The organism is Mesorhizobium sp. USDA 4132 (genome assembly GCF_056279545.1).
Genome location: NZ_JBWCCP010000001.1, coordinates 498,572 through 607,958 on the forward strand (window position 1 = coordinate 498,572; position 109,387 = coordinate 607,958).

Consider the following 109,387-nt stretch of genomic DNA (forward strand, 5'->3'; position numbering starts at 1 on the left):
CGCGCGGCTGGCCGGCCTGCCCGACTCGGTGGTCGCCCGTGCCCGCGACGTGCTGACCAAGCTCGAGGATTCCGACCGCAAGAACCCCGCGAGCCAGCTGATCGACGACCTGCCGCTCTTCCAGGTCGCAGTCCGCCGCGAAGAAGCCAAGCGCGCCGGGTCCTCCAAGGTCGAGGACGCGCTGAAGGCCATCAACCCGGACGACATGACGCCGCGCGAGGCTCTGGAGGCGCTTTATGCGCTGAAGAAGCAGCTCAAGACCTGACGTTCCGGCAACGGTCTGAAGGTGCGCGATTTAGCAGGTGAGGGACCGTGCCGAGGATCGCCTCCTTCGGACCCTCGATCCGCATGCCATCTCGGCCTGAACATGCTAATGCCTTCCAGATCGTGATCGAGGCCGTTTCATCGGGTATCCTGCGTGCTGTCCGTTCCCTTGCCTTTTCTTGCCGGCCTCGTCTTCGCGCTGACGCTTTATCGCAGCCTGAAGGGCGTCGAACTGCCCGGAACGCGTCGCTATTTCTATGCGTTCCTTGTGCTCTATGCCTTCCAGGGCGTCGGCGTAGGGCTGCGTTTCGGCTACGGGGTCGACGGATTGGTGCCCTTTTTGCCGATCACCGCGTCCATTATGCCGCCGCTTGCCTTCCTGGCGTTCCGCGGCCTGACTGCAAAACCTCTAGAGCGGCCTTGGTTGCACGCCGTGGTGCCCTGCGTCGTGGCAGTGGCGGTTGGCTTCTTCCGCGATCTTGTCGATCCACTGCTGCTGGTGATCTTCTTCGGCTACGGCGTTGCGCTCTACAGGCAGACGGTCTCGGGCGGAGACGACGTGATGGCCGAAGCCTCCCTGCAGCGGGTTCGTCCGGCGTTGCACGCCGCCCGGTTGACCGCCGGGCTGATGCTGTTCTTCGCTATCAGCGATGCCGCGCTCGCCGTCTACACCAATATCTACGGCGCCCGTGACGTCCCGATGGCGGTTACGATCATGAACCTCGCGGCGATGGCCGTGGTGATCGTCTACTATTTTTCACCGGATTTTTCGCCGGCCGAACCGACTGCTGCTTCGCCTTCCGTCGAGCCAACGGAAGAAGATAAGATCGCGCTATCTCGCATCGAGGCGGCCCTGGAGGAGGGCGAGCTTTACAGGAGCGAGGATCTGAGCCTTGCGAAGCTTTCCCGCAAGGCAAGGCTTCCGGCCCGCGAGGCCTCTGCCGTCATCAATCGCGCGAGGGGGTTGAATGTCTCGCAGTTCGTCAACGATCGCCGTATCGCTGAAGCCTGCCGCCTCTTGCGGGAGACCGAACGGACGGTGATCCAGGTGATGCTGGACGTCGGCTTCTCGACGAAATCGAACTTCAACCGTGAATTCCGCCGCGTGACGGGCATGAGCCCCAAGCAATGGAGAGCCGAGGCAAGGGCCGCACAGGACGGCGGTGCGATAAAAACACGGCCTTGAACTTCAAAGCGGGAAGCAACAACTTTGAAACGTCCGATGATGATAATCGTTGGTCAAGGTGCCTCAAAAAGATTATAGCCTCCCTCCGCAGGCCGGGCACCGGCAGGATAATATGGCCAGACACGACATCGATTTTTCTGAACTTCTCGACGTGGCCCGTCTTCGGGCCGATTGCAGGGCGATCGTCAAGGACAAGGATCGCCCCCAGCTGGAATTGCGGGCGGCGCTTCTGCCGCTGCTGCGCCGGGCAAGCGTCGAGGGCCGCGAGAAGGCCCGCCAGCTTCTCTCCAAGGACGGCAGCGGGCTGAATTGCGCCCGCCGCATCTCCTGGCTCCAGGACCAGCTGATCCGCGTTCTTTACGAGACGATTGCCGAAGGCCTCTATACCGAGGGCACGGATATCGCCGTGGCAGCCGTCGGCGGTTATGGCCGCGACACGCTGGCGCCGGGTTCGGACATCGACCTGCTGTTCCTGCTGCCTCCGCGAAATACCGAGACCATGCGCAAGGCCGTCGAGTTCCTGCTCTACGTGCTGTGGGACATGGGCTTCAAGGTTGGCCACGCGACCCGCACCGTTGAAGAATGCATCCGTCTCTCCAAGACGGATATGACGATCCGCACCGCCATTCTCGAAAGCCGCTACATCTGCGGCCGCGAGGCGCTGGTGAACGACCTCGAGAGCCGTTTCGACAACGAAATCGTCGCCGATACCGGTCCGGAATTCATTGCCGCCAAACTTGCCGAGCGCGACAATCGCCACGAGAAGGCCGGCGATACGCGTTATCTGGTCGAGCCGAACGTCAAGGAAGGCAAGGGCGGCCTGCGGGACCTCCACACGCTCTTCTGGATCGCCAAATATTACTACCGCGTCCGCGAGACGACCGAACTGGTGAAGCTGGGCGTTCTCTCGCGCGAAGAAGCCCGCTCGTTCGAAAAGGCGGACGACTTCCTCTGGGCGGTGCGGTGCCAGATGCATTTCCTGACCGGCAAGGCCGAGGAACGTCTTTCCTTCGACATCCAGCGCGAGATTGCCGAGAGCCTCGGTTATCATTCACGCCCCGGCCTTTCCGCCGTCGAACGCTTCATGAAGCACTATTTCCTCGTGTCGAAGAATGTCGGCGATCTGACCCGCATTCTCTGCGCAGCACTCGAAGAGCAGCAGGCGAAGGCGGCACCCGGCCTTACCAATCGCGTCATCTCGCGTTTCACCAAGCGTCTCCACAAGATCCCCGGCACCGTTGAATTCGTGGTGGACCGCGGTCGCATCACGCTTGCCGATCCGAATGTCTTCAAGCGCGATCCGGTCAATATCATCCGCTTTTTCCATGTAGCCGATATCAACGGGCTTGAGCTCCATCCCGATGCCCTGAAGCGCATGACCCGCTCGCTTTCGCTGATCGACAACGAGGTGCGCGAGGACGAGGAGGCCAACCGGCTTTTCCTCTCCATGCTGACCTCGCGGCGTGATCCGGCACTGATGCTGCGTCGGATGAATGAGGCGGGCGTGCTCGGCCGCTTCATTCCGGAATTCGGCAAGGTCGTCGCGATGATGCAGTTCAACATGTATCATCATTATACGGTCGACGAGCACCTGATCCGCTCCGTCGAAGCGCTGTCGGAAGTCGACAGGGGCAAGGCCGCCGATATCCACCCGCTCGCCAACAAGGTGATGCCGAGTGTGGAAGAGCGCGAGGCGCTTTATGTCGCCGTGCTGCTGCACGATGTCGCCAAGGGCCGCCAGGAGGATCATTCGATCGCCGGCGCCCGCATCGCCCGCAAGCTTTGCCCGCGTCTCGGCCTCAATGCCAAGCAGACCGAACTCGTCGTCTGGCTGATCGAAGTGCATCTCCTGATGTCGATGACGGCCCAGACCCGCGACCTGCACGACCGAAAGACGATCACCGACTTCGCCGAAAAGGTACAGTCGATGGACCGGCTGAAGCTGCTCCTGATCCTGACCATCTGCGATATCCGCGCCGTCGGCCCGGGTGTCTGGAACGGCTGGAAGGGCCAGCTGCTGCGCACGCTCTATTACGAGACCGAGCTGCTGCTCTCGGGCGGTTTCTCCGAGGTATCGCGCAAGGAGCGCGCCAAGGTTGCCGAAGAGGAGCTCTTCAAGGCACTGGCCGACTGGAGCGCCAAGGATCGCCGCACCTATTCGAAACTGCACTACCAGCCCTACCTCCTGTCGGTCTCGCTGGACGACCAGGTCCGTCACACGAAGTTCCTCCGCGACACCGACAAGGCGGGCCAGGCGCTCGCCACCATGGTGCGGACGGACAGTTTCCACGCCATCACCGAGATCACTGTCCTGGCGCCGGACCATCCGCGCCTGCTGTCGATCATCGCCGGCGCTTGCGCCGCCGCGGGCGCCAACATCGCCGATGCGCAGATTTTCACGACCTCCGACGGCCGGGCGCTCGACACCATTCTGATCAACCGCGAATTCCCGGTGGACGAAGATGAGTTGCGCCGCGCCGGCACCATCAGCCGGATGATCGAGGACGTGCTGTCGGGCAAGAAGCGCCTGCCGGAAGTCATCGCGACGCGCGCCAAGTCCCGCAAGCGCAACAAGACCTTCACCATTCCGCCGTCGGTCATTCTCTCGAACGGCCTGTCGAACAAGTTCACGGTCATCGAGGTGGAATGCCTCGACCGTACCGGCCTGCTGGCGGATATCACCGCCGTGCTTGCCGATCTCTCGCTCGACATCCATTCGGCACGCATCACCACCTTCGGCGAAAAGGTCATCGATACCTTCTATGTCACCGATCTCGTCGGCCAGAAGGTCGTGAACGAGAACCGCCAGGGCAATATCGCGGCGCGGCTGAAGGCTGTGATGTCCGAGCAGGAGGATGAACTGAGGAGCGGCATGCCGATGGGCATGATCGCGCCGGCCCCCAATCCGGATCAGGCGTCGCAGCCGCGCAAGTCCAAGGCAAGCGTGTGAGTTTCGTCCGATGAGTCCCGCCCGATGAGCTTAGTCCGGAAATTCGCAACCGTCGGCGGAGCGACCCTCGGCAGCCGGATTTTCGGTTTTGCGCGCGAGACCTTCATGGCGGCGGCGCTCGGCACCGGCCCGATGGCCGACGTTTTCTACGCCGCCTTCCGTTTCCCGAACCTCTTCCGCCGGCTGTTTGCCGAGGGCGCCTTCAACGCTGCCTTCGTGCCGCTGTTTTCGAAAGAGATCGAGGCGAACGGCGTCGAGGGTGCCAAGCGTTTTTCGGAAGAAGTCTTCGGCGTTCTGTTCTCGGCTCTGATGATCATCACAATCGTCATGGAACTGATGATGCCGTGGCTGGTTGAATGGTTCATCGCACCGGGTTTCGCCGACGATCCCCAAAAGACCTCCATCACCATCCGCTTAGCGGCGGTGATGTTCCCCTATCTGATGTGCATGTCGCTGACGGCGATGCTGAGTGGCATGCTGAATTCGCTGCATCATTTCTTTGCTGCCGCCATCGCCCCGGTTTTCCTGAACGTGGTGATGATCGGTGCCTTGTTCTACGGCCTCTGGATCCATGCGGATCCGCTGACCATCGCCTGGTATCTCTCCTGGAGCGTGCTGGCGGCCGGCCTCCTGCAACTTGCCGTGGTCTATGCTGGCGTGCGCCATGCCGGCATCAACATCGGCTTCCGCCGCCCGAAGATGACGCCGAACGTCAAGCGTCTTCTCGTGCTTGCGGTGCCGGCGGCCGTGACCGGCGGCATCACCCAGATCAACCAGATCATCGGCCAGGCGATCGCCTCCGGCAAGGAAGGCGCGATCGCCGCCCTCCAATACGCAGATCGCATCTACCAGCTTCCGCTGGGCGTGGTGGGCGTCGCCGTCGGCGTCGTGCTGTTGCCGGAACTTGCGCGTGCCCTGAAGGGCGGGCATCTCAAGGAGGCTGCCAATACCCAGAACCGCTCGATCGAATTCGTGCTGTTCCTGACCCTTCCGGCTGCGGCCGGGCTCTGGATCCTGTCGGAAGCGATCATTCGCGTGCTTTATGAGCGCGGTGCCTTCTCCGCCGAAAACACCTCGGTCGTCGCCTCCGTCCTCGCGATCTACGGCATAGGCCTGCCGGGGTTCGTGCTGATCAAGGCGCTACAGCCCGGTTTTTATGCCCGCGAGGACACAAGGACGCCGATGCGGTTCACGATGCTCTCGGTGGTCATCAATTCCGGCCTGGCGATTTCGCTTTTCCCACTGATCGCCGAGCGCGGCATTGCGACGGCCGAGGCCGCGGCCGGCTGGACGAACACCGTGCTGCTGTTTTCGACGCTCGTCTGGCGCGGCCATCTCGCCTGGGAATGGGCGCTCGCCAAGCGCACGGCCCTGTTGCTCGTCTCGACAGGTATCATGTCCGCAGCGCTGATCTTTGCGCTCCGCTATGCCGGGTCGTGGCTGACCCCGGATGCGCTGCTGATCCATCAGGTCGCGGCACTTGCCTGCCTGCTTGTGCTGGCGATCACCGTCTATTTCGCCTGCGCCTTCCTGATCGGTGGCGCCGATATCGGCATGATACGCCGGAACGTGCAACGGAAACCGAAGACCTAGCCTCGTTTCCGCCCGCCGCAATACGCCCATTGGCGTTTCGGTCCGACGTCCACATGCACGATGCCGTTGCAATAGCGGCCGATGCCGCCGATACCCGGTGCGCTGGCTGCGGCTGCGAGGATTGCTCGCTCCGACACGCCCGGCACCCGGATATCGGCCGCATAACAATGACTGTGCTGAGACCCGCCGGAATGCGGCCGATGGCCCGACGTGACCATAGGCTTATGGCCGGTCTCGCGCGCGATATGCGCAAGGATGGCCCCCAGTTTTTCCGGAAAACAACTTGTGCGAACGCTGATCCGCTGCACGGTGAAGAAAGCTGAATAATCGTGCTTGAAGGAAGTGCTTCTGCGTTTCTGATTTTCGCCGGCTTCGGCGGCGACATTGAGCCCTAGCGTCAAAAGGCAGAAAAGCGCGACGCGAAATATGATGCGCATGGGTATCCCCCGTGGACAGACCGTGTCGTTCATGACCGGTTAACTGTGATACGCTTGGGTATTTCCTTTCCAAAATTGGCGCGAATAAGGAGGCTTTTGCTCAGAAATGGGATTCTGCCTGCCTAAAAGACTAACATCCGTTAATCTATTCGGAGATGGGTGGAGAAAAATTTTCCCATTAGGCGTATTGACTTAGGAGTTGTACGCCTAATGAGGTAGGTGTTTCTCGGCCCTACCTCGAATGATATGTGGACTGCTCTTTTGTCGCTGTAGTGTTTCGCGAGGCCTCCTGAATGGAGCTCCTCGCACCGCCAAAGCCACCACGGCCGGCAACCCGCGGGTGGCTTAATCACTCGAATTCGGAGCTTCCGCATGCCTGTCCAATCGCTGTTTCTCGTGGCCCTGATTGTCGACGATTACGATCGCGCGAAGGATTTCTATTGCGATGTGCTCGGCTTCGACTGCCTGGAAGACAGCGTGCAGCCGGAGGGCAAGCGTTGGGTCGTGGTGAAGCCGAAGGGCGGCGAGGGTGCGGCACTGTTGCTGGCTGAGGCCGCCACCGACACGCAGAAGGCGGCAATCGGCAACCAGACCGGCGGCCGGGTCGGCTTCTTCCTGAATACCGACGATTTCGCCCGCGATCATGCCGCCATGACGGCCAAGGGCGTCCGCTTCCTTGAGGAGCCGCGCCACGAGGTTTACGGTTCGGTGGCGGTGTTTGCCGATCCCTACGGCAACACCTGGGATCTGATTGAACCCGCGGTTTCCGCGGCCTCTTGATCCTCCGCGCTTCGCCGTGCATAAGCCCGCGCGTTAGCAACATGACCCTACGGGTCTGGGGCCCTCCACCAGCCTAATTGAGGACGATATGAATACCTTCAAGCCGCTTGTCTTTTCCGGCGTCCAGCCGACCGGCAATCTCCATCTCGGCAACTATCTCGGAGCGATCCGCAAGTTCGTGGCGCTGCAGGAAAACAACGACTGCATCTATTGCGTCGTCGACCTGCACGCGATCACCGCGCAGCTCGTCCATGACGACCTGCGGGGACAGATCCGCTCGATCGCCGCCGCCTTTATCGCTTCGGGCATCGATCCGAAGAAACATATTGTCTTTAACCAGTCGGCCGTGCCGCAGCATGCGGAACTCGCCTGGGTCTTCAATTGCGTCGCCCGCATTGGCTGGATGAACCGCATGACCCAGTTCAAGGACAAGGCCGGCAAGGACCGCGAGAACGCCTCGCTCGGCCTGCTCGCCTATCCGAGCCTGATGGCGGCCGACATCCTCGTCTACCGTGCCACCCACGTGCCGGTCGGCGACGACCAGAAGCAGCACCTGGAGCTTGCCCGCGATATCGCCCAGAAGTTCAATATCGACTTCCAGGAAAAGATCCGCGCCGCCGGCACCGGTGTCGACATGGTCGTTGGCGAGGAGCCGATCCATGGCTTCTTCCCGCTGGTCGAGCCACTGATCGACGGGCCGGCGCCGCGCGTCATGTCGCTGCGTGACGGCACCAAGAAGATGTCGAAATCCGATCCTTCGGACCTGTCGCGCATCAACCTGATGGACGATCCGGAAGAGATCGCCAAGAAGATCCGCAAAGCCAAGACCGATCCGGAAGGCCTGCCGAGCGAGCTCGAAGGCCTCAAGGGCCGCCCGGAAGCCGACAATCTCGTCGGCATCTATGCAGCCCTTGCCGACAGGACCAAGGCCGACGTTCTCGCGGAATACGGCGGCCAGCAGTTCTCGGTCTTCAAGCCGGCGCTTGCCGATCTCGCCGTGCAGGTGCTTTCGCCGATCACCTCGGAAATGCGCCGCCTGATGGACGACACGACCCATATCGATGCCATCCTCAAGGATGGTGGCGAGCGCGCCCGCGCCCGCGCCGAGAAAGTCATGGGAGATGTCTTCGACATCGTCGGCTTCCTGCGCTGAGATTATCGGCGCCTTTCAAGTCACGCAAAGATTGCATACCCGCCACGGCATTCGTGGCGGGTTTTCATTTTTTTCGGTTGGTATAAGTTCCGCATCACGACTGCTTCGGTCGACTACATGCGAAGGAGGGGAAGCATGGTTTCGAAACGGCTTTCGCGGCTTGAAGGGCACCGGCGCAAGTTCATGGCCGTCATCGACGGCACGCCGGAATGCGAAAAGGCGGTTCATTACGCCGGACGCCGCGCCAAGAACTCCAACGGGGGGCTTGTTCTGCTTTTCGTTATTCCCGAGGGCGATTTCCAGCAATGGCTGGGCGTCGAGCAGATCATGCGTGCCGAGGCTCGCGAAGAAGCGGACGCGGTGATGGCAAAGGCCGCCCAGAAGGTGCGCGATACGATCGGCATCGATCCGGAAATCGTCATCCGCGAAGGCAACGCCAGCGAACAGATCATCCAGCTGGTCGAGGAAGACCGCGATATTGCGGTCCTTGTGCTGGCGGCCGGTTCCACCAAGGAAGGGCCTGGACCCCTGGTGTCCGCCGTTGCTGCCTTCCCGATTCCCGTCACCGTGCTGCCCGACACGCTGACGGCCGAGGAAATCGACGCGCTGGCCTGATTGCGGACTTGATCTTGCGCAGGCAAAGGAGCACTTGAACGAAAAGCTGATACGGCTTATCTTCTTTTGAAGAGTTCTAAATTTGCGAGGGGCGTCGTGCCCCAGGAGAGACGAGATGTTCATTCAGACGGAAGCCACCCCCAACCCGGCGACCCTGAAGTTCCTGCCCGGCAAAGTCGTCATGGATAAAGGCACCGCCGATTTCCGCAATGCCGGCGAGGCGGAAGCATCTCCGCTGGCTGAGCGGCTGTTCGGCATCTCCGGCGTGACCGGCGTCTATTTCGGCTACGACTTCATCACCGTCACCAAGGAAAGCGCCGAATGGCAGCACCTGAAGCCGGCGATCCTCGGTTCGATCATGGAGCATTTCATGTCCGGCGCGCCGGTCATGGGTGGTGCGTCCACGCTTGCGGAAGCATCCGACGTGGAAGGTGAGTTTTTCGACGAGGACGACGAAACGATCGTCGCGACGATCAAGGAACTGCTCGAAACCCGCGTCCGCCCGGCCGTCGCCCAGGATGGCGGCGACATTACCTTCAAGGGTTTCCGCGACGGCACGGTCTATCTCAACATGAAGGGTGCATGCTCGGGTTGCCCGTCTTCCACGGCGACGCTGAAGCACGGCGTGCAGAACCTGCTGAAGCATTTCGTTCCGGAAGTGCAGGCCGTCGAAGCTCTCTGAGCCCGCCGGCACCGTTGAATGATTATTCTCGCCATCGATACTGCAGGGGTGGATTGCTCCGCAGCGCTCTATGACAGCGCCGCGGGCAAAATGCTGTCTGAGATCACCGAGACGATCGGCAAGGGCCATGCCGAAAGGCTGATGTCGGTCATCGACGAAGCGCTCGCCGCCGCCAATCTTTCCCTCAAAGCCGTCGAGCGCGTCGCGGTCGTCATCGGCCCCGGCTCGTTCACCGGCATTCGCGTCGGCGTTGCTGCCGCCCGTGGTTTCGCTCTCGCGCTCGGCGTCGAATCGGTCGGCGTGACCACGTTGGAGGCCTTGGCGCTCAAGTTTCTGGGCGAACATCCCGACCAGCCGGTCGTGGTTGCCATGGATGCCAAACGCAACGAGATCTACACCCAGGCGTTTTCCGCCAAGGGTGAGGCGTTGAGCCAACCCGCAGCGCTTTCGCCGGAGGATACTTCGGAACTTGCCCGGTCTCTTTCGGCGGCAATGACCGGCTCCTGGGTCGAGCATTCCCTTGGTAAGGGAATGGCCGAATATGACGGGCGGGATCGCTTCGACATTGCCGTCGTCGCGCGCATCGCTGCCGAAAAACCTGCGGATGCGCAACGCCCTAAACCGTTGTATCTTCGTGGACCCGATGCGAAACCGCAGACCGGTTTTGCCCTTGCCCGTTCGTGAATGTACAGACTGCGCCGATGCTCGACGATTACCTGACCTGGAAGCCGTATTTCGAAGTCGTGCCGATGGAGGCCGGCGATTGCCTGGAGATCTCCGAGCTGCATGGCCAGCGGTTTCCGCGCCAATGGAGCGATGGCGAATTCCAGAACCTCCTCCTGCAGCACAATGTCTTCGGTTTTGTTGCCCGCCAGACCAATGCGTTCTTCTCGAAGCCGCTCGGCGGTTTCGTTCTTTCGCGTGAGGCTGCCGGCGAGGCAGAGATTTTGACGGTCGCCGTCAACGAGAAATTCGGTCGGGTGGGGCTTGGCTGGCGCCTGATGCAGGCGGCCTTGCGCGAGGCTGCGTCGCGCGGCGGCGAGAGCATGTTCCTGGAAGTGGAGGCAGCCAACCGCCCCGCCGTCGAGCTTTACCGCAAGCTCGGTTTCCGGAAAGTGGGCGAACGCCCCGCCTATTACGCCGGGCCGGATGGGACGCGCTCCACGGCGCTTGTCATGAGCCGCGTTCTTCGTTAGTCCGTTAGTTTCTACGGGAACGTTTCGAAAGCCAAAACGACATGACAGACCTTTCCAAAACCCTGGAGGAGCTGTGTGCCGAAAAGGGCATGCGAATGACGGATCAACGCCGCGTGATCGCGCGTATCCTGCAGGAATCCGTTGACCATCCCGATGTCGAGGAACTCTATCGCCGGTCCTCGAAAGTCGACCCGCGTATCTCGATCTCGACGGTTTACCGCACGGTAAAATTGTTCGAGGACGAAGGGATCATCGAACGTCACGATTTCCGCGACGGCCGCTCGCGTTACGAGACCGTGCCTGAAGAACATCATGACCATATGATCGATCTCAAGACCGGTACCGTCATCGAGTTCCGCTCGGCGGAAATCGAGGCGCTGCAGGAACGCATCGCCCGGGAGCACGGCTTCCGTCTCGTCGGCCACCGGCTGGAGCTTTACGGCATCCCGCTGGACAAGGACGATAAGTGATTACCTGGGCGCGGATCGGCTTCGTTTTTGTCGTTCTTTTCGCAGTTACGCTGATTTTGTGGCCGTTCCAACTCCTGGGCCTCGCCCTCGACCTCAAGATCCGCCGCTATATCCCGCGCTACTGGCATCGGACCGCCTGTTTCCTGCTGGGCATCCGTATTCATGTTCACGGAACATTGGAGCGTCGCCGGCCGCTGATGCTTGCCTGCAATCATGCGTCATGGAAGGATATTCTCGTGCTCGGGGCGATCGCCGACGTCGTCTTCATCGCCAAGATGGAGGTGTCGGAATGGCCGGTCTTCGGCACGCTCGCCAAGCTGCAGAAGAGCATCTTCGTCGCTCGCGAGCAGAAGCGTCGGACCGGCGACCAGGTGAACGAGATTGCCGAGCGGATGGCTGCCGGCGAGATCGTCGTGCTCTTTCCCGAAGGCACCACCTCCGACGGCAACCGGCTTCTGGAGGTGAAGTCGTCACTGTTCGGGGCCGCCGCCGCCGCGGTCCAGCACACGCCGGAAGGTGTCGTGCATGTCCAGCCGGTGGCGATCGCCTATACCCGCATCCACGGCATGGCCATGGGCCGTTACCATCGGCCGATCGCCGCATGGCCGGGCGATATCGAACTGGTGCCGCATCTGCTCGGCGTCCTGAAGGAAGGGGCGCTCGACGTGGACGTGGCTTTCGGCGAGACGATCGAATTCCGCGCCGGTGACAACCGCAAGCATCTGAGTATGGCCGTGACGAGCCGGCTTCGGCGCATGCTGAACCGCCATCTGCGGGGCCGTGACTACGAAGCGCTATAGGAAATGCTTCATTTCCGGGTCTTCTTGCGGTATGGAGCGAGCCATGAACGAACACGTCTCCCTTTCCGTGCCCGCCGACGAGCCGGCCCAGCGCCCGAATTCCCGCAAGGTCTTCATCAAGACCTACGGCTGCCAGATGAATGTCTATGATTCAGGCCGGATGAGCGATGCGCTCGCGGGCGAAGGTTACGTGCCGACAGAAGAGATGGGCGAAGCCGACCTCATCCTCCTCAACACCTGCCACATCCGCGAGAAGGCGGCCGACAAGGTCTATTCGGCGCTCGGGCGTCTTCGCGACATGAAGAAGGCACGCGCTGCCGAAGGCCGGGAGCTGATGATCGGCGTCGCCGGCTGCGTCGCCCAGGCCGAAGGCGAGGAAATCATCCGCCGTGCGCCGGCCGTCGACGTGGTGATCGGCCCGCAGACCTATCATCGCCTGCCGGAAGCGCTGAGACGCGCCCGCGGCGGAAAGCCGGTCGTGGATACTGAATATGCGGTCGAGGACAAGTTCGAGCACCTGCCGGTTACCGAGAAGGCGAAGATTCGCGCCCGCGGCGTCACCGCTTTCCTCACCGTGCAGGAAGGCTGCGACAAGTTCTGCACCTTCTGCGTGGTGCCTTACACCCGCGGTTCGGAAGTTTCCCGCCCCGTCCAGCAGATCGTCGACGAAGCTTGGCGGCTTGTCGACGGCGGTGTGCGCGAGATCACGCTGCTCGGCCAGAACGTCAATGCCTGGCGTGCGCAAGGTCCGAAAGGCGGCGAATGGAGCCTCGGCGACCTGCTTTATCGCCTGGCGGAAATCCCTGGCCTTGCGCGTTTGCGCTACACGACCAGTCATCCGCGCGACATGGACGATCGGCTGATCGAGGCGCATCGCAACCTGCGCACCCTGATGCCCTATCTGCATCTGCCGGTTCAGGCAGGTTCGGATCGCATCCTGAAAGCCATGAACCGCCGTCACACGGGTGCCGAATACCTCCGTCTGATCGAGCGCATCCGCGATGCCCGGCCGGACATCGCCATCGCCGGCGATTTTATCGTCGGTTTCCCCGGCGAGACGGATCGGGACTTCGAAGATACGCTGCGCCTCGTCGAGGACGTGAACTACGCCCAGGCCTATTCCTTCAAATATTCGACCCGTCCCGGCACGCCCGGTGCCGACCTCGGCGATCAGGTGCCGGAAGAGGTGAAGGCGGAGCGGTTGGAAAGATTGCAGGCCCTGCTCTTGAAACAGCAGGCCGAATTCGCCAAATCTTGCGTCGGAAAAGTCATCGACCTGTTGCTGGAAAAGCCCGGTCGCATGCCAGGACAGATAATCGGACGCTCTCCCTGGCTTCAATCTGTGAATGTTGATGCAAAAACATCGCAAATCGGTGACATTATCCAGGTACGAATCAGTGGAACCGGCCCGAACAGCTTGTTTGCCGACCCGGCAGAGAGTTTAATAGGAGCCTGAGCTAACATCGAGGAGCTTGCCCTACTTGAACGGACGTGAATTGGTTTCTTCATCCGCGCGCCAGCCCCGCACCGCCGCTACCGACGCCAATCACTTTGTCCTGACGTTCGAGAACAATAGGTTCGCCAGCGAGCTTTTCGGGCAATTCGATCAGAATCTCAAACTTCTCGAAGAACGGCTTCATATCGATGCCCGGGCGCGCGGCAATTCGGTGGCGATCTCCGGCGATCTGACGGCGACCAACCAGGCGCGCCGGGCGCTGGATTTCCTCTATGAACGCATCCAGAAGGGCGGGTCGGTCGAGACCTCCGACGTCGACGGCGCGATCCGCATGGCGCAGGCGGCCGACGACCAGCTGCAGCTGCCGACGCTGGAGAAAAAAGCCAAGCTCTCGATGAGCCAGATTTCCACCAAGAAGAAGACGGTCGTCGCCCGCACCCCGACCCAGGACGCCTATATGCGGGCGCTGGAACGCTCGGAACTCGTGTTCGGCGTCGGCCCGGCCGGCACCGGCAAGACCTATCTCGCCGTCGCTCATGCCGCCCAGCTTCTGGAACGCGGGGCTGTCGATCGCATCATCCTGTCGCGTCCGGCCGTCGAAGCCGGCGAGCGCCTGGGCTTTTTGCCCGGCGACATGAAGGACAAGGTCGATCCCTATCTGCGGCCGCTCTATGACGCCCTTTACGACATGATGCCGGGCGACAAGGTGGAGCGGGCGATCACCGCCGGCGTCATCGAAATCGCCCCGCTCGCCTTCATGCGCGGCCGCACGCTCGCCAATGCTGCGGTCATCCTCGACGAGGCGCAGAACACCACGTCGATGCAGATGAAGATGTTCCTGACCCGTCTTGGCGAAAATGCCCGGATGATCATCACCGGTGACCCGAGCCAGGTCGATTTGCCGCGTGGCGTGAAATCAGGCTTGGTAGAAGCGCTGCAGATCCTGAAGGGCGTCGAGGGCATTTCGGTGATCCGCTTCAAGGATACCGACGTGGTCCGCCATCCGCTGGTCGGCCGCATCGTCCGGGCCTATGACGCGCAATATGCGGTCCACGAGGAAAGCGAGGAAGTCGACCGGTGACGGTCGGCTCCAAACCTTATGCCCCAACTCGACATCCAGATCAGCATTGAAGACGAGGGCTGGCCGGAAGAGCCGGCCCTTTTGGCCCTGAGTGAAAAAGCGCTTGGGGCGGCGGCCGAATTCCTGGCGAAGGAAGAGAAGCAGCCATTCCCGAAAATCGCCCCCGAACTGTCGCTGGTCTTTACCGACGACGCGGCGATCAAGGAGATCAACGCCGAATGGCGCGGCAAGGACAAGCCGACCAACGTATTGTCTTTCCCGGCTTTTCCGCTCGAACCAGGCAAGATGCCGGGCCCGATGCTGGGAGATATCGTCATCGCGCGCGAGACGGTCGAGCGGGAAGCTGTTGATCTCGACAAGAGTTTCGATGATCATCTGACCCATCTGCTCGTCCACGGTTTCCTGCATTTGTTCGGCTACGACCATATGCAAACGGACGATGCGGAGAGAATGGAAGCGTTGGAGACTCGCATTTTGGCCGCCCTTGGCCTATCTGACCCCTATGCGGGGCAGGACCCGATAATATAGTCTGGACCAATGAACGACTTTTCGACAAACCCGACCCGTGAGGGCAAGGACGCCGACTCGAGTTCCTCGGAAGAGGGCAGTAGTCCGTCTCGAGCGGAAGCTCAAAAACACCAAAGCTCTTTCTGGTCGCGCGCCGTCAGGCTGCTCAGGCCGTCGCAGGGCGAGAAGCTCCGCGAGGACCTCGCCGACGCGCTGATGACCGATACCAATATCAGCAATGCCTTCTCGCCCGAGGAACGGGCGATGCTGCACAATATTCTCCGGTTCCGCGAGATCCGCGTCGAAGACATCATGGTGCCGCGTGCCGATATCGAGGCGGTCGATATGACCATGACGATCGGCGAGCTGATGATCCATTTCGAGGAAACCGGTCGCTCGCGCATGCCGGTCTACAACGACACGCTCGACGACCCGCGCGGCATGGTCCATATCCGCGACCTCCTCTCCTATCTCGCCAAGCAGGCTCGCAACAAACGCCGCACCAGCGCGCGCGCCGCGCCTACGCAGCCGATGCCGCTTGCCACCGACAAGCCGGAAAAGGCCGAAAAGACGGTGCGCACCCCGCGGCCTGCCTTCGACCTCGGCCGTGTCGACCTCGAACAGACGGTTGCCGAGGCCGGGTTGATCCGCAAGATCCTGTTCGTGCCCCCCTCGATGCTCGCTTCCGACCTGATGCAGAGCATGCAGGCGGCGCGCACCCAACTGGCGCTCGTCATCGACGAATATGGCGGGACCGACGGCCTCGTCACCCATGAGGACATCGTCGAAATGGTGATCGGCGATGTCGAGGACGAACATGACAATGAAGAGGTCATGTTCTCCCGCACCAGCGAGGACGTCTTCGTCGCCGATGCGCGTATCGAACTGGAAGAGATCGCCAAGGCGATCGGTTCCGATTTCGACATTCGCGACCGCCTTGAAGACGTCGATACGCTGGGCGGCCTGATCTTCTCCGCACTCGGGCGCATTCCCGTGCGCGGCGAGGTGGTACAGGCGGTGCCCGGCTTCGAATTCCAGATTCTGGAGGCCGATCCTCGCCGCATCAAACGCGTGCGGATCCTGCGCAGGCGCACGCTCGCGCGCCGCCGGCAGAAAGGCGAGGGCGAGATGCTGCTCACCGATCAGACGCCGACTGCGCTGCTGCCGGCGCCATCCGCTCAGGACGCCGACGGACGCAATCATCAGGCCTGAGTGGTCCCTGAAGTGTCCGCGCCTCTTTGACCTCACGACAAGTCCGCCATTTTTTGAAAGACTGCAGCCGCTGATTCGGGGGCGGAAGGGAACATAGATGGAGCGGCTGGCGGGCAGGATCATGCTTCTCTGGGGCTTCCCGCGCGTCGTCGTTGCTTTTCTCGCAGGAGCGATCGGTGCGCTCGCCCTGCCGCCCTTCGGTTTCTTCGCGGCGTTCTTCATCTCCTTCACGCTGCTCGTCTGGCTGATGGACGGTTCCACCGGCAATCCAGATGGTGGATGGTTCGCGCGGTTTCGTTCGGCCTTTTGGATCGGCTGGGTTTTTGGCTTCGGCTATTTCGTCGCCGGCCTCTGGTGGCTTGGCAATGCGCTGCTGGTGGAAGCTGACGAGTTTGCCTGGGCGCTGCCGCTCGCGGTTCTTGGCCTGCCTGCCTATCTTGCCCTATTTTACGGTCTTGCGACGGCGATCGCCCGCATCTTCTGGTCGGATGGTTTCGGGCGGATGGCCTCGCTCGCCTTCGGTTTCGGCCTTGCCGAATGGCTGCGTGGCTTCGTCGCTACCGGTTTCCCTTGGAATGCGGTCGGTTATGGCGCGATGCCGATGCCGCTGATGATGCAATCGGCGGCGGTGCTCGGCATTTTCGGCGTGACGGTTCTTGCCGTCTTCGTGTTTTCAGCCCCCGCCCTGATCGGCACTAAAAAGGGCATGCGGACCGGGCTAACGCTCGCGGCCTTGCTGTTTGCCGCCCATCTCGGTTATGGCGCCTATCGTTTGCACATCGCCGACGCCGCGCCGGCCCCGGCCGCCGATAGCCAGCCGGTCGTCCGCATCGTCCAGCCGGTAATAGACCAGGCGCGAAAACTGGACGATGCCGAACGGGCGGCGATCTTCGAGGAACATCTTGCGTTGTCGGCTTTGCCGCCCGAGAACGGTGGCAAGCGGCCGGACATCATCGTCTGGCCCGAAACCTCGGTGCCCTTCATTCTGACCCAGAACCCGGATGCGCTGACCCGCATTGCCGAGGTGCTGCAGGATGGTCAGGTCCTCATCACCGGCGCGGTCCGCTCGGAAGATGCCGGCGCGGGCTTCGCGCCGCGTTTTTACAATTCGATCTATGTGATCGACAGCCAAGGCCAGATCGTTTCGGCCTCCGATAAGCTGCATCTCGTCCCGTTCGGGGAATATGTCCCATACGAGGATCTCCTGCGCAATCTCGGCATCCCCGATGCCATCGCCATGCCGGGCGGCTTCAGTGCCGCGCCCGTGCGGGCCATGCTGACCCTGCCGGGTGGCAGGGTCTTCTATCCGCTGATCTGTTACGAAGCGATTTTCCCGGACGAGATCGGGCCGGACGTGGAGCGGGCGAGCGCGCTTTTGAATATTACCAATGACGGCTGGTTCGGAGCGACGCCGGGACCGTATCAGCACTTCCAGCAGGCTCGAATCCGCGCCGTCGAAAACGGTCTGCCGCTGATTCGCGGGGCGAATACCGGCGTTTCGGCGGTTGTCGACCCCTTTGGAAGGCTGATTCGGGGTATGGATTATAATCAAAAAGGCGTGATTGACGCAACCTTGGGCAGCATTTCAATCCCGCATTGGGATATGAAAGCTCGGGAACAGCACTTCTGGTTGGTTCTTGTGACGATGTTGTTGATTGCAGGCGTCTCGCGCGTTGGTTTTAATTTTCGGACGAATTGACCAAAAACCCCTAAAATTGCATAGTGGTCTCAGCCTTTCGTCTCGCCATATGCTTCAAACGTTGAGCCTGTTGTGACCAGCCGCGCGAAGTGTATCACCACACGCAGACCGGGTTGTGAGGATTAAACAACAAACGTCGTCAGGACATCGTTATGATTGAAAACAAAAAGAAGCCGAACCCGATCGATATTCACGTCGGGAGCCGGATTCGCCTTCGCCGGACCATGCTCGGAATGAGCCAGGAAAAGCTGGGCGAAAGCCTTGGCATTACCTTTCAGCAGATTCAGAAATACGAAAAAGGCACCAACCGCGTTGGCGCCAGCCGTCTGCAGAATATTTCCAGCATTCTCAACGTGCCGGTATCCTTCTTCTTCGAGGATGCACCGGGCGATCAGGGCGGTCAGGGCGGCATGGCGGAAGCCTCGAGCTCCAACTACGTGGTCGATTTCCTCTCCTCCTCCGAGGGCCTGCAACTGAACCGGGCTTTCGTGAAGATTTCCGACCCGAAAGTTCGTCGGCGTGTGGTTGATCTCGTAAAAGCTCTGGCAGCGGATGCCGAGGTCGAATAACGACCTTTGATATCAGCACGAAAGCGGCCGCAAGGCCGCTTTTTTGTTGCCTGCTCCAAGGTGAGGAGTGTTGCCGGAATACCTAACTTGTACACATAAAGATATATTTATGTCGTTGTACGCTTGTGTTTGTCGGTGAAAATCACTACACAGGTGCGTCGTTTCTTTGAGGGGAATCCCGTAATGCGCGCAAGTTATCTGTTCACCAGCGAGTCCGTTGCCGAGGGCCACCCGGACAAGGTTTGTGATCGTATCTCCGATGAAATTGTAGATCTTGTGTACCGCGAAGCGGCCAAGACCGGCGTCGATCCCTGGACCGTGCGCATTGCCTGCGAAACGCTGGCGACCACGAACCGTGTGGTGATCGCTGGCGAAGTACGCCTGCCGCCGAGCCTGATGAAGAAGGACAAGGACGGCAAGGACGTCATCAATCCCTCGAAGTTCAAGTCCGCCGCCCGCAAGGCTATCCGTGACATCGGTTACGAGCAGGACGGCTTCCACTGGAAGACGGCCAAGATCGACGTGCTACTGCATTCCCAGTCCGCTGATATCGCGCAGGGTGTTGACAGCGCTGCCGACAGGCAGGGCGATGAAGGTGCCGGCGACCAGGGCATCATGTTCGGTTATGCCTGCAAGGAAACGCCGGACCTCATGCCGGCACCGATCTATTATTCCCACAAGATCCTGCAGCTTCTCGCAATCGCTCGCAAGAAGGGCGAGGGTGATGCCGGCAAGCTCGGCCCCGACGCCAAGAGCCAGGTGACCGTGCGTTATGAAAACGGCAAGCCGGCTGCGGTCGACTCGATCGTTCTTTCCACCCAGCACCTCGACGAGAGCTGGGATTCCAAGAAGGTCCGCGAGGTCGTCGAACCTTATATCCGCGAAGCGCTCGGCGACCTGCCGATCGCCAGGGATTGCAAGTGGTACATCAATCCGACCGGCAAGTTCGTCATCGGCGGCCCGGATGGTGACGCGGGCCTTACCGGCCGCAAGATCATCGTCGACACCTACGGTGGCGCGGCTCCCCACGGCGGCGGCGCATTTTCCGGCAAGGACACGACCAAGGTCGACCGTTCGGCCGCTTATGCTGCTCGCTATCTGGCAAAGAACGTCGTCGCTGCCGGTATTGCCGATCGTTGCACGATTCAAATCGCATACGCCATCGGCATCGCCCAGCCGCTGTCGATCTATGTCGACCTGCACGGCACGGGCAAGGGCGTGACGGAAGACCAGGTGGAAGCCGCCATCCGCAAGGTCATGGACCTGTCGCCGACAGGCATCCGCCGCCATCTCGACCTCAACAAGCCGATCTACGCCAAGACGTCCGCTTACGGCCACTTCGGCCGCAAGGCCGGCCGCGACGGTTCCTTCTCCTGGGAGAAGACCGATCTGGCGAAGCCGCTCAAGGATGCGCTGAAGGAAGAGCCCCTCAAGGCAGCCTGATCGGCCTTTACGGATAGCTCCATAAAACTGTAAAGCGGGTGCCTCCTGGCGGAGACGCCCGCTTTTATCGTGAGAGACCAGCCCATGACCGAACCGCAGCACCCGAGCCGCAGCACCGAAGCCTTCTTCGGACGCCGCAAGGGCAAGCAGCTCCGCGAGCGCCAGGCGGAAGGGATTGCAACTCTGCTGCCTGCGCTGAAGCTCGATCTTGCGGCACCCGCGCCCGCCGCGCTTTCAGAGATATTTCCCATTCCGGTCGAGGAACTGCGGCTGGAGATCGGCTTCGGCGGGGGCGAGCACCTTGTCCACCGCGCGCAGGAAAATCTGAAAACCGGCTTCATCGGCGTCGAGCCGTTCGTCAATTCCATGGCGAAGCTTTTGTCGCGCGTCGACGAACTGGGGCTCAAGAATATTCGGGTTTATGACGACGACGCCACGCAGGTGCTCGACTGGCTGCCGGATGCATCGCTCGATCGCATCGACCTGCTCTATCCGGACCCGTGGCCGAAGCGGAAACATTGGAAAAGGCGGTTTGTATCTGCGGTCAACCTCGACCGATTCCACCGCGTGCTGAAGCCGGGCGGTCTGTTCCTGTTCGCATCCGACATCGACACCTATGTCAACTGGACGCTGATCCATTGCCGCGACCATGGCGGATTTCAATGGCAGGCGGAGCAATCCTCCGACTGGCTGACGCCCTTCGCCGGCTGGCCAGGTACGCGATACGAAAACAAGGCCCGCCGAGAAGGCCGTTCCTCGGCCTATCTGACGTTCAGGAAAGCCTGAAAGGTTAGTGCAGGCTGACGGTCTTCAGGTCGTCTTCAGCAGCCTTGAAGAAGGTGCTGGAGCGATTGTCGGTCAGAAGAATCGGCGTGCCATCTGCGCCGAACAGGGCCCAAAGATCGAGACTGGGATCGATATCCGGGGCTTCAGGGAAGCAGCGTGACACTTCGTCCGACCGCATCTTGCGAATATATCCGACCTCTCCAGCACCCAGATGAGCAAGTTCGGACAGCGTCAAACGCGTATTCGCTTCTTTCAGGAGCATTCCAGCCTCCAGCATTGAGGGGCAACGGCATTGGCGCCGTTGACCTACTCTGAGACGGAAATGTTAATTTTTCGCACCATGCGCGCGGGCTCGGGGCGGATAAGGTCAACCGATAGCAAACCGTTCTTGAGAGAGGCGCCGGAAACCTGCATTCCGTCGGCGAGCACGAACATACGCTGGAACTGCCGCGCAGCAATGCCGCGATAAAGATAGTCGCGCTCACCCTGCTCCGTCTGGCGTCCGCGGATGACGAGCTGGTTTTCTTCCGTTGTCACATCGAGTTCGGCTTCGGAAAAGCCGGCGACAGCCAGCGTGATTCGCAGCCGTTCGGGTGCGCCGGAAGCATCTGCCCGGAGACGTTCGATATTATAAGGAGGATAACCGTCGTTCGCCTTCGCAAGGCGTTCGAGTGTCTTTTCCATGGCGTCGAAGCCCAGAAGCAGGGGGCTCGCAAACGGCGTCATTCGGCTCATCGGACAGTCCTTGCAACAAGCGACCATGTTGGCGCCCGCAGGGCGGCCCACCAACTCGTTCGTTATATGGGAGGTTACGGCGGCGACCGCAAGGATGAGTGCTGGTTCATAGTCAGGGCTACCCCATGCCGGTCATGCGGCACTTGACAGAATGTCAGCTTGTGGACCACTACCCGGAAAAAAGGAGCATCCATGCAGCGCAGGAAGATCATCATCGATACCGACCCGGGTCAGGACGATGCCGCGGCGATCATGCTTGCCTTTGCGAGTTCGGACGAGATCGAGGTGCTTGGTCTCTGCGCGGTCGCCGGAAACGTGCCGCTTTCCTACACCAGTCGCAACCTCCGGATCGTCTGCGAACTCTGCGGCAGGCCGGATGCGCCGGTGTATGAAGGCGCGCTGAAGCCAACCAAACGCCCACAGGTGACCGCCGAGCACGTGCACGGCAGGACCGGCCTTGACGGTATCGAACTGCCCGAACCGACAATGCCGGTGAAAGCTGCGCATGCGGTCGACTTCATCATCGAGACCCTGCGCGCCGAGCCGGCCGGAACGGTAACGCTCTGCACGCTCGGGCCGCTCACCAATATCGCGCTTGCTCTTGAGAAAGCGCCGGACATCGCGGGGCGCGCGAAGGAGCTGGTGATGATGGGTGGCGGCTTTTTCGAGGGCGGCAACATCACGCCGGCTGCCGAATTCAACATCTATGTCGACCCCGAAGCGGCTAAGACCGTATTCGCCTCGGGCATGCCGATCGTCATGCTGCCGCTCGACGTCACCCACCAATTGCTGACGACCAAAACTCGTGTCGAGAAGATCGCCGCGCTCGGCACCCGTCCGGCGGAGGTCCTGGTCGCGTGGCTTGCCTTTTTCGAGCGATTCGACATTGAAAAATACGGCTCCGATGGCGGCCCGCTGCATGATCCGACGGTCATCGCCTACCTCATCAAGCCCGAACTCTTTTCGGGCCGCGACTGCAATGTCGAGATCGAAACGCAATCGGAACTGACGGTCGGCATGACCGTAGTGGACTGGTGGCACGTCTCCGGCCGCAAGCCGAACGCCAAGGTCATGCGCCATGTCGATGCCGATGGCTTTTTCGAATTGCTGACGGAACGGGTTGCTCGGCTCTAAGGCGGAATAAGCGGGCAAAGAAAAAGCCGCCGTTTGAAGGGCGGCTTTTATACGTTCAGCTTTAGGTGCGATCAGAATTCCTGCCAATCGTCGGATGCGACGGCCGCCGATCCGTGTGAGATCGCAGCCCTTGGCGCCGGCTTGGCACGTGGTGCCGGTGCGGGCTGGCTCGGCCGCGTTGCCCGCATGGTTTGGGCGACCTGACGCAGCGCCTGTGGTGCGCTTTGGACGTGGCCTGTCGCGTGTGCCGAAACACGGAACCGCGCGACCAGCGACTTCAGGGTTTCCGCTTCCGTACTCAGCACCGTGCTCGCGGCGGTCGTCTCCTCCACCATCGCAGCATTCTGCTGGGTCACCTGGTCCATCTGGTTGACCGCCGAGTTGACCTCCTTGAGGCCGACGGCCTGTTCGCTCGCGGAAGCCGAGATCTGGCGGATCAATCCGTTGATCTGCATCACCTGCACTGCAATTTTCTGCAGCGTATCGCCAGCCTTGCCGACCAGTTCCACGCCGTCGCTGACCTGGCTGGTCGAGGCGTTGATGAGCGCCTTGATTTCTTTGGCGGCGTTTGCGGAACGCTGGGCGAGTTCGCGGACTTCCTGTGCGACGACAGCAAAACCCTTGCCGGCCTCGCCGGCGCGGGCAGCTTCCACGCCGGCATTGAGGGCGAGCAGGTTGGTTTGGAAGGCGATCTCGTCGATCACGCCGATGATGCGGGAGATTTCCTGCGAGGATCGGGCGATGCCCTGCATCGAGGCGACGGCCTTCTGCACCACTTCGCCCGACTTTTCCGCATCGTCACAGGCGAGGTTGACCGTACCGGCGGCCGAGCTGGCGTTCTCGGCGCTCGAGTTTACCTGCGCGGTGAGCTCATTGAGTGCGGCTGCGGTTTCCTCGAGGCTGGCAGCCTGCTGCTCGGTCCGGCGCGACAGGTCCTGAGCGCTGGTTGTGATCTCGCGGCTGCCATTGCCGATATTGTAGACGGTCGAACTCACCGTCGCGATCGTCTCCTCGAGACTTTCCAGCGCCTTGTTGAAGTCGACCTTCAGCTTGGCATAGTCGCCCGGGAAGTCGTCCTGGATGCGATAGCCGAGATTGCCGTTGGAGAGCTCCGCCAGACCATTGGCAAGCGAGGTGACGACGCGCTGCTGCTGCTGGGCGTTCGCTTCGCGCTCGCCTTCGGAACGGCGGCGCTCGCTTTCCGCCGCATGGCGCTGCGCTTCCGCCTCCGTTTCGAGCCGCCGGCCGTCCGCCAGCGTGTGGCGGAAGCCTTCGAGCGCTCCGGCAAGCGAGCCGATTTCGTCGGTGCGGTCCTGGCCCTCCACCGGCTGTTCGAAACGGCCCTTGCTTAAGGTATCGACGCTGCCGAGCAGCGCCCCCAGAGGCCGGCGCACGAAGACGGTGCTGCCGAAATAGAGGGTCGCGATGCAGGCCCCCATGATGACGATCCCGCCGAGCACCATCATCAGTGTCTGGTCCTGAACCGGCGCGGCAATCACGCTCTGCGGCACGTCCAGGACAATCGCCCAGGTGGCGTTGAGGTCCGGGACCGTGAACGGATAGACGACGCGTTCAAAGGGTTCCGCCGCATCGGCGGTCAGGTTGTCGAGCTGGACCGGCTGGTTCGACTTCAACGCGGCCAGCAGCTCGCTCGTTTTTTTCGCCTTCGACCGGCTTCATCAGCTTGTCGGGATTGACAGGCACGATCCATTTGCCGCCTTGCGACACCAGCAGAACCCGGCCGGAGCCGAACGGCCGCATCGCCTGGAGCTTTTTTGTCAGGGTTGCCATCGAGACGTCGAGGCCGGCAACACCGAGGAGCTTGGAGCCGGACATGACGGGGTAGGCGACAGAGCTCATGGCGACAGCATCGCCCGTCGTGCTTTCGATATAGGGCTGGGTGAGCGAGCCCTTCTTCGAGGTAGCCGCGAGCGAATACCATTCCGCCTGGGTGTCGATGTCGAAGACGCTATAGGCGATATCGCCGGTGCGGCTCTTGGTCCAGTAAGGGGCAAGCTCCCCCTTCTTGTTGGCGCCCATCTCCTTGTTGCCGACGAGCTCCGCGTTCTTCCCGTCGAATACGCCCGGAACTTCGGCGAACCAGCTGCCATAGGCAAAAGCATTCTGCTCCAGATTGGCCTTGAGAGCGTCGGTGACGCCCTTGCGGTCGAGATAACCCGCAGCATGGCCGCGGCCGATCACGCCCGCCATCGAACGTGCCGCGCCGGCAAGCTGGCCCATGTCGACGGCGACTTCGTTGGCGATGGAACGCGCCTCGGCCTGCGCCTGCGCCATGGTCAGCGTCGACACGCGGTTGCGGGTTTGGGAGATCAGGAAGAAGTTGGAGAGAACCAGAACGCCGGCGATCACCAGGCTCGTTACCAGTATGAGCTTCGTGGAGAGCGACTTGACCTTGAGCGAAAACATCGATTGCCTCGGAGTGCGGACAGGGTGAGGCTCCTTCATGGAGCGGCCGCGAGGCGGATCGAATCTCGTCCCCGCAGAGATATGACCGCGACCCTAAAAGCGATATGTTAACGTTGACTAAAATTGCAAATGCTTGCTCTGCCGCAACGGCGAAAGTAGGGGGAAATACTCGATCGGAGCAGCTCAGACCCTGGCGTCGACCGCTTCGGCGGGCGGGATCGATGGCTGGGCGCCGCGGCTGAGGCAGGCGAGCGAACCGGCCACCGCGGCGCGGCGGAGCGCTTTCGCAAAATCGAGCCCCTGCTCGAGGCTGGCGGCCAGGTAACCGCAAAACGTGTCGCCGGCGCCGACCGTATCGACCGGTTCGATCTTCAATCCCTCGGCGGCGATGATCTCCCCGTCGCGGATCGCGACCACGCCGTCGCCGCCGAGCGTGACGACGTATGTCTGGCCGGTTTCGGAATGGAGTTTTTTCAACATCTCCTGGCGCGCCGCAGCGTTGGGGATCGGGCTTCCGGCCAGCAGTTCGAATTCCGTTTCATTGGCGACGACGATATCTGCAAGCCGGGCCAGCCGGGCCGCATCGCCGGTCAGCGGCGCAGTGTTGATCACCGTCTGAATGCCTTTGGCACGCGCTGCGTTGAGCGCCGTCTCTACCGTCCCGGTCGGAATTTCGAGCTGCAGCATCAGGATGTCCCCTGTCTTCATGGCTTCGACCGCCGCCTCGGCCTGCGCCGCGCTCACGGTACCGTTGGCGCCGGCCACCACCGCGATCATGTTTTCGCCCGTGCCCCCCACTAGGATCAGTGCCGTGCCGGTTGGATCGGTTACGCGCGCGACCGCTGAGAGGTCTACCTTGGCGTCATCGAGAAGTGCCAGCGCCGGCGCAGCAAAACCATCTTCCCCAACGGCTCCCACCATATGCACGGAGCTTCCGGCACGGCGCGCTGCGAGCGCCTGGTTGGCGCCCTTACCACCGGCGGCCGTCGCAAAATTCGATCCCGCAACCGTCTCGCCCGGCTGGGGCAGACGTTCGGTCGTGGCGATGAGGTCCATGTTGATGGAGCCGAGGACGGTGATCATGGGCAGGCCTGCTTGCGTAAATTAAAGTCGCGCGACACTGCCCGAGAGGATCACTCCTCGTCAACCACCCGCAGCTTGAGCAGGCCGGTACGGCTTTCGACCGCCTTGGCTTGGGGCCGATCGCGGGCCACCTCGGCTTCGTGAGGCGCCTCCAGCTCGAGAGCCTCTATCTTGGCGCCGCGGCGGTTGAGCTTGTCGGTGGAGGTGAGGATCTGTTCGACATCCTTCTGCGCGGAAAAGAAATGCGCTTGAAGTTTGCGGGTGCGGTCGTCGAGACGGGTAAGATCCTCGATCAGTAGCGCCACTTCGCCCTGGATGAGATGTGCCTGCTCGCGCATCCGCTGATCCTTCAGCACGGCCTGGATGACCTGGATGGACAGCATCAGCAGCGAAGGCGAGACAATGACGATCCGGGAACGCTGCGCCTTCTGCACGGCGCTTTCGAAATGTTCGTGGATCTCCGCGAAGATGGATTCCGACGGCACGAAGAGGAAAGCCATTTCCTGCGTCTCGCCCGGGATCAGGTACTTTTCCGAGACATCGCGGATGTGAACCTCAAGGTCCCGCTTGAAGGCCTGGGCGGCGGCCCTTCTGGCTTCGGGTGCCGCGGCCTCGCGAAATGCATTCCAGGCTTCGAGTGGAAATTTGGCATCGATCACCAAAGGCGGAGCGCCGTTCGGCATCCTGATCGTGCAGTCCGGCCTGGTGCCGTTCGAAAGCGTGGTCTGGAAACCATAGGCGCCCATCGGCAATCCGTCGGCAACGATCGCTTCCATTCGGCCCTGGCCGAAGGCGCCGCGTGTCTGCTTGTTCGACAGGATCGCCTGCAGGCCGACGACGTCCTTTGCCAGCGTCTGGATATTGTTCTGGGCGGCGTCGATCACCGCCAGCCGTTCCTGCAGCCGCTGCAGGTTCTCGTGCGTCGACTTGGTCTGCTCGGTGATGCTAGCGCCGATCCGGTGCGTCATGCCATCGAGCCGCTGGCTGACCGACTGGTTCAGTTCCGATTGCCGCGTCGAAAGCGTCTCCGCCATTGCCGACAACCGCCCCTGCATCTCGCTTTGCGCTCTCAGAAGTTCCGAAAGCCGGGCCTCGCCTTCCATCACCCGCAACGCCGCATCTTCCTGCCGCCGAAGCGATGCGCGCCGGACCAGGAACAGCCATAACAGCAGCAATGCCGCTCCACACATCACCGCCACGACGGCAGCGCGTGGATCGTCGAAGAAACGAGAAAGGCCAGCAATAAGATTATTCATGGCGGGAAACTAACAGAATTTTGCCGCTTGAAAAGATCAAAACGTGAACATTTCGCTTCCTCCTGCCGTAATTTCTATTCCTTCGGAAAAAAAGATGGGTTATGGGAAGCCATGACGATCAAGCCTCTGATTATTCTGCCTGACCCGATCCTGCGTCAGGTTTCCAAGCCGATAGAGCGTGTTGACGCCGAGCTTCTGAGGCTCGCCGACGACATGCTGGAGACCATGTATGACGCGCCGGGCATTGGCCTTGCGGCGATCCAGATCGGCGTGCCGCGCCGCCTGCTGGTCGTCGACATTGCGCGTGAGGGCGAGGAAAAGCAGCCGCAGGTCTTCATCAATCCGGAGATCGTCACATCCTCAGACGAGAGCTCCGTGTATGAAGAGGGCTGCCTTTCCATTCCGGAATATTATGCCGAGGTGGAACGGCCGGCGACCGTCAGCGTCAAGCATCTTGGCCGCGACGGCAGGGAATATGTGGTAGAGGCCGATGGCCTGCTCGCCACCTGCCTGCAGCATGAGATCGATCACCTGAATGGCGTGCTTTTCATCGACCATATTTCCCGCCTGAAGCGCGAGATGGTGATCAAGAAATTCACCAAGGCTGCCAAGTCCAAGGCGGTCTGAACCGTCGCTCGGGCGATCCGAGTTAAGAAGGCGCGGTCTCTTGAGACGCGGAACGACCATGTCTCTTCGCATCATCTTCATGGGAACGCCGGAATTTTCCGTGCCGACGCTGCAGAGCCTGAAACATGCGGGCCATGAGATCGTCGCCGTTTATACCCAGCCGCCGCGCCCGGGCGGCCGCCGCGGGCTCGATCTGGTGAAGTCGCCGGTCCATCAGGCCGCCGAACTGCTGGGCATTCCCGTTTTCACGCCGGCCAATTTCAAGGATCCCGATGAGCGCGAGAAATTCCGCGCACTCAAGGCGGATGTTGCCGTCGTCGTCGCCTACGGCCTTCTTCTGCCGGAAGCGATCCTGACGGGCACACAGCTCGGTTGTTACAACGGCCACGCTTCGCTCCTGCCGCGCTGGCGCGGTGCCGCGCCGATCCAGCGGGCGATCATGGCGGGTGACAAGAAAACCGGCATGATGGTCATGCAGATGGAAAAGGGCCTCGATACCGGCCCCGTCGCGCTGACGAGGGAAGTCGAAATCGGCGAGAACATGACGGCGGGCGAGCTGCACGACAAGCTGATGCTGGTCGGAGCCCGTGCGATGGTCGAGGCGATGGGGAAACTCGAAGCCGACGACCTGCCGCTGACGCCGCAATCGTCGGAAGGCGCGCTTTATGCCGCCAAGATCGACAAGGGCGAGACGCACATCGATTTTTTGAAGACCGCACGTGATGTGCATAACCACATCCGCGGTCTGTCGCCGTTTCCGGGCGCATGGTTCGAGGCGGAGATCAACGGCAAGCCGGAGCGCGTAAAGGTTCTCCTCTCGGAAGTCGGCGAGGGGCAGGGTGAGCCCGGAACGGTTCTGGACGAAGCGCTGACCGTAGCCTGCTGTGAAGGTGCGGTGAAGCTCCGCAAATTGCAGAAGGCCGGCGGCAAGCCGCTGGCCGCGGCGGATTTCCTGCGCGGGACGCCGCTTGGGCCGGGCACGAGGCTCTCCTGATGCCCCGATTCCGCATGGCCGTCGAATATGACGGCACGCCCTATGTCGGCTGGCAGAAGCAGAAGAACGGCCACTCGGTACAGTCGGCGCTTGAAAATGCCATCCTGTCTCTGACCAAGGAGACCGTGGTGGTCAAGGGCGCCGGCCGCACCGATTCCGGCGTGCATGCGCGCGGACAGGTGGTGCATGTCGATCTCACGCGGTCGTGGCAGCCACACCGGCTGCGCGACGCGCTGAATGCCTATCTCGGCATGGCCAGGGAGAAAGTCGCCATCGTTAGCGTGCAGGTTGTCGATGATACGTTCGACGCTCGCTTTTCGGCCGTCCGGCGATATTACCTCTACCGTATCATTTCACGGGCCGGACCGCTGGCGCTGGATGCCAAGCGTGCCTGGTGGGTCACCAAGGATCTGGATCATGAAGTCATGCATGCCGCCGCCCAGACGCTGGTCGGAAAGCACGATTTCACGACCTTTCGTTCGGTTCATTGTCAGGCGAAAAATCCCGTCCGCACGCTGGACATACTGGATGTCACGCGCAGCGGCGACCTGATCGAAATCCGCGCGACGGCACAGAGTTTCCTGCACAATCAGATACGGTCGCTCGCCGGCACGCTGAAACTGGCCGGCGAAGGCCGCATGACGCCGGCGGATGTCCGCGCAGCATTGGACGCGCGGGACCGCAAGGCCTGCGGGCCGGTGGCACCGCCGGAGGGGCTTTATTTCATGCGGGTCGATTATCCAGGCGATCCCGTAGAGCCCTGAAGCGCTGGCTTCGTCAGAGTGGGTAAATGCCGAGGAAACGCTGCAGCGCTTCGGTCAGCAGCATGCTCGGCACGATCAGCACCAGCACCAGCGTTGTGATCATCAGCGGCTGCGGCCCGCAGATCATCCGCATCACCCGCGATATCGAAATGATCATCACGAGCAGCAGCGCGAAATGGACCAGCGCCAGGGCGGTATCGAGTCTCGACGGCAACAGGAAACGCAGGCTCAGCAGGCCGTAGAGATAGGCGAAGGGAACCGAGAGCCAGTTGACGGTGACGACGACCGCCGGAAACTTTCGGGCGATGCCGAGCAGTGAGCAGAGTATGCCGGCAAGGATCAGCGGCACCAGCCAGTTGAAGATTTCCAGCATTGCCATGCGAACGAAGAAAATCCCGCCGATCCGGGCGCCGGACGGCATGCCCTCAAGCAAATAGTCTCGCCACCACAGCCACGAGACGAACGCGCCCGGCAGGCACCAGACGAACGCCCAGAACGAGCGCATCATCCCGCGATCGGAAATGTCGAGCAGGCGGAAACCCTGCGCATCGCCGCGGATCAGCAGCCAGAGACCGCTCAGATAAAGTCTGACTTCAGCATAGGAGGGCAAGGCGGCCTCCTCGCAAAACGGCGAAATCACGCATCAGGTTAACGAAACCCCCATGATATTCTCCAGTTCGCGCGCAACAAACATGTCGGTCAGGAGCACAAGTCCCAGGGTGGCAATGCGGATCATCACCGGGCCACCCATGACTGTTCTTAGAACGCACCAGGCGAGGAAAAGCGCGGCGATCAGAATGGTCGCCGCCAGAATTATCGAAGCGTAACCGGCAAGCCCCATGGCGCCACCTTGCTGGGCAGATAGGAAAGCGATGGGCGAATAAACCGCATGGATCGCATAGGCGAGTGGGACGGCAAACCAGTTGCGCACCACGATCAGGATCGGCACGAGCGGTATGAAGCGCAGAATGAAGCCGAGGGCGATGAGCGCCGCGGCCGGCACGACCCATTGGGCCGCTTCGAGGACCAGCATCTTCAGGAAAAAGATGAAGGAATAGTCCTCGCGTTGAGGGAAATGACGAAGGTATTCCATCCGCTGAACGATCCAGCCGACAATCAATGCCGGCGCGCACCAGCCCGCCGCCCAGAACGAACGCAATACGCCCTGGTCCGAAATGTCGAACGGTCGCAGACCGCGCGCATCGCCCCTGATCAGCAGCCAGAGACCGCCGAGGTAGAGCCTGACTTCATGATAGGAGGGCATTATCGAACCAGCGGGAGATGAAGGTCCCATAGATTTGGGTGAGCGTCTCCAGATCGGCAAGGGCTACGCGCTCATCGATCATATGCATGGTCTGCCCGACAAGGCCGAATTCGACGACCGGGCAATAATCCTTGATGAACCGGGCATCCGAGGTGCCGCCTGTCGTCGAAAGTTTCGGCACCTTGCCGGTCACGTTTTCGACGGCACCCGATAGCGAAGCGATCAGGGCATTGTTGCGGGTCAGGAACACGTGGCTCGGGCGTTCTGCCCAGGTGATGTCGTAGCGCGCCGGATCGCGCTCCGGGCGCAGCGGGCTACCAATCGCTGCTGCGTCGAGCCGCCTGACGATCTCGGCTTTGACCGTATCGGCGGTCCAGGTGTCGTTGAAGCGGATGTTGAAGGCGAACGCCGCCTTGGCCGGAATGACGTTGGTCGCCGGATTGCCCACATCGACGGAGGTCACTTCCAGATTGGAGGCCGGGAATTCCGCCGTGCCGCCGTCGAAGGGCGGATTCATCAGCACTGAGGCGAGCGGCAGCAGGCCGCGTACCGGATTGTCGGCAAGGTGCGGGTAGGCCGCATGGCCCTGGACGCCGAAGACGGTGACCTTGCCGGAGACCGAACCGCGTCGGCCGATCTTGATCATGTCGCCGAGCGCATCCGGATTGGTCGGCTCGCCGACCAGGCAGGCATCCCAGGTCTCGCCCCTCTCGGCCGCCCATTTCAGCAGCTTCTCGGTGCCGTTGACGGCCGGGCCTTCCTCGTCGCCGGTGATCAGGAAGGAGATCGAGCCTCTTGGCGCGCCATGCAGATCGATATGGCGGGCGACCGCTGCGACGAAACAGGCGATGCCACCCTTCATGTCCACCGCGCCGCGGCCGAACAGCTCGCCGCCGACGATCTCGGCGGCAAAAGGCGGCTTACTCCAAGACGTCTCGTCTCCCGGCGGCACTACGTCCGTGTGGCCGGCAAACATCAGATGCGGGGCGTCGGTGCCGAGCCGGGCATAGAGGTTCTCGATGTCCGGCATGCCGGGTTCCGTCGCCACCATCCGCTCGACCTTGAATCCGAGCGGAAGCAGCATCGCCTCGAGCGCCGCAAGCGCGCCGCCCTCGGCAGGCGTCACCGAGGGGCAGCGGATCAGAGTCTGGAGATTGGCGATGGGATCGGCAGCAGACATTTGATCGGATCAGTCCCGCAGCAGTTCGTTGATGGCGGTCTTGGAACGGGTCTGCTCGTCGACGCGCTTGACGATCACGGCACAATAAAGGCCCGGTCCCATGTCTCCGTTCGGGAACGGCTTGCCCGGCATCGTGCCGGCGACGACGACAGAGTAGGGCGGCACTTCGCCATAGCTGATCTCGCCGGTGGCACGATCGACGATCTTGGTCGACTTGCCGATGAACACGCCCATTCCGAGCACTGAGCCCTGGCGGACGATGCAGCCTTCGACCACTTCCGAACGGGCGCCGATGAAACAATTGTCCTCGATGATGGTCGGGCCGGCCTGCATCGGCTCCAGCACACCGCCGATGCCGACGCCGCCGGAAAGATGCACGTGCTTGCCGATCTGGGCGCAGGAGCCGACAGTCGCCCAGGTGTCGACCATCGTGCCTTCATCGACATAGGCGCCGAGGTTGACGAAGGATGGCATCAGGACGACGTTCTTGGCGATATGGGCCGAGCGCCGCACGACAGCGTTCGGCACGGCGCGGAAACCGGCAGCGCGGAACTGGTTTTCACCCCAGTTCTCGAATTTGGAAGGCACCTTGTCCCACCAGGTGGAGGCACCGGGGCCGTTCTTGACCACTTCCATGTCGTTGAGGCGGAAGGACAGCAGAACGGCCTTCTTCAGCCATTGGTGCACGGTCCAGGTTCCGCCTTCGCCGCGGCTTGCGACCCGCGCCTGACCGCTGTCGAGCAGGTTGAGCGCTTCCTCGACCGCATCGCGGATTTCCCCTTTGGTCGAAACCGTCACGCCGTCGCGGTTGTCGAAGGCGGTCTCGATGGTCTTTTCGAGGGAAGAGAAGTCGGGGCTGCTCATGGGAAATCCTTAAACGTCACTCTGTATCGTGATGGTGGGAGAGGTGGCCATTTGGTGTCTTTTGATCTAAGCGACCGCCACTCAAGCGTCAATGTGAATTGGCGTCAATGCATTTGACGCCGGAAGGATCATGCGAATGGCAAAGGCGAAGAAGGATGGCCCGCGACGCAAGGACGGGGCCTGGGATCCGCTGAAGGACAACAAGGCGGACAAAAACGACGCCGCAGTCCAGCCGAGGACGCCGCAGACGGAATCGCACTCTTATCGCCTCGCCTATGCGGATGACGAGTTTCTCAGCCGCGAGGAGCTTCGCCCCGTCCGTCTCCAGCTCGAGCTGATGAAGACGGAAATGGCGCTCGCCGAGCGCGGCATCAAATCGACCGTGGTGCTGTTCGGCGGCGCGCGCATCCCGGCGCCCGGCCAGAGCGCCTGGGCCGCCCGCAACGATACGCAGCGCCAGAACCTCGAAGCGGCCTCGGTCTACTACGAGGAGGCGCGCAAGTTCGCCGCCCTCTGCGGCAGGCATTCCGCAAGCTACAATCATCAGGAATATGTGGTGGTGACCGGTGGCGGGCCGGGCGTCATGGAGGCCGGCAACCGTGGTGCGGCTGATGCCGGCGCGCCGAGCATCGGCCTCAACATCATGCTGCCCCACGAGCAGGCCCCGAACCGCTACGTGACGCCGGAACTCAGCTTCAACTTCCACTATTTCGCCATCCGCAAGATGCATTTCATGATGCGGGCGAAGGCAGTCGTCGTTTTCCCCGGCGGGTTCGGCACGCTGGACGAAATGTTCGAGGCGCTGACCCTCATCCAGACCAAGCGCATGGAACGCATGCCGCTCATCCTGTTCAGCGAAGCCTTCTGGCGCGGCATCATCAATTTTGGCGCGCTGGCGGAATTCGGGACGATCGCTCCGGACGACCTCAACCTCATCAGTTTCGTGGAGACCGCGGAAGAGGCGTGGAAGATCATCTCGGATTTCTACGAGCATTGAAGGCTTGATTGAAAGTCGCGAAGTTCGCGACTAGATTGTCGCTAGAGGATGGTACCGATGAGCGATGAAGTCGTAGATCTGAATTTTCTGGCCAAGCTTGGGCAGCGGACAAATGACGAGGTTCGCGCCCTTCGCAAGGAGGTTTCTGAAATCAGGACCCTGGCGATCCAGACTTATGAATTTTCAAAGCGCCTGGAACGACGTCAGGCGGAAGTTCGGGATGATCTCGAGCTCTCTATCAAAATCGAACTTGGCGGAGCTTTGTCCCACATGCAGTCGACGATCGAGCAGTCGCTTGTCCGCATCGAGGACAAGGTGGAGGAGGTCGCGGACCGAGTGACCGCAGTCGAGCACAGACCTTCCTGATTGCGGGCTTTATCTGATCGGAGAAATAAAAGAACCCGCCCCTTGGGGAAGGGGCGGGTCCAGACTGCTGACAAACCCCTGGCGTGGTCCGGGGGTTTGTGATTCAGTGGGACATGTTGAAGAAACCTGCCCCCACCCAGACGGCTCTTGAGATGGTGACGCTCGACAGCCTGGTGCCGAAGGATCACCTGCTTCGCAAGATTGATGCGGTGATCGACTTCTCGTTCATCCATGATCGCGTTGCCGGGCTTTATTGCGCCGACAACGGCCGGCCGCCGCTCGATCCGACCTTGATGTTCAAGGCGCTGTTCATCGGTTACCTGTTCGGCATCCGCTCGGAGCGCCAATTGGTGCGCGAGATCGAGGTCAACGTCGCCTATCGCTGGTTTCTGCGGATGAAGCTGACGGATGGGGTGTTTGACGCCTCGACGCTGTCGCAGAACCGCCGCCGGCGCTTCAACGACACCTCGGTTTCCCAGGACATCTTTGATCATATCGTTGAGCAGGCGATCGGTCATGGCCTGGTCGACGGTACGGTGCTCTATACGGATTCGACGCATCTGAAGGCGAACGCCAACAAGGGCAGATACGACCTTGCGATGATCGAGAAGTCGCGCGCCGATTATTGGGCCGACCTCGACCGGGCAATCGAGGTCGAGCGGGCGCTGCATGGCCAGAAGCCGTTGAAGGAGAAAGAGCGTCAGCCGGAGGTGAAGGAAACCAAGGTGTCGCGCACCGACCCCGAGAGCGGCTATATGGTGCGCGACGGCAAACCGAAAGGCTTCTTCTACCTCGACCACCGCACGGTGGACGGCCGCCATGCGATCATCACCGACACCCATGTGACACCTGCCAATGTGCATGACAGCATCGTCTATCTCGAGCGGCTGGACCGTCAGCGTGAGCGGTTCGGCTTCGAGGTCGGCGCGGTTGGCCTGGATGCCGGCTATGCGACCTCCGGCATCGCCAAGGGGCTTGAAGACCGCACCATCCTCGGTGTCACCGGCTACCGCAATCCGACACCGCCCAAAGCCGGCATGATGCGCAAATCGAAGTTCGTCCACGAGCCTCAGACAGACGGCTATCGCTGCCCCGAAGGACAGTTGCTCGCCTATGCCACCACCGACCGCAACGGCTATAAACATTACGCATCCGATCCGGCCATCTGCCGCACCTGCCCGTTGCTGGCCTCCTGCACCCATAACGCCACCGCGACACGCACCATCACCCGCCATGTCTGGGCCGATGCCCGCGAGCGCACCGATGCCAACCGCCTGACCGCTTGGGGCAAGGCGATCTACAAACGCCGCAAGGAAACGGTCGAGCGCTCCTTTGCCGATGCCAAGCAGCTGCATGGCCACCGCTATGCCCGCTTCCGAAGTCTCACCCGTGTCGCCTGCCAATGCCTGCTGGCTGCAGCCGCCCAGAACATCAAGAAGATCGCAATGGCGCTCATCAAAACACCAAAACCAGCCGCGGCATGAGCCAGCCCATCCTTCTGCGCCTCCCGCCAAGACCTCCCGGCGGAAAACAAATCCACAAAAACAAAACCCGCCGAAAATATCGACGGGTTTGTCAGCGGTCTGAACCCGCCCCTTGGGGAAGGGGCGGGTCCTTTGGACGACTGTCGGAACTAGTTCCAAGGGGGCGGAGAACTAGAGGGGGCGGTCCGGCAGGTCGTCGATGGAAATGGTTCCATCCTTGTTGGTGTCCATGCGGGCGAACAGCTTGTCGGATGCGGCAGAAGCTTCCGCCTTGGTGATCTTGCCATCCTTGTCTTCATCGACCATGCGGAACATGCCTTGGCCCATCATCTGGCGGCCATGCGGGCGTTCCCAGCGGGCGTCCTCGCGGCTCCAGCCATGGCGGCCCTGGCCGTCGCGGTTCCAGGCGGAATGATCGCGGTCGCGGCGATGGTCGCCACGCCGATCGGCCATGTCACCGTTGGACTGGTCGTCCTTCTTGTCCGCGGTGTTGGCGACTTCCGGCTGGTTGTTCTTGCGGAACTCTTCCATCTTCGCCTGGCGATAGTCGATCATCTCGCCGCGCGTCAAAGAGCCGTCCTTGTTGGCGTCGATTGCCGCAAAGAGCTTGTCCTGGAAGGCAGTCATCTCGTCCTTGGAGATTTTGCCATCCTTGTCGGCATCGGCGTTCTTCAGCAGGCGGACGAACATCACATCCTGCATCATGGCGCGGCCAGGGCCGTCATGGCGGCCAGGACCATCACGCCCTGGGGCTGCAAAGGCCGGGATGGCTGCGCCGGCGATCAGCGCTGCTCCGAGGGTCGCCAGAACGATCTTTCTTGCGGTCATTGTGGTGGTCCTTCAGGTTGTTTCGATAGCCTGAAGATAGAGACCGCCGCGGTCAAAACCACTTAAACATCCGTAATGTGGATGAACTTTCTGTAATGGCGATAAAACGTTAGCGGATGTTGAGACCGGTGAGGAAACCCGTCAGGTCGTCGGTCACATAGTCGATGTGATCGTCCTCATCGGTAAGCTTCTCCCAACGTTCCATCAGCACCGCATCCAGATTGCGCGGCACCAGAAGGATGGTGCGCATGCCGAGCGCCTTCGGCACCTGCAGATTGCGCGGCAGGTCCTCGAACATCGCAGCACTTTTTGTATCGACCCGGTGCATGCTCGCGAATTTGTCGTAAGTCGCGCCTGCCGGTTTCGGTACGTAGTCGGCCGCGACGATGTCGAATATGTCGTCGAAATTATCGAGAATGCCGAGCGCCCGCGCCGCCGCTTCCGCATGCGGCACGCTACCATTGGTGAAGATGAACTTGCGGCCGGGAAGGGCCTTGATCGCCTCGCCAAGTTCCGGATGCGGCAACAGCGCCGAATAGTCGATCGCGTGCGCCTGTTCGAGAAACCCGTCCGGATCTATGCCGTGGTTCAGCATCAGGCCCTGCAGCGTTGTGCCGTGTTCATGGTAATAGCGCTTCTGCAGCGCTTTCGCTTCCGCCGGCTCCAACTGCAGCAATTCCTGCACATAGGCGGTCATGTTCTTGTCGATCTGCGCGAACAGATTGATGTGATGCGGATAAAGCGTGTTGTCGAGATCGAACACCCAGTCGCGGACATGGGTGAAATCGGCGGGATCGGGCAAGGTCTGCGGCTTTTTTTCCATGGCCGCTTTATGCACCGGCACGGCGGCAAAGAAAACGAAAAAGACGTACGCTTTCGGCCAGAGCCGGCCTTGGCGATCTGCCGGAACGCGTGATACCGCCCGCATATGGAACTCTGGATCCCCATCACCATCGCCGCCGCCTTCCTGCAGAACCTGCGCTCTGCCCTGCAGAAGCATCTCCAAGGCTCGCTTGGCACGCGCGGAGCGAGCTTTGTGCGCTTCGGCTACGGTTTTCCGATCGCGATCCTCTATGTCCTGTGCCTTCACCATGTCGCCGGTTACCCGTTCCCGACACTGAACTGGACCTTCGCCTTATGGGCGGTGATCGGCGGGCTGGCACAGATCTTTGCGACCATGATGCTGGTGCATCTCTTCTCGCTGCGGAATTTTGCGGTCGGAACGGCCTATTCCAAGACCGAGCCGGTGCAGGCTGCCATATTCGGCTTCATTCTGCTCGGCGAAAAGCTGACGCCGGGCTCGGTCGCCGCAATCATCGTCGGCGTCATCGGCGTAATGACGATCTCGATGGCGCGCATGCCGCTGTCCTGGCGCAACATGATAGTCGCCATGACCAGCCGCACCGCCTTGATCGGCATCGCGTCCGGCGCGGTCTTCGGTATTTCGGCCGTCTCCTACCGCAGCGCGTCGCTGTCGCTCGGCGGTCCCGGTCCGGTCATGGAGGCCGCGGTGACGCTCGCCTGTGTCACGACTTTCCAGACCGCTTTCATGCTGGTCTGGATGTTCTGGAAGGACAAGCGTGAGATCGTCCAAGTCGTTCTCTCGTGGCGTTCATCCTCTCTCGTCGGCCTGGCAGGCGTGGTCGGCTCGGCCGGCTGGTTCACCGCCATGACCCTGCAGCAGGTGGCCTATGTCCGCGCGCTCGGGCAGATCGAGCTCGTCTTCACCTTCATGGCGTCTTATTTCCTTTTCCATGAACGGGTGAACCGCATGGAGGTGTTTGGCTGCCTCTTGATCGTCGGCGGCATCCTCGGGTTGCTCTTTTCCTGATCGACGCCCGATTTGCGGCGGCATCCGTCACCGAAACCGGTTAGGGTATTCCGATCAATGGGAGGATCATTCATGCTGGAGAAAGACAAGGCAGCCGCGTTCGCGGCACTTCACCAGAAGGGCAACCCGGTCATCATCTACAACATCTGGGATGCAGGCACTGCCAAGGCGGTTGCGGATGCTGGGGCGAAGGCGCTCGGCACCGGAAGCTGGTCGGTCGCCGCAGCGCAAGGCTATGCTGATGGCGAAAACCTGCCGCTCGATGCATTGCTCGCCACGGCGAAATCGATCACCGCGGCCGTCGACCTGCCGTTGTCGGTGGATTTTGAGGGCGGTTATGCGGTGGATCCGGCCGAACTGGCGGCAAATGTCGCCAGGGTCATCGATGCCGGTGCGATCGGCATCAATTTCGAGGATCAGGTGGTCGGCGGCAGCGGTATCTATCCGGTGGCGCAGCAGGCCGAGCGCATCCGTGCGATCCGGGCCCTGGCAGACACGCGCGATATGCCGTTCTTCATCAACGCCCGGACCGATCTTTTCCTTCAGGAAGGCGACCGGGCGAAGCATGCAGCACTTCTCGATCAGGCGATCGAACGCGCCAGAGCCTATGCCGAGGCTGGGGCCAACGGTTTCTTCGCCCCGGGACTGGCCGATGAGGGATTGATCGAGACGCTCTGCAAGGCCTTGCCACTTCCAGTCAACATCATGATGTTCAGTGGCGTTCCGTCGCCGAAACGTCTTGGTGAACTTGGTGTCGGCCGGGTCAGTTACGGCCCGGGTCCGTACCGGGCGATGATGGCGAAGCTGAAGGAAGACGCCGCGGCGGTTTTCACCGCCGCCGGCTGAGCATTGGAGGCATCAGCGATCAGGGAACGATCAGTGTGCCGGCGCCGTGTTCGGTGAAGATTTCGAGCAGGACCGAATGGGCGGTCTTGCCGTTCAGGATGACGACGCCCTGCACGCCGGCCTTGATCGCCTCGATGCAGGTCTCGACCTTCGGGATCATGCCGCCGGAGATCGTGCCATCCTTGATGAGGGCCTGGGCCTGGGCGACCGTCAGTTCCTTGATCAGCTGCTTGTCCTTGTCGAGGACACCCGGAACGTCGGTGAGGAACAGCAGGCGGGTGGCGCTGAGCGCGCCGGCGATGGCGCCTGCGAACGTGTCGGCGTTGATGTTGTAGGTCGCGCCGTCGCGGCCCGGAGCAACCGGGGCGATGACCGGGATCATTTCCGACTTGGCGAGCAGGTCGAGCAGCGTGCGGTCGACTTCCACCACTTCGCCTACGAAACCGAGGTCGAGAACCCGCTCGATATTGCTGTCCGGATCGATGACGGTCTTCTTGGCCTTTTCGGCGAAGACCATGTTGCCGTCCTTGCCGCAAAGGCCGATCGCCCATTCGCCGGTCTGGTTGATCAGCGCGACGATTTCCTTGTTGATCGAGCCGGCGAGAACCATTTCGACGATCTCGACCGTCTTCTGGTCGGTGACGCGCAGGCCGGCTTCGAACTTGGATTCGATGCCCATCTTCGTCAGCATCGCACCGATCTGCGGACCCCCGCCATGCACGACGATCGGATTGACGCCGGACTGCTTGAGAAGCGCGATATCCGCCGCGAAAGCCTTGCCGAGCTCCGTGTCACCCATGGCATGGCCGCCGTATTTCACGACGATCGTCTTGTTTTCGTAACGCTGCATATAGGGCAGCGCCTGTGCCAGAAGCTTTGCCTGAAGTTCGCTTTCGGAAGCCGTCATGGGATACCCCTGAATATTGAGTGGGGCCTTTTAGCGCATGTTTTTGACAGAGGAAATAATAAGTCCGGAGATTATCGCGCAATCGACGGAGCGGTGCGGGCCAAATGGAGCGCCGCATGCCGGCACGAACGCCGATCAGGGGCATGGTGGTCAAGCGGATTGCGGGCGCTACGACAAATATAGACAAATAGAAACAAGGGCTTGATGTTTATTTTCCGGCTTTCTCATTGCCGCTGAAACTCTTCCTCTCCGGCTTCCGTCTCTTGTGATGTCTCCGCCGATGTCGGGACGCCAGGCCTTGGGAGGCGCGCATCCGCGCCGGGGCAACAAGATTCGTTGAGAGGAAGCCATTATGTTGAAGACCGCACTCCGCACGCTCGCCATCGCGACCGTTCTGTCCGCCGCCACAGTCACCGCCTTCGCCGCCAATCCCAAAGTCGGCGGCGCGGCGATGTATGAAGGCAAGAACATCGTCGAAAACGCCGTGAACTCCAAGGACCACACGACGCTCGTCGCTGCCGTCAAGGCTGCCGGTCTGGTCGAGACGCTCCAGGGCAAGGGCCCGTTCACGGTCTTTGCGCCCACCAACGAAGCCTTCGCCGCTCTGCCCAAAGGCACGGTCGAAACGCTGCTGAAGCCGGAAAACAAGGCTCAGCTTACCAAGGTGCTGACCTGCCACGTGGTTGCGGCGGACGCGATGTCCACGGCCATCGAAAAGATGATCAAGGACGACAAGGGCACCCATGACGTCAAGACCGTTGGCGGCTGCATTCTGAAGGCCAAGGAAAACATGGGCAAGATCACGCTCATCGACGAGATGGGTGGCGTGGCACATGTGACGATCGCCGACGTCAAGCAGTCGAACGGCGTCATTCACGTGGTCGATAAGGTCCTGCTCCCGAAAATGTAAAAGCCGGTCACGCGTTTTGGGCTTTTACATCAGAATCCGGTCGCCTCTCCTTGGAGGCGGCCGGATCCGCCGTTTCAAGAACAGCGTCAGACCGGCCGGCCGACGGTTTCGGCAATTGCCTGGCGCAGCTCGTCTATCCCCTTGCCCTTTTCGGAGGAGGTGGAGAGCACGAACGGGAAGGCGGCGGGATGCTTGCGGATCTTTTCCTGCGTCTCGGCCAGCAGCTTCACCACGGCTGGTTCCTTGATCTTGTCCGTCTTGGTCAGCACGATCTGATAGGAGACGGCGGCCTTGTCGAGGAGGTCCAGGACTTCGTCGTCGTTCTTCTTGATGCCGTGGCGGCTGTCGATCAGCACATAGACGCGCTTTAGCGTCGCGCGGCCGCGCAGATAGTCGAAGACGAGCCTGGTCCAGGCATCGACGGTTTCCTTCGGAGCCTTGGCATAACCATAGCCCGGCATATCGACCAGTGCCATCGGCGGCAGGTCGGTACCTGCGCCCGAATAGCCATCCGGCACGAAATAGTTGAGCTCCTGGGTCCGGCCGGGCGTATTGGAAGTGCGCGCCAAAGCCTTCTGGCCGACGAGCGCATTGATCAGCGACGACTTGCCGACGTTCGAGCGGCCGGCAAAGGCGACTTCCAGCGGGCCTTCCGGGGGCAGGAATTTCATCGAGGGTACGCCGCGGATGAAGATCCAGGGGCGGCCGAATAGCGGTTTGTCGTCCGTGCTCATGTCTGCGGGCATCGGTTCTGGTCGTCCTGTTTTGTCGAAGGGCACGGCTTCAAGGTTTTGGCCGGCAATGTCAAGCTTTCGGGCTTTTCAGCCCTTTCCCTAAAAGAAAAACCCCGGACGAGCCGGGGTTCTCATTCGTTTATCGGCAGGCGCTATTTTGTCGGCGCCGGTTTTCGTCGGAAGAGGCCCTTCAGATTGTCGAACAGCTCCACCTTCGCACCATGGCGCTTCATGATGATTGCCTGTTGCGTCACCGACAGCGTGTTATTCCAGGCCCAGTAGATGACGAGGCCGGCCGGGAAGGACGACAGCATGAAGGTGAACACCAGCGGCATCCAGGTGAAGATCATCGCCTGGGTCGGATCCGGCGGCGTCGGGTTCATGCGCATCTGCAGGAACATGGTAACGCCCATGACGAGCGGCCACACGCCGATCATCAAGGCATGCGGCACGTCGTAGGGCAGCAGGCCGAAGAGATTGAAAAGCGAGGTCGGGTCGGGGGCGGACAGGTCCTGGATCCACCCGAAGAACGGCGCGTGCCGCATTTCGATGGTGACATAGATGACCTTGTAGAGCGAAAAGAAGATCGGAATCTGCAGGACGACCGGCCAGCAGCCGGCGATCGGATTGATCTTTTCTTCCTTGTAAAGCGCCATCGTCGCCTGTTGCAGGGCCATTCGGTCGTCACCGAACTTGGCTTTCAGCTCTTCCATCTTCGGCTGCATGCGCTTCATGTTGGCCATCGAAGCGTATTGCTTGCTGGCCAGCGGGAAGAACAGCGTCTTGACGACGATGGTGGTGAGCAGGATCGCCACGCCGAAATTGCCCACGTGACGGAAGAAGAAGTCCATCAGCTGGAACATCGGCTTGGTGATGAAGTAGAACCATCCCCAGTCTATCAGGCGGTTGAACTGCGGAACGCCGAATTCCGTCTCGTAGCGCGAGACCAGCGGCACTTCCTTGGCGCCGGCGAAGACGAGGTTCTTGATCTCGGTCGACTGGCCCGGCTGAACCGTCAGGTCATCGCCCTTGTAGTCAGCCTGGTAGCTCGCCTGACCGCCGGTGAAATGCGAGAAGCGCGCCACATAGGGCAGCGTCTGCGGCGGCACGATGGTGGCAGCCCAGTACTTGTCGGTGATCCCGAGCCAGCCGGTCTTGGCCTTCTCGTTGGTGTACTGCTCTTTTTCGATATTGGCGTAGGTATGCTCGTTGAGGCTGCCGCTCTCGCCCATTACGCCGATGAAGCCTTCGTGGATAACCCAGACGGCAGGCGTGGCCGGCTTGTTGTTGCGGATGACGCGGCCATAAGGCGTCAGCGTCACCGGGGCAGCGGTCTTGTTGTCGATCTTGTCGGCAACAGTCAGCATGTAATGGTCGTCGACCGAGACGGTGCGCGTGAAGGTGACGCCCTTCTCGTTGGTGAAGGTCAGCGTCACCGGCGTCTGCTGGGTCAGCTTGCCGCCGCTTGCGAGCGTCCACTGCGTGCCGGTACCGGGAGCGGTGCCGATCGTTTCATTCGGGATGTAGCCGACTTCAGTGAAATAGCCATCCGTCGTGTCGGATGGCGAGAACAGCGTAATGATCGGGCTCTTTTCGTCGACGGTTTCGCGATATTCACGCAGCTTGAGGTCGTCGAAGCGGGCGCCGGTCAGGTTGATGGAGCCGATCAGAGCAGGCGTCTCGATCTGGACGCGTTGCGACCGGGCCAGCGCCTGATCGCGGGAGAGTGCGGCAGTTGCCGGGTTCGCACCAGGCAGGTTCCCCAGTACGCCGGAACCACTCTGAGCGCCGGGGCTTTCCGGCGAAACAGGCTGGGCGCTCTCGCCCTGAAGCGCACGGCTGGCTTCTTCGGCGCGCCGCTGGGCTTCCATCCTCGGGTTCATATAGAGGAACTGCCAGGCAAGAACGATCAGCACCGAGAGCGCGATCGCGATGAAGTAATTGCGGTTCTTTTCCATCATGCTTTCCTGGAACGGGTCTCCTCGGACCGCTTTGGTCTCGGCTTGCTTTCGATACGCTCGATAAGCTGAGCCGTCATATCCGCAAAGGGGGCCTTAAGCACCTCCCGCCGCGCGACAATCACATAGTCGTGTCCGTTCTTCATTGCAAATCCGGCAGATTGCCTCACCACCTCGCGGAGGCGGCGGCGCATGCGGTTGCGTTCGACCGCGTTGCCATGTTTCTTGGTAACGGTGAAACCGACGCGCGGCGCTTCGTCCGGCTGGTTCCGATCAAGGACTTCCAGAAGGAAGTTCCGGCCCCGGCGGGCTTCGCCTTCCCGGACGGCAAGGAACTGCGGCCGGCTTTTAAGCCGCCCGACAGTTTTCTCGTTCTTTGTCTCAGTCGTCATCGCCCGGTCGTCTCGGGCATCTCAGGCCTTAGGCCGAGAGACGCTTGCGGCCACGGGCGCGACGTGCGGAGAGAACCAGACGACCACCTTTGGTGGCCATACGGGTGCGGAATCCATGGCGGCGCTTGCGAACAAGCTTGGACGGTTGATAGGTACGCTTCATTTATTTTAATACCGCGGTGTGCGGCCCTTCTTGGAGTTTGCCGTCATCACGACGGCAAGAGCGCTTCGGAAAAACGATCTGCGCAGGCGGCCGCGTGCGTGCAAGCCCGCCGGAGCTGAACGTGGGCGGCTTATAAGAGGACTCCGCCGGAAAAGTCAATCGCTGCCGGGATTTTTGGCCGGCGATCCCCGAACGGAGTGATCTTCGATCGAAGTCGCCTGGCTGCGGCAGTTGTCACTGCCGTTAATCTCCTCTTGAAACAGGGGCGGGAATTGACGGGGCGGGGTCCTCACCACGCAAACGTCAAATGTCGCAACTTGTGGGCGCACCAGAAAAATCCAAACCGTTTCGTCAGGACGCACCCCCATCCTCTAAGCATTTCTTTAATTTCTAAAGGCTAATTTTAGCATCGAATGGAAGAGAATCCGGCTGCGGGCCCGCCCTTCCTCACATGATAGGTCCCGTCTGGAAGGGAAAGAAATGAAAATTCGAGGGAAAATCAACCTCCTCGTCGGTCTGATGAGCCTCGTGGCCTGCTTTATTGGCGGCATGGCGCTGTTTGCCATGGCGGAATATCGACAGATGATGGTTCAATATGAACTGGCCGCAGACCGTGCACACAAGGGCGAGCACCTTAACCGGCTCGTCACGGCCGTCGTGATGGACTCCCGAGGCGTCTACATGTCGAAGGATATCAAGGAGGGCGGAAAATTCGGCGACGGCATCCTCGGTTACCTGGATGAAATGGGCAAGCTTCTCAAGGATTGGGACAAGATCGTCCCTACCGATGAACGTGCCGCATTCGACAAACTGCTCGCCCGTTCCAAGGAGTTCACCGGCTTTCGGACCGAGACGGCCCGCCTTGGCCGGGAGGTGAGCCCGGCTGCGGCCAACGAGCAAGGCAATAACGATGCCAACCGAAATAACCGCAAAGCCTATCAGGTCGAGATCGATGCGATCGTCGCCACCGACAAGGCCGTTCTCGCCGCCGTTAATGAAGAACTCAACGACTTCACGCAGACCCTTTTCATACTCGTCTCCGCGGTTACCCTGGCAGGCGTAGCCGCCGGTGCCGGTTTCGGCCTTTACCTGGGCCGCCGCCAACTCAGCCATCCGATCACCGATCTGACCCGGTCCATGAAACACATCGCTGCCGGCGAATTCGACACGGTCGTCGGCGGGGCGGATCGCGCCGACGAGATTGGCGATATGGCCGCCGCGATCGAGATCTTCCGCAAGAACGGCATCGAGGTCGCGCGCATGAATGCGTCCGAAGCGACCATGCGCGGCAAGAGCGACGATCTGCAGACCCGCATGGCGGCCGTCGTCGCGGCCGCCGCGGAGGGCGATTTCACCCGCCGTATCGACAAGCAATGGGGCGAGGAGAGCCTCGACCGCTTCGCCCGTGACGTCGACATGCTCGTCGAGAGCGTCGATGCCGGGGTGTCCGAAACCCGGCGCGTCGTTAAAAGCCTTGCCGACGGCGACCTCACCGACAGCATGCGGGGCACTTTCAAGGGTGCGTTTGCCGAGTTGCAGCATAATGTCAACGGCACGATGGATACGCTGCGTGGCACGATGCGCAATGTCCGCACCGCCACCGGCTCCATCAATGGGAGCGCCGCCGAGCTCAGCCGGGCGACCAACGATCTGTCTCGCCGTACCGAACAGCAGGCCGCCGCGCTGGAGGAAACTTCAGCCGCGCTCGCGGAGATCACCGCCGTCGTCAAGAGTTCGACCGAGCGGGCGCACGAGGCAACCGTCATGGTCGGCGAGGCCAAGCAGAGCGCGGTCCAGTCGGGCGAGGTGGTGCGCAGCGCCGTCGATGCTATGGGTCGGATCGAGCAGGCCTCCCGCGAGATCGCGCAGATCACCAACGTCATCGACGAGATCGCCTTCCAGACCAATCTTCTGGCTCTGAACGCCGGCGTCGAGGCGGCCCGTGCAGGCGAAGCCGGCAAGGGTTTTGCCGTCGTCGCGCAGGAAGTCCGCGAACTCGCCCAGCGCTCGGCAAGTGCCGCAAAGGACATCAAGGCGCTGATCAGCAAATCCGGCGAGGAAGTTGCCGGAGGCGTGATGCTGGTCCAAAAGACCGGTGAGGCGCTGTCGGAAATCGAAACCCGTGTTTTGAGCATCAATGACCATATCCACTCGATCGCCGTCGCCTCCCGCGAGCAGGCGACCGGGCTTGGAGAGGTCAGCACGGCCGTCAACCAGATGGACCAGGTGACCCAGCAGAATGCCGCCATGGTCGAAGAGACGTCGGCCGCGACTCAGACCCTCTCCACCGAGGCCGATAGCCTGTTTGCACTGGTCTCCAATTTCGACATCGGCCAGGAGAGCGAGCGCGTCGCCGAACCGGTCAGGGCCCCGCGGCCCGTCGCCGCGGCTGCCGTTCATCGGCCGCGCGTCTCTCCGGTGAAGGCGATGACTGGCGCACTCTCGCGGGCTTTCGGCGGAACGGCCACCGCAACGGCAGCCGTTGCCGGGGATTGGGAAGAATTCTGATCCAGTTTCGCATATCGATCGAATAAGGAAGCGGAGATGGGCAACCTTCTCCGCTTTCTCTTTTGCACTGCGGCAAAGGGACTGGTAAAAAACCGCCGAAGCTCTAGAATGGCTGATCATCCCTGTGCCCGCTTCGATCCGGCGGGTCCAGTATTTCGGAAATGGAGATCCGCATGGACGACGAGGTTCATACCTCGGGGCGCTCGGGGTCCTCGCCGGAAGGCGCAGGCCCGGAAACCATGCCGCGTCTTTTCCGCGGCCTTTCCGGCAGGCTCTTATGGCTCACCGTCATTTTCGTGATGATGGCCGAAGTGCTGATCTTCATCCCCTCCGTCGCGACCATGCGGATGAACTGGCTGCGTGATCGTCTGGATACCGCCGCCGCCGCCGGCATCGTCATCGACGGATTGCAGCCCGCTGAACTCCCCCGCGCCGTGCAGGACGACACGCTGCTTGCCACCGGCACCAAGGTGATCGCGCTGCGCAAGGACGGCACCTCGCGGCTGCTGGCTGCCACGGACACGCAGCCCCAGATCGATCAGGTGTTCGATCTCGCCAACACCCCGTTGGTCTCGGCAATGTGCGATGCTGTCGACACGCTCGTCTTCGGCGGTCGCCGGGTCATGCGCGTCTATGGCCCGATCGGCGACAGCGACATGATCATCGAACTGGTCATGACCGATGACGCCCTGCGCAAGGACATGCTGAAATATTCGAAGACAATGTTTCTGCTGTCGCTATTGATCTCCCTGATCACCGCGGTGCTGATCTTCCTTGCCATCAACCGCATGATGATCATGCCGATCCGGCGGCTCACCCATAGCATGCAGCTTTTCTCGGAACAGCCGGACGATCCCGCCCGCGTCTTTAGCGCCGATCGCTCCCGGGGCGAACTTGCCGTCGCAGGCCGCCACCTCACTGCCATGCAGGCGCAATTGCAGCGCATCCTGAAACAGCAGAAGAACCTGGCCGATCTTGGCCTCGCCGTGTCGAAGATCAACCATGATATGCGCAACATCCTGGCATCGGCGCAGCTGATGTCGGACCGCCTGACGGACGTCGACGATCCGATGGTCAGGAGTTTCGCACCGAAACTGCTGCGCACCATAGACCGGGCTGTAGGTTATACGAGCGAAGTCCTGGCCTATGGGCAAGCCTCCGAAGCAGCACCCCGCCGCCGCCGCATCCGCTTTGCCGCGCTGGCGCAAGACGTGCGCGACATGCTGGCGATCGATCCGGAAATAGGTATCGAGTTCCTGGACCAGATCGCCGCTGATCTGGAAGTGGATTGCGATAGCGAGCAGATTTTCCGCGTCATCCATAATCTTTGCCGGAACGCTGTCCAGGCGCTGGTGAATTTCGATCCGCAGGATGCGTCCATGGTTCGCCGGGTAACGGTCTCCGCGCATCGCGTCGGCAGCGTTGTCAGCATTACCATTGACGACACGGGCCCCGGCATGCCCCGAAAGGCCCGCGAAAACCTGTTTTCCGCGTTCCGCGGCTCGGCGCGGTCGGGCGGCACCGGGCTTGGTCTGGTGATCGCCCGCGAGCTTGTTCTCGCCCACGGCGGCACCATCGCGCTTGTGGAGAAACCCGGCCCCGGCACGCAGTTCAGGATAGAAATTCCCGATCGTCCGGTGTCGCTGGAGGACTACCGGGCTCGGGCCTGATGCAAATAAATGTTGCTTCTCAACGGTTTGAGCGAGAAGTGACAGCAAAATGACGTTGCCCGCGGTAAAATCGCTTGCAATCGGAATGCGGACGTTTTAGAGGATCGCCACGCAAGCGGTCACGCACTGCTTGCAGACGCACCCGTAGCTCAGCTGGATAGAGCACCAGACTACGAATCTGGGGGTCGGGCGTTCGAATCGCTCCGGGTGCGCCATATTTTTCCGCTAGACGACGCTACAGGCGTCCTTTCATGGTCTAGCGGTCCGAACAATTTTCCTCAAAGTATTGAACCGGCGACCATGTTTCGCGGCTTTCGATCGCAGTCATGCAATGCCTCAAGTGGCCGAGCTGGTCCTGCCGAGTGCCTGGCGCAGCCTTGGTGTCGCGAAATCCAGGAAGCTGCGCATCTTGAGCGGCATCTGGCCGCGCGCGGCGTGGATGAGATGGATGGGGGCCGGCTCCGGCTCGAAAGATTCCAGGATGATCCGGAGCGCTCCGGCTTTGATCGCGTCTTCCACCTGGTAATGGAGCAGCCGCGTCACCCCGACATTGCGCATCGCGGCTTCTGCGGCGGCCTCGGCAGTCGAGACCGAAAGGCGGGGTGCAGTGATCATCTCAGCGGTCGTGCTTGATCCCGTCGATAACATGTGTCGAATCGGCGATGGGATTGGCCCTTCGAACGTCACCCACGGCATCCGTCGAAGGTCCTCGGGTGTCTGCGGAATGCCATCGACCGCCAGCAGGGCCGGGCTGGCGCAGGTGACCATCCGCATCGATCCGATCCGCGTCGCGACCATCGCGCTGTCCGGCAGCAGCCCGATCCGGACGGCCATATCGACATGGTCGTCGACAAGATGAATGTTGCGATCGGCGAGCAGCAGGCGGATGTTGATCTCAGGGAACAGTGCCAGGAAGTCGATGACGATGGGCAGCACATGCAGCCGGCCGAACATAACCGGCGCCGTGACGACCAGTTCACCCTTCGGTGCAGTGAACTCGCCGGCTGCCTCGCGTTCGGCATCCTCAACCTGTTCGAGAATACGCCTCGCCGCGGTCACATAGGTGGCGCCTGCGTCGGTCAGGGTTAGTTTGCGGGTCGTGCGGATCAGCAGGCGCGCACCAAGCGATGCCTCAAGCTCGGAGATCTTCCGGCTGAGCGTCGGCACGGGAACCCGGAGCGCCCGGCCCGCGGCAGACAGGCTACCCTTGTCCACTACCTCCAGCAGCATTGACATGGCTTCGAAGCGATCCATCCACTTTTCCATTTTTTGGTAAGATGAGTTCCAATCTTACTCTATTCTGCAGATTTGTGAAAAGAGGCATTGTCTCAGGCAGCTCGCCGATCGCGGCTCCCGACCTGAAGGAGGTCCATCATGTCCTATGGCTTTCTGGATATCGCTATAACGCCCAGCGTCCGGGCCGCACAGAAAACGATGGGTGTCGACCACATCTGGCAGAACTTCAACGGCGATCGCGACTTCGATCGACTGACGGAAAACGAAGCGGCCTTTATCGCTGCCCGCGACAGCTTCTATATGGCGTCGGTTTCGGAAACCGGCTGGCCCTATGTCCAGCATCGGGGCGGTCCGAGCGGTTTCCTGAAGGTGGTCGATGACCGCACATTGGCTTTTGCCGATTACCGCGGCAATCGCCAGTACATCAGCACCGGCAATGTGGCAGCGAACGACCGGGTCAGCCTCTTCCTGATGGACTACGCGCATCGCGCCCGGCTGAAGATCTACGCACATGTCGAAGAGGTGGCGCTCGACGCGGATCCTGAACTGACTATGCTGGTCACCGACCCGAATTACCGCGCCAAGATCGAGCGCATCTTCCGGCTGCGGCTCGAGAGCTTCGACTGGAACTGTCCGCAACACATCACGCCTCGCTTCACCGAGGGAGAAGTCAACGAAGCGGTTCGTCCCTTGAGGGAACGTCTTGCTCAGCTCGAATCCGAAAATGCCGAGCTGCGGGCTCGCCTTGCCACCCCTGGAGATACCCAATGAGCGATCAACGTCCTCCACTGCCGCCGTTCACACTGGAAACGGCTGTCGAAAAAGTCCGGCTTGCGGAAGACGGCTGGAACAGCCGCGACCCGGCCCGCGTGGCGCTCGCCTATACCGTCGATAGCTTTTGGCGCAACCGCGCCGAATTCGTCCAGGGGCGTGAAGCGATCGTCGGTTTCCTCACGCGCAAATGGCAACGAGAGCTGGACTACCGGCTCATCAAGGAGCTGTGGAGCTTCGGCGAGAACCGCATAGCCGTGCGCTTCGCCTACGAGTGGCACGACGATAGCGGAAACTGGTTTCGCTCCTACGGCAACGAGAACTGGGAGTTTGACGAAAACGGTCTGATGCGCCGGCGCTTCGCCTCCATCAACGACACACCCATCCGCGAGAGCGACCGCCGCTACCATTGGCCCCTCGGCCGGCGGCCGGACGAGCACCCCAGCCTCAGCGATCTGGGCTTTTGACCCTCGAATGATCGCTTCCCTCGGCTGTGGCAGTTCTACGTGTGTCGCGCCTGCCGGCTCACACGATGGAGAGCACTGGCCGACGCGTATGCGGTCAATTTCCCCCAAGTTATAGAACGCTGAGCACGAGGCTCTATTGATCCGCGCCCCAGGTCGTGTCACGTGCTGCCATATGATGTTTTCCTGAAGAAGAGAAAATGAATCGTGAGAGCGTGGACGCGGTGCGTTCCGATGAGTTGAAAAAACCCGGCCGGTTGGCAGGGTTTCTGGCCGGTGGCCTTGGGCCTGCGGCGCTTTTTCTTGGCGCCTATTTCTTGCTGAGCGTCGCTGTTCGCCTGGCGCTTCCCAACGCGCTGACGCTGGACGAGGCCGAGCAGGCGTTGTTTTCACAATATTGGCTGGCCGGTTACGGGCCGCAGCCGCCTTTCTACAACTGGGTTCAGAATGCTTTTGTCAGCGTGACCGGCATTTCGCTTTTCTCGCTGACCCTGCCGAAATTCCTGCTGCTGCTTTTGTGCTACGTGTTTTTCGGCATGACGGCACGCGAACTCCATAGGCGGCCCGGCTTTGCTGCGCTGGCGATGCTGAGCCTGCTCACCCTGCCGCAACTCTCCTACATGCCACAGCAGGATCTGACCCATACCGTCGCAGTGCTGATGGCGACGTCGCTGTTCCTCTACGGGCTCTTCCGAACCCTTGTCCGGGCGGATTGGCAGGGCTACCTGATCATTGGGATCGCGATCGGCATCGGCACGATCTCGAAATACAATTTCGCGCTGCTGCCCGCCGCCACCATCATCGCTGTATTCTGCGACAGGGAATGGCGCCCCCGTCTTTTTGATCCGCGCATCCTGCTGACTGCGATCGTCAGCCTGGTCATCGTCCTCCCGCACGCCCTCTGGCTTCTCAGCCACCTCGATCTCGCGACATCTGGCACGATCGGCAAGATGGTCGAGGCGAACGCACCCCATGGCGCCGTCCGTATTGCACGTGCCCTCGGCTCGCTGATGCTTGCCTGCATCGCGTTCGGCGCGCTGACGGTCGTCATCTTCGCGGTCGCCTTTAAAAGGGAGTTCAGGCAATCGCTGAAGGCAGGAGACCGCTGGACGCGCCTTCTGGGCCTGATGATGGCGGTGGGCCTGCTCGGTGTCGTGCTCGTCATCCTTTTCACAGGGACGACCAAGATTACGGAGCGCTGGCTCGATCCCTATCTTCTGCCTTTGCCGCTTTATCTGCTTCTGAAGCTGGAGCGGGCGGGTATCGATACCACGTCCCATCTCAGGCGCTTCGTCCCCGTCTTCGCCGTCATCATGCTCGTGACGCTGGTGCCGCTGGCGGGCAAGACGCTGACGGGCGGGCTCACCGGCGGCTACACCCGGATCAACTATCCGTTCGCCTCCGTCGCCGAGGCTCTGAAAGCTGAAGGTCGACCGGCGGTGATCATTGCGGCCGGCATGAACCTGGCTGGCAATATGCGGCTACAGTTTCCCGATGTGCCGGTCATCAATTCGGAGCAGCCGATCGCCGGGTTCCCGGCTGCGAACGCCATGAAAGCGCCAGTTCTGGCGATCTGGGCCGATGAAGGGGGGACGCCTGGCTCGCCGTCGATCGATCTTTCCTCGATCGAGAGGCTCGGACTGACCCCATCGCCTGCAAAATCCCTCTCCCGGCCTTATTATTACGGCGACGGTAAAATTCAACTCAACCTCGGTTATCTCTGGCTTCGCTGAAGACGGTAGGCAAACCGGCGAGGCTGATATATCTGTTCGGGAAACCTGTTCGCAGGCGGACAAGGCTTAGAGGAGATTCCGATGGCTGAGATGGAAAAGGTCGCGCTGATCACCGGCGGCGGGCGCGGCATGGGTGAGGCGATCGCCCGCGAACTGCACGCTCAGGGTTACAAGCTTGCACTGATGTCGCCCTCCGAAAGCTGCGAGAAGCTGGCAGCCGAGCTGGGCGGCGTCGCCTCGCGGGGCGTCGCGGAAAAGGCCGAGGACATCCAGGCGATTTTCGACCTCACCATGAAGACCTATGGCCGCGTCGATGCCGTGGTCAATCATACTGGCCACCCGCCGAAGGGCGACCTGCTCGATATCAGCGACGAGGACTGGACGCTCGGTTCGGACATGATGATCCTGTCTCTGGTGCGCATGGCGCGCCTGGTGACGCCGGTCATGCTGAGCCAAGGCAAGGGCGCCTTCGTCAACATCACAACTTTCGCGGCTTACGAGCCGTCATTGATCTTCCCGGTCTCGTGCACCTATCGCGCCGCCGCCGGCGCCTTCACCAAACTCTATTCGGACCGTTATGCCGCCGACAACATCCGCATGAACTGCATCCTGCCTGGTTTCATCGACAGTCTCGACCACAAGCCGGGGACGGCGGAAAAGGTACCGATGAAGCGCGTCGGACAGGTGGAGGAAGTTGCGAAGACAGCCGCCTTCCTCCTTTCGGATGGTGCGGGATACATCACCGGCCAGAACATCCGCGTTGATGGCGGCATCACTCGCCACGTCTGATCGGGAGCATATGGGATGAGATGGAAGCGCACGATCCAGCTGCTGGACGTTCATTGCGAGGGTGAGATCGGCAAGGTCGCGATCGGCGGCGTGCCGAAGATCCCGGGCGAAACGGTTGCCGATCAGCTTCGCTGGCTGAACACCGATCCGAAGGGCAATGAACTTCGCCGCTTCCTCTGCCTCGAGCCGCGCGGAGCGCCGATCGGCTCGGTCAACCTGCTGCTACCGCCGAAACATCCTGATGCGGACGCCGCCTTCATCATCCTGCAGCCGGACCAGGCACATGCGAGTTCCGGGTCGAACTCGATCTGCGTGACAACGGCGCTTCTGGAATCCGGCATCGTCGAAATGCAGGAGCCTGAGACCGTCGTGACGCTGGAAACCGCCGCCGGCCTCGTGCGGGCAACGGCAACCTGCCGCGACGGCCGCTGCGAGAAGGTGAAGCTCACCATGGTGCCGTCCTTCGTGCATCAACTCGACGTCAAGGTTCAGACCCCGTCATGGGGCGAGATCACCCTCGACCTTTGTTATGGCGGGATCTTTTACGGACTGGTGGATGTCGGCCAGATCGGCCTGACCATCGAGAAGGGCAATGCGGCAGCACTCGTCCAGGCAGGCATGGTGCTGAAGGACCTGATCAACAGGCAGGTCGAGGTCGTGCATCCGGAAATTCCGGCGATCTCAGGCGTCGCTTATGTGATGTTCCGCGATACGGAGGCCGACGGTACGGTGCGCACCTGCACGACAATGTGGCCGGGGAGGGCGGACCGTTCGCCCTGCGGCACCGGCAATTCCGCCAATCTGGCAGCGCTCCATGCGCGCGGCAAGGTAAAGGTGGGGGACGTCTTCAAGTCACGGTCGATCATCGGTTCCCAGTTCGAGGTGGGACTGGCGTCCGAAACGGAGGTCGCCGGAAAGCCGGCGATCATTCCGACGATCACCGGCCGCGGGTTCACCTTCGGTCTGCATCAGATCGCACTCGATCCATTTGACCCGCTGTCGGACGGCTTTGCGATGACTGACGTATGGGGGCCGTCCGCCGGAGAAATCTGAGCTTTCAGATTTCCTTGCCGTTGCCGGTCGTCTGTTCCATGTCGCCCGGCTTCAGCACCAGCGAATTGACCCCTTCGGTCGTTGCAGGGGCGCTCGGACCCGGGACAACACCCAGCTCCTGCATCTGCATGAATTTGTAGGCGCCGAAGACGTCGCCCTTCTCGGCAGCTTTGCCGTACATTTCGGCAGCCTTCAGAGCATTTGCTTCGATGCCTTCGCCGGCTTCGTACATCAGCCCGAGATTGATCATTGCATCGGCATTGCCGCGCTGGGCCGCAAGGTCGTACCAGGCGATCGCGGTCTGGTCGTCCTGCTCTACGAGGTGGCCTTCGTCATAGATCGCGCCAATGTTGAAGGCAGCGGTATCGTCGCCTTCCGCTGCCGCCTTTTCAAACCAACTGAGCGCCCGCTTGACATCCGGCTGGGTGCCGAGGCCATCGCGATAGGCGACACCGAGATTGTAGGCGGCAAGAACGTTGCCGCTGTTGGCGGCTTCCGTATAGAACTGGAATTCGGATCGCTCGTCGCCGAGCCGGCCCATCAGCATGCCGAAATTGACCTTGGCGGCGGGATACCCCGCCTTGACCGCAATGTCATATGCGCTCATCGCCTGGCCGGCCTGCTGGGTCTTGTTGAGAGCCCGGCCGAGCTGATAGGCGAAGCGCGGGTTGCCGGTCGTGTCATAGGCCATGCGGCAGGCGTCCACCGCGGTGCCGTCTATATCGGAAATGCCGACCGGGGCGAATTCGCCGTTGCGCTGCTGATCGTAGGGGCTGCCGGCGAGCCGATCGCACTCCGTCTGCATGGCAGACGCGAGTTGCAGGTTGGCCCGCTCCTCTGCGCCTAGCGAAACGGTCAGCGCGCAGAGCGCTGCAGCAGTACCTGTGGCAATCGCAAAACCCCTGTTGACTTTGGAGAAGCGGGATTTCATTGTTCGCTCCGATTTACTGATTCTTCAGATTGCTTAACGAACGCTGCTAGCGGGCGCCGGTTCCGTGTGCCTTTCATCTTTCGTGCGCGATGAGCCTTTGGATCCCGCACGTTTGCGTGAGAAGTAATCTGCATCGGGCCTGCTGGATTGTAGGTTCCTCGCATGATCGGATTGTTTTGGCCGAGCCATTGATGTTATGGCGGACAAATCGATCACGTCCGGAAGCTTCCCATGAAAACGCTCACGCTCCGCCGCCCCGATGACTGGCACCTGCACCTGCGCGACGGCGACGTCTTGCAGGCGGTGATCGGCGATACCAGCCGGCATTTCGCGCGTGCCATCGTCATGCCCAACCTGGTGCCGCCGGTGGTGACGACCTCGGATGCCAGGGCCTATCGCGAGCGCATTCTCGCGGCGCTTCCGGCTGGTGACCGCTTCGAACCGCTGATGACGCTCTACCTGACGGAACATACCGATCCGGACGATGTGGAGGAGGGAAGCAAGAGCGGACTGATCTCGGCCGTGAAGCTTTATCCCGCTGGTGCCACCACCAATTCCCATGGCGGCGTGCGCGATTTCAACAAGGCGATGCCGGTTCTGGAACGCATGGCGAAGATCGGCCTGCCGCTCTGCGTGCATGGCGAGGTGACCACCCCGGAAGTGGACATCTTCGACCGCGAAGCCGTCTTCATCGAAACGGTGCTCGATCCGCTGCGCAAACGCCTGCCGGAACTGAAAGTCACCATGGAGCACGTGACGACCGCCGATGGCATCGATTACATCAAGTCGTCGAAGGGAAATCTCGCCGGTTCGATCACCACCCACCACCTGATCATCAATCGCAATGCCATCCTGGTCGGCGGCATTCGCCCACATTATTACTGCCTGCCGGTCGCCAAGCGCGAGAACCATCGCCTCGCACTGCGGGCGGCAGCGACATCCGGTGATGCGCGCTTCTTCCTCGGCACCGATTCCGCCCCTCATGTCGATCCGCTGAAGGAATGCGCCTGCGGCTGCGCCGGCATCTACACGTCGGTCAACACCATGAGCTGCCTCGCGCATGTGTTCGAGGATGACAATGCGCTCGACAAGCTGGAGGCGTTCACCTCGCTCAACGGCCCGGCCTGGTACGGACTGAAGCCGAACGAAGAGACCATCACGCTTGAAAAGCGCGACGAGCCGGTGAAGTTTCCAGACAAGCGCGACAGCGACGCCGGGCCGATCACGGTCTTCGATCCGATGTTCCCGCTGCACTGGGACGTCGCGTGACGTCCCTCCGGAGCCGTCAGATCAACTCCCTATTTCACGGGGCGGCATACACCGACATCGTCCGGGCTTGGCCGACCGGCATTCAGGTCTTCGAGCTGCGGTAGGGGGCCTGCGCTGCCGGCATGGCTTTCGAAGACCTTTCGGTCGATCTTGACCTGGCGTCCCGCTGACGTGAAAGCAACCATGCCGTTTTTTCCGACATAGGCGGACGTCGCTGTCATCAGGCAGAATTCTCGGGTCTTGTCTTTCGATAGGATCCAGCCTTGCGCGCCGCTCGGGCCGCGTGTCAGCTTGCCCGTCTTGTACCCTTGGCTGACCAGTTCCTTATAGGATGCGGCCTGGACTGGAGTGGCAATGGAAACCGCAACCATGGCGACGACGGCAAGAAATGCCCTAAGAAAATTTACGGACATATGGAAACGCTCCCCCTGTGTGCGATGGAGAATGCATAGCGACGCGGGACCTGGATGTACATCCATTCCGTGTAGTTCGCGGCGATCTATAAACGAGATTGCTGATGAAACGGCTTCGGATGGGACAGATAACACGTGATCGATCCGGTAACCTTTTGGATAGAATCCGGGCTTAGCTTGGCGCCCAAGATTTTCGCGCGGGGATGTACCCGAAGAGAAAGCTAGGCATGATGCTCGACTACCATTCTCTTCTGCTCGCGCTGGGCGTCTCGGCGGCGTGCCTGATGGTGACGCTGTTCGGCACATGGTATTCGCGTCGCACCGATTCCTTCCTTCTTACCCTTGTCATCGCGCTCTGCCTCACTGTCTCGGGCATTTTCGCCTATAGTTCCTATACGGTCGAGGCCGACGTCATGGGTGCCTCGATCGCCTACACGTTCCTGATGGCGGGGTTCGGCACGATCTATGCCGCATCGGTGCAGTTCCGCAGCGGGACCCGGCCCTGGGTCATGGCCGGTGCCATTACCGCTGCTTCCGTCACTTTCGGCCTGCCATTGATGATTGCCGGCCTCGATGGCCTCGGGTTCATCGTCATGAATCTTGCCACGGCGGGGCTACTCCTCGAAACCGCCAGGCAATATTGGCGGGCACGCCGGGAGGCGCCGGGACCGCTCATCGGAATGGCGGTGCTCTACGCCGCCACCGCGGTGTCTTTCGCGCTATGTGCCGTCGTCCTGATCGACGGGCAACAATGGGTGCTGGGCCACGCGCCCGACAACTGGGCCGAAAACCTCAATATCGCTGTCTGCATCGCCGGCATGACCGGCATCGGCGCGCTGTCGCTGGCGCTCCACCAGTGGCGCATGGCGGCCCACCATCGCCACGAGGCGATGACCGATGCGCTGACAGGGCTTCTCAACCGCCGCGCTCTCTTCGAGCAGCATGCCCATCGCACGCTCGGTTCGTCGACCGCGGTCATCGTTTTCGATATCGACCGGTTCAAGTCCATCAACGATCAGCATGGCCATGCCGCCGGCGACCAGGTGCTGAGGTTGTTTGCCGAAGACCTCGCGAGCGGCATGAAAACCCGCCATACCGTCGCGCGGCTTGGCGGCGAGGAATTCGTGATGATCCTCGACGGAGTCCTTCCCGGACGGGCTGAGCGGATCGCCAACGACATCTCCCGCCGCTTCGCCGCCCGCGACATCGTCATCGGCGAGGCTATGCTGAAATGCACCGTCAGCGCCGGTGTGGCGGTCGGTGCCCCGAAAGGCCAGCCTTTCGAAACAGTGCTGAGCCTTGCCGACACCGCGCTCTACGAAGCAAAACGGGCCGGCCGCGACCGCGTGCATGTCGCGGGCTATCTGCGGCCGGTGGACCTGACCGAAACCCGCACCACCGCCTGATCCCCTCCTTATTTTCCACATCGTCTGGCATACTCTGCCGCATGCTGCTATTGCGGCGCGTGGTTTTGACAAAAGGAGCGGGCGCATGATTCAAACCACATTTCCAGACCGCGGCGTGATGGCCGAACTGATGGCAAAGATGCTCTGGGAGATCGGAGCGGTTCATTTCAGCGCCGACAAGCCCTACAAGTTCGCCTCCGGCCTGATGAGCCCGGTCTATATCGACTGCCGAAAGCTGATTTCCTATCCGCGCATCCGCTCGGCGATCATGGATTTTGCGGCCGCGACGGTCATGCGCGACGCCGGTTTCGAGAAGTTCGACTGCGTTGCCGGCGGTGAGACGGCGGGCATCCCCTTCGCGGCTTTCCTTGCCGAACGCTTGGGCTTGCCGATGATCTATGTCCGCAAGGCGCCGAAGGGTCACGGCCGTAATGCGCAGATCGAGGGCCATCTGCCGGAAGGCGCGCGCGTGCTGGTCATCGAGGACCTGACGACCGCCGGCGGCAGCATGTTTCAGTTCATCGACGCGATCCGCGCAGCCGGCGCCACTGTCGATCACGGCATCGCGCTGTTCTTCTATGATATTTTCCCAGAAGCCTACGAGCGTTTCTCGAACGGCCAGGTGAAGCTTCACCACATCGCCACCTGGCGCAACGTGCTCGCGGCAGCCCGCGAAGGCAAGCTTTTCGACGACAACACGCTGTCGGAGGTCGAGGCCTTTCTCGATGCGCCGCTGGCCTGGTCGGGACGCAATGGCGGCGTGAGCGAGATAGCGCTCTGATTTTTTGCTCTAGCCTTTTGGCAAAAGCTCGCTTAATCGATTGAAAAACTGCTGAGAAAGCGCGCGGGAGGATTTTTATGATTTTGTGCTGCGGCGAAGCCCTGATCGATATGCTTCCGCGTGACACCACGCTCGGTGAAAAAGGCTTTGCGCCTTACGCCGGCGGCGCGATCTTCAACACCGCGATCGCGCTTGGGCGGCTCGGGCAGCCGACCGCGTTTTTCACCGGCATTTCCGATGACTTGATGGGCGATGTCCTGCGGGACACGTTGGCAAAGAGCGGCGTGGACTACAGCCTTGCGGCTGTCTCTTCTCGCCCGACCACGATTGCCTTCGTGAAACTCGTCAACGGCCAGGCGACCTATGCATTCTACGACGAAGGCACTGCCGGCCGGATGATCACCGAGGCCGACCTGCCGGTGCTCGGCGATGACTGCGAGGCCATGCATTTCGGCGCGATCAGCCTGATCCCCGAACCCTGTGGCGCGACCTACGAGGCGCTGATGGCGCGCGAATACCGCAAGCGGGTGATCTCCTTCGATCCGAACATCCGCCCAGGCTTCATCAAGGACAAGCCGAAGCACATGGACCGCGTCCGCCGGATGGCCGCCATGTCCGACATCATCAAGTTTTCCGATGAGGATCTGGACTGGTTCGGCATGCAGGGCGACCATGACGCGCTAGCTGCGCATTGGCTGGAACAGGGCGCCAAGCTGGTGGTCCTCACTCGTGGCGCGGATGGGGCGACCGGCTATACCAAGAGCTTCAAGGTCTCGGTCCCGAGCGAGCGCGTCACGGTGGTCGATACGGTCGGTGCCGGCGATACGTTCGACGCCGGCATTCTGGCCTCGCTGAAGATGCAGGACCTGCTGACCAAGGAAAAGGTCGCGGGCTTAACCGAGGATGCCGTGAGCAAAGCTCTCGCACTCGGCGCAAAGGCCGCCGCCGTCACGGTATCGCGGGCGGGCGCCAACCCGCCCTTCGCCCGCGAGATAGGTCTCTGAGATTCTATCTTCGGTCTGCAAAGGGAAATAGTTCGGCCCCCTGATGAGGGCCGAAACTTCATTTCCGGGCCGCTAGCAGCGCCTTCACCAGCCCTTGCGTCGAGGCGTCGTGGCTGCTGGCGCTTTCCTTGCCTTCCACGACGGGCAGCAGGCCGGTCGCCAGTTCCTTGCCGAGCTCGACGCCCCACTGGTCGAACGAGTTGATGCGGAAGAGCACGCCTTCGACGAACACCCGATGTTCGTAGAGCGCGATCAGCCGGCCGAGCGCAAACGGTGTCAGCTTGTCGTGGACGAAGGTGATCGAAGGGCGGTTGCCGGTGAAGACGCGATGTGGCGCGATGAAATCGGCCTGCTTGTCATCCATGCCCTTGTCGGTCAGCTGCTTCTTGGCCTCCTCGAAGGTGCGGCCCTTCATCAGCGCTTCCGACTGCGCCAGGACGTTGGCGATCAGCAGCTCGTGCTGGTGGCGCAGGTGCGGTTCGAAACTGTTGGCGGCGATCATGAACTCGGCCGGGATAACGGTCGTGCCCTGGTGGATGAGCTGATAGAAGGCGTGCTGGCCGTTGGTGCCGGGTTCGCCCCAGACGACAGGACCGGAATTGCCCTCGACCGGCGTGCCGTCGATCGTCACGCCCTTGCCGTTCGATTCCATGTCGAGCTGCTGCAGATAGGCCGGGAAGCGCAGCAGCCGCTGGTCATAGGGCAGGATAGCGCGCGACGGATATCCGAGAACGTTGCGGTGGTAGAAGCCGATCAGGCCAAGCAACATCGGCAGGTTCTGGCGCACCGGCGCGGTGCGGAAATGGGTGTCCATCGCATGCGCGCCATCCAGGAACTTACCGAAGTTCTCTGGGCCGACGGCGATCATCAAAGGTAGGCCGATTGCCGACCAGATCGAATACCGTCCGCCGACCCAATCCCAGAACCCGAAGATGCGATCGCTCTCGATGCCGAAGGCGGCGACCTTGTCGAGCGCGGTGGAGACGGCGCAGAAGTGATGACGGACGGCTGCTTCCCCGAGCTTGTCGGCGATAAAGGCACGCGCCGAGGCTGCATTGGTCATGGTCTCGATGGTGGTGAAGGTCTTCGAGGCGACGATGAACAGCGTCGTTTCAGCGTCGAGCAGCTTCAGCGTGTCGGCGATATGAGCGCCATCGACGTTGGAGACGAAATGCGCCCGTGGGCCGTCATGGAAAGGCGCCAGCGCCAGCGTGACCATGACCGGGCCGAGGTCCGAGCCGCCGATGCCGATATTGACGACATCGGTGATCTTCTTGCCGGTCGCGCCCGTGAGCGCGCCCGAGCGGATGCCGTCGGCAAACTTGCCCATGGCGGCGAGCACGCCGTTGACGTCCGGCATCACGTCCTTGCCGTCGACCAGAACGGGCGTATTGGAGCGATTGCGCAGTGCCGTGTGCAGCACGGCGCGGCCTTCGGTGAAGTTGATCGCGACGCCCGAAAACATTTCTTCGCGCTTGGCGGCAACGCCGCCGGCATCTGCCAGCTTGTCGAGCAGCGCCATGATCTCGTCGTTCACGCCCGTCTTGGAATAGTCCATCAGGAGGTCGTCGAAAACGGCGCTGAACTTTGCGAAACGGCCGGAATCGGCTGCGAAGGCGGCACGGATATCCGTGGCATTGGTTTTCGCGACGGTGGACTTCAGGTCTTGGACGATGGCCTGCATGGGTGATTCCTCGGCACTCGAAATGGGATGATCGGGAACCTATTCCGTTTTGATGTCAAATCAAGCACGGCCGTGGCAGCGATGCGTTTATTGTCCAACCGCCGTTTCGACGGCATTGCCGACCGAATTGCCGAAGCGGTCGACCTGGTCCTTGTAGTTCCGGCGGGTGGTCGGATCGAAGATGGCGATCGGCGTGCTGACGGCTACGCTGGCGGCGCTACCCACGGTCTGAGCCGTGCCGAGGGCCACGGCGCCGAGCGTCTCGCCGAGCCCGACGTCCGAGTCGGTCACCGTCTGCCCGGCGATCAGCCGGTTGCCGATCAGCTTCACCACCTCCGGGCTTTCGGCAAATTTTCCGTGGTTCAGCCGGTCGCCGGTCTTCAGCGCGGTGAGGTCGAGCACGACAATGCCGGCTTTCTCGAATTCGCTGCGATAGGGTTCGACGGTCGGATCCACCTGGCCGAGCCGGTCGATATTGCCGGAAATCCGTCGCGACAGGCTGAGCGCCCGATCGTCGCGGGAAACGAACAGCGTGAAATGCGGCCGCTTCTCGCCGATCTCGGCAAGCTGCTGGCCGAACACGTCGACATCGAGGTCGGGGGAGGCAAGGATGACGTTCTGGATCTTCGGCGCCACCCGGCCGTCGCGGATCGCCATCTGCCGGAGTGCCTCGACGGTCAGCCACGATCCCATCGAATGGGCCATGACGGTGATCTCGTCGACATTCGGTTCTTTCGCCAGCCGTCGCAGCATCTCCTCCAGCGCATCGCGGGAATAGTTGGTGCTTTCCTTGTCGTAGTTATAGGCAAAGATGCTGCCGCGCGACGGCCAGGTGAACAGGACCGGAGCCACATCCGCATTGGAGTCGTGGACGATCTGGGCGAAACGATAAACTGCGTCCTCGTAGCGGTTGTTGAACCCGTGCACGAAGACGAACACCCGCCTGCTCTTGCCCAGGTGGCCCTTGAGCCAGGATTGAGCCGCCGAGGTGGCAAGCGGCGTCACGGAAACCGTCGCGAACTCCTTGGCCGGATTGGCGGGCAGCTTTGATGGCCACTGCACCTGCCCGACTTCGCGAGCCTTGTCGGGCGGGATGGAAACGGCAATCTCGGTGACGACAGGTTCCTTGCCGCGCTCGCCGGAAAACAGCACGCCGGGCGTCTCTGTCGGGCGTCGCGTAGTTGCCACCAGCACGTCAACCTTCGAGGTCCCGGCTGCTTGCGTCTGGGTCGGAATGAGCACGCCTTCGGGGCGCCCCGCACAACCTGCAAGAACGCTCAGCACCGTGAGAACGGCAATCACATGAAACGAAAATCCGGCGCGGCTTTCCAAGCGAACTCCAACATGCTTTGCCCAGCCCCCGCGGAAAGGGCTAATCAAGGACTGCCGCATCGTCCACCGCTAACGGAAGGATTCCGGCTTTACGGCACACGCTTGGTCGTCATCTGTCGCAGCGTTGCAACGGTAGGTTAGCCGCGCAGCTCCCGCCGCAGGATTTTGCCGACATTGGATTTCGGCAGCTCGGTGCGGAATTCGATGAAACGCGGGCGCTTGTAGCCGGTCAGGTTGGTCACGCAATGGGCCTTGACGTCCGCCTCCGTCAGGTTCGGGTCCTTCTTGACCACGAAGAGCTTCACCGCCTCGCCGGAATGTTCGTCCGGCACGCCGATCGCTGCACATTCCAGCACGCCGGGATGGGTCGCCACGACTTCCTCGACCTCGTTCGGATAGACGTTGAAGCCGGAGACGAGGATCATGTCCTTCTTGCGGTCGACGATTTTGGTATAGCCCTGGCGGTCCATGTAGCCCATGTCGCCGGTCCGGAAATAACCGTCCGCCGTCATGACCTTGGCGGTTTCGTCCGGGCGGTTCCAGTAACCGGCCATCACCTGCGGGCCGCGGATGCAGATCTCGCCGACATCGCCGAGTTCCACCTCAGAATCGTCGTCGTTACGAATCGAGATTTCCGTGGACGATATGGGAAGCCCGATCATGCCGCTGAATTCGGTGGCGTCGAGCCGGTTTGCGGTGGCGACCGGCGAGGTTTCCGACAGGCCGTAACCTTCGGTGATCTGGCTATGGGTCATCTTCAGCCAACGTTCGGCGACCGGTCGCTGCACCGACATGCCGCCGCCAAAAACAAGGATCATCGAGGAGAAATCCAGCTTCTGGAAGTCCGGATTGTTCATCAACGCATTGAACAGCGTGTTGAGCCCGGGGAAGACGTGGATCTTGTACTTCTGCAGTTCCTTGACGAAGGCCGGAATGTCACGCGGGTTGGCGATCAGGATATTATGGCTGCCGGTGGCAACCCCCATCAGCGAATTCACCGTCAGCGCAAAGATGTGATAGAGCGGCAGTGCGCAGAGGAACTGGATCTGCTCCGGGCGCGGCTTGTTGAGGAAGGCGGTTTCCAGCCACAGGGCCATCTGTTCCTTGTTGGCAAGCAGGTTGGCATGGGTGAGGATCGCGCCCTTGGAGATGCCGGTCGTGCCGCCCGTATACTGCAGGAAGGCGATATCGCGAGGCGAGACCTCGACCGCATTCATCGTTTGCCGGGCGCCTTCGGCAATCACCTGCTTGAAGCTTCGGGCCGATGGCAGCGACCATTCCGGCACCAGTTTCTTCACCTTGCGCACGACCAGATTGACGATATGGCCCTTCAAGCCGAGCATGTCGCCCATCGTGGCGACGACGACGTGCTTGATCTCCGTCTGCGGCAAGGCCTGCTGTACGGTGTGGGCAAAGTTTTCAAGTACGAAGATCGCCTTGGCACCGGCATCCTTGAGCTGGTAGGCCAGTTCGCGCGGCGTATAGAGCGGGTTGATGTTGACGACGACCATGCCGACGCGAAGGATGCCGTAGACGATCACCGGGTTCTGGAGAATGTTCGGCAGCATCACCGCCACGCGGTCGCCCTTGACCAGGCCCTGGGCCTGCAGCCAGGCGCCGACCTTGCGGCTTTCCGCTTCGAGCGCTCGGTAGGTGAGCGCCTTGCCCATGCTCGAAAAGGCGGGGCGGTCGGCATAGCGCGCGCAGCTTTCCTCGAACAGTGCTCCGAGGGATTGATGCTGCAGCGGCGGGATTTCGGCCGGCACGGTCGGCGGGTAGGAGGCAAGCCAGATCTTGGGCGGATTGGCACCGGTACGTGCGGTGACTTCGTTCATGCTGGACCTCCTCTATCGTTTTTCTTGTTATCCCGCGCTTTCCCGGCGCGTGCGGGCCAGGTCCTCCACCTCCCCGCGAACAACAGCTTATGCCATGCCACGATAGCATCAAGCCATAGGCGCAGATTTAAACAGCTATCTAACCTTGACGTAAACGTCAAAGAGGGCGTGGGCGAGCGTATTTGGACGAACAGCGGAACATCCGAAAGGCTATGGCGTTTTCCCAACCTAACAAAATGCATGAGGAATCACAAAGGAGGCGCGCAAATGTTGCATCAAGAACCACGAGCCGGACAGGACCCCTATGTCAAGGACAGCCCATCGCTGATCGCCAGCGACAAGGTCGAAGGGACAAAGGTTTATGGCGCCGACGGCGAGCATATCGGCTCCATCGTTCGCGTGCTTCTCGAAAAGCGCGGCGGCCGCGTCGGATATGCGGTCTTGAGCTTCGGCGGCTTTCTCGGCATCGGTGACGACTATTACCCGCTGCCTTGGGAAAAGCTTCGTTATGACGAGCAGCTCGACGGCTACCGCATCGACTTGACCAAGGACCAGATCACCGGTGCCCCGCGCTACCGTGATCTGGACGACGATACCTGGTTCAACGACAAGGGTCGGACCATCTACGACTATTATGGGGTTCCGCCCTACTGGATGTAAGCGTCCAGCCAATAGAAATCCGGAGGCTCCGCGTTGCGAGGCCTCTTTTCGTTTATTTAATTCTCCTGATGCAAGGTCCTCGTGACAAGGGGACGGCGATGACGGGAAAGACGGAGGCGGGCACGGTCCGCGATTTCGAGCGCGGTGATATCGAAGCGGTAGCGCAGCTTTTCCAGGAGACGTTTCGCAAGTCGAAAGCGCCGTCGCCCTCATTGATCGCCTATCTGGAAGAAGCCTTTTTCGATCATCCCTGGGCTGAGCCCGACATCCGGTCCAAGGTGTTTGCGGAGGCTGATGGAAGGGTCTCCGGTTTCATCGGCGTCTTTCCGTCGCGGCTGGAGCTCGATGGCCGGCCGCTTCGCGCAGCCTTTGCCGGCTCGATGATGGTTCGGAACCCGAAGGAAAATCCACTCGCCGGTGCGCGGCTGCTGCGCTCCTTCCTCACCGGCCCGCAGGATATCTCGCTGACAGAGACCGCCAATGCCACGGCGCTCGGCATGTGGCAGAAGGCCGGCCATCCGCTCGATCCCGGCTATAGCATGAACTGGCTGCGCATCCTCCGTCCGGCTTCCGCAGCGGTCGAGATCCTCGCCAGGCGGTTGCGGCCCGCAACCCTTTTACGTCCCCTCGGTCGGATTGCCGATCGCGGCGCAGCTTTGACCCGCATGACACCTCTTCGTCCGGCCGATCGCAGCGCCTCCAGGATCACCTTCCGGGATGTCACCCGCGAAGAATTCGGTACGTCACTTCTGACGCTTGCCCTGAATTATCCCCTTCGCCCGCGCTGGGATGGTCATTCTTTGGGATGGTTTCTGAGGCAGGCTGAGGACAAGCGGAGTTTCGGTTACCCCGAGTGGCGCGTCGGCTTTGCTCCCGACGGGCGACCGGTCGCAGCTTACGTCTATTTTGCTGGTCCTGGCGAAATCGGCTGGCTGTTGCAGGCGCTGTCAGCCCCGAATGCGACCCCGGACCTCCTGGACGACCTGTTCGCGCACGCCTACGAGATAGGATGCTCCGGCATACGCGGCAGCGGACATCCGTGGCTGACCCCGGCGCTGATGAGCCGCAAGACGATATTTTACGGCCGCTCGTTCTATGTCGCGCAGGCGCGCGACAAGAGCCTACTGGAACCGATCAGGTCCGGGCAGGCGCTGATCAGCGGGCTTGCCGGCGAAAGCTGGACGCGGCTGATCGGTGACCGGTTCGACTGAGACGTCTCAGTCGAACCCACTAACCGAGCATGGTCACCGGCTCGGCATGCAGATATTCCGCCACCTTGCGCTTCGAGGCGATATTACGCCAGACGGCATCGACCTCGTCCGGCGTCAGGCCGGCGGCGTCGCCGACCTCTTCCCGCGCTATGCCATTGTCGAGCCCGTAGAGGCAAAGATCCATGCGATCATAGGGAAGCGAGAAATAATATTCGTCCTGGCCCTGCGGCAGCGACCATGTGTCCGTCGTCGGCGGGCGCCGGCGAATATCGGCGGGTACGCCGAGGGCTTCGGCAAGCTGATAGACCTGGCTCTTGTAGAGATGCGCGATCGGCTTGAAGTCTGCCGCGCCATCGCCGTTCTTCACGAAGAAGCCCTGGTCGTATTCGAGGCGGTTCGGCGTGCCGGCGACGGCAAAGTTCAGCCGGTCGGCATGGTAATATTCGATCTGCTTGCGGGTGCGCTGTTTCATGTTGGCGGCCGCGATCATGCCGAGATAGACCTCGAGCGGCATGCGATGGCGGCTCTGCTCACCGGCCGGATTGGCGACTACCAGCCAGGAAATGTTGTAACCGCGGCCGGTCAGCGCATTTTCGAGCACCACCTTGCAGCCCCAGCCTTCGGAAAATTCCGGAACGATCTGGCGGATGAAGCCATCGCGGCGGGTATAACAGCCGGCCGCGGCAAGCGCCGGACCGATATCTTCGAGCACGGTCTCGACGCCGACCGCTTCTGCAAGCGCTTTGCCGAGTTTCAGGCTGTCCGGATCGGAATCGTGTTCCGGCATGAAGATGCCCGTCACCTTGCCCGGACCGAGCGCGCGGGCGCAAAGAGCCGCGGTGACGCTGGAATCGATGCCACCCGAAAGTCCGAGCACTGCGCCGCGTTTACGCAAATCCTTCAGCACTGTCTCGCGCAGCCAGCCGCAGATGCGCTCGATCTCGGCCTCCTCGTCGAGCTTCAGCGTCTCGGCTGAGAATTTCCCCGCCTTCTGGGCCTGCTTCAGGCTCTGGATCATGCGACATTCCCCCGTGTGACTGTGTCTGTTTCATCGGCGCCGAGCCGGATCTTGCCGGTCGTCGTGCGCGGCAGCGCGTCGCGGAACTCGACGCTTTTCGGCACCATGTAATCTTCGAGCAACTGGGCGCAGTGGCGGATGATTTCCCGCTCGGTCAGCGTCACGCCGTCCTCCACCACCACATAGGCGCGGACGACCTGGCCGAAGATCGGGTCGTCGATGCCGCCAACTGCCGCTTCCTTGATGCCGGGCAGCGCATAGAGCGCGCGCTCGACTTCCTGCGGGCTGACCTTTTCTCCGCGTGTCTTGATAATGTCGTCGCGCCGGCTGATGAAATAGAGAAAACCGTCCGCATCGGCGCGAAAGAGGTCGCCCGTATGCAGCCGTCTGCCATCCGCAACCGGCGAAAGCGCACGCAAGGAGGTCAGGCCGTTGCCCCAGTAACCGGACATCACATGCGGCCCCTCGACGACAAGTTCACCGATCGTACCCGAAGGGGCGGGACGTCCGTCCTCGTCGATCACGAAAGCGCTGGTGCCGGGAATGGCGCGGCCGACCGAAAGCGGCCTGCGGGAAACCTCTTCAGGCGGCAGGTAGGTGGCACGCAGACATTCCGTCTGGCCGTACATCAGGAAAAGCCGGGTGTCGGGAAAAAGCTGATGCAGCCGTTCGGCAATGGCCGGCGGCATGGCCGCGGCGGCGCTGGTGATGGTGCGCAGATGCGGCAGAAAGCCGGGCTCCAGATCCTTCATGCCGGTAATCAGAGCGGCCATCGGCGGCACGAGCGGGAAACCCGTCGCCTTCACCTCTGCCAGCCGTTCCAGGATCTTCCGCGGAAAGGCGAAGCTCTTTTCGAGAACCAGCGTACCCCCGGCCATCACCATCGTTACCACCTGGGTGATGCCGTAGCCGAAGGACAGCGGCAGGACGCTAAGCACGACGTCGTCAGGCGTGTTGCCGAGATAGGCGACAATCGCCTCGCAGGCCGCCTCGACATTGGCGTGGGTCAGCATCACGCCCTTCGGCTGGCCGGTGGAGCCCGAGGTGTGGAGCAACAGCGCCAGCGCTTCGGTGTTTTCGAGCTCCCCGAGCGGAACAGACACCTCACTGCTGAGCAGATCTTCGAACCGCAATCCATAACCGAGATCGTCGCCGGCATCCGCCTGCGCGACGATCGTCAGCGGCTGCATCTTCGCCATGGCAATGGCCGCATCCACGGTTGCCCGCTGACGGCCCTGGGTAATGATCGCGTAAGCCTCGGTGCTGTTCAGGATGACCGAAAGCTTTTCGGCCTTGATGGAGGAATAAAGCGGGCAGGGCACGGCGCCCGCCTTCCAGAGGCCAAAGAAACTGATGACTGCTTCATGGCCGTTGTCCAGCACCATCAGCACCCGGTCGCCGGGCTTGACGCCGCTGCGGGCAAGGCTGGCGGCGAGCCGGTCGGATGAGGCATCGAGTTCCGCATAGGTCAGCCGGGTGTCGCCCGCAACGAGCGCGCATTTGTCGCCGAAACGTCTGGCGCTGTCGCGGAGCCGGGCCTCTATGCGCATCGGCGCAGCCTCAGGCCGCTGCCAGCTTGGTCGTGAGGTAGCTGGTCATGTTGTCGATGCTGTCGAGGTTTTCCGGAACGATTTCCTCGTCGGCGACGGTGATGCCGTAGGTCTGCTCCAGAAAGGCGATCAGTTCGAGCACGCCGGTGGAATCGATCACGCCACTTTCGAGCAGCGACTGGTTGTTCGAAACCTCTGCGTCGGCGCGGAACAGAAAATTCTCCGCGATGAACTCGCGCACGCTATTTTCGATTGCTTCCGCCATCGACGGCCCTCTCCACAAATAGTTTTTGCCGCGCGGATGCGGCGCGGTCGATTGAAAAGGCATCTTCCAGACTATCCCTGAACGTTTTGCTAATTTGTAAAACGCTTTTGTTCACAAGCTTAACCGCATCCAAATGCCGGCCTCGACGTTGATGCATCCATGAAGATCGCGACCTTCAATGTGAACGGCGTCAACGGTCGCCTCGGCTTGCTCCTCGAATGGCTCGAGGAGGCGGCGCCGGACGTGGTCTGTCTGCAGGAGCTGAAGGCGCCGCAGGAGAAGTTTCCGGCAAAGGCGATCGAGAAGGCGGGTTACGGCGCCGCCTGGCACGGCCAGAAAAGCTGGAACGGCGTTGCAATCCTTGCCCGCGGTGCGGATCCGATCGAGACCCGCCGCGGCCTGCCGGGCGATCCGGAGGACCTTCACAGCCGCTATATCGAAGCCGCCGTGCAGGGCGTGCTGATCGCCTGCCTCTATGCTCCGAACGGCAATCCCGCCCCGGGGCCGAAGTTCGCCTACAAGCTTGCCTGGTACGAGCGGTTTCTGGCGCATGCTCAGGCGCTGCTGGAGACGGGTGCACCCATCGTCCTTGCCGGCGACTATAACGTCATGCCGACCGATCTCGATGTCTACAAACCGGAACGCTGGCGGGATGACGCGCTGTTCCGGCCGGAGGTACGAGAGGCTTTTTCCCGGCTGCAGGAACAAGGCTGGACCGACGCGATCCGCAAGCTGCACCCGGGCGAGCGCATCTATACGTTCTGGGATTATTTCAGGAACGCCTGGGGCCGAGACGCCGGCCTGCGGCTCGACCACCTGTTGCTCAGCCCCTCGATCGCGGACCGGTTGCAGGCAGCCGGCGTCGACCGCCACATTCGCGGCCGCGAACATGCGAGCGACCACGCGCCGGCCTGGATCGAACTCGGCGACTAGATGAGATCGATCGCCATCTCGGACTGGGTGAGGCTACTTTTCCGCCAGCCGATCCGCCGCATGAAGCGGTCGAGCAGGCCTTCCGGCACGTTTTCGATGATGAAGAGCCGGCGGCCCGGATAACGGGCGGCGAGAGCATCGGTCAGCGACCGGCCAAACCCCTCCCCGCGATGGGCGGGATCGACCGCGAGGCCGAGGAGCCGGATATCCTTGCCCGAGTCATCCAGGAGCACGGCCGCCTTGTCATCGAGCGCGAACCCTTTCAGCGGCGCGCCGGCTCTCTCGAAACTCCGGGGATCCGTCTGCCAGGAGAGACCAGCATCGGCGAACTTTGCGAGCATCGCTGCGACCGTCTTCAGATCGCATTCCTTGGCCGGCGCCACATCCGGAGCGGCAAGCTTGCGGCTGCGGCCGAAGCCCACAAGTTTGCGGGTAATCACGAAGCCGAGCGACAGATAGAGATCGCGCGCCCGCTCATTGGTGTTGATCACCTCGAGGATGAGTTTGCGGTCGCCGCGCGCCTTCGCCGCCTCGATGGCATCGAGCATCACGCTGCGTCCGAAACCGCGGCCGCGGATCGTCGGCCCCATGCCGACCGCGCCGACCCGCGAAAGATCACCCCGCCGGCCGATCAGCAGAATGCCAGCCGGCTTTTCGCCGTCGAAATAGACGAAGCTCTCATCGAGATCGACATGATCGCGTTCGATGCGCAACCGCAGCGACGGGACCGTCGCATTCATCGGCACCACATAGCCCGAAAAGCCGGCGGCAAAACCTTCAGCCGCCTCTTCCAGGCTGCAATCCGACAAGCGGCGATGGGAAATGGCGGATGTCATGACCTCTCTCCCGAATGTCTCACCTCAGAGCACGTTGGACGGCGAGCCCTTTTCGAAGTTCTCGACATGGGTGATGACCTGCGCCCAGAGTGTCTGCATCGCCTCGTCGCTCGCCCAGGCCACATGCGGAGTGAGGATGAAGTTCGGTCGTTCCAGGATCGTCAGCAGCGGATTGTCCGGTGCCGGCGGTTCCTTGGTCAGCACGTCGAAACCGGCGCCACCGATCAGGCCCTCGTCGAGCGCGGTCACCAGATCGGCCTCGTTCACCAGCCCGCCGCGGGCGGTATTGATGATCAGCGGGTGCCGCTTCATCTTTCGGAACTCGGGCAGGCCGATGAGGTTTCGGGTCGTCGGCGTCAGCGGCATGTGGAAGGTGATGATGTCCGACGTTTCCAGCACCTCGTCGAAGGCGGTGTAGCCGGGCTCGACCTTTTCGGCGTTTTTCCGGGCCGCGAAGATGACCTTCATGCCGAACGCCTCGGCGATCTTCGCCACCGACTTGCCGAGCGTGCCTCGGCCAAAAATGCCGAGCGTCGAACCGGCCAGATCCTTGATCGGGTGGTTGAAAAAGCAGAACTGGTTGGCGCGCTGCCATTCGCCGGCGATCACGTCCTGGCGGAAACCGACGATCGAGCGGCGGAGTGCGAAGATCAGGCCGAACGTATGCTCCGGCACGGTGTTGACCGCATAACCGCGCACGTTGGAGACGGTGATCCCGCGCTCCTTGGCGAAGGCCAGATCGATCACGTCATAACCCGTGGCAGCGACCGCGATCATCTTCAGCCTCGGGGCATTGGCGATCGATTGTTCGCGCACCGGCGCCTTGTTGGTGATGACGATATCGGCATCCGCGATACGGGAAGCCACGTCCTCCAGCGCCGTCTTGCCGTACTCCACCCATTCATGCGCAAAGGCCGGCCGGGTGATCGTCACCGAAGGGCCGATCGTGTCGCGGTCCAGAAACACGACCTTCATCGCGAAAATTCCTGCATGATTTGAAACTCCTCCCAATCGAACTTACGGCGGCCGAAGCGCTGGCCGCAATGGATTTCTCGTATATCATCCCGCCCGCCGACCGGAAGGCAAAAGTGCGGAGAATGGCATGGGTGAAGTGTTGACGCTCGATTGCGTCGTCATTGGCGGCGGCGTGGTGGGGCTGGCGGTCGCCCGCGAACTGGCAATCGCCGGCCGCGAGGTCGTGCTCCTGGAAGCCGAGCCGATGACCGGCAGCATCACCTCTTCCCGCAACAGCGAGGTCATCCACGCCGGGCTATATTACCCGACCGGTAGCCTCAAGGCTGAACTCTGCGTCGTCGGCAAACAGAAGCTCTACGAATACTGCCGCGACCGGCACATTCCTCACAAAAGATGCGGCAAGCTGGTCGTCGCCTCGAACGAGGCCGAAGTCGCCTATCTCGAAAAATTGCTGAAACAGGCGGAAGCCAACGGTGTCGACGATTGCCGGCTGATCGACAGCGCCGAACTTGCCCGCCTCGAACCACGGATCGTAGGCTTTGCCGCGCTCGTCTCCCCTTCGACTGGCATCATCGACAGCCACCGACTCATGGAAGCCTATATTGCCGACATCGAAGCCCATGGTGGCAGCGTCGTGCTGAATTCGCCGGTCCTCGGCGGCGAGCTTCTCGCCGATGCCGTGCGGCTTTCGATCGGCGGCCGCGATCCCGTGGAGATCGAAGCGAAACTGGTGGTGAATTCCGCCGGCTTAAGTGCCTGGGCGATCTCTGAAGGTATGAACGGCCTCGACAGGAGAACTATCCCCGAGCGCCATTATGCAAAAGGCTGCTACTTCTCATTGGCCGCCCGAGCGCCAGCGGAACGGCTGATCTACCCGGTGCCGGAGCCTGGCGGGCTCGGCGTCCACCTGACACTCGATCTCGCCGGCCAGGCGCGGTTCGGCCCCGATGTCGAATGGGTCGAGACGATCGATTACGACGTTGATCCCCGCCGCGCCGACAAGTTCCATGGAGCGATCCGCCGCTACTGGCCAAATCTACCGGACGGGGCCCTGCAGCCGGCCTATGCGGGCATGCGGCCGAAAGTGGTCGGTCCGAACGGGGGAGGGGCCGGCGACTTTATCATTCAGGGGCCTGAAACCACCGGCCACCCGGCCTATGCCGCGCTTTACGGCATTGAATCTCCCGGCCTCACCGCCTCCTTGGTGGTCGCCGAAAGGGTGGCGCGCCTGACCTCGCGATGAAGGCAGGCGCTTGCCGCCTTAAAACGCCGCGCGCCTGTCATGTTTGGCGAGACGGGTAAGCAGATAGTCAACTTCGGCTTTGGCGGTCGCGGAGAGCATCTGCGCCGGTTTGCGCTGCGCATCCGAGGTGATGACGCCGCGCCGTTTCAGCACGTGCTTGCGGATCGCCAGACCGATGCCGGCCTGCTGCTCGTAGCGGATCAATGGCAGATGCGCATCGAACAGGTCATGCGCCTCCTCGCGCTTGCCGGCTGCAAACAGGCCAACCAGTTCCGTCAGCATGTCGGGGAAACCGTAGCCGGTCATCGCGCCGTCGGCGCCGCGTTCCGGTTCGAAATCGAGGAACATGCCGCCATTGCCGCAAAGGATCGAGAACGGGCGCAACTCGCCCGCCTTCTGCATGGCGCGCAGCTTCGACACCTTTTCGAGGCCCGGCCAGTCCTCGTGCTTCAGCATCAGGCAGGATGGGTGGTTGGTGATGATCCTGGCGATCACGCCCGGCGACATGACGACGGTGAGCGTCAGCGGATAATCCTGCAGCACCCACGGTACGTCGTCGCCGACCGCTTCGACAGCCCCGGCGAAATAGTTGACGATCTGGTCGTCGGTGCGCAGCGCCGGCGTCGGGGCGATCATCACGCCGGCAGCACCCATGTCCATCGCATCGCGCGCCAGCGACCGCATCCCTGCAAAGCCCGGCGCCGAGACGCCGACGATGATCGGCACTTTGGCGCGAGAGACGACACGTTTGATGATGGCGCGGCTTTCGTCCGGCTCCATCTTCGGCGCTTCGCCCATGATCCCGAGAATGGTGATGCCGGTGCAGCCGCTCTCTTCATAAAAATCCGTCAGCCGGTCGATCGAGGCAAAATCGATCGATCCGTCTTCGAAGAACGGCGTGGTGGCGATGGCGTAGACGCCTTTGGTCTCGATCCCGAAGGTCATTATTGGGCGTCCTTCCAGGCCTGATAGCGGGTTTTCGTTTCTGCATTCATCGGATAGAGGCCGGGCAGCGGCACGCCGCGGTCCACCTCGGTCATGATCCAGCCCTCCATGCGCTCCTGTTCCGGCGCCTCGGCGACAACCGCGTCGAGCAGCTTGGCGGGGATCAGCACCGCGCCGTCATCATCCACGACGACGATATCATCCGGAAAAACGGCAACGCCGCCGCAGGAGATCGGCTCCTGCCAGCCAACGAAGGTGAGGCCGGCGACGGAAGGTGGAGCAGCGATGCCGTCGCACCAGACCTTCATGCCGCTGCCGAGCACGCCTTCGGCATCACGCATCACGCCGTCGGTCACAAGCCCTGCCACGCCGCGCTTCGCCATCCGGGAGCAGAGAATGTCGCCGAAAATGCCGGCATCGGTGACGCCGAGCGCGTCAGCCACCGCGACGCAGCCTTCGGGCATCGCCTCGATCGCCGCGCGGGTGGAGATCGGCGAAGCCCAGCTTTCCGGCGTCGCCAGATCCTCGCGGGCGGGCACGAAACGCAGCGTGAAAGCCGGCCCCACGACGCGGCCCTGGCCCGGCTTCAGCGGCTTGGTGCCGCGCATCCAGACATTGCGCAGGCCCTTCTTCAAAAGCACCGTGGTCAGCGTGGCGGTGGAGACACCCTTCAGCGTCTCGATGATCTTGGGGTCCAGCGGCATGAATTCTCCTTGGGAATCTAAAGTGCCGCCTTCGCAGGCGGCGGGCGATATTCGGTCGCGACTTCTCGTTCGTCAAGGAACTAACGCCCCTGTCGTCATTGACACGACCGCCGTCTGTCGAGGTATAACGTCTTTCAACACTGACACATGGGAGGATGAGACAGTGCTTTTTCCAACGACACTCGTCGGCAGTTATCCGCAGCCGGAATGGCTGATCGACCGGGCCAAGCTCGCGGGCCGTTTCCCGCCGCGCGTCCGCGCCAGAGAGCTCTGGCGCATCCCCCAGGAATACCTCGCCGAAGCACAGAACGACGCGACGATCATGGCGATCAAGGCGCAGGAGGAAGCCGGCCTCGACATCATCACCGATGGCGAAATCCGCCGCGAGAGTTATTCGAACCGCTTTGCGACCGCGCTCGAAGGCGTCGATCTCGACAATCCGGGCTCGGCGCTCGATCGCTCCGGCCACCCGAACCCGGTGCCGCGCATCACCGGCAAGATCCGGCGCAAACATGCGGTCGAGGCCGAGGACGTGAAATTCCTGCGCAGCCACACGGCCCGCAAGATCAAGATCACCGTTCCCGGCCCCTTCACCATGTCGCAGCAGGCCCAGAACGATTTCTACAAATCCGAAGAAGAAGCCGCCTACGACTACGCCGACGCGGTAAACGCCGAGATCCGCGATCTCTTCGCCGCCGGCGCGGATGTGGTGCAGATCGATGAGCCTTATATGCAGGCCCGGCCGCAGAAGGCGGAACAGTATGGTCTCGCGGCGCTCAACCGCGCGCTGGACGGCGTCCAGGGCACGACGGCCGTGCATATCTGCTTCGGTTATGCGGCCATCATCCACGAGCGGCCGTCAGGCTATTCCTTCCTGACCCAGCTTTCGGGCTGCTCCTGCCACCAGGTGTCGCTCGAAACGGCGCAGTCGAACCTCGATTGCTCGACGCTGACCGGCCTTTCCGGCAAGACGCTGATGCTCGGCGTCATCGACCTGTCGGACATGAACATCGAGACTCCGGAAATTGTCGCGGCCCGCATCCGGCGGGCGCTGCCTTACGTCGAGGCGAAGAACATCATCGTCGCGCCCGATTGCGGCATGAAATACCTGCCCCGCGAAGTGGCCTTCGGCAAGATGAAGGCGATGGTCGAGGGTGCCAAGATCATGCGCCGGGAACTCGGCGAGACTGCCTGATCTTCCAGTTGAGTGCGTGGATAACAGGGGCGATTGCCACGGCAATCGCCCTTTTGTTTTGTGGCCTCGGCGCTGGGTACACGCGATACGACGATATGTATCCCAAACGTCTAAAAATACCGCCATAAGCGACTTACAAACCACATATTGTATCCCAAATAAAATCGATGTATACATTGCGTCAGAGGATTTTCGGTTTGTGGCTGGGGCAATCTGCCCCACACAACAAGGCTGGTCCGATAGGAAGATCATGACGACCCTTGTTCTCATACCCGGGCTTGTATCGGACGCGATCGTCTGGGCGCCCTTGGCCGAAGCGGCGTCTGGCGTCATGCCGGTTCATTACGCCGACCTCTCCGACGGCACATCGATCACCGGAATGGCTCGAACGCTTCTCGACGAGACGGATGGCGATATCGTTGCTGTCGGCCACTCGATGGGCGGGCGCGTCGCCCTGGAAATGGCTCGCATGGCGCCGGATCGGGTTCGCGGTCTTGTGCTGGCCAATACGGGGCATCATCCAAAGCGCGAAGGCGAGGAAATCAAGCGGCAGCAGATGATCGATCTCGGCAACCGCAGCATCGAGGACCTGGCGCAGCAATGGCTGCCGCCGATGCTCGATCCGGCCCGTGTCGGCGACAGAGAACTGATCGATACCCTGCGTGCCATGGTCCTTAGAGCCGGTTCCGAAGTACACGAGCGCCAGATTCGCGCGCTTATCGGCCGGCCGGACGCCAGCGCCTATATCGCCGATCTTCGTTGTCCCATCCTGCTCGTCGCCGCTCGCCAGGATGGCTGGAGCCCGATCGCCCAGCACCAGGAAATCGCCGACGCAGCGCCGGATACAGAGCTCGTCATCATCGAAAATGCCGGGCATTTCGCTCCCGTCGAACGTCCCGTGGAAACGACCGCCGCCATCACCGAATGGCTGGCGCGCAGATTTGGAGAATCCCAATGAGTGAAGCAGCAGCTACGATACCGGATACCCCGCTCTTCGACCGGGCAGGCTCGATCCGCGGCTACCGGATCAACAAGATGGCGATGGCACTTGGCCAGCCCGCCAACCGCGCAGCCTTCAAGGCAGACGAAGAGGCCTATCTCGACAGTTTCGGCCTGAGCGCCCACGAAAAGTCGGCGGTCATGGCCCGTGACTGGCACGAGATGGTGCGCCTCGGCGGCAATCTCTTCTTCATCCTGAAGATTTCCGCGGTCGATCCGACCCCGATCACCAGGATCGGTGCGGCCCAGGCCAGCATGGAACACGAAGACTTCCTGCATATGAGACTGGGAAAAAAGCGCAATGGCTGAGATCATCGGTGGGCTCGGGACAAGCCACGTTCCCTCGATTGGTGCGGCACTCGACAAGGGGCTGCGTGACACGCCGGATTGGAAGCCGTTCTTCGATGGCTATGAAGTCGGCAAGCAGTGGATGCGGGACGCCAAGCCGGATATCGCCGTCGTCGTCTTCAACGATCACGGCAATACCTTCTTCCTCGACCGCGTGCCGACCTTCGCTGTCGGCGTCGCCGAAACCTACAATCCCGTCGATGAAGGCTGGGGTCCGCGCGCCATTCCGGCATTCGAAGGAGCGGTCGATTTCTCCTGGCATTTCGTCGACAAGCTGGTCGAACGCCATTTCGACCCGATGGTCTGCCGCGAGATCGAGGTGGATCACGGCCTGCAGGTTCCGATGGAGCTGTTTTTCGGCCGGCCGGAAGTCTGGCCGGTGAAGGTCCTGCCGATCTGGGTCAACACCATCCAGTATCCGATCCCCACCCCGCAGCGCTGCTGGGACATGGGCAAGGTCCTGCGCGAAGCGATCGAAAGCTGGCCGGGCGACGAACGCGTCGTCATTCTCGGCACCGGTGGCCTGTCGCATCAGCTTCAGGGCGCCCGCGCCGGCTTCATCAACCAGACGGCCGACCGCGCCTGGCTGGACGGCATCGCCAGCAATCCGGAACCTTATCGCGCCATGAGCCGCGAGGACTACGTCGAACAATTCGGTTCCGAAGGCGCCGAGCTGATCATGTGGCTCGTCATGCGCGCCGCGATGAACAGCGACGTCAACCTCATCCACAAGCACTACCACGCCCCGGCCTCGATGACCGGCGCCGGCATGGTCGTGCTGGAAAATGCGGCCTGATCGATGTTCTTCCTGATGCGCTGCCTGCACCATGAAGGCCAGGATGCCGCCCGCGATGCCCACCGACCGTCGCACCGGGCCTGGGTCCAGTCGGGTGGAGAGGGCCTTGCCGCTGTCCTGATCGGCTCGGCGCTTGTCGACGAAGGCGGTTCATCGCTCGGCAATTTCGGCGTCCTGGAGGCCGCGAGCCTCGAAGACGCGCAGGCTTTTGCGCAAGGCGATCCCTTCAATCGCGCCGGGATCGTTTCGGCGATCGAGCTGACGCAACTGCCGGACACGTTCCAGGCGGCTCGGATCAGCGACCCGATGACCCCGCGAAAGAACGGCTGATCGCATTTCGGCCAATAAAAAAGCCCGCCATCCGGCCAGGATGGCGGGCTTTTCGTCATGTCGTTCAGTCCCCGATCGTCTCGTGGGCATCCGCCTTGCCCTCGGCCCAATATCCGGCGGCCTTGATCCAGGCGAGCGGATATCCGCGCTTCTCGACCAGATAGGCGCGAGCGGCACGGGCAACCGAGGCTTCGGCGGCGACCCAGATGAAGGTCTCGGGCTGAAGCGCGATCGTCTCGAGCGCGGAGATCAGCCCGGAGGCATCCGTGGCGCGGGAAAGAGGGCGGTGTACCCAGAGCGTCTCGAGCGACGCCTGCGTCTCGAAGACCTGTTCTTCTTCAGGCCCGGTGACCAGCCCGATACTCGTGATCACGGCGTCTTCGCCGGCCTCCTCGATACGCCGGCCCATCGCTGGAAGTCCGGTCTCGTCGCCGACAAGCAGCCAGCGGTTCACGCCGGAGATGACGGCCGAACCTCGCGGGCCGCCGATCGACAACGTGCTGCCCGGCACGGCATCCAGAGCCCATCGCGTGGCGGGACCGGCATCGTGGATGGCAAAATCGAGCACCAGCGACCTGGCGTTCTGATCGTACCGCCGGGGCGTGTAGTCGCGGCGCTCGGGTTCGCCGGTTTCGGTCGGCAGGAATATCTTGACGTGGTCGTCCGGCGCAGCACTGACGAAATCCGAAAGATCCTCGCCGCTGAGCGTGATGCGCAGCATCTGCGGCGTGATACGTTCGACGGTTTCAACCGTCAGCACACGACGCTTGAGTTCGTGACGAATGCGCTCGATCTTGGGAGCGGAGGAGGTCTGGTCCTGGGTCGTAAGGTCGTTCATCTAAATCCTTTCACGGGATGTCGATATCGACCTGCCGGACACCGCCGCGCAGACCGAAACCGGCAATGCCCGGTCGATCAGCGCGTTGAGTGACGTTAACGCTTACGTGCGAAGCCTTGCGGCAATCGCAGTGTGAGCTTTAGGTAGGCGGGCAAAGCCCCGACGGCAAGGGTTGGCGAGCGTCAATTCCGGCAATTTTGCCAGTTGGGAAACTGCAAACAGCTGTCGTCAAGGTGATCGTCTTCGCAGCGATGGCCTCGACATCCACCTTCCCTGCACCAGATAACTCCAGTCGTTCAGCCTTTGTGAAGGACTGGCGGCCAATGTGCTGCGATCCCTGGGCGATTCGCCCGACAGTATGGAGATGGCATGACGCTGCTGCAATTCCCCGCCGATCGGCGCACCGCTGACGTAAAACGCTGCGCTGAGGCGCTTCTGCGGCTTCACGGCGAACAAGCGAACCGTTTCTGGCGATCGGAAATGGCCGGTTTTGCGGCAGCTCTCAAAGCTCAAGGCGTGGCAGACGAGGAAATCTCCCGCCAGGCCGGCCTGTTCATGCACGCCGTCCAGATCCAGCTCCAGAGCGATTGCCTCGGCGACGAAACCAGCCTTGTGGCAGGTTAAACCCGCGCCGGCCTTTGCGCGGAGATGTCGGCGACGCAGGCGCTATGGAACAATTGGAGATAAGTGGTGCCGCTTGCAGGACTCGAACCTGCGACCCCATCATTACGAATGATGTGCTCTACCACCTGAGCTAAAGCGGCACGGGCAGCGACCGGGTTTGCCGGGGCTGCGAGTGATGCGGCTGATACAGGCAATGACCTGCGATTTCAAGCCGGGTTTTAGGCTTCTCGACGATTTTCCTGAAATGACGGTTATTATCCAGCCGTTAGTTCAGACTGTAAGACGCTCGCGCGCCGCCCGGTATTCGTTTTCCAGCCGATCGACGAGTTCCGCGACCGGGACCACCGCCTTGACCGCGCCGACACCCTGGCCTGCCCCCCAGATCTCCTTCCAGGCCTTCGGCCCGCTGACCGCCTGGTCGAAATCCATCTTGGACGGATCGGCGACCGGAAGGGCATCCGGGTCCATGCCGGTGGCGGTGATCGAACCCTTGAGGTAGTTGCCGTGGATGCCGGTGAAATAGTTGGAATAGACGACGTCGGCGGCATTCGAGTCGACGATCATCCGCTTGTAGCCCTCGACGGCGCGCGCCTCCTTGGTGGCGATGAAGGGCGAGCCGATATAGGCCATGTCGGCGCCCATGGCCTGGGCGGCAAGGATGCCGCCGCCGGTAGCGATCGCGCCGGCGAGCAGCAACGGTCCGTCGAACCATTCCCGGATTTCCTGCACCAGTGCGAAAGGCGACAGCGTGCCGGCATGCCCGCCGGCGCCAGCAGCAACGGCAATCAGCCCGTCGGCGCCCTTGCGGATCGCCGAATTGGCGTGGCGGTTGTTGATGATGTCGTGCAGCACGATGCCGCCATAGGAATGCACGGCGGCATTGACCTCCGGCACGGCGCCGAGCGAGGAGATCACGATCGGCACCTTGTATTTCACGCACATCATCAGGTCGTGCTCCAGGCGCTTGTTGGAGGTATGGACGATCTGGTTGACGGCAAAGGGAGCGGCAGGCCTGTCGGGATTGGCGGCGTTATGGGTGGCGAGGTCCTCGGTGATCATGGCCAGCCACTCGTCGAGCTGGCTTTCCGGCCGCGCATTGAGCGCCGGGAAGGCGCCGACGACGCCGGCCTTGCATTGCGCCAGCGTCAGTTCCGGGTGGGAAATGATGAACAGCGGCGACGCGATCACGGGCAGGCGAAGCCTGTCCTTGAGGACTGCTGGAAGCATGGATCAAAAACCTCCCGATTGACCTTTACGCAAACGTAAATCCGTCTACCAGATCGCGGAGGCCCCGAAAAGCCGGTGGAAAGATTTTCGAAGCAGATCGCCGGGAGGCCCGGCAAAGGCACCCGACATATCCTGTCCTTATTTTTGGCCATGGTGCAGTCGAATGCGGTGCTTGCAGTTCGGCGGCGGAGAGGTTACCGAAACGTAAACTCCCGCGCAGTGGGTAAGAGTATGAAGAAGGACCGGCAGTGAGCGGTTTGGAAACGGCCATCAGGAACGCACTGGATCGCTCGAACCGGGCGGACCGGGAGATCAGGGCGCGTATTTATCAGTCGGCGCGTCAGGCGCTGGACGCCGGCCTTCGCAAGCAGGGCGTTACCGACCGGCTGATCATCATGCAGCAGCATGAACTTCTGGAGCGGAAGATCCACGAGATCGAAATGGGTGAAGTCGAGCGCCTGGCCGAACCGGTGCCGGGCCCCGCCGTCGAGCTCGAACCGGAATTGCCATATGCCGCAGAACCGATGGCAGTGGAGTCTCCGGTCATGGAGGCTCGCCCGCGGCCGGAAACACAGCAACGGTCGGCGCCGCCGTCCGTCGCGCCGCCTGTCGATACCGTTTCTGGTGAGACGCGCGCGCCAGCTGCCGCGGCCATGTCTCCCGGCGATCTCGGCGGCGTCAGCCCCGCGCGCGGCGAGCGGATCGAAGCCGAGCCATTCGAACCGGCACCTCAGGCGAAAGCGGCAAAGCCGGGCAGGACGAACAGGAACGCCCGCCCGCCATCCGATAGCGGACTGGACGTCCCCCCGGAGCGGGCCGCCAAACCGCGAAAGCGTCGCGGTTTCCTGTCGCATCTCCTGACCTGGGTCATCACCCTCGGCGTGGTTGGCGGCGCCTGCCGGTGGTTCTATCAATCCGGCCTTGTGCAATCGATCATCGAGGAAGCCACGAAGTCGGCGGACCGCTCGGTCGCCGGCCAGGGATCGGGAGGCCCAGTCGCCTTCGATCCGCGCCGCGGCTTCTCGGATGAATGGGTGGAAATCTTCGTGCCCTCCAAGGCGGCGGAAATGAAAGCCGGCGGCCAGGCGAAAATCGAGACGGTCGCCGCCTCGGAAGGGCAGGCCGTCCGCATCGCATCGGCAACGTCAGGCGAGGGCGGCGATGTCTCTGTCGAAGTCCCACCGGAAGTGCTGCGCGAAATGGCCGGGAAGAGCTCGACGGTGGCGCTGACCCTGCAGTCGGGACAGAACAGTTCCGCGCAGCTGTCGGTCCGCTGCGATTTCGGAAGCCTCGGCAGCTGCAGCCGCCATCGCTTTACGGCAACGCAGGAGAAGCTGGAGGCCCTCTTCCGGGTAACCTTCGAGCGGTCGCTCGCGCCCAACCGGCCCGGTCGCCTGATCTTCAACAGCGGCATCGACGGCGCGGACCGGGCGGTGCTGCTCTATTCGGTGCGCATCCTGCCCGGTCAATGAGGTCTATTTCAGGAATTTCGGGCCGAAACCGAAGATCTTGTCGTCGATCTCGCCGACAGCGTCCTTGTCCTTGCCCTCATAGTCGAGCGATAGCAGGATGTGGCGGATGACGTTGAGGCGGGCGCGGCGTTTGTCGTTGGCCCGCACGACGGCCCACGGCGTCTCCTTGTTGTGGGTTTTTTCGAGCATCGCGTCGCGCTTCTCGGTATAGGCGTCCCACTTGTTGAATGCGGCGATATCCATCGGCGACAGTTTCCAGATCTTGAGCGGATCGTGGCGCCGGTCATGAAAACGCTTGAGCTGCATCTCGCGGCCGATATCCAGCCAGAATTTGAAGAAGATGATGCCTTCGTCGGAAATCGTGTCTTCGAAGCGAGGCACCGCCTTCATGAAATCCTTGTACTGCTCCGGCGTGCAGAAGCCCATCACCGGCTCGACGCCGGCCCGGTTATACCAGGAGCGGTCGAAGAGCACGATCTCCCCTGAGGTCGGGAAATGCGAGATGTAGCGCTGGAAATACCACTGGCCGGCCTCGGTCTCCGTCGGTTTGTTGAGCGCCACCACGCGGGCCGAACGCGGATTGAGATAGGCATTGATCGAAAAGATCGTGCCGCCCTTGCCGGCCGCATCGCGGCCCTCGAACAGCGCCATCATGCGCTTGCCGGTCGCCTTCAGCCAGAACTGTACCTTGACGAGCTCGACCTGCAGCTTTTCAAGCTGCTTTGCGTATTTGTCCTTGTCCAGCTTATCGTCATGGGGATATCCGCCGGAACCAAGAGCACGTTCCTCGATCCAGGCCGGTAACACCGGGTCATCGATATCGAACCGCTTGAGCTTGCCGTTGATGTCGATATCGACTGCCCGGCTTTCGGTCTCATCCGCCATGATAATGCTCCCTCCGATCGATCCGCCGCATGGGGGCGGTAGCCGATATGTAACGCAAGTTGGAAATTCCGCTACAGTCCGGATAGCGTCATTTTTGCGATGCGCACTCGGAAGCGATGTATATCTGTCATGCAGGGGATATATGAGCGCGTGTTCAACCTGTGAAAGCTGCGAGTCTGTCTGTGGGGTCGGTACTGGAGAAATGGCGTCGGGGTCTGGGCACGCTTGCTGCGAGGGCTCGGCAGGAGCGACCGCTGTTGCTGCTTCTGACCCTTCTGGCAACGATCGCGTTCCTGGTCGGAATGGATTGGGTGGGCGTGCTCGTCGGCTGGCTGCTGCTGGTGCTGGTCGTTGTCGGGCGCAAGCCCGTCGTCCTTCCGCCGCCGGTCCCGGAGATCGTCGAGGAAGAGCAGCCGGATTTCCAGCCGCTGCCTCAGGTGGCCGCAACGCTCAGTGCGCTCGATATTCCGGCTTTCGTGCTGGGCGAGGATATAACCGTCCTCTACCAGAACAAGGCCGCCGAAAAGGCCTTTGGCGTTCTTTCGCCCGGATCGCATCTTTCGGCCCGGCTGCGGTCGCCCGGCATTCTCGACATGGTGCGGGAAACCATCGCCACCGACGAGCCGAACCAGATCGAGCATTCCGAGCGGCTGCCCTCCGAGCGTGTCTATACCCTGCGCATCGCACCCATCGATCTTGGTCAGCCGATGCAGCAAAGCTCGGAAGACGTGGTGCAGAAGCTCTATCTCCTCTCTTTCAGGGATATTTCGGAGTTGCGCCGCATCGACCGGATGCGCTCCGATTTCGTGGCCAATGCCAGCCATGAACTGCGCACTCCGCTTGCCTCGCTGCGAGGGTTCATCGAGACCCTGCAGGGGCCGGCGCGCTCCGATCCGGCCGCGCACGAGCGGTTCCTCGCCATCATGTTCGACCAGGCGACGCGCATGAGCCGCCTTGTCGACGATCTCATGTCGCTGTCGCGCCTGGAGCTCAAATCCCATATCGCTCCGGACCAGACGATCGACCTGAAGCCGCTGATCGGTCATGTGCGGGATGCGCTCGTACCGCTCGCCGACGATCTCGGGGTAGAGATCCGCACGCACCTGCCGGAAGGCAAGGTGGAGGTTCTGGGCGATCGCGACGAGCTCGTCCAGGTTTTCGAAAACCTGATCGAGAACGCCTGCAAATACGGCCAGGAAGGCAAGTTCGTGGACGTCTATCTGCGCAACGGCGCCTCCGATCCGGTGGAAGTGACCGTTGTCGACCAGGGGCCGGGCATTCCGGCCGAGCACGTTCCGCGGCTTACCGAGCGCTTCTACCGGGTCAGCGTGGCCGACAGCCGTTCCAAGAAAGGCACGGGCCTAGGCCTTGCAATCGTCAAGCACATCCTGACCCGCCACAGAGCACGTCTGATCGTCAAGTCGGAAGTCGGCAAGGGAAGCGAGTTCACCGTCAGGTTCTGACATAAAGGGCTCTCTCTGCAAAGCTGTGCATTGCATTTCCGTTTAAATATCAAATACTTGATATGTCACAAATGTTTCACCGAACTGACATAAAAGAGAGGTGCTACAGCGGCTAAGACAAGCGGGCCGAGCGTTGGCGAGAGCGAGAGCCAGCGCCGTCCGCATTCACACAAGCCCATGACGGGAGATTCCTCATGAACATCCTTAAACTCTCTGCAGCTGCCCTGGTGGCCTCCGTTGCGTTTGCCGGCGCCGCCGCTGCACGCGACCAGGTCCAGGTTGCTGGTTCCTCCACGGTTCTTCCCTATGCGAAGATCGTTGCCGAATCCTTCGGTGAAGCCTTCCCGAAGTTCAAGACCCCGATCGTCGAGTCGGGCGGCACCGGCGCCGGCCTCAAGGAATTCTGCAAGGGCGTTGGCGAAGCCACGATCGACGTTGCAAACGCTTCGCGCCCGATCAACAAGTCTGAAGCCGAAGCCTGCAAGGCAGCCGGCGTCACCGACATCCAGGAAATCCGCATCGGCTACGACGGTATCGTTTTCGCGACCGCCAGCAGCAACGGCGACATGAAGCTTGAGCCGAAGGACCTCTACAAGGCTCTCGCCGCTCAGGTCGTTGTTGACGGCAAGCTCGTCGCCAACCCCTACAAGAACTGGTCGGACATCAACCCGACGCTTCCGAAGGGCCCGATCGCTGCCTACATCCCGGGCGAAAAGCACGGCACCCGCGAAGTTTTCGAACTGAACGTTCTAGCCGCAGGCTGCAAGGATGCCGGCGCAACCGACGTCATCGCCAAGGAAATCGCTGACAAGGCTGCCCAGGCCAAAGCCTGCGTTGCTGTTCGCAAGGACGGCGTTGCCGTGGACATCGACGGCGACTACACCGAGACCCTCGCTCGTATCGCTGCCAACAAGACCGGCGTCGGTGTGTTCGGCCTCGCTTTCTACGAAAACAATGCCGACAAGCTGAAGGTCGCCACCATGCGCGGCATCAAGCCGACCTCGGCCACCATCGCCGACGGTACCTACCCGGTTTCCCGTCCGCTGTTCTTCTACGTGAAGAAGGCTCACCTGGGCGTCGTTCCGGGCCTCAAGGAATACGTCGAGTTCTTCCTTTCCGACGACATGATCGGCCCTGACTCGCCGCTCATCGAGTACGGCCTGGTTGCTGCTCCTGACGCACAGCGCGAACAGGGCCGCAAGGACTTTGCCGCTGGCAAGACCATGTAATCCAAAGACCGGCGCCGCTTTTGGCGGCGCCGTTTTCTCTTCCGATCGATGGCCTTTGCATCGGCGGAATCGTCGGTTTTGTGGCGATGGTGTTGCGCAGGGCGCGATGGCGAATGCGATCGGTTCCGATGAACGGAGCTGGGCGGTGATGGGTTGCCGCCGAAAGCGGTACGCCGGGGGATTATGATGAACACATCACTAATATTATTGATTTTGGCAATAATCGGCATAGCCGGTTACGTCACTGGTGCCCGGTATTCAATGGCACTGGTCGGAGGGATTTCCTCCAAACTTCATTCACGGCCCGGATATTACGGTTCTTTTGTCGCTGTCTGGGCGATCCTGCCGGCCGTCGTCATTCTCTTTGTCTGGCTGGTCGCCAGCCCGATCTATATCAGCTCCTCGGTCCGCGGTGCGTTTCCTGAAGAGGTGAAAACCCAATCGCAGGCCGAGCAGGGCCTGAGCTACGGCATGATCACTTCGATCGCCCGAGGCATGAATGCGCTGACCGGCGACGAGATTGCCCGCGTCGAGAATAATCCGGTCGAGCTGCGTGCTGCGCTTGGGGCCAAGGGCGTTCCGCTTGCGGGCGATCCCCAGCCCTTCATGGTCAAGGCCGCCGCTGTCCTGAACAGGATGACCTTCGTCAGCCGCATCCTCATGACGATCGTCGTATTGGCGGCTTCCGTCGGCGGGGCGTTCTTCGCCTATCGTCAGATTGCGCCGCGCTTCCGCGCCCGCAACCGAGTGGAAAAGGTGGTTCTCGGCAGCCTCGTCGTCGCCTCCTCGATCGCCATTCTGACCACGATCGGCATCGTCGCCTCGATGCTGACCGAAGCGGCCCACTTCTTCACCGCTATTCCCGCCTGGGAATTCTTCTTCGGCACGGTATGGGATCCGCGTTTTGCTGCTGCCGGTTCTGGCGGCTCCGAAGGTCAGTTCGGCCTTATTCCGCTGCTGCTCGGTACGCTCTATATCGGTTTCGTCGCGATGCTCTTTGCGGTTCCGATCGGTCTCTTTTCGGCAATCTACATGTCGGAATACGCCTCGCCGAAGGTCCGCTCGGTTGCGAAGCCTTTGCTCGAAGTGCTCGCCGGCATTCCGACCATCGTCTACGGCTTCTTCGCCTTGACGACCGTCGGACCGTTCCTGCGCGATATCTCTTCGCAGCTGAACGGCCTCGTCACCGGCGACTATGCCAACTTCATTCAGGCACAGAGCGTTCTGACCGCCGGCTTCGTCATGGGCATCATGCTGATCCCCTACGTCTCCTCGCTGTCCGACGATATCATCACGGCGGTGCCGCGTGCCCTGCGTGACGGCTCGCTCGGCCTCGGCGCCACCCGTTCGGAAACCATCAAGAAGGTCGTCCTGCCGGCCGCTCTGCCGGGCATCGTCGGCGCGCTCCTGATGACCGCATCGCGCGCCGTCGGCGAGACGATGATCGTCGTGCTTGCGGCCGGTGTTGCCGCCCGCCTGCAGATCAACCCTTTCGAGCCAATGACGACCGTGACCGTCAAGATCGTCAATCAGCTGACGGGTGACCTTGAGTTCACCTCGCCGCAGACCCTGGTTGCCTTCGCGCTGGGCATCACGCTTTTCGCCATCACGCTTTGCCTCAACATCTACGCGCTTTATATCGTGCGCAAATACCGGGAGCAGTACGAATGACCGATGTGGTTTCTCCCGCCGCCGGCATCTCCAGGGCCAAGTCCGTCCGTCGCGATATCGGCATCAAGCGCCGTTACGCCGCCGAGCGTCGCTTCCGTGCCTATGGCATCGCCGCGCTTTCCTTCGGCATCATCTTCCTGATGCTTCTCCTGTGGTCGGTGGTCTCCAAGGGTTACACCGCCTTCCAGCAGACCATGATCACCATGCCGGTCGAGTTCTCGCAGCAGATCATCGACCCGCAGAACGAACGTGCCACCAATCCGCAGAAGCTGATGACGGCCAACTATCCGGTCGTCGCCCGCAATGCTCTCGCCAAGCTGCTTAACGTCAGCGTCGATGACCGTGTCGCGGCCCGCGCGGTCGGCCAGATGCTGTCGGATGGTGTCCGCGTTCAGCTGCGTGACCTGGTCATCGCCAATCCGGCGATCATCGGCACGACGCAGACGGTAAGACTGCTTGCTTCCGGCGATATCGACTCGGCCTACAAGGGCCAGATCGACCTCGACGTCAGCCAGGAAAACCGCAAGATCAACGACCAGCAGCTCGGCTGGATGAAGCAGCTCTCTGACAGCGGAGCCCTTGCCAAGCACTTCAACGGCGGCATTTTCGTCAACGGCGCATCGAGCCGTCCGGAAGCAGCCGGTGTCGGCGTCGCGCTCATCGGCTCGTTCTACATGATGCTGATCGTGCTTGTCCTGGCGCTACCGATCGGCGTCGCCGCTTCGATCTATCTCGAGGAATTTGCCCCGAAGAACAAGTTCACCGATCTGATCGAGGTGAACATCAACAATCTCGCGGCCGTTCCCTCGATCGTCTACGGTCTGCTAGGTCTGGCGGTGTTCGTCAACTTCATGGGCCTGCCGCGCTCGGCCTCCTTCGTTGGTGGTCTGGTGCTCACCCTCATGACGCTGCCGACGATCATCATCGCGACCCGCGCGGCACTGAAGGCAGTGCCGCCATCGATCCGTGCTGCCGCCCTCGGGCTCGGCGCCTCGAAGATGCAGACGATCTTCCACCATGTCTTGCCGCTTGCCATGCCGGGCATCCTGACCGGCACCATCATCGGCCTCGCCCATGCCCTTGGCGAAACCGCACCGCTGCTCCTGATCGGCATGGTGGCCTTCGTCGCCAACTATCCGACCACGCCGCTCGACCCGTCGACGGCGCTACCGGTCCAGATCTACATGTGGGCGAACGAAGCTGAGCGCGCGTTCGTCGAGCGTACCTCGGGAGCAATCATCATCCTGCTCCTGTTTCTCATCCTAATGAATGTTGGCGCAATTCTCTTGCGGCGTCGCTTCGAGCGGCGCTGGTAGAAGGAGTATGACAATGAATATGATGTCAGAATCGGCAGTAGAAAAGGCGCTGGACCAGAAGATGAGCGATGCTTCCCACAAGATGATCGGTAAGGACGTTTCGGTTTATTACGGCGAAAAGCGTGCGCTTTTCGACGTGAACCTCAACGTCCGCGAAAACACTGTGACGGCTCTCATCGGTCCTTCCGGTTGCGGCAAGTCCACCTTCCTGCGCTGCCTCAACCGCATGAACGACACGATCGAGAATTGCCGCGTCACCGGCAAGATCACCCTCGACACGGACGATATCTACGACAATAACATCGACGTCGTGGAACTTCGCGCCCGCGTCGGCATGGTTTTCCAGAAGCCGAATCCGTTCCCGAAGACCATCTACGAGAACATTTCCTACGGTCCGCGCATCCACGGCCTTTCCAAGAACAAGGCCGACATGGATCAGATCGTCGAGGCGAGCCTGCAGCGCGCCGGCCTCTGGACCGAAGTCAAGGATCGCCTGCATGAATCCGGCACCGGTCTCTCCGGCGGTCAGCAGCAGCGTCTGTGCATCGCCCGCGCGATCGCCGTGTCGCCCGAAGTCATCCTCATGGACGAACCATGCTCGGCTCTCGATCCGATCGCGACCGCCAAGGTAGAAGAGCTCATCCATGAACTTCGTGCCAACTACACGATCGTCATCGTGACGCACTCGATGCAGCAGGCTGCCCGCGTCTCGCAGCGCACCGCCATGTTCCATCTCGGCCAGCTCGTCGAGGAGAACGACACCGACAAGATGTTCACCAATCCCGACGACCAGCGCACCCAGGATTACATCATGGGCCGTTTCGGCTGACCCAGCCGACTGTGCCGCCTGAAAATCAATTTTGAGGACTAGAAGATGGCATCGACCCATATCCTGTCGGCTTATGACGACGAACTGAAATACCTGAGCCGCCGTATCTCCGAAATGGGCGGCCTCGCCGAGCAGATGTGCTCGGACGCCGTGCGCGCGCTGGTCAATTCCGACGCCGCACTCGCCCAGAAGGTCATCTCCGACGACGTGATCCTCGATCACGCCGAGCGCGAGATCGGCGACAAGGCGATCATCACGATCGCCCGCCGCCAGCCGGTTGCGGCCGACCTTCGCGAGATCGTCGGTTCGCTGCGCATCGCCTCTGATCTGGAGCGCGTCGGCGACCTTGGCAAGAACACCGCCAAGCGCGTCATCGCGGTTCAGGGCACCGGCGTGCCACGCAAGCTCGCTCGCGGCCTGGAGCATCTCTCCGATCTCGCCCTCGTGCAGCTCAAGGACGTCCTCGACGTCTATTCGACGCGTTCGGCGGAGAAGGCCGAGGCGATCCGCAGCCGCGACGAGGAAATCGACGCGATGTACACCTCGCTGTTCCGCGAGCTCCTCACCTACATGATGGAGGATCCGCGCAACATCACCACCTGCACGCATCTGCTGTTCTGCGCCAAGAACATCGAGCGCATCGGCGACCACGCCACCAACATCGCCGAGACCATCTACTACATGACGACCGGTGCCCAGCCGGAAGGCGATCGTCCGAAGGACGACTCGTCGAACACGCTCGGCGCGATCACCGAATAGAACTGACGGAGCAGACCAAGAATGCTGCCGAAAATTGCTGTCGTAGAAGACGAAGAAGCGCTGAGCGTGCTTCTTCGTTACAATCTGGAAGCCGAGGGTTATGAGGTCGATACCGTTTTGCGGGGCGACGAAGCCGAAATTCGGCTTCAGGAGCGGGTACCGGACCTCCTGATCCTGGACTGGATGCTGCCCGGCGTTTCCGGCATCGAACTCTGCCGCCGGCTGCGCATGCGCCCGGAAACGGAGCGCTTGCCGATCATCATGCTGACGGCCCGCGGCGAGGAGAGCGAACGTGTTCGCGGCCTCGCCACCGGCGCCGACGACTATGTCGTGAAGCCCTTCTCGACGCCTGAACTGATGGCCCGCGTCAAGGCGATGCTTCGCCGCGCCCGTCCCGAAGTGCTCTCCAGCGTGCTCCGTTGCGGCGATATCGAACTCGACCGGGAAACTCATCGCGTTCACCGCAAGAGCCGCGAAGTGCGCCTGGGCCCGACCGAATTCCGCCTGCTGGAATTCCTGATGGCGTCGCCCGGCCGCGTCTTTTCGCGGTCGCAGCTTCTGGACGGCGTCTGGGGTCACGACATCTATGTCGACGAGCGCACCGTCGACGTGCATGTCGGGCGTCTCAGGAAGGCGCTCAACTTCTCCAATATGCAGGATGTCATCCGCACCGTCCGCGGCGCGGGTTATTCAATGGAATCCTGAGAGGCGGCTTTAAGCCGCCTCGGTCTGCCGCTGCCATTCCGGCAACGGAAAGATCCTGTCGTAGGCCCAGTTGAAGAAGAAGGCATAGACCACGTAGAAGACCGCGAACGACACGTCCATCGTCAGCGCATGGGCGAGGCTGATGCCGAGATACCAGGCGATCAGCGGCAGAAGCGCGATCAGCAGTCCAAGTTCGAACAGCACCGCATGCGCCACGCGTATGGCGGTGTTTTTCTGCGTGCCGCCGGTAAAGCGCTGCATCAGGTGGTCGAAGCCGAGATTGTACAGATAGTTCCAGCCAGTGGCGATCGTCGCGCTGCCGATGCCGACCACGCCGATATCGGCGGCCGGCATGCCGAAGGCGAAGGAGCCGAGTGGTGTGATGAGAGCGAGCCCGATCAGTTCGAAGCTGATGGCATGGCGGATACGGTCGCGTGTCGAGCGCATGATGACCTCCTGGGATGCTTTCCGGGCCGTCCCGGAGTTTCTGCCCGAATGGGGGAGGTCGTCCTCGCTGTCTTTCAGATAGGCGCAATGCCGATCCGGAGCAAGGCTCGGCCGGCATATCTGCCATGCACAACAAAAAAGCGGGCCTTGAGCCCGCCTTCGATTTTTGCCCTCGTGTCGCGCCGCCGCTCAGACCCGTGCGGCAACCTTGCGGCGCTCGTTGACCGGCTGGTAGGCGAGCTTTGCGTGATAACCGCAATAGGGCGATGCATCCGGGGATTCACAGCCGCAGAAGTGGAAGTCTTCCTTAAGCGGGTCGCCGACCGGCCACTTGCAGGTGCGCTCGGTGAGTTCCGTCAATGCAAGGCGACGGGAGATCGGCACGACCACGTTGGAGGCCGGACGGTATTCCATCTCCTGGTAGGGTTCGATCTCGATCTCTTCCTTGACCATCGTCGCGCCGACGGCGCGGGTAACGGTCCGGGTCGTGACGCGCGACGCATAGTTCGGAGCCCGCGGCGCCGATGTCGTCCGCTTGGCAGCCGATGCGCGACCGGTCGCAACCGTGCCGCCGGCTTTCGCCCGGCCCGGCAGGCAGAGGCGATGCACCTTGCCGATCACGGCATTGCGGCTTACGCCTCCCAGTTGTGCAGCAATCTGGCTGGCACTCAGGCCCTCCGACCACAATCTTTTGAGCTTCTCGACACGCTCGTCTGTCCAGTTCATGCCCGTTCTCCGCCTTTGAACGCCGCTGGCATGCAGAATCCGTCCACCTTTACTGTGAAAATCATTTCACAGCACCCACTATATCTATGCTTGAGGTGACTAGTTCCGCCGCATGCAGTCTAGTAATTGATCTTTAACCTAGTGTGAGGCTGACTCCGTGGCAAGAGTCGGAGGAATCTGCGGGATTCGATTTCGTGGTTTTCCCCAACTTGCTGTGATGGAGAGTCTTTTTTGTCACAGAAGCCAGCGCCTGTCGGTTTCCGGTCGTAACGCGCCTAAAACACCGAGCTTTGTTGACATTGACGGCCTAAACCCCGATAGTGCCCCCGCCGCCCAGTGGGCGGCATTTTTGGTTTTTCTGGCCGGTTTTGTCGGCCTTTTTTGACTGCCTAGAGGAGTGATGTCGCCATGGCTGAAGCCGCGCTTTTCGACACGTTTGCCCGGGCTCCGCTGCGTTTTGAACGCGGCGAGGGCGTATGGCTTGTGACGGAAAGTGGAGAGCGATATCTCGACTTCGGCGCGGGCATCGCCGTCAATTCGCTCGGTTATGGCCACCCGCATCTCGTCGGCGCGCTGAAGGCGCAGGCCGACAAGGTCTGGCACACGTCCAACCTCTTCGAGCAGCCCGGCCAGGAGACGCTGTCGCGCCGCCTCGCCGACAACTCTTTCGCGGATAAGGTGTTTTTCACCAATTCCGGTGCGGAGGCGCTCGAATGCGCCATCAAGACCGCGCGCCGCTACCAGTTCGTGAAGGGCCATCCGGAACGCTTCCACATCGTCACCTTCGAGGGCGCCTTCCATGGCCGCACGTTGGCGACCATCGCTGCGGGCGGCCAGGCGAAATATCTCGAAGGTTTCGGCCCCAAGGTCGAAGGCTTCGATCAGGTGCCGTTCGGCGATATGGACGCTTTGAAGGCTGCGATCACCGATGCGACCGCGGCGATCCTCATCGAGCCGATCCAGGGCGAGGGCGGCATCCGGCCGGTTCCAAAGGAATTCTTGGCTGCGCTGCGGCAGATCTGCGACGACAACGGCCTGCTGTTGATCTTCGACGAGGTCCAGACCGGCGTCGGCCGCACCGGCAAACTGTTCGCCTATGAATGGACGGGCGTTTCGCCCGACATCATGGCGCTCGCCAAGGGCATCGGCGGCGGGTTCCCGCTCGGGGCCTGCCTTGCCACGGCGGAAGCTGCGTCCGGTATGACAGCCGGCACCCACGGCACCACCTACGGCGGCAACCCTCTGGCCATGGCGGTCGGCAATGCCGTGCTCGACGTGATCCTGGGGGATGGCTTCCTGGAAAATGTCCGCGACGTCACGTTGGTCTTGCGGCAGGGGCTCGCCAGCCTCAAGGATCGCTTCCCCAACGTCATCGAGGATATCCGCGGCGAAGGCCTGCTGCTCGGCGTGAAGGCAAAGGTGCCGGCGGGCGACCTGGTTGCTGCCATGCGGGGTGAACACATGCTGGCCGTTCCGGCCGGTGACAACGTGGTGCGTCTCCTGCCACCGCTCACAGTCACAGCGGAGGAAGCCCGCGAGGGTCTCTCCCGCATCGAGAAAGCGGCGGAAAAGCTCTCCGCCTCGGAAATGAAGAAATCGGCCTGAGCGGGCAAAAAGGGGGATGCCGTTGTAGGTTTCCCGCGTCACAGGGAACATCACATGGCATCTCCCAAGCATTTCCTCGATCTTTCCGCCGTTTCCCCGGCTGATCTGCGCAGCATTCTCGACGACGCGAAGACCCGCAAGCAGGCTACCAAGGCCGGCACGGCGGAAAAGCCGCTAGCCGGCAAGATGCTGGCGATGATCTTTGAAAAACCTTCCACCCGCACCCGCGTATCCTTCGATGTCGGCATGCGCCAGCTCGGCGGCGAGACGCTGTTCCTGTCGGGTACCGAAATGCAGCTCGGTCGCGCCGAGACGATCGGTGACACCGCCAAGGTTCTGTCGCGTTACGTCGACGCCATCATGATCCGCACCACGGATCACGCCCGTATGCTGGAGCTTGCCGAACACGCGACCGTACCGGTCATCAATGCCCTGACCGACGACACGCATCCCTGCCAGATCATGGCGGACATCATGACTTTCGAAGAGCATCGCGGGCCGATCGCCGGCAAGACGGTTGCCTGGACCGGCGACGGCAATAACGTGCTGCATTCCTTCGTCGAAGGTGCTGCCCGTTTCGGCTATCGCATGAACATGGCGGTGCCGATGGGGTCGGAACCTGCCGACAAGTTTCTCAACTGGGCGCGCAACAACGGTGGCAACATCATGCTTTGCCATGATGCCGAAAAGGCGGTCGCCGGCGCCGATTGCGTCGTCACCGACACCTGGGTCTCGATGAACCAGGAGCACAAGGCGCGCGGCCACAACGTCTTCCAGCCCTTCCAGGTCAATGCCGACCTGATGAAGCGGGCCGACAAGGAGGCGCTGTTCATGCACTGCCTGCCGGCTCATCGCGGCGAGGAAGTCACCGACGAGGTCATCGACGGCCCGCAATCGGTGGTCTTCGACGAGGCTGAGAACCGCCTGCACGCACAGAAATCCATTCTCGCCTGGTGCTTCGGCGCGGTCTGAACGCAATGTCCCGGACGGTGCGGATGCGGAGAGCGGCGGCGATCGAACCTTGATTTCCGCCCCGCAATCCCCCATCTGTCGGTTTTCAACAATACGCCGTCCTATGGACTGGCGTTCCAACACACATCGTCGACGTCTTTTCCTCCGGCCAGCGGTTCCGCTCGGGCTGGCGCTTGTGTAAAGGTTTTTGGGTCGGCGCGAAGGAGTGAAGACATGGCGGAAGCGACTGTGGAACTCAATGAACTCGACTTTGCCGGAGATGACCGGGTCGTTCCCTTCCAGGTGGACGGTCTCGACGTGCGTGGCCGGGCGGTCCAGCTCGGGCCGCTGCTCAACTCCATCCTTAGCCGCCACGAATATCCAGGCCCGGTCGCGCGGCTGCTTGCCGAGGCGATCGTCCTGACGGCCCTGCTCGGGACATCGTTGAAATTCGACGGCAAGTTCACGGTGCAGACCAAGGGCGACGGTCCCGTCGATCTGCTGGTCGCGGATTTCTCGACGCCCGACAGTCTTCGCGCCTATGCCCGCTATGACGAGGAAGCCTTGGCGGCCGCCGTTGAAGAAGGCAAAACGTCATCTGCGGACCTCTTGGGGCACGGCGTACTTGCCTTCACCATCGACCAGGGCCGCGGCATGCAGCCTTATCAAGGCATCGTGCCGATGGACGGCTCATCGCTGGAGGAGATCGCCGGCGTCTATTTCCGCCAGTCGGAGCAGATCCCGACCAGGGTGCGCCTCGGCGTTGCCGAGCTCTTCGATCGCGATGCCGATGGTAAGCCGCGTCACAACTGGCGAGCAGGCGGTCTGGTCGCGCAGTTCCTGCCGCAGGCACCCGAGCGCATGCGGCAGCCGGACCTGCATGGCGGCGACGGCGATGAGCGCGATTTCGAATTCACCGAGGACGATTCCTGGGCCGAAGCCCGCACCCTGGTGGAAACGATCGACACCGACGAGCTGACCGACCCGCGGGTTGCGATCGAGCGTCTGCTGTTCCGCCTTTTCCACGAGCGCGGCGTCCGGGTTTACGCGCCGCACCCGGTGTTCGACCGCTGCAGCTGTTCGCGCGACAAGATCAAGGGCGTCCTCTCGGGTTTTTCCGCCGAGGAGATTGAGGCAAGCGAGGAAGACGGCGAGATCGCCGTCACCTGCGAGTTCTGCTCGACCACCTATCGCTACAAGGCGGATGAATTCGCTGCAGCCTGAAAATCAGACGGCGGGAGTTTCCTCCCGCCGCTTTCGTTTCAGGGCATCTTGCATTCGAAGTTCGCTCCATCCTTCACATCGCCGTTGCCGGAGTATTTGGCCGATTGCGGGTAGGGGCAGAGCGGCCGGGTCATCGCCTGTTTGCCATCTTTGATCTGGCTTGCCTGGATCACCGTCGGCGCTTTGCCGTTTTCCACCCAGTCCATCAGCGGCGTGAAGGCGTCGAAGACATCGGTGCCGTAGCCCGCGGTGCAATGGAACATGCCGGGCACCATGAACAGCCGGTAGAATTCCGCGGTCCGATCGGCACCCATCTGCTTGCGGACGGCTTCATAATAGTTCACGCCCATCATCGGGTTCAGCGCCGGATCCGACCAGCCGAAATAGGTGATCATCCGCCCGCCGCGTTTTTGGAACTCGCTGAGGTCGGGATTGGTCGCGTCGACGATCTCTCGGATCGCGCCGATCTTCGGATATTCGGCATCGAAGTCGAAGGTTTTCCAGTCGATCGCCTTTCCGGAGGCGGGCAGCATCGCCATGTTCTTGACGAAGGTCTCGCCATAGGCCAGCTGCCGGCTTGGTCCCTGTTCGGACACCATCCACATGTCCCAGCCGCTGACCCCGCTCGGATCGACACCCTCGGTGCCGAACTGCACGCCGGGGAAAATCGTCTCTCCCTTGATCTTCACACCGCCCGCCAGCGCCTTCAGCGTGTCCACCTGCGCAGGCGTGAAGCAGTCCGAACCGCCGGCCTCGCAGGTCTTCAGGTCCTTGGCCGGATCGAAATTGCATTGGCGCGGATCGGCGATCAGCCCATCCTTGGCACCGTCGATCGCATCGCATTTGTCCATAACCGCCTTGGCGAGCACCGGAAGCTGGGCGCGGCTGATCGGCGCCTTGAGGAGCGCTCGCGCATTCCAGACGCCCCAGATCTGCGTATTGGTGAGATCGAGGACCGGCGCTCCAGCGAGAATGCCATCGAAATCGCCCGGATAGCGTTGCGCCGCCATCAGCCCCTGGCGTCCGCCGGTCGAGCAGCCGTCCCAATAGGAGAAGGAGGGATGCCGGTCATAATAGCGTGCGGCGATCGCCTTGGCCGTGTCGACCGTCACATGCACGGCTCGTGATCCGTAGTCGATCAAGAGGCCGAGGTCCTGTGCAAAATCCCCGAGCTTATAGGTGACCGCATCATGGCCGGTATTCTGCTGGACGGTGAGAAAGCCTTTCGTAAGTGCGGCATTGCGGGTGGTGATCCGCGACGCCGCGGCAAGGTCTTCGCCGGCATACCCGCCATTGCCGAACATGTAGAGCCGGCGGTTCCAGTTGTCCGGAAGGGTGATTTCGAAACGGACCTGCGGCCGGATATAGCCGGTCACCTGGCAATGGCCCGGCACGTTTCCGACGCTCGCGACATGCGTGGCTTTCAGCGTCGCGACCTCGGCAAAGGATTGGCTGTTCAACATACCGCAGGCGATCTGCGGCGAGACCGTGGCGGAAGCGAAATCCGGCCGGTCCTTCTGGTCGATGAAACTGCTTTTGTTTTGTGCGAGCGCCGGCGTAAAGGCCGTAAGCGTCGTGAACGCGCAGGACGCCAGCAGAATGACCGGCAAAGCGGAACGTGCCATCAAGTACTCCTCCCAAAGACCGTTTGACGGTGCCAAGATGCCGCAGGAGGAAAGGGGTAACAAATAGAAAAACCGCCGCCACCCATAACCTGTAGGTTGTCGGCAGCGCCGTCTAGTTGAGGACGCGCATCAGGCCTGGTGAATCCAGCGAGAAAGCCGGGATCGTCACCTCGAAGGTTTCGCCGTCGTCGGTCTGCATGTCGTAGTGGCCGAACATCAGGCCGGACGGGGTGTCGAGCGGACATCCTGAAGAATACTCGTAGCTGTCGCCGGGCTTCAGCCGCGGCTGCTCACCGATGACACCAGGCCCGTCCACTTCGTCGACGATTCCGTTCTGGTCGGTAATGTTCCAGTAGCGATGCACGAGCTGCACAGTGAGCGTCGAATGGTTTTCGATGACGATACGATAGCCCCAGACATAACGGCTCTCTTCCGGATTGGATTGCTCCTCCAGATAATAAGGCTCGACGGCGACATCGATATCTCTTGTCCGGGCGCGATACATGCGACACCTCAACAAATCCAACTTGGTTCGATATTGTACAGAGGCGCCGCAACGTCAAGAATTCTCGCGGTTTGAACAACCGAGTGTGGGCATTAGTTGAAGTTAAGGATAACCGGGATGGTGAATATCTGGTCGATCCACCACCCCGAAAAGCCAAGGCTACATGCCGGCCTTTGAAAGCGCCCGCGCGAAATCCTCGATCAGGTCGTCGGTATCCTCGATGCCGGCCGACAGACGCACGGTGCCGGGCGAAATGCCGAGTTCGGCACGGGCCTCGTCCGTCAGGTTCTTGTGCGTCGTCGTCGCTGGATGGGTGATCAGGCTCTTGGAATCGCCGAGATTGTTGGAAATCCTGACGATCTCCAGCGCGTTTTGCAGCTTGAAGGCCGCGTCCTTGCCGCCCTTCAGTTCGAAGCAGACGAGCGTCGAGCCGGCCTTCATCTGCCGGGCGATGATATCGGCCTGCGGATGGTCCTTGCGGCCCGGATAGATGACCTTTGCGACCTGCTTCTGCTCGGCGAGGAAGTCGGCGATCTTCGAGGCGCTCTCGGTCTGCTGCTTGACGCGCAGCGGCAGGGTTTCGATGCCCTTCAGCAGCGTCCAGGCATTGAACGGCGACATGGCCGGGCCCGTATGGCGGAAATAGTCGTGCAGGTTCGCGTCGATCCAGGCCTTGTCGGAAAGCACGACGCCGCCGAGGCAGCGGCCCTGGCCGTCGATATGCTTGGTGGCCGAATAGACGACGATATGCGCGCCGAGTTCCAACGGCTTCTGGTAGAGCGGGGTCGCGAACACGTTGTCGACGACGACCTTGGCGCCGATCTGGTTGGCGAGCTTGGCGACGCCGGCAATGTCGACCACTTCGAGCGTCGGGTTGGTCGGGCTTTCCAGGAAGAACACCTTGGTCTTCGGAGTGATCGCCTTTTCCCAGTTCTCGAGGAAGCGGCCGTCGACCAGCGTGCATTCGATGCCGTATTTCGGAGCGAGCGTCTCGACCACCCAGCGGCAGGAGCCGAACAGGGCACGGGCAGCGACGATATGATCGCCGGCCTTCAGCTGGCAGAGGATCGCGGCGGTGACGGCAGCCATGCCGGACGCTGTGGCGCGCGCATCTTCGGCGCCTTCCAGCATGCACATGCGCTTTTCGAACATGTCGTTGGTGGGGCTGCCATAGCGGGCGTAGATGAAGCCGTCGGTTTCGCCCTTGAAGCGGGCTTCCGCCGCTTCCGAGGTGTCATAGACGAAACCCTGGGTCAGGAAGATCGCTTCCGACGTTTCGCCATATTGCGAGCGCAGCGTGCCGCCGTGTACGAGTTGAGTTGCCGGGCGCCAATTCTTAGTCATGCGTGTTCCCCATTCAGAACAAAAAAACCGGTCGCATAAGCAGACCGGTTTCGCACCCGGTCTTTTTAGCCACTTATTTAACGTGGCTGCAAGCCGACCGGCCAAATCACCACGGGATAAGAGTGGCATAGCGCCGCGCCCCGCTTGCGTCAATGGCTCGCATTTGGTTTTGTTCGCCTCGAAAACTTGAGAGAGACATGATGGCTCGCGAAACAGGAATTTTGGCGGACCGCGCGATCGCGGCGCTTTTCGACAGTGGACGGCTGATTTCCGAACGTGAGTTGGATCGGGACCAGGTCCAGCCGGCAAGCCTGGACCTGCGCTTGAGTGCCAAGGCTTTTCGCGTCCGCGCCAGCTTCATGCCGGGCCCGACGAGCCTGGTCTCCGATAAGCTCGATCGGCTGAAGCTGCACGTTATCGACCTTTCCGAAGGTGCGGTCTTGGAAACCGGCTGCGTCTACATCGTGCCGCTGATGGAGCGGCTCGATCTGCCGGCCAATATGTCTGCCTCCGCCAATCCGAAAAGCTCCACCGGCCGGCTCGACATCTTTACCCGCGTCATCACCGATTACGCGCAGGAGTTCGACAAGATCCCGACCGGTTATTCCGGGCCGCTCTATCTCGAAATCTCGCCGCGTACCTTCCCGATCGTGGTGCGCCGCGGCTCGCGTCTGTCGCAGATACGCTTCCGGGTCGGCAATGCGCTGCTGAGCGAGCCGGACCTCCTGCAACTCCACAACGACGAAACCCTGGTCGCATCCGCCAAGCCAAATGTCTCAGGCGGCGGCATCGCCCTGTCGATCGATCTGTCCGGCGATAGCGTCGGCCTGATCGGTTATCGCGGCAAACACCACACGGCCGTCGTCGACGTCGATAAGAAGGCGCAGCACGACATCTTCGATTTCTGGGAGCCGCTTTACAGCCGCGGCCGCAACGAACTGATCCTCGATCCGGACGAATTCTATATCCTCGTCTCGCGCGAAGCGGTGCACGTGCCGCCGCTCTATGCCGCCGAAATGACACCGTTCGATCCGCTGGTCGGCGAGTTCCGCGTCCATTATGCCGGTTTCTTCGATCCGGGTTTCGGCCACGAGGCGGCAGGGGGACGGGGCAGCCGGGCGGTGCTCGAAGTGCGTAGCCACGAAGTGCCCTTCATCCTCGAAGACGGCCAGATCGTCGGTCGCCTTGTCTATGAACACATGATGGACAAGCCCGAAGGCATGTACGGCACGGGTCTCGGCTCCAACTATCAGGCCCAGGGCCTAAAACTGTCCAAGCATTTTCGCGCCTGACCTCACCTCCGGCTTGACAGGCGAGGCCGTCTGTTGGAAGTCTGAAACCTGACGCGGGTGTAGCTCAATGGTAGAGCAGCAGCTTCCCAAGCTGAATACGAGGGTTCGATTCCCTTCACCCGCTCCAGCAACTTCAATAACTTAAAGAAAATCGCGTTTCACTGTTTCACTGCCGTTGCACTGAGGCGGTTCGCCGTTCGTGCTTCAGCGATTCGACGGCTGGTCTCAAGACCATCGCCGCGGCTGTATTTTTTTGTCATCTTCGTTGTCGAGTGCGTCGCCAGTTCGCTGGCAAGCGCCAGGGATCCGGTCGCCTCGACCGTTTCTGAAACCGCGCCTGCGCGCGAATCCATCGACCAGACGTTCGCAGGAACGCCGGCCTTGTCTCTCACTTTCCGGAATTTCTCCGTATAGCGGTTTTCCCAGTACGGCTTGCCGTGATCCTCGTCGATGACGATGGGGCCGATCTCTGGGATAGTGTAGGATTTCAGGGCCTCGGCGACGAGCGGCATGGCATTCAGATCGCGAGCGACCTCTGCGCCATTCTTGCTCGTCTTCAATTTGAGGATGAGGTCCTTGGACAGGCTCTGCGCGGTTGGGCCTCTCCAGCGGAACGCTCCACCTTCCTCTGGCGGCGCCCATTCGCCGATCACGTCGATGCGGCGCAACGCCGATTCGAACTTCAACGCCTCGACAAACCCGATCGAGGGGCATTTGAGCTCCGCGCTCATCTTCACGATTGCGAGGCACTGATCGTAGGTCATTGCGACATCGCGGGATGCAGGAAGTTCAAAGCGCATATCCGACAGGATGTCTCGTGCCTGCTTGCAGCCTCGCAGCCGCTCGCCTGCGCCGTAGGACAGGATGATGCGCAGGAGCTTCATTGCTCCGCTTGCCCGTCGATGACCTTTCTTCCGCCATTGGCTGAACCAGCGATTGAAGTCGGACCCTCGAAGGACATTGATGTCACGATCGCCGACGTTCTTCGTCAGCACTCGCAGGCTTGGCTCATAGTCGCGGATGCGGGTCGAGTGCTTCACGCTATGCCACGAACTCGTCTTGTCGTGGCGATATCGGTCGATCAGCGACTTGATGGTGCCGTCGAACACGGGCTCGGCTCCCGCCTTCCTCACTTCAGCTCGCAGCTGGTTGGTAAGGCGCTGGCATTCGGCCGTGATCTGTTCGTCGGTACTTTCGTCAGGTAAGCGGATGATCGAAAGGCTTTTCGATGCGCCTTTCACCGCTCGCTGCGGGTTCCAGTAATGGACGGGCGTACCGTCCTTCCTTGGCCGGCACTGGTAGCCAGGCCTATCAGTCCTCATCCCAATTCTCCTTTCCATCGGGGGCGAAGTTGCCCGATGGAAGGTTGCCCAGCGAATTGCCCTCGCCGTCAACAAGTTTTTCGGGATCGAGCGGCAAGATGGTCGCGATAAGCGTTTTCATATCCATCTGGACCACGGCGCCCGCTTTGGCGGCCGCCTTGAAAATCCGCTCCATATCAGCCTGCTTGAAGGCCACCTTGCTCACAGGGCGTCCTCCTGGATTTTCTTTTTGTCGCGAAGGCGGACGATAGTAGCGAAAACAACATTCAACGGAAACGAAACGGCGAACCAGACTAGCGCGGCAAGGAAAGCCCGATCAGCGAGGTACGTCGCAACCATGATCGCCGTCAGAAGGTCGATGACATTGTACCGGTGGAGGGTGAGGAATCGAAGCGTTTTCATTTCGACGTTTCTCGCTCTGCGGCAAGCGCGGCCAAGGCGACTAAGCCGACTAAGCCGACAATGACGAGGGGAGGGCCTAATGGTCCAAGCCGCATGACGGCATAGATCATCTGTCTTTCATGACGGCGCTTGCCGCGAACCTGCTGAAGGATGAGCGGTATGTTATGCCGGATGGATTCCGCCCTATTCATGCTCGCCTCCAGCTTTCGTTTGCGGCGATGGGGTAGTGATCATCGCTTCTAAGCGTTCAAGCTCGCAGACGATTTGCTCCACCGTTTCGTGAAGGCGGTTCTTGTCCCGGAGAACATCCTTGATCCGCTCCCGGAGCGTTGCGCCCTCCGGCTTCGCATCACGCTCCCATGGGCGCTCTTGGTCCATCACGCTTCCCATCTCATTCCCCCTGCAATGTTTCGAGGAGAGACGAGATGCGCTCCTCCCGTTGGTGGAGCATCATGGCGAGGTTTCCGACATCGAGCGGGTCGCCCTTCTCCACGTGTTCGCGAAGGAGCTGCGACAGGAAGAGTTGCGAGCACTCGTCTTTGTCTTCCCAGCCGCCTCGACCTTCATCGCGCTTTCTGGCGAGCTTGGCTTTCATGGCGGCGGCAAAGCGATCAACCGCGATGTCGTCGGGGTGAAAGTCGTCCAGCGAACTGGTGGCTTTCGGTGGCTTCGTAAGATCGGCATCCGGCTCGAATAAGAGGCGTAACGCTGAAAAGAAGTGCCCCTGAGATGCGAGTTCACGGGCGGGGCTTGGCAGGTTAGCTAGACCAGACCAATTCTCGTAAAGAACGCGAGCCGCAATCTCCGGGGTCACCCGCACATTCGGTTGGGGCGGTGGTGAGGCTTCGAAAATCCTGCGAAGGCCGTCGATCTCATCGGAGAGCGGGTCGCCTTCCCAGCCCGGCATCATATTCGAACGAAATTCCGTGTCGGCTTCCAAGACAGCCGCGACGGCCAAGCGCAGCATATGTTCCTGGGGCGATGCAGATCGGATATGTCTCGCTTCCTGCCGCTGGTTCTCCGCAGCGCGCCGGTAATGGGCTGGATTTTCGCAAGCCGGATCGGCGGCGCGGGCTTCGTATACCGACGCCATGCGGTCGTAGTTGGCTGCGGCTTGCTCGATCTCCGCAGCAGTGAAGCCGACCCTATGTGATGAGGGCGGTGGGGAGAACGACGAGACGTAATCGTTGACGAGTTTGGCAAGCACGGTGAGCTGCTGCTCATCAGACTTGAGAATGAAAATATCGAAGTTGTGGTTATACCGCTTCCACTTGTCGTCGCCCGACTTGCCCGGATTGATGATGCCTGCCTGCTCCAAAGCTGAGCGATCGGTGTTGGTGAAGAAGTACGCGAGGTCCGTGAGCATCTTTGGTGTGAAGGTCATAGTTGGGCTACCTCCGGGAAAGCGTTGTGCTCGACACCGTCGAGAAGGCGGCCGGCCGCTGATTTTCCGACCTTGATCATCGATTGGAGCGGGGACGAAAAATTTCCCGGATAATATTCCGAGCCGTTCTGCATCACGTGCGCGATCGGGCGCCGGTCCGGATTGCCGTCGATCGGGCGCCACGGAAGCCATTCACCGTTCTGCTTGTGGTGGAATGGAATCCCAGCGGCTGCGCTCTGATCCCGCAGGGACCGGAACCAATCGGGATGCGTCGGCCTGGAGGGATGCCCGATCTGGTCAGACTCGCCGCCGGTGATGATCCAGTCGGGCATATATTCCCGCGGGACCACGGTCGGACCAAGTACGGGTTCAAGGCTGCCGAACGTGAACAACGGCCGCAGCTCGATGCGGGCCACCTTCAGCGCTGGAAAATTGTAGTCCGCCCGCTTCTGATCCTCGGTCGTCGTGCCAAGTGCGGCGTTAGCCGGCAGGCCGCCGGCTGCATCCGAGAGCTTGACGATGTTCTGGGGTCGTTTCGTCAGAAGCAGATAGACGAGGTTCGGCGTGCGGCGCATGACGTCGAAAGCCTCGGTCCGCCACTGCGGGTCGACCTGGTTGTCGAAGATATCGGCGAGGCTGGCACAGAACACAAACGGCCGGTCTCCCGCCACTTCGGCGTGGCGCTGCCATCGGAACGGCTGCCTCCAGTTTGCAACGCCGGTGCGGACCCGATCGGCTTTGGGTCCCCACTTCACCTTGCTGTAGCGCTTGTCCATGAGCGCCTCGGCATAACAGCCGTCACAAGCAGGACTGACCTTGGTGCAGCCCATCCATGGATTCCAAGTGTGGTGCGTCCACGATATCGCGGAATTCTCTGCCATCACGCGGCCTCCGGCTCACACGCACGGAGATCGATGGCGATCTGCCACGCGCGGCTACAGATGTCGTTCAGGGACGTCCGGCGGCGGTCGTGATATTCGGCTCGGAACTGCTGGCGCTGCTCGGCAGACATCCCTTCAACCGCCTTCTCGAATAGAAATCGTTCATGCCTGTCGGCGACCAGGAGCGAATCCCATGCGTCGGCATAGCCGGCGATGCGGTCGGCGCTGGCAAAAATTGCGTCGCGAATGGCGGCCGCATTTTCGATCGAAGGGGCTTCGTCCGTTTCCTCATCGTGGACGAAAAGCATCGAATTACGAAACACGGCAGCCATGCACGCGGCTTCGTCCAGCGTGGCGCGGAATGTGATGCAGTCGGACGGGTTGATGAGCCGATAAAGACGTGTCGCCTCAACCATTGGTGTGACCCTCCGTCAGCGCCCGGACATGCATCGAGACGCGCGGAAGCGGAATGCGGACGACGTGGCTGCCGTTGTCGCCCTGGACGTGCTTATGCAGCACGATGCGATGGGCGTCCGAAAGCTCACGGCTGAAGGGCTCGGCGGCAAGCCAGGTCCGCTTTTTCGCATAGATCAGGCCGGCGACCGCGCCATATGCCTGGCTTCCGTGGCGATTGGCGATGGCGCCGGGACGCTCGCCGGACAGGAAGGCCTTGCGAATGGCGTCCTCGTCTATCGTCCACACCGTCAGTCTCGTATCAACTCTGCTCATGATGCGCTCCTCAGAAGCCCGTTTCGGATGCCGCCGCGCGTGTCCGCGCCTCAAGGCGCGGGGCGGCGGTCACCGAAGTGGGCTTAGGAGGACATTTCCGGGCTGCCCTGGAATGCCGGCAGATCGGTTTCGCTGGCGGCCCGGTCGAGATCACGGATCACCTGCTCGGTGATGTAGATGTCGGGGCGATAGAGCTGATAGAACCAGGCGACTGCGCCGCCGCCCTGCGGCAACCGGTAGCGAAGTCGCACCGGCACGCGTGCCTTTTCGCCCTGATAGAAAGGCGCAACCGAGATCATGAACAGGCTCGGCACTACGATCTTGCCGCCCTTCGTGTCTCTCGCGGTATGAGTTTCTTCCCAGGCGATCTCGCCTTCGCCGGTTGCCAGCGTTACAGCGCTGCTGGCCTTGGTCTCGGCGTGGATTTTGAGGCCGCGCGACAGCATCTGCAGCTCGTTCGGATAGGCCATCTTGCCACCAAGCAGTTCCTGCCAATAGGTGACCTCGTCATCATGCGGCGAAGCAAGATCGGCGCGGTGATCTTCGATGAACTCGGCGAACTGCGTCTGGTTGAGCACCTTTCCGTTGTTCGCGACCCAGGCGGACCACTCTTCCGTCAGGGGGAACGGATATTTGATACGGTGCTTGCAATTGTCGGCCGGTCCGCCGCTTTCGTTCTGATGATAATCGATGATGGCCGTCAGAGACGGGCTCTTCCAGTTCGTATCGGCGAAGATGACGCTGTGGGAGGTCGCGTGGCGCTTGGTGAGGTTGATGAAACTCTCCAGCACGTTGACGGTCGCCGATCCGGACTTACGTTCGGGCGATGTGCGCCACTCGTCGAGCAAGGATTTCAGGCTGATCGGGCGCCCGGACTGGCGATCGATGAAGACGGGAATGCTAGCCGGTAGGCCAAGCGCTTCAGCGAGGTTCGTAACCAGGGTGATTTCCGAGCCTGCTTTATCGCAGAGCAGTTTCAGGTCTTGGAGGTCGGGGGATGCGGCGAGGTTGAGCAACGGCTGTGCCGCGCTTTCGAGCAACGCGCTGTCGGTTTCGGTCTTCGTCATGGTCATTTACCTTTGCTGACGGGGTGGGTTAGCGGGTGTGGACGATCTCGCGAGGGCCGCCGATCATGTCCATCTGTTGGGGGTGCTCGGTGGAAAGGCCGCCGTCTTCGGTCGTGAAGTAGACGGTGGTCCGGCGCTTCAGTTCTGGAAGCTTGGGGGCCGGGATCTTCGGATTGATCTCCACCATCTCTCCGCCGTCCTCGACCAGAAGGTCGAGATGCAGCGAAACGCGGGATTTGAAACTTCCGCGGGGGTTGTCCCTCGACATGTCCAGCAGAGCCTTGATCGTCGAGGTGAGCTGCGCGCTCAGATCTTCATTGACCTTGCCGGATTCCAGCATGGTCAACAGGGTTTTGGCGTCACGAATTTTCATGGGTTTGTCCCCGGTTGCCTCTCGGGGCCGGCCCGAGGGTGACGAACGTTTGCCTGTCGCCAGTCAGAGGCGGCGGGCGATCTCGAAGCCGATGTAGAAGACGATCGTGCTGAGGAAGGTGAATTCGACAGCGCGCGTCCGCCAGAACTGGACGGTCGCGAGGATGTCGAGCAGATCCTTGCGGCTCTGCTGCCGACGCGCCTCGACGGCAAACGGGATGACGCGGATGGTGTTCATGCCGACACCTGTTCGGCGATGCGCTTGGTCTTGGTGATCTTGATGCCGGGAAACCGCTTCTCGACATACTTGCCGGCATCTGCGGCGGACGCTGCGAGAACGTCATGCTTGGTGCCGTCCGCGAGGTGAACGCGGAACTGCGTCTGCGGCTGGGCCTTTGCCGCAGCTGCGGGCGGGTTCTTTAGGTTGAGCCCGCGCTGGTCGAAGATGTGATCGGATGCCGGCATGGACGTCAGATCCGGTTTTCGAAATTGCCGGCGCGGAGGGCCGGGACGGAAATCCGGGTCTGGACAGTGCTGAGCGTGACGGCGCGGGCGCGGGCATCGTCGGCTACTGCCTTCAGCTGGACCTCGGTGATGCCGAGGCAGGACTTGAGGTCGTCGGAAGTGCAGCCTTCGCCGAGCCGGCGCATCGCTTCGGCAACGCAGGCGACCTGCTCGTCGCGGTTCCTGCAAAGGGGGTAGGCGTTATGGTTCTGGATCTGCTGGCGCATGGTTCTCTCCATCTTGAGGGGGACCCCGCTGGATGGGCGCGCGATTTGTGGTGGCGCGCCGATCCCTCTCGTTGCGGGGTATCCTCGCCGGGGTGCGGCTTGGATGAAATGGAAATTAAATCCAATTTATGGAAAGGTCAATTGCTTGTTGGATTTATTTTCCAACTTGCTGATTCGCCTAGACTCTCGGTTGCGCTTATGGATTCAGTAGGAACCAAAGGAGAACAAAATGCAGATGGAGATGAGCCGAGA

114 protein-coding genes, 3 tRNA genes, 1 pseudogene and 1 riboswitch (2 of these 119 cut by a window edge) are annotated in these 109,387 nt (G+C 61.5%); of the genes and pseudogenes, 66 read left to right on the forward strand and 52 right to left on the reverse strand.

Annotated elements, in window-relative coordinates; all coding sequences use genetic code 11:
• From mutS to murJ, 4 genes are all read left to right on the forward strand, one after another.
• Positions 1-265, forward strand: the end of a protein-coding gene (gene mutS, locus ACZ9IU_RS02540; RefSeq protein WP_244447545.1) for a DNA mismatch repair protein MutS. Its footprint begins 2,384 nt before the window's first position; 265 of the gene's 2,649 nt are visible here — the last part of the coding sequence; the start codon falls outside the window, past its left edge; it ends in the stop codon at positions 263-265.
• 153 nt (positions 266-418) lie between these two features.
• The gene (locus tag ACZ9IU_RS02545) at positions 419-1,450 is read left to right on the forward strand and encodes a helix-turn-helix domain-containing protein (protein WP_051899625.1); all 1,032 of its coding nucleotides are present in this window, start codon (positions 419-421) and stop codon (positions 1,448-1,450) included.
• Positions 1,451-1,562: 112 nt separating this feature from the next.
• Positions 1,563-4,400 (forward strand): [protein-PII] uridylyltransferase, encoded by a 2,838-nt coding sequence (locus ACZ9IU_RS02550; RefSeq protein WP_038539162.1) that lies wholly within the window; start codon positions 1,563-1,565, stop codon positions 4,398-4,400.
• 24 nt (positions 4,401-4,424) lie between these two features.
• Positions 4,425-5,993 carry a murein biosynthesis integral membrane protein MurJ gene (gene murJ / locus ACZ9IU_RS02555; RefSeq protein WP_038539165.1) on the forward strand — a complete coding sequence of 523 codons (1,569 nt, stop codon included), beginning with the start codon at positions 4,425-4,427 and terminating at the stop codon, positions 5,991-5,993.
• Here the strand turns inward: murJ and ACZ9IU_RS02560 are convergent.
• Entirely contained in the window at positions 5,990-6,430 is a 441-nt protein-coding gene (locus tag ACZ9IU_RS02560; RefSeq protein WP_038539169.1) for a peptidoglycan L,D-endopeptidase MepK, read from the reverse strand. The two genes, murJ and ACZ9IU_RS02560, sit on opposite strands and share 4 nt — an antisense overlap.
• Before the next feature lie 372 nt (positions 6,431-6,802).
• Between ACZ9IU_RS02560 and ACZ9IU_RS02565 the strand changes: the two genes are divergently transcribed.
• From ACZ9IU_RS02565 to trmB, 16 genes are all read left to right on the forward strand, one after another.
• Positions 6,803-7,210, forward strand: coding sequence for a VOC family protein (locus ACZ9IU_RS02565; RefSeq protein WP_038539173.1), 408 nt, complete (start codon positions 6,803-6,805; stop codon positions 7,208-7,210).
• 88 nt (positions 7,211-7,298) lie between these two features.
• A complete protein-coding gene (gene trpS, locus ACZ9IU_RS02570; protein WP_038539177.1) occupies positions 7,299-8,363 on the forward strand; it encodes a tryptophan--tRNA ligase in 1,065 nt (354 codons plus the stop codon).
• A gap of 135 nt (positions 8,364-8,498) precedes the next feature.
• Positions 8,499-8,978, forward strand: a complete 480-nt coding sequence (locus ACZ9IU_RS02575; RefSeq protein ID WP_038539180.1) for a universal stress protein — start codon at positions 8,499-8,501, stop codon at positions 8,976-8,978.
• A gap of 115 nt (positions 8,979-9,093) precedes the next feature.
• Positions 9,094-9,660 (forward strand): NifU family protein, encoded by a 567-nt coding sequence (locus tag ACZ9IU_RS02580; RefSeq protein ID WP_007756066.1) that lies wholly within the window; start codon positions 9,094-9,096, stop codon positions 9,658-9,660.
• Between the two features lie 18 nt (positions 9,661-9,678).
• Positions 9,679-10,344, forward strand: a complete 666-nt coding sequence (gene tsaB, locus ACZ9IU_RS02585) for a tRNA (adenosine(37)-N6)-threonylcarbamoyltransferase complex dimerization subunit type 1 TsaB (RefSeq protein ID WP_038539185.1) — start codon at positions 9,679-9,681, stop codon at positions 10,342-10,344.
• A 17-nt stretch (positions 10,345-10,361) separates the two neighbouring features.
• Positions 10,362-10,856: a GNAT family N-acetyltransferase gene (locus ACZ9IU_RS02590; protein WP_038539188.1), complete on the forward strand. Its 495-nt coding sequence runs from the start codon at positions 10,362-10,364 to the stop codon at positions 10,854-10,856.
• 41 nt (positions 10,857-10,897) lie between these two features.
• Complete coding sequence (locus ACZ9IU_RS02595; RefSeq protein WP_038539194.1) at positions 10,898-11,326, forward strand: Fur family transcriptional regulator; 429 nt, start codon at positions 10,898-10,900, stop codon at positions 11,324-11,326.
• Positions 11,323-12,126, forward strand: coding sequence for a lyso-ornithine lipid O-acyltransferase (gene olsA, locus ACZ9IU_RS02600; RefSeq protein ID WP_038539197.1), 804 nt, complete (start codon positions 11,323-11,325; stop codon positions 12,124-12,126). The genes ACZ9IU_RS02595 and olsA overlap by 4 nt, the downstream gene beginning before the upstream one ends.
• A 43-nt stretch (positions 12,127-12,169) precedes the next feature.
• On the forward strand, positions 12,170-13,582 hold the full coding sequence (gene miaB, locus ACZ9IU_RS02605; RefSeq protein WP_038548606.1) for a tRNA (N6-isopentenyl adenosine(37)-C2)-methylthiotransferase MiaB: 1,413 nt from the start codon (positions 12,170-12,172) through the stop codon (positions 13,580-13,582).
• A gap of 25 nt (positions 13,583-13,607) precedes the next feature.
• On the forward strand, positions 13,608-14,663 hold the full coding sequence (locus ACZ9IU_RS02610; protein WP_038539202.1) for a PhoH family protein: 1,056 nt from the start codon (positions 13,608-13,610) through the stop codon (positions 14,661-14,663).
• An 18-nt stretch (positions 14,664-14,681) separates the two neighbouring features.
• Complete coding sequence (ybeY, locus tag ACZ9IU_RS02615) at positions 14,682-15,191, forward strand: rRNA maturation RNase YbeY (RefSeq protein WP_038539206.1); 510 nt, start codon at positions 14,682-14,684, stop codon at positions 15,189-15,191.
• Between the two features lie 9 nt (positions 15,192-15,200).
• The gene (locus tag ACZ9IU_RS02620; RefSeq protein ID WP_038539210.1) at positions 15,201-16,382 is read left to right on the forward strand and encodes a hemolysin family protein; all 1,182 of its coding nucleotides are present in this window, start codon (positions 15,201-15,203) and stop codon (positions 16,380-16,382) included.
• 97 nt (positions 16,383-16,479) lie between these two features.
• The gene (lnt, locus tag ACZ9IU_RS02625) at positions 16,480-18,081 is read left to right on the forward strand and encodes an apolipoprotein N-acyltransferase (RefSeq protein ID WP_038539213.1); all 1,602 of its coding nucleotides are present in this window, start codon (positions 16,480-16,482) and stop codon (positions 18,079-18,081) included.
• A 152-nt stretch (positions 18,082-18,233) separates the two neighbouring features.
• Positions 18,234-18,650 (forward strand): helix-turn-helix domain-containing protein, encoded by a 417-nt coding sequence (locus ACZ9IU_RS02630; protein WP_037079404.1) that lies wholly within the window; start codon positions 18,234-18,236, stop codon positions 18,648-18,650.
• A gap of 183 nt (positions 18,651-18,833) precedes the next feature.
• Complete coding sequence (gene metK / locus ACZ9IU_RS02635; protein WP_038539216.1) at positions 18,834-20,093, forward strand: methionine adenosyltransferase; 1,260 nt, start codon at positions 18,834-18,836, stop codon at positions 20,091-20,093.
• A gap of 84 nt (positions 20,094-20,177) precedes the next feature.
• Positions 20,178-20,879 (forward strand): tRNA (guanosine(46)-N7)-methyltransferase TrmB, encoded by a 702-nt coding sequence (gene trmB, locus ACZ9IU_RS02640; RefSeq protein WP_038539221.1) that lies wholly within the window; start codon positions 20,178-20,180, stop codon positions 20,877-20,879.
• Positions 20,880-20,883: 4 nt separating this feature from the next.
• Here the strand turns inward: trmB and ACZ9IU_RS02645 are convergent, their stop codons facing one another.
• A complete protein-coding gene (locus ACZ9IU_RS02645) occupies positions 20,884-21,141 on the reverse strand; it encodes a BQ00720 family protein (protein ID WP_038539224.1) in 258 nt (85 codons plus the stop codon).
• Positions 21,142-21,185: 44 nt separating this feature from the next.
• Complete coding sequence (locus ACZ9IU_RS02650) at positions 21,186-21,614, reverse strand: Hsp20 family protein (RefSeq protein ID WP_038539229.1); 429 nt, start codon at positions 21,612-21,614, stop codon at positions 21,186-21,188.
• 192 nt (positions 21,615-21,806) lie between these two features.
• Between ACZ9IU_RS02650 and ACZ9IU_RS02655 the strand changes: the two genes are divergently transcribed.
• A complete protein-coding gene (locus ACZ9IU_RS02655; protein ID WP_038539231.1) occupies positions 21,807-22,748 on the forward strand; it encodes a nucleoside hydrolase in 942 nt (313 codons plus the stop codon).
• A 71-nt stretch (positions 22,749-22,819) separates the two neighbouring features.
• Here the strand turns inward: ACZ9IU_RS02655 and ACZ9IU_RS02660 are convergent.
• The 3 genes and pseudogenes from ACZ9IU_RS02660 to ACZ9IU_RS02670 form a co-directional block, all read right to left on the reverse strand.
• Positions 22,820-25,175 (reverse strand): annotated as a pseudogene (locus ACZ9IU_RS02660) (methyl-accepting chemotaxis protein).
• A gap of 183 nt (positions 25,176-25,358) precedes the next feature.
• Positions 25,359-26,258: a ribokinase gene (locus ACZ9IU_RS02665; protein WP_038539238.1), complete on the reverse strand. Its 900-nt coding sequence runs from the start codon at positions 26,256-26,258 to the stop codon at positions 25,359-25,361.
• A gap of 50 nt (positions 26,259-26,308) precedes the next feature.
• Positions 26,309-27,448 (reverse strand): DNA recombination protein RmuC, encoded by a 1,140-nt coding sequence (locus ACZ9IU_RS02670; RefSeq protein WP_437179064.1) that lies wholly within the window; start codon positions 27,446-27,448, stop codon positions 26,309-26,311.
• 177 nt (positions 27,449-27,625) lie between these two features.
• Here ACZ9IU_RS02670 and def point away from each other — a divergent pair, with 177 nt between their 5' ends.
• Genes def through truA form a run of 3 tightly spaced genes read left to right on the forward strand, consistent with a single transcriptional unit; the run spans position 27,626 to position 29,899 of the window.
• The gene (gene def, locus ACZ9IU_RS02675; RefSeq protein WP_038539241.1) at positions 27,626-28,141 is read left to right on the forward strand and encodes a peptide deformylase; all 516 of its coding nucleotides are present in this window, start codon (positions 27,626-27,628) and stop codon (positions 28,139-28,141) included.
• A 58-nt stretch (positions 28,142-28,199) separates the two neighbouring features.
• Positions 28,200-29,135: a methionyl-tRNA formyltransferase gene (fmt, locus tag ACZ9IU_RS02680; RefSeq protein ID WP_038539244.1), complete on the forward strand. Its 936-nt coding sequence runs from the start codon at positions 28,200-28,202 to the stop codon at positions 29,133-29,135.
• Positions 29,135-29,899, forward strand: coding sequence for a tRNA pseudouridine(38-40) synthase TruA (gene truA, locus ACZ9IU_RS02685; RefSeq protein WP_038539246.1), 765 nt, complete (start codon positions 29,135-29,137; stop codon positions 29,897-29,899). The genes fmt and truA overlap by 1 nt, the downstream gene beginning before the upstream one ends.
• Before the next feature lie 13 nt (positions 29,900-29,912).
• Here truA and ACZ9IU_RS02690 read toward each other — a convergent pair whose 3' ends face one another.
• From ACZ9IU_RS02690 to dapD, 4 genes are read right to left on the reverse strand one after another with little or no spacing between them, the layout of a single operon-like run.
• Complete coding sequence (locus ACZ9IU_RS02690) at positions 29,913-30,509, reverse strand: hypothetical protein (protein ID WP_038548612.1); 597 nt, start codon at positions 30,507-30,509, stop codon at positions 29,913-29,915.
• Positions 30,510-30,542: 33 nt separating this feature from the next.
• On the reverse strand, positions 30,543-31,163 hold the full coding sequence (locus ACZ9IU_RS02695; RefSeq protein WP_038539249.1) for a hypothetical protein: 621 nt from the start codon (positions 31,161-31,163) through the stop codon (positions 30,543-30,545).
• The gene (dapE, locus tag ACZ9IU_RS02700) at positions 31,147-32,343 is read right to left on the reverse strand and encodes a succinyl-diaminopimelate desuccinylase (protein ID WP_038539252.1); all 1,197 of its coding nucleotides are present in this window, start codon (positions 32,341-32,343) and stop codon (positions 31,147-31,149) included. The genes ACZ9IU_RS02695 and dapE overlap by 17 nt, the downstream gene beginning before the upstream one ends.
• Positions 32,344-32,352: 9 nt before the next feature.
• Complete coding sequence (dapD, locus tag ACZ9IU_RS02705; RefSeq protein WP_038539254.1) at positions 32,353-33,207, reverse strand: 2,3,4,5-tetrahydropyridine-2,6-dicarboxylate N-succinyltransferase; 855 nt, start codon at positions 33,205-33,207, stop codon at positions 32,353-32,355.
• Between the two features lie 136 nt (positions 33,208-33,343).
• On the opposite strand from dapD, the gene ACZ9IU_RS02710 reads away from it, so the two are divergent.
• The 3 genes from ACZ9IU_RS02710 to ACZ9IU_RS02720 all read left to right on the forward strand — a co-directional run bounded on the left by ACZ9IU_RS02710 (position 33,344) and on the right by ACZ9IU_RS02720 (position 36,054).
• Positions 33,344-34,204, forward strand: a complete 861-nt coding sequence (locus ACZ9IU_RS02710) for an LOG family protein (RefSeq protein ID WP_038539257.1) — start codon at positions 33,344-33,346, stop codon at positions 34,202-34,204.
• Between the two features lie 57 nt (positions 34,205-34,261).
• Positions 34,262-34,570, forward strand: coding sequence for a hypothetical protein (locus tag ACZ9IU_RS02715; RefSeq protein WP_038539260.1), 309 nt, complete (start codon positions 34,262-34,264; stop codon positions 34,568-34,570).
• Positions 34,571-34,683: 113 nt separating this feature from the next.
• Positions 34,684-36,054, forward strand: coding sequence for an IS1182 family transposase (locus ACZ9IU_RS02720; protein WP_038539263.1), 1,371 nt, complete (start codon positions 34,684-34,686; stop codon positions 36,052-36,054).
• Between the two features lie 171 nt (positions 36,055-36,225).
• Here ACZ9IU_RS02720 and ACZ9IU_RS02725 read toward each other — a convergent pair whose 3' ends face one another.
• Together ACZ9IU_RS02725 and ACZ9IU_RS02730 are read right to left on the reverse strand one after the other, a co-directional pair.
• The gene (locus ACZ9IU_RS02725) at positions 36,226-36,882 is read right to left on the reverse strand and encodes an EF-hand domain-containing protein (RefSeq protein ID WP_038539266.1); all 657 of its coding nucleotides are present in this window, start codon (positions 36,880-36,882) and stop codon (positions 36,226-36,228) included.
• 109 nt (positions 36,883-36,991) lie between these two features.
• The gene (locus ACZ9IU_RS02730) at positions 36,992-37,705 is read right to left on the reverse strand and encodes a pyrimidine 5'-nucleotidase (protein ID WP_038548615.1); all 714 of its coding nucleotides are present in this window, start codon (positions 37,703-37,705) and stop codon (positions 36,992-36,994) included.
• A gap of 105 nt (positions 37,706-37,810) precedes the next feature.
• Here ACZ9IU_RS02730 and ACZ9IU_RS02735 point away from each other — a divergent pair, with 105 nt between their 5' ends.
• Complete coding sequence (locus ACZ9IU_RS02735) at positions 37,811-38,713, forward strand: DMT family transporter (RefSeq protein WP_038539272.1); 903 nt, start codon at positions 37,811-37,813, stop codon at positions 38,711-38,713.
• A gap of 72 nt (positions 38,714-38,785) precedes the next feature.
• Positions 38,786-39,559, forward strand: a complete 774-nt coding sequence (locus tag ACZ9IU_RS02740) for an isocitrate lyase/PEP mutase family protein (RefSeq protein ID WP_038539275.1) — start codon at positions 38,786-38,788, stop codon at positions 39,557-39,559.
• A gap of 19 nt (positions 39,560-39,578) precedes the next feature.
• On the opposite strand, the gene argB is transcribed toward ACZ9IU_RS02740, so the two are convergent.
• On the reverse strand, positions 39,579-40,466 hold the full coding sequence (gene argB, locus ACZ9IU_RS02745; RefSeq protein WP_038539277.1) for an acetylglutamate kinase: 888 nt from the start codon (positions 40,464-40,466) through the stop codon (positions 39,579-39,581).
• A gap of 352 nt (positions 40,467-40,818) precedes the next feature.
• Between argB and ACZ9IU_RS02750 the strand changes: the two genes are divergently transcribed.
• Complete coding sequence (locus tag ACZ9IU_RS02750; RefSeq protein ID WP_038539280.1) at positions 40,819-41,376, forward strand: fasciclin domain-containing protein; 558 nt, start codon at positions 40,819-40,821, stop codon at positions 41,374-41,376.
• Between the two features lie 86 nt (positions 41,377-41,462).
• Here ACZ9IU_RS02750 and yihA read toward each other — a convergent pair whose 3' ends face one another.
• The 4 genes from yihA to rpmH all read right to left on the reverse strand — a co-directional run bounded on the left by yihA (position 41,463) and on the right by rpmH (position 44,623).
• The gene (gene yihA, locus ACZ9IU_RS02755; RefSeq protein WP_038539284.1) at positions 41,463-42,110 is read right to left on the reverse strand and encodes a ribosome biogenesis GTP-binding protein YihA/YsxC; all 648 of its coding nucleotides are present in this window, start codon (positions 42,108-42,110) and stop codon (positions 41,463-41,465) included.
• A gap of 152 nt (positions 42,111-42,262) precedes the next feature.
• Positions 42,263-44,068, reverse strand: coding sequence for a membrane protein insertase YidC (gene yidC, locus ACZ9IU_RS02760; protein WP_038539288.1), 1,806 nt, complete (start codon positions 44,066-44,068; stop codon positions 42,263-42,265).
• Entirely contained in the window at positions 44,068-44,460 is a 393-nt protein-coding gene (gene rnpA / locus ACZ9IU_RS02765) for a ribonuclease P protein component (RefSeq protein ID WP_038539293.1), read from the reverse strand. The genes yidC and rnpA overlap by 1 nt, the downstream gene beginning before the upstream one ends.
• A gap of 28 nt (positions 44,461-44,488) precedes the next feature.
• Positions 44,489-44,623, reverse strand: a complete 135-nt coding sequence (gene rpmH / locus ACZ9IU_RS02770; RefSeq protein ID WP_080719113.1) for a 50S ribosomal protein L34 — start codon at positions 44,621-44,623, stop codon at positions 44,489-44,491.
• Between the two features lie 480 nt (positions 44,624-45,103).
• Here rpmH and ACZ9IU_RS02775 point away from each other — a divergent pair, with 480 nt between their 5' ends.
• The 3 genes from ACZ9IU_RS02775 to ACZ9IU_RS02785 all read left to right on the forward strand — a co-directional run bounded on the left by ACZ9IU_RS02775 (position 45,104) and on the right by ACZ9IU_RS02785 (position 49,016).
• Positions 45,104-47,131, forward strand: a complete 2,028-nt coding sequence (locus ACZ9IU_RS02775) for a methyl-accepting chemotaxis protein (RefSeq protein WP_038539297.1) — start codon at positions 45,104-45,106, stop codon at positions 47,129-47,131.
• A 239-nt stretch (positions 47,132-47,370) separates the two neighbouring features.
• The gene (locus ACZ9IU_RS02780; protein ID WP_244447546.1) at positions 47,371-48,801 is read left to right on the forward strand and encodes a sensor histidine kinase; all 1,431 of its coding nucleotides are present in this window, start codon (positions 47,371-47,373) and stop codon (positions 48,799-48,801) included.
• 138 nt (positions 48,802-48,939) lie between these two features.
• Positions 48,940-49,016: transfer RNA gene (locus ACZ9IU_RS02785), tRNA-Arg, on the forward strand.
• Between the two features lie 121 nt (positions 49,017-49,137).
• On the opposite strand, the gene ACZ9IU_RS02790 is transcribed toward ACZ9IU_RS02785, so the two are convergent.
• Positions 49,138-50,055: a LysR family transcriptional regulator gene (locus ACZ9IU_RS02790; protein WP_038539303.1), complete on the reverse strand. Its 918-nt coding sequence runs from the start codon at positions 50,053-50,055 to the stop codon at positions 49,138-49,140.
• Positions 50,056-50,175: 120 nt separating this feature from the next.
• Between ACZ9IU_RS02790 and ACZ9IU_RS02795 the strand changes: the two genes are divergently transcribed.
• The 5 genes from ACZ9IU_RS02795 to ACZ9IU_RS02815 all read left to right on the forward strand — a co-directional run bounded on the left by ACZ9IU_RS02795 (position 50,176) and on the right by ACZ9IU_RS02815 (position 54,847).
• Positions 50,176-50,808 (forward strand): pyridoxamine 5'-phosphate oxidase family protein, encoded by a 633-nt coding sequence (locus ACZ9IU_RS02795; RefSeq protein WP_038539306.1) that lies wholly within the window; start codon positions 50,176-50,178, stop codon positions 50,806-50,808.
• Positions 50,805-51,275, forward strand: coding sequence for a nuclear transport factor 2 family protein (locus ACZ9IU_RS02800; protein WP_038539310.1), 471 nt, complete (start codon positions 50,805-50,807; stop codon positions 51,273-51,275). The genes ACZ9IU_RS02795 and ACZ9IU_RS02800 overlap by 4 nt, the downstream gene beginning before the upstream one ends.
• Positions 51,276-51,472: 197 nt before the next feature.
• Complete coding sequence (locus tag ACZ9IU_RS02805; protein WP_244447464.1) at positions 51,473-53,005, forward strand: ArnT family glycosyltransferase; 1,533 nt, start codon at positions 51,473-51,475, stop codon at positions 53,003-53,005.
• A gap of 81 nt (positions 53,006-53,086) precedes the next feature.
• Entirely contained in the window at positions 53,087-53,794 is a 708-nt protein-coding gene (locus ACZ9IU_RS02810) for an SDR family oxidoreductase (protein WP_038539315.1), read from the forward strand.
• A 15-nt stretch (positions 53,795-53,809) separates the two neighbouring features.
• The gene (locus tag ACZ9IU_RS02815) at positions 53,810-54,847 is read left to right on the forward strand and encodes a 4-hydroxyproline epimerase (protein ID WP_038539318.1); all 1,038 of its coding nucleotides are present in this window, start codon (positions 53,810-53,812) and stop codon (positions 54,845-54,847) included.
• 4 nt (positions 54,848-54,851) lie between these two features.
• On the opposite strand, the gene ACZ9IU_RS02820 is transcribed toward ACZ9IU_RS02815, so the two are convergent.
• On the reverse strand, positions 54,852-55,778 hold the full coding sequence (locus tag ACZ9IU_RS02820) for a tetratricopeptide repeat protein (RefSeq protein WP_051899627.1): 927 nt from the start codon (positions 55,776-55,778) through the stop codon (positions 54,852-54,854).
• Positions 55,779-56,009: 231 nt separating this feature from the next.
• Here ACZ9IU_RS02820 and pyrC point away from each other — a divergent pair, with 231 nt between their 5' ends.
• On the forward strand, positions 56,010-57,047 hold the full coding sequence (gene pyrC / locus ACZ9IU_RS02825) for a dihydroorotase (protein ID WP_038539321.1): 1,038 nt from the start codon (positions 56,010-56,012) through the stop codon (positions 57,045-57,047).
• 29 nt (positions 57,048-57,076) lie between these two features.
• Here pyrC and ACZ9IU_RS02830 read toward each other — a convergent pair whose 3' ends face one another.
• Positions 57,077-57,460 (reverse strand): hypothetical protein, encoded by a 384-nt coding sequence (locus ACZ9IU_RS02830; RefSeq protein WP_038539326.1) that lies wholly within the window; start codon positions 57,458-57,460, stop codon positions 57,077-57,079.
• A gap of 227 nt (positions 57,461-57,687) precedes the next feature.
• On the opposite strand from ACZ9IU_RS02830, the gene ACZ9IU_RS02835 reads away from it, so the two are divergent.
• The 3 genes from ACZ9IU_RS02835 to ACZ9IU_RS02845 all read left to right on the forward strand — a co-directional run bounded on the left by ACZ9IU_RS02835 (position 57,688) and on the right by ACZ9IU_RS02845 (position 60,651).
• Positions 57,688-58,866, forward strand: a complete 1,179-nt coding sequence (locus ACZ9IU_RS02835; protein WP_038539329.1) for a GGDEF domain-containing protein — start codon at positions 57,688-57,690, stop codon at positions 58,864-58,866.
• An 85-nt stretch (positions 58,867-58,951) separates the two neighbouring features.
• On the forward strand, positions 58,952-59,647 hold the full coding sequence (locus tag ACZ9IU_RS02840) for an orotate phosphoribosyltransferase (RefSeq protein WP_038539333.1): 696 nt from the start codon (positions 58,952-58,954) through the stop codon (positions 59,645-59,647).
• 77 nt (positions 59,648-59,724) lie between these two features.
• A complete protein-coding gene (locus ACZ9IU_RS02845; RefSeq protein WP_038539337.1) occupies positions 59,725-60,651 on the forward strand; it encodes a carbohydrate kinase family protein in 927 nt (308 codons plus the stop codon).
• Positions 60,652-60,709: 58 nt separating this feature from the next.
• On the opposite strand, the gene pgi is transcribed toward ACZ9IU_RS02845, so the two are convergent.
• From pgi to ACZ9IU_RS02860, 3 genes are all read right to left on the reverse strand, one after another.
• Complete coding sequence (pgi, locus tag ACZ9IU_RS02850; RefSeq protein WP_038539340.1) at positions 60,710-62,335, reverse strand: glucose-6-phosphate isomerase; 1,626 nt, start codon at positions 62,333-62,335, stop codon at positions 60,710-60,712.
• A gap of 87 nt (positions 62,336-62,422) precedes the next feature.
• A complete protein-coding gene (locus ACZ9IU_RS02855; RefSeq protein WP_157885053.1) occupies positions 62,423-63,667 on the reverse strand; it encodes an alpha/beta hydrolase in 1,245 nt (414 codons plus the stop codon).
• 137 nt (positions 63,668-63,804) lie between these two features.
• Positions 63,805-65,502, reverse strand: a complete 1,698-nt coding sequence (locus ACZ9IU_RS02860) for a long-chain fatty acid--CoA ligase (RefSeq protein WP_038539343.1) — start codon at positions 65,500-65,502, stop codon at positions 63,805-63,807.
• A gap of 267 nt (positions 65,503-65,769) precedes the next feature.
• Between ACZ9IU_RS02860 and ACZ9IU_RS02865 the strand changes: the two genes are divergently transcribed.
• Together ACZ9IU_RS02865 and ACZ9IU_RS02870 are read left to right on the forward strand one after the other, a co-directional pair.
• Positions 65,770-66,162: a PRC-barrel domain-containing protein gene (locus tag ACZ9IU_RS02865; RefSeq protein WP_038539346.1), complete on the forward strand. Its 393-nt coding sequence runs from the start codon at positions 65,770-65,772 to the stop codon at positions 66,160-66,162.
• A 98-nt stretch (positions 66,163-66,260) separates the two neighbouring features.
• On the forward strand, positions 66,261-67,373 hold the full coding sequence (locus ACZ9IU_RS02870) for a hypothetical protein (protein ID WP_051899629.1): 1,113 nt from the start codon (positions 66,261-66,263) through the stop codon (positions 67,371-67,373).
• Between the two features lie 19 nt (positions 67,374-67,392).
• Here ACZ9IU_RS02870 and nadE read toward each other — a convergent pair whose 3' ends face one another.
• From nadE to ACZ9IU_RS02885, 3 genes are read right to left on the reverse strand one after another with little or no spacing between them, the layout of a single operon-like run.
• Entirely contained in the window at positions 67,393-68,391 is a 999-nt protein-coding gene (nadE, locus tag ACZ9IU_RS02875; protein ID WP_038539350.1) for an NAD(+) synthase, read from the reverse strand.
• Positions 68,388-69,941, reverse strand: coding sequence for a class I adenylate-forming enzyme family protein (locus ACZ9IU_RS02880; protein ID WP_038539355.1), 1,554 nt, complete (start codon positions 69,939-69,941; stop codon positions 68,388-68,390). The genes nadE and ACZ9IU_RS02880 overlap by 4 nt, the downstream gene beginning before the upstream one ends.
• 10 nt (positions 69,942-69,951) lie before the next feature.
• A complete protein-coding gene (locus ACZ9IU_RS02885; RefSeq protein WP_038539358.1) occupies positions 69,952-70,206 on the reverse strand; it encodes an acyl carrier protein in 255 nt (84 codons plus the stop codon).
• 159 nt (positions 70,207-70,365) lie between these two features.
• Here ACZ9IU_RS02885 and xth point away from each other — a divergent pair, with 159 nt between their 5' ends.
• The gene (xth, locus tag ACZ9IU_RS02890) at positions 70,366-71,139 is read left to right on the forward strand and encodes an exodeoxyribonuclease III (protein WP_038539361.1); all 774 of its coding nucleotides are present in this window, start codon (positions 70,366-70,368) and stop codon (positions 71,137-71,139) included.
• On the opposite strand, the gene ACZ9IU_RS02895 is transcribed toward xth, so the two are convergent.
• Together ACZ9IU_RS02895 and ACZ9IU_RS02900 are read right to left on the reverse strand one after the other, a co-directional pair.
• Positions 71,136-71,975: a GNAT family N-acetyltransferase gene (locus tag ACZ9IU_RS02895; protein WP_038539366.1), complete on the reverse strand. Its 840-nt coding sequence runs from the start codon at positions 71,973-71,975 to the stop codon at positions 71,136-71,138. The genes xth and ACZ9IU_RS02895 overlap by 4 nt on opposite strands.
• Positions 71,976-71,999: 24 nt before the next feature.
• Positions 72,000-72,950: a D-2-hydroxyacid dehydrogenase gene (locus ACZ9IU_RS02900; RefSeq protein WP_038539369.1), complete on the reverse strand. Its 951-nt coding sequence runs from the start codon at positions 72,948-72,950 to the stop codon at positions 72,000-72,002.
• Between the two features lie 127 nt (positions 72,951-73,077).
• On the opposite strand from ACZ9IU_RS02900, the gene ACZ9IU_RS02905 reads away from it, so the two are divergent.
• Positions 73,078-74,193 carry an NAD(P)/FAD-dependent oxidoreductase gene (locus ACZ9IU_RS02905; protein ID WP_038539373.1) on the forward strand — a complete coding sequence of 372 codons (1,116 nt, stop codon included), beginning with the start codon at positions 73,078-73,080 and terminating at the stop codon, positions 74,191-74,193.
• A gap of 18 nt (positions 74,194-74,211) precedes the next feature.
• Here ACZ9IU_RS02905 and ACZ9IU_RS02910 read toward each other — a convergent pair whose 3' ends face one another.
• Positions 74,212-75,138, reverse strand: coding sequence for a dihydrodipicolinate synthase family protein (locus ACZ9IU_RS02910; RefSeq protein ID WP_038539376.1), 927 nt, complete (start codon positions 75,136-75,138; stop codon positions 74,212-74,214).
• Entirely contained in the window at positions 75,138-75,842 is a 705-nt protein-coding gene (locus ACZ9IU_RS02915; RefSeq protein ID WP_038539381.1) for a ribonuclease activity regulator RraA, read from the reverse strand. Before ACZ9IU_RS02915 ends, ACZ9IU_RS02910 begins: the two co-directional genes overlap by 1 nt.
• 163 nt (positions 75,843-76,005) lie before the next feature.
• Between ACZ9IU_RS02915 and ACZ9IU_RS02920 the strand changes: the two genes are divergently transcribed.
• From ACZ9IU_RS02920 to ACZ9IU_RS02940, 5 genes are all read left to right on the forward strand, one after another.
• A complete protein-coding gene (locus tag ACZ9IU_RS02920; protein ID WP_038539384.1) occupies positions 76,006-77,037 on the forward strand; it encodes a uroporphyrinogen decarboxylase family protein in 1,032 nt (343 codons plus the stop codon).
• A 250-nt stretch (positions 77,038-77,287) separates the two neighbouring features.
• Positions 77,288-77,995, forward strand: a complete 708-nt coding sequence (locus ACZ9IU_RS02925) for an alpha/beta fold hydrolase (protein ID WP_038539388.1) — start codon at positions 77,288-77,290, stop codon at positions 77,993-77,995.
• Entirely contained in the window at positions 77,992-78,345 is a 354-nt protein-coding gene (locus ACZ9IU_RS02930; protein WP_038539391.1) for an extradiol ring-cleavage dioxygenase, read from the forward strand. Before ACZ9IU_RS02925 ends, ACZ9IU_RS02930 begins: the two co-directional genes overlap by 4 nt.
• Complete coding sequence (locus ACZ9IU_RS02935; RefSeq protein ID WP_038539396.1) at positions 78,338-79,180, forward strand: class III extradiol dioxygenase family protein; 843 nt, start codon at positions 78,338-78,340, stop codon at positions 79,178-79,180. Before ACZ9IU_RS02930 ends, ACZ9IU_RS02935 begins: the two co-directional genes overlap by 8 nt.
• Positions 79,181-79,183: 3 nt before the next feature.
• A complete protein-coding gene (locus tag ACZ9IU_RS02940; protein WP_038539399.1) occupies positions 79,184-79,510 on the forward strand; it encodes a YciI family protein in 327 nt (108 codons plus the stop codon).
• 64 nt (positions 79,511-79,574) lie between these two features.
• On the opposite strand, the gene ACZ9IU_RS02945 is transcribed toward ACZ9IU_RS02940, so the two are convergent.
• Positions 79,575-80,348, reverse strand: a complete 774-nt coding sequence (locus tag ACZ9IU_RS02945) for a siderophore-interacting protein (RefSeq protein WP_038539404.1) — start codon at positions 80,346-80,348, stop codon at positions 79,575-79,577.
• Between the two features lie 369 nt (positions 80,349-80,717).
• On the opposite strand from ACZ9IU_RS02945, the gene ACZ9IU_RS02950 reads away from it, so the two are divergent.
• Positions 80,718-80,972: a DUF6074 family protein gene (locus ACZ9IU_RS02950; protein ID WP_038539407.1), complete on the forward strand. Its 255-nt coding sequence runs from the start codon at positions 80,718-80,720 to the stop codon at positions 80,970-80,972.
• 64 nt (positions 80,973-81,036) lie between these two features.
• On the opposite strand, the gene ACZ9IU_RS02955 is transcribed toward ACZ9IU_RS02950, so the two are convergent.
• Both ACZ9IU_RS02955 and ACZ9IU_RS02960 read right to left on the reverse strand, forming a co-directional pair.
• Positions 81,037-81,112 (reverse strand) — tRNA-Thr (locus ACZ9IU_RS02955).
• Between the two features lie 130 nt (positions 81,113-81,242).
• Positions 81,243-82,199, reverse strand: a complete 957-nt coding sequence (locus ACZ9IU_RS02960; RefSeq protein ID WP_038539411.1) for an NAD(P)H-dependent flavin oxidoreductase — start codon at positions 82,197-82,199, stop codon at positions 81,243-81,245.
• Positions 82,200-82,447: 248 nt separating this feature from the next.
• On the opposite strand from ACZ9IU_RS02960, the gene ACZ9IU_RS02965 reads away from it, so the two are divergent.
• A complete protein-coding gene (locus ACZ9IU_RS02965; protein ID WP_038539415.1) occupies positions 82,448-83,671 on the forward strand; it encodes a hypothetical protein in 1,224 nt (407 codons plus the stop codon).
• A 3-nt stretch (positions 83,672-83,674) separates the two neighbouring features.
• Here the strand turns inward: ACZ9IU_RS02965 and ppk2 are convergent, their stop codons facing one another.
• Complete coding sequence (ppk2, locus tag ACZ9IU_RS02970; protein WP_038539418.1) at positions 83,675-84,556, reverse strand: polyphosphate kinase 2; 882 nt, start codon at positions 84,554-84,556, stop codon at positions 83,675-83,677.
• Positions 84,557-84,750: 194 nt separating this feature from the next.
• On the opposite strand from ppk2, the gene phoR reads away from it, so the two are divergent.
• From phoR to phoB, 7 genes are all read left to right on the forward strand, one after another.
• Positions 84,751-86,019 (forward strand): phosphate regulon sensor histidine kinase PhoR, encoded by a 1,269-nt coding sequence (phoR, locus tag ACZ9IU_RS02975; RefSeq protein ID WP_437179065.1) that lies wholly within the window; start codon positions 84,751-84,753, stop codon positions 86,017-86,019.
• A 194-nt stretch (positions 86,020-86,213) separates the two neighbouring features.
• Positions 86,214-87,248, forward strand: a complete 1,035-nt coding sequence (locus ACZ9IU_RS02980) for a substrate-binding domain-containing protein (RefSeq protein ID WP_038539421.1) — start codon at positions 86,214-86,216, stop codon at positions 87,246-87,248.
• A gap of 186 nt (positions 87,249-87,434) precedes the next feature.
• Positions 87,435-88,919, forward strand: a complete 1,485-nt coding sequence (pstC, locus tag ACZ9IU_RS02985; RefSeq protein ID WP_038548632.1) for a phosphate ABC transporter permease subunit PstC — start codon at positions 87,435-87,437, stop codon at positions 88,917-88,919.
• Entirely contained in the window at positions 88,916-90,235 is a 1,320-nt protein-coding gene (gene pstA, locus ACZ9IU_RS02990; protein WP_038539424.1) for a phosphate ABC transporter permease PstA, read from the forward strand. Before pstC ends, pstA begins: the two co-directional genes overlap by 4 nt.
• Before the next feature lie 13 nt (positions 90,236-90,248).
• Positions 90,249-91,064: a phosphate ABC transporter ATP-binding protein PstB gene (gene pstB / locus ACZ9IU_RS02995; protein WP_038539427.1), complete on the forward strand. Its 816-nt coding sequence runs from the start codon at positions 90,249-90,251 to the stop codon at positions 91,062-91,064.
• 45 nt (positions 91,065-91,109) lie between these two features.
• On the forward strand, positions 91,110-91,823 hold the full coding sequence (gene phoU / locus ACZ9IU_RS03000; protein ID WP_038539431.1) for a phosphate signaling complex protein PhoU: 714 nt from the start codon (positions 91,110-91,112) through the stop codon (positions 91,821-91,823).
• Between the two features lie 21 nt (positions 91,824-91,844).
• The gene (phoB, locus tag ACZ9IU_RS03005) at positions 91,845-92,528 is read left to right on the forward strand and encodes a phosphate regulon transcriptional regulator PhoB (RefSeq protein WP_038539434.1); all 684 of its coding nucleotides are present in this window, start codon (positions 91,845-91,847) and stop codon (positions 92,526-92,528) included.
• Between the two features lie 9 nt (positions 92,529-92,537).
• Here phoB and ACZ9IU_RS03010 read toward each other — a convergent pair whose 3' ends face one another.
• Both ACZ9IU_RS03010 and ACZ9IU_RS03015 read right to left on the reverse strand, forming a co-directional pair.
• Positions 92,538-92,975 (reverse strand): PACE efflux transporter, encoded by a 438-nt coding sequence (locus tag ACZ9IU_RS03010; RefSeq protein WP_038539438.1) that lies wholly within the window; start codon positions 92,973-92,975, stop codon positions 92,538-92,540.
• Between the two features lie 189 nt (positions 92,976-93,164).
• Positions 93,165-93,701, reverse strand: coding sequence for a GcrA family cell cycle regulator (locus tag ACZ9IU_RS03015; protein WP_038539440.1), 537 nt, complete (start codon positions 93,699-93,701; stop codon positions 93,165-93,167).
• Between the two features lie 408 nt (positions 93,702-94,109).
• Between ACZ9IU_RS03015 and ACZ9IU_RS03020 the strand changes: the two genes are divergently transcribed.
• The 3 genes from ACZ9IU_RS03020 (at position 94,110) to ACZ9IU_RS03030 (ending at position 97,481) form a co-directional block, all read left to right on the forward strand.
• Positions 94,110-95,306 (forward strand): aspartate aminotransferase family protein, encoded by a 1,197-nt coding sequence (locus ACZ9IU_RS03020; RefSeq protein WP_038539443.1) that lies wholly within the window; start codon positions 94,110-94,112, stop codon positions 95,304-95,306.
• A gap of 54 nt (positions 95,307-95,360) precedes the next feature.
• Positions 95,361-96,278: an ornithine carbamoyltransferase gene (argF, locus tag ACZ9IU_RS03025; RefSeq protein ID WP_038539447.1), complete on the forward strand. Its 918-nt coding sequence runs from the start codon at positions 95,361-95,363 to the stop codon at positions 96,276-96,278.
• 213 nt (positions 96,279-96,491) lie between these two features.
• Positions 96,492-97,481, forward strand: a complete 990-nt coding sequence (locus ACZ9IU_RS03030) for an Hsp33 family molecular chaperone (protein WP_038539450.1) — start codon at positions 96,492-96,494, stop codon at positions 97,479-97,481.
• Positions 97,482-97,519: 38 nt separating this feature from the next.
• Here the strand turns inward: ACZ9IU_RS03030 and ACZ9IU_RS03035 are convergent, their stop codons facing one another.
• From ACZ9IU_RS03035 to ACZ9IU_RS03045, 3 genes are all read right to left on the reverse strand, one after another.
• Entirely contained in the window at positions 97,520-99,106 is a 1,587-nt protein-coding gene (locus ACZ9IU_RS03035) for a tannase/feruloyl esterase family alpha/beta hydrolase (protein ID WP_038539453.1), read from the reverse strand.
• A gap of 112 nt (positions 99,107-99,218) precedes the next feature.
• Positions 99,219-99,611 (reverse strand): Co2+/Mg2+ efflux facilitator ApaG/CorD, encoded by a 393-nt coding sequence (gene apaG, locus ACZ9IU_RS03040; protein WP_038539456.1) that lies wholly within the window; start codon positions 99,609-99,611, stop codon positions 99,219-99,221.
• Between the two features lie 159 nt (positions 99,612-99,770).
• Positions 99,771-100,955, reverse strand: a complete 1,185-nt coding sequence (locus tag ACZ9IU_RS03045) for an O-succinylhomoserine sulfhydrylase (RefSeq protein WP_038539459.1) — start codon at positions 100,953-100,955, stop codon at positions 99,771-99,773.
• A gap of 44 nt (positions 100,956-100,999) precedes the next feature.
• Positions 101,000-101,078, reverse strand: a riboswitch (SAM riboswitch).
• A 74-nt stretch (positions 101,079-101,152) separates the two neighbouring features.
• Between ACZ9IU_RS03045 and ACZ9IU_RS03050 the strand changes: the two genes are divergently transcribed.
• Together ACZ9IU_RS03050 and ACZ9IU_RS03055 are read left to right on the forward strand one after the other, a co-directional pair.
• Positions 101,153-102,247, forward strand: a complete 1,095-nt coding sequence (locus ACZ9IU_RS03050) for a 2'-deoxycytidine 5'-triphosphate deaminase (protein WP_038539461.1) — start codon at positions 101,153-101,155, stop codon at positions 102,245-102,247.
• 53 nt (positions 102,248-102,300) lie between these two features.
• Positions 102,301-102,374, forward strand: a tRNA-Gly gene (locus ACZ9IU_RS03055).
• Positions 102,375-102,405: 31 nt separating this feature from the next.
• Here ACZ9IU_RS03055 and ACZ9IU_RS03060 read toward each other — a convergent pair.
• The 13 genes from ACZ9IU_RS03060 to ACZ9IU_RS03120 form a co-directional block, all read right to left on the reverse strand.
• Positions 102,406-103,356 carry a site-specific integrase gene (locus ACZ9IU_RS03060; protein ID WP_157885054.1) on the reverse strand — a complete coding sequence of 317 codons (951 nt, stop codon included), beginning with the start codon at positions 103,354-103,356 and terminating at the stop codon, positions 102,406-102,408.
• Positions 103,357-103,558: 202 nt separating this feature from the next.
• Entirely contained in the window at positions 103,559-103,774 is a 216-nt protein-coding gene (locus tag ACZ9IU_RS03065; protein WP_038539467.1) for a hypothetical protein, read from the reverse strand.
• A complete protein-coding gene (locus ACZ9IU_RS03070; RefSeq protein WP_038539472.1) occupies positions 103,771-103,971 on the reverse strand; it encodes a hypothetical protein in 201 nt (66 codons plus the stop codon). Before ACZ9IU_RS03070 ends, ACZ9IU_RS03065 begins: the two co-directional genes overlap by 4 nt.
• Before the next feature lie 183 nt (positions 103,972-104,154).
• Positions 104,155-104,349: a hypothetical protein gene (locus ACZ9IU_RS03075; RefSeq protein WP_162182326.1), complete on the reverse strand. Its 195-nt coding sequence runs from the start codon at positions 104,347-104,349 to the stop codon at positions 104,155-104,157.
• A 13-nt stretch (positions 104,350-104,362) separates the two neighbouring features.
• Positions 104,363-105,355 (reverse strand): hypothetical protein, encoded by a 993-nt coding sequence (locus ACZ9IU_RS03080; RefSeq protein WP_197569339.1) that lies wholly within the window; start codon positions 105,353-105,355, stop codon positions 104,363-104,365.
• The gene (locus tag ACZ9IU_RS03085) at positions 105,352-106,236 is read right to left on the reverse strand and encodes a phage Gp37/Gp68 family protein (protein ID WP_038539484.1); all 885 of its coding nucleotides are present in this window, start codon (positions 106,234-106,236) and stop codon (positions 105,352-105,354) included. Before ACZ9IU_RS03085 ends, ACZ9IU_RS03080 begins: the two co-directional genes overlap by 4 nt.
• Entirely contained in the window at positions 106,236-106,652 is a 417-nt protein-coding gene (locus ACZ9IU_RS03090; RefSeq protein ID WP_038539486.1) for a hypothetical protein, read from the reverse strand. The genes ACZ9IU_RS03085 and ACZ9IU_RS03090 overlap by 1 nt, the downstream gene beginning before the upstream one ends.
• Positions 106,645-106,965 (reverse strand): hypothetical protein, encoded by a 321-nt coding sequence (locus ACZ9IU_RS03095; RefSeq protein WP_038539489.1) that lies wholly within the window; start codon positions 106,963-106,965, stop codon positions 106,645-106,647. Before ACZ9IU_RS03095 ends, ACZ9IU_RS03090 begins: the two co-directional genes overlap by 8 nt.
• An 83-nt stretch (positions 106,966-107,048) precedes the next feature.
• Positions 107,049-108,032: a DUF2303 family protein gene (locus tag ACZ9IU_RS03100; RefSeq protein WP_080719263.1), complete on the reverse strand. Its 984-nt coding sequence runs from the start codon at positions 108,030-108,032 to the stop codon at positions 107,049-107,051.
• 28 nt (positions 108,033-108,060) lie between these two features.
• Positions 108,061-108,405, reverse strand: coding sequence for a YfdP family phage-associated protein (locus ACZ9IU_RS03105; protein ID WP_038539491.1), 345 nt, complete (start codon positions 108,403-108,405; stop codon positions 108,061-108,063).
• Positions 108,406-108,468: 63 nt separating this feature from the next.
• A complete protein-coding gene (locus tag ACZ9IU_RS03110; RefSeq protein ID WP_157885055.1) occupies positions 108,469-108,642 on the reverse strand; it encodes a hypothetical protein in 174 nt (57 codons plus the stop codon).
• Entirely contained in the window at positions 108,639-108,869 is a 231-nt protein-coding gene (locus ACZ9IU_RS03115; protein WP_038539495.1) for a hypothetical protein, read from the reverse strand. The genes ACZ9IU_RS03110 and ACZ9IU_RS03115 overlap by 4 nt, the downstream gene beginning before the upstream one ends.
• A gap of 5 nt (positions 108,870-108,874) precedes the next feature.
• On the reverse strand, positions 108,875-109,135 hold the full coding sequence (locus ACZ9IU_RS03120) for a hypothetical protein (protein ID WP_038539499.1): 261 nt from the start codon (positions 109,133-109,135) through the stop codon (positions 108,875-108,877).
• Positions 109,136-109,234: 99 nt separating this feature from the next.
• Between ACZ9IU_RS03120 and ACZ9IU_RS03125 the strand changes: the two genes are divergently transcribed.
• A protein-coding gene (locus ACZ9IU_RS03125; protein WP_157885056.1) for a hypothetical protein crosses the window boundary here: on the forward strand, positions 109,235-109,387 show its 5' portion. Its footprint extends 15 nt past the window's final position; the window shows 153 of its 168 coding nt (coding positions 1-153); it begins with the start codon at positions 109,235-109,237; its stop codon lies off the right edge, out of view.

What these genes read in the sequence shown, in the direction of transcription:
- ACZ9IU_RS02550 (WP_038539162.1), top strand. Translation starts at nt 1,563, where the DNA reads ATGGCCAGACACGACATCGATTTTTCTGAACTTCTCGACGTGGCCCGT.
- murJ (WP_038539165.1), top strand. Translation starts at nt 4,425, where the DNA reads ATGAGCTTAGTCCGGAAATTCGCAACCGTCGGCGGAGCGACCCTCGGC.
- ACZ9IU_RS02560 (WP_038539169.1), bottom strand. Translation starts at nt 6,430, where the DNA reads ATGCGCATCATATTTCGCGTCGCGCTTTTCTGCCTTTTGACGCTAGGG.
- ACZ9IU_RS02565 (WP_038539173.1), top strand. Translation starts at nt 6,803, where the DNA reads ATGCCTGTCCAATCGCTGTTTCTCGTGGCCCTGATTGTCGACGATTAC.
- trpS (WP_038539177.1), top strand. Translation starts at nt 7,299, where the DNA reads ATGAATACCTTCAAGCCGCTTGTCTTTTCCGGCGTCCAGCCGACCGGC.
- ACZ9IU_RS02575 (WP_038539180.1), top strand. Translation starts at nt 8,499, where the DNA reads ATGGTTTCGAAACGGCTTTCGCGGCTTGAAGGGCACCGGCGCAAGTTC.
- ACZ9IU_RS02580 (WP_007756066.1), top strand. Translation starts at nt 9,094, where the DNA reads ATGTTCATTCAGACGGAAGCCACCCCCAACCCGGCGACCCTGAAGTTC.
- tsaB (WP_038539185.1), top strand. Translation starts at nt 9,679, where the DNA reads ATGATTATTCTCGCCATCGATACTGCAGGGGTGGATTGCTCCGCAGCG.
- ACZ9IU_RS02590 (WP_038539188.1), top strand. Translation starts at nt 10,362, where the DNA reads ATGCTCGACGATTACCTGACCTGGAAGCCGTATTTCGAAGTCGTGCCG.
- ACZ9IU_RS02595 (WP_038539194.1), top strand. Translation starts at nt 10,898, where the DNA reads ATGACAGACCTTTCCAAAACCCTGGAGGAGCTGTGTGCCGAAAAGGGC.
- miaB (WP_038548606.1), top strand. Translation starts at nt 12,170, where the DNA reads ATGAACGAACACGTCTCCCTTTCCGTGCCCGCCGACGAGCCGGCCCAG.
- ybeY (WP_038539206.1), top strand. Translation starts at nt 14,682, where the DNA reads ATGCCCCAACTCGACATCCAGATCAGCATTGAAGACGAGGGCTGGCCG.
- ACZ9IU_RS02620 (WP_038539210.1), top strand. Translation starts at nt 15,201, where the DNA reads ATGAACGACTTTTCGACAAACCCGACCCGTGAGGGCAAGGACGCCGAC.
- lnt (WP_038539213.1), top strand. Translation starts at nt 16,480, where the DNA reads ATGGAGCGGCTGGCGGGCAGGATCATGCTTCTCTGGGGCTTCCCGCGC.
- ACZ9IU_RS02630 (WP_037079404.1), top strand. Translation starts at nt 18,234, where the DNA reads ATGATTGAAAACAAAAAGAAGCCGAACCCGATCGATATTCACGTCGGG.
- metK (WP_038539216.1), top strand. Translation starts at nt 18,834, where the DNA reads ATGCGCGCAAGTTATCTGTTCACCAGCGAGTCCGTTGCCGAGGGCCAC.
- trmB (WP_038539221.1), top strand. Translation starts at nt 20,178, where the DNA reads ATGACCGAACCGCAGCACCCGAGCCGCAGCACCGAAGCCTTCTTCGGA.
- ACZ9IU_RS02645 (WP_038539224.1), bottom strand. Translation starts at nt 21,141, where the DNA reads ATGCTCCTGAAAGAAGCGAATACGCGTTTGACGCTGTCCGAACTTGCT.
- ACZ9IU_RS02650 (WP_038539229.1), bottom strand. Translation starts at nt 21,614, where the DNA reads ATGAGCCGAATGACGCCGTTTGCGAGCCCCCTGCTTCTGGGCTTCGAC.
- ACZ9IU_RS02655 (WP_038539231.1), top strand. Translation starts at nt 21,807, where the DNA reads ATGCAGCGCAGGAAGATCATCATCGATACCGACCCGGGTCAGGACGAT.
- ACZ9IU_RS02665 (WP_038539238.1), bottom strand. Translation starts at nt 26,258, where the DNA reads ATGATCACCGTCCTCGGCTCCATCAACATGGACCTCATCGCCACGACC.
- ACZ9IU_RS02670 (WP_437179064.1), bottom strand. Translation starts at nt 27,448, where the DNA reads ATGTGTGGAGCGGCATTGCTGCTGTTATGGCTGTTCCTGGTCCGGCGC.
- def (WP_038539241.1), top strand. Translation starts at nt 27,626, where the DNA reads ATGACGATCAAGCCTCTGATTATTCTGCCTGACCCGATCCTGCGTCAG.
- fmt (WP_038539244.1), top strand. Translation starts at nt 28,200, where the DNA reads ATGTCTCTTCGCATCATCTTCATGGGAACGCCGGAATTTTCCGTGCCG.
- truA (WP_038539246.1), top strand. Translation starts at nt 29,135, where the DNA reads ATGCCCCGATTCCGCATGGCCGTCGAATATGACGGCACGCCCTATGTC.
- ACZ9IU_RS02695 (WP_038539249.1), bottom strand. Translation starts at nt 31,163, where the DNA reads ATGCCCTCCTATCATGAAGTCAGGCTCTACCTCGGCGGTCTCTGGCTG.
- dapE (WP_038539252.1), bottom strand. Translation starts at nt 32,343, where the DNA reads ATGTCTGCTGCCGATCCCATCGCCAATCTCCAGACTCTGATCCGCTGC.
- dapD (WP_038539254.1), bottom strand. Translation starts at nt 33,207, where the DNA reads ATGAGCAGCCCCGACTTCTCTTCCCTCGAAAAGACCATCGAGACCGCC.
- ACZ9IU_RS02710 (WP_038539257.1), top strand. Translation starts at nt 33,344, where the DNA reads ATGGCAAAGGCGAAGAAGGATGGCCCGCGACGCAAGGACGGGGCCTGG.
- ACZ9IU_RS02715 (WP_038539260.1), top strand. Translation starts at nt 34,262, where the DNA reads ATGAGCGATGAAGTCGTAGATCTGAATTTTCTGGCCAAGCTTGGGCAG.
- ACZ9IU_RS02720 (WP_038539263.1), top strand. Translation starts at nt 34,684, where the DNA reads ATGTTGAAGAAACCTGCCCCCACCCAGACGGCTCTTGAGATGGTGACG.
- ACZ9IU_RS02725 (WP_038539266.1), bottom strand. Translation starts at nt 36,882, where the DNA reads ATGACCGCAAGAAAGATCGTTCTGGCGACCCTCGGAGCAGCGCTGATC.
- ACZ9IU_RS02730 (WP_038548615.1), bottom strand. Translation starts at nt 37,705, where the DNA reads ATGGAAAAAAAGCCGCAGACCTTGCCCGATCCCGCCGATTTCACCCAT.
- ACZ9IU_RS02735 (WP_038539272.1), top strand. Translation starts at nt 37,811, where the DNA reads ATGGAACTCTGGATCCCCATCACCATCGCCGCCGCCTTCCTGCAGAAC.
- ACZ9IU_RS02740 (WP_038539275.1), top strand. Translation starts at nt 38,786, where the DNA reads ATGCTGGAGAAAGACAAGGCAGCCGCGTTCGCGGCACTTCACCAGAAG.
- argB (WP_038539277.1), bottom strand. Translation starts at nt 40,466, where the DNA reads ATGACGGCTTCCGAAAGCGAACTTCAGGCAAAGCTTCTGGCACAGGCG.
- ACZ9IU_RS02750 (WP_038539280.1), top strand. Translation starts at nt 40,819, where the DNA reads ATGTTGAAGACCGCACTCCGCACGCTCGCCATCGCGACCGTTCTGTCC.
- yihA (WP_038539284.1), bottom strand. Translation starts at nt 42,110, where the DNA reads ATGAGCACGGACGACAAACCGCTATTCGGCCGCCCCTGGATCTTCATC.
- yidC (WP_038539288.1), bottom strand. Translation starts at nt 44,068, where the DNA reads ATGGAAAAGAACCGCAATTACTTCATCGCGATCGCGCTCTCGGTGCTG.
- rnpA (WP_038539293.1), bottom strand. Translation starts at nt 44,460, where the DNA reads ATGACGACTGAGACAAAGAACGAGAAAACTGTCGGGCGGCTTAAAAGC.
- rpmH (WP_080719113.1), bottom strand. Translation starts at nt 44,623, where the DNA reads ATGAAGCGTACCTATCAACCGTCCAAGCTTGTTCGCAAGCGCCGCCAT.
- ACZ9IU_RS02775 (WP_038539297.1), top strand. Translation starts at nt 45,104, where the DNA reads ATGAAAATTCGAGGGAAAATCAACCTCCTCGTCGGTCTGATGAGCCTC.
- ACZ9IU_RS02780 (WP_244447546.1), top strand. Translation starts at nt 47,371, where the DNA reads ATGCCGCGTCTTTTCCGCGGCCTTTCCGGCAGGCTCTTATGGCTCACC.
- ACZ9IU_RS02790 (WP_038539303.1), bottom strand. Translation starts at nt 50,055, where the DNA reads ATGGATCGCTTCGAAGCCATGTCAATGCTGCTGGAGGTAGTGGACAAG.
- ACZ9IU_RS02795 (WP_038539306.1), top strand. Translation starts at nt 50,176, where the DNA reads ATGTCCTATGGCTTTCTGGATATCGCTATAACGCCCAGCGTCCGGGCC.
- ACZ9IU_RS02800 (WP_038539310.1), top strand. Translation starts at nt 50,805, where the DNA reads ATGAGCGATCAACGTCCTCCACTGCCGCCGTTCACACTGGAAACGGCT.
- ACZ9IU_RS02805 (WP_244447464.1), top strand. Translation starts at nt 51,473, where the DNA reads ATGAATCGTGAGAGCGTGGACGCGGTGCGTTCCGATGAGTTGAAAAAA.
- ACZ9IU_RS02810 (WP_038539315.1), top strand. Translation starts at nt 53,087, where the DNA reads ATGGCTGAGATGGAAAAGGTCGCGCTGATCACCGGCGGCGGGCGCGGC.
- ACZ9IU_RS02815 (WP_038539318.1), top strand. Translation starts at nt 53,810, where the DNA reads ATGAGATGGAAGCGCACGATCCAGCTGCTGGACGTTCATTGCGAGGGT.
- ACZ9IU_RS02820 (WP_051899627.1), bottom strand. Translation starts at nt 55,778, where the DNA reads ATGAAATCCCGCTTCTCCAAAGTCAACAGGGGTTTTGCGATTGCCACA.
- pyrC (WP_038539321.1), top strand. Translation starts at nt 56,010, where the DNA reads ATGAAAACGCTCACGCTCCGCCGCCCCGATGACTGGCACCTGCACCTG.
- ACZ9IU_RS02830 (WP_038539326.1), bottom strand. Translation starts at nt 57,460, where the DNA reads ATGTCCGTAAATTTTCTTAGGGCATTTCTTGCCGTCGTCGCCATGGTT.
- ACZ9IU_RS02835 (WP_038539329.1), top strand. Translation starts at nt 57,688, where the DNA reads ATGATGCTCGACTACCATTCTCTTCTGCTCGCGCTGGGCGTCTCGGCG.
- ACZ9IU_RS02840 (WP_038539333.1), top strand. Translation starts at nt 58,952, where the DNA reads ATGATTCAAACCACATTTCCAGACCGCGGCGTGATGGCCGAACTGATG.
- ACZ9IU_RS02845 (WP_038539337.1), top strand. Translation starts at nt 59,725, where the DNA reads ATGATTTTGTGCTGCGGCGAAGCCCTGATCGATATGCTTCCGCGTGAC.
- pgi (WP_038539340.1), bottom strand. Translation starts at nt 62,335, where the DNA reads ATGCAGGCCATCGTCCAAGACCTGAAGTCCACCGTCGCGAAAACCAAT.
- ACZ9IU_RS02860 (WP_038539343.1), bottom strand. Translation starts at nt 65,502, where the DNA reads ATGAACGAAGTCACCGCACGTACCGGTGCCAATCCGCCCAAGATCTGG.
- ACZ9IU_RS02865 (WP_038539346.1), top strand. Translation starts at nt 65,770, where the DNA reads ATGTTGCATCAAGAACCACGAGCCGGACAGGACCCCTATGTCAAGGAC.
- ACZ9IU_RS02870 (WP_051899629.1), top strand. Translation starts at nt 66,261, where the DNA reads ATGACGGGAAAGACGGAGGCGGGCACGGTCCGCGATTTCGAGCGCGGT.
- nadE (WP_038539350.1), bottom strand. Translation starts at nt 68,391, where the DNA reads ATGATCCAGAGCCTGAAGCAGGCCCAGAAGGCGGGGAAATTCTCAGCC.
- ACZ9IU_RS02880 (WP_038539355.1), bottom strand. Translation starts at nt 69,941, where the DNA reads ATGCGCATAGAGGCCCGGCTCCGCGACAGCGCCAGACGTTTCGGCGAC.
- ACZ9IU_RS02885 (WP_038539358.1), bottom strand. Translation starts at nt 70,206, where the DNA reads ATGGCGGAAGCAATCGAAAATAGCGTGCGCGAGTTCATCGCGGAGAAT.
- xth (WP_038539361.1), top strand. Translation starts at nt 70,366, where the DNA reads ATGAAGATCGCGACCTTCAATGTGAACGGCGTCAACGGTCGCCTCGGC.
- ACZ9IU_RS02895 (WP_038539366.1), bottom strand. Translation starts at nt 71,975, where the DNA reads ATGACATCCGCCATTTCCCATCGCCGCTTGTCGGATTGCAGCCTGGAA.
- ACZ9IU_RS02900 (WP_038539369.1), bottom strand. Translation starts at nt 72,950, where the DNA reads ATGAAGGTCGTGTTTCTGGACCGCGACACGATCGGCCCTTCGGTGACG.
- ACZ9IU_RS02905 (WP_038539373.1), top strand. Translation starts at nt 73,078, where the DNA reads ATGGGTGAAGTGTTGACGCTCGATTGCGTCGTCATTGGCGGCGGCGTG.
- ACZ9IU_RS02910 (WP_038539376.1), bottom strand. Translation starts at nt 75,138, where the DNA reads ATGACCTTCGGGATCGAGACCAAAGGCGTCTACGCCATCGCCACCACG.
- ACZ9IU_RS02915 (WP_038539381.1), bottom strand. Translation starts at nt 75,842, where the DNA reads ATGCCGCTGGACCCCAAGATCATCGAGACGCTGAAGGGTGTCTCCACC.
- ACZ9IU_RS02925 (WP_038539388.1), top strand. Translation starts at nt 77,288, where the DNA reads ATGACGACCCTTGTTCTCATACCCGGGCTTGTATCGGACGCGATCGTC.
- ACZ9IU_RS02930 (WP_038539391.1), top strand. Translation starts at nt 77,992, where the DNA reads ATGAGTGAAGCAGCAGCTACGATACCGGATACCCCGCTCTTCGACCGG.
- ACZ9IU_RS02935 (WP_038539396.1), top strand. Translation starts at nt 78,338, where the DNA reads ATGGCTGAGATCATCGGTGGGCTCGGGACAAGCCACGTTCCCTCGATT.
- ACZ9IU_RS02940 (WP_038539399.1), top strand. Translation starts at nt 79,184, where the DNA reads ATGTTCTTCCTGATGCGCTGCCTGCACCATGAAGGCCAGGATGCCGCC.
- ACZ9IU_RS02945 (WP_038539404.1), bottom strand. Translation starts at nt 80,348, where the DNA reads ATGAACGACCTTACGACCCAGGACCAGACCTCCTCCGCTCCCAAGATC.
- ACZ9IU_RS02950 (WP_038539407.1), top strand. Translation starts at nt 80,718, where the DNA reads ATGACGCTGCTGCAATTCCCCGCCGATCGGCGCACCGCTGACGTAAAA.
- ACZ9IU_RS02960 (WP_038539411.1), bottom strand. Translation starts at nt 82,199, where the DNA reads ATGCTTCCAGCAGTCCTCAAGGACAGGCTTCGCCTGCCCGTGATCGCG.
- ppk2 (WP_038539418.1), bottom strand. Translation starts at nt 84,556, where the DNA reads ATGGCGGATGAGACCGAAAGCCGGGCAGTCGATATCGACATCAACGGC.
- ACZ9IU_RS02980 (WP_038539421.1), top strand. Translation starts at nt 86,214, where the DNA reads ATGAACATCCTTAAACTCTCTGCAGCTGCCCTGGTGGCCTCCGTTGCG.
- pstC (WP_038548632.1), top strand. Translation starts at nt 87,435, where the DNA reads ATGAACACATCACTAATATTATTGATTTTGGCAATAATCGGCATAGCC.
- pstA (WP_038539424.1), top strand. Translation starts at nt 88,916, where the DNA reads ATGACCGATGTGGTTTCTCCCGCCGCCGGCATCTCCAGGGCCAAGTCC.
- pstB (WP_038539427.1), top strand. Translation starts at nt 90,249, where the DNA reads ATGAATATGATGTCAGAATCGGCAGTAGAAAAGGCGCTGGACCAGAAG.
- phoU (WP_038539431.1), top strand. Translation starts at nt 91,110, where the DNA reads ATGGCATCGACCCATATCCTGTCGGCTTATGACGACGAACTGAAATAC.
- phoB (WP_038539434.1), top strand. Translation starts at nt 91,845, where the DNA reads ATGCTGCCGAAAATTGCTGTCGTAGAAGACGAAGAAGCGCTGAGCGTG.
- ACZ9IU_RS03010 (WP_038539438.1), bottom strand. Translation starts at nt 92,975, where the DNA reads ATGCGCTCGACACGCGACCGTATCCGCCATGCCATCAGCTTCGAACTG.
- ACZ9IU_RS03015 (WP_038539440.1), bottom strand. Translation starts at nt 93,701, where the DNA reads ATGAACTGGACAGACGAGCGTGTCGAGAAGCTCAAAAGATTGTGGTCG.
- ACZ9IU_RS03020 (WP_038539443.1), top strand. Translation starts at nt 94,110, where the DNA reads ATGGCTGAAGCCGCGCTTTTCGACACGTTTGCCCGGGCTCCGCTGCGT.
- argF (WP_038539447.1), top strand. Translation starts at nt 95,361, where the DNA reads ATGGCATCTCCCAAGCATTTCCTCGATCTTTCCGCCGTTTCCCCGGCT.
- ACZ9IU_RS03030 (WP_038539450.1), top strand. Translation starts at nt 96,492, where the DNA reads ATGGCGGAAGCGACTGTGGAACTCAATGAACTCGACTTTGCCGGAGAT.
- ACZ9IU_RS03035 (WP_038539453.1), bottom strand. Translation starts at nt 99,106, where the DNA reads ATGGCACGTTCCGCTTTGCCGGTCATTCTGCTGGCGTCCTGCGCGTTC.
- apaG (WP_038539456.1), bottom strand. Translation starts at nt 99,611, where the DNA reads ATGTATCGCGCCCGGACAAGAGATATCGATGTCGCCGTCGAGCCTTAT.
- ACZ9IU_RS03045 (WP_038539459.1), bottom strand. Translation starts at nt 100,955, where the DNA reads ATGACTAAGAATTGGCGCCCGGCAACTCAACTCGTACACGGCGGCACG.
- ACZ9IU_RS03050 (WP_038539461.1), top strand. Translation starts at nt 101,153, where the DNA reads ATGATGGCTCGCGAAACAGGAATTTTGGCGGACCGCGCGATCGCGGCG.
- ACZ9IU_RS03070 (WP_038539472.1), bottom strand. Translation starts at nt 103,971, where the DNA reads ATGAAAACGCTTCGATTCCTCACCCTCCACCGGTACAATGTCATCGAC.
- ACZ9IU_RS03075 (WP_162182326.1), bottom strand. Translation starts at nt 104,349, where the DNA reads ATGGACCAAGAGCGCCCATGGGAGCGTGATGCGAAGCCGGAGGGCGCA.
- ACZ9IU_RS03080 (WP_197569339.1), bottom strand. Translation starts at nt 105,355, where the DNA reads ATGACCTTCACACCAAAGATGCTCACGGACCTCGCGTACTTCTTCACC.
- ACZ9IU_RS03085 (WP_038539484.1), bottom strand. Translation starts at nt 106,236, where the DNA reads ATGGCAGAGAATTCCGCGATATCGTGGACGCACCACACTTGGAATCCA.
- ACZ9IU_RS03090 (WP_038539486.1), bottom strand. Translation starts at nt 106,652, where the DNA reads ATGGTTGAGGCGACACGTCTTTATCGGCTCATCAACCCGTCCGACTGC.
- ACZ9IU_RS03095 (WP_038539489.1), bottom strand. Translation starts at nt 106,965, where the DNA reads ATGAGCAGAGTTGATACGAGACTGACGGTGTGGACGATAGACGAGGAC.
- ACZ9IU_RS03100 (WP_080719263.1), bottom strand. Translation starts at nt 108,032, where the DNA reads ATGACGAAGACCGAAACCGACAGCGCGTTGCTCGAAAGCGCGGCACAG.
- ACZ9IU_RS03105 (WP_038539491.1), bottom strand. Translation starts at nt 108,405, where the DNA reads ATGAAAATTCGTGACGCCAAAACCCTGTTGACCATGCTGGAATCCGGC.
- ACZ9IU_RS03110 (WP_157885055.1), bottom strand. Translation starts at nt 108,642, where the DNA reads ATGAACACCATCCGCGTCATCCCGTTTGCCGTCGAGGCGCGTCGGCAG.
- ACZ9IU_RS03115 (WP_038539495.1), bottom strand. Translation starts at nt 108,869, where the DNA reads ATGCCGGCATCCGATCACATCTTCGACCAGCGCGGGCTCAACCTAAAG.
- ACZ9IU_RS03120 (WP_038539499.1), bottom strand. Translation starts at nt 109,135, where the DNA reads ATGCGCCAGCAGATCCAGAACCATAACGCCTACCCCCTTTGCAGGAAC.